Raw genomic sequence first — 115,343 nt, 5'->3', positions numbered from 1 at the left:
CTGGACTCGCCACTTGGGCGATGCCGATACACGCTGGCTGGCAATGAAGGGCGTTCATCCGGCCGATGAGCTGGTAGCATTGCCGGCAGATTTCAAACTCGATAGCGAACACGCCCTGGCCGTCCCCGGTTGCCAAGGCCAACGCCATCTGCTGATACTGCGCCGCACGGCATGATTGGGAACACAAGCAAGAATGGCTAAGGTATTCGCGATAGCGAACCAGAAGGGTGGTGTGGGCAAGACCACCACCTGCATCAACCTCGCAGCATCCCTGGTCGCGACCAAGCGCCGGGTGCTGTTGATCGATCTCGATCCACAGGGCAACGCCACCATGGGTAGCGGTGTGGATAAACATGGTCTGGAAAACTCGGTCTACGATCTGCTGATCGGTGAATGCGACCTCGGCCAGGCGATGCACTTCTCCGAGCACGGCGGTTATCAACTGCTGCCGGCCAACCGCGATCTGACCGCGGCCGAAGTGGTGCTGCTGGAAATGCAGATGAAGGAAAGCCGTCTGCGCAGTGCGCTGGCGCCGATCCGTGACAACTACGACTACATTCTGATCGACTGCCCACCGTCGCTGTCGATGCTCACGCTCAACGCACTGGTCGCCGCTGACGGGGTGATTATCCCCATGCAGTGCGAATACTTTGCGCTGGAAGGTTTGAGCGACCTTGTGGATAACATCAAGCGCATCGCTGAACTGCTCAATCCGAACCTGAAAGTCGAAGGCCTGCTGCGGACCATGTACGACCCGCGCCTGAGCCTGATGAACGATGTTTCGGCGCAGCTCAAGGAACACTTCGGCGATCAGCTGTACGACACGGTGATCCCGCGCAACATTCGCTTGGCCGAAGCACCGAGCTACGGCATGCCGGCGCTGGCTTACGACAAGCAATCGCGTGGCGCTCTGGCCTATCTGGCTCTGGCGGGCGAGATGGTTCGTCGTCAGCGCAAAAATTCACGCATTGCTGCTGCTCAGCCAACTTAAGGAATCCCCATGGCCGTCAAGAAACGAGGTCTCGGACGTGGACTGGATGCACTGCTGAGTGGTCCGACGGTCAGCGCGCTGGAAGAACAAGCCGCGCAGGCCGACACCCGCGAACTGCAACACCTGCCGCTGGACCTGCTGCAGCGCGGCAAATATCAGCCGCGCCGTGACATGGACCCGCAGGCCCTGGAAGAGCTGGCGCAGTCGATCAAGGCTCAGGGCGTGATGCAGCCGATCGTGGTACGCCCGATTGGCGGCGGTCGGTTTGAGATCATTGCCGGTGAACGCCGCTGGCGCGCCAGTCAGCAGGCCGGGCAGGAAACCATCCCGGCGATGGTTCGCGATGTGCCGGATGAAACCGCCATTGCGATTGCGCTGATCGAGAACATCCAGCGTGAAGACCTCAATCCGATCGAAGAAGCCGTCGCCTTGCAGCGCTTGCAGCAGGAATTCCAGCTGACTCAGCAGCAGGTCGCCGAGGCTGTGGGTAAGTCGCGGGTGACTGTGGCTAACCTGTTGCGACTTATTGCACTGCCTGAAGTGATCAAGACGATGCTGTCGCACGGTGACCTGGAAATGGGTCACGCGCGTGCCTTGCTCGGTCTGCCGGACAATCAGCAGGTCGAAGGGGCGCGACATGTTGTCGCACGAGGGCTGACTGTGCGCCAAACCGAGGCACTGGTTCGCCAGTGGTTGAGTGGCAAACCGGAGCCTGTGGAAGCTGCCAAACCCGACCCGGACATCGCTCGCCTCGAGCAGCGTTTGGCCGAGCGCCTAGGCTCTGCGGTGCAGATTCGCCATGGCAAGAAGGGCAAAGGCCAATTGGTGATTGGTTATAACTCGCTCGACGAGCTTCAAGGTGTGCTCGCACACATCCGCTGAAACATTTCCTCATGTAGCGCGCAGTCGGAAATCACTACCTGACAGTTGAATAGGGGCAGAACCGCCCCTATACTCTGCGCGCATTTTGTCGGCACAAATTATGCCAAGTTATTGAATTTCGGCAGCCGACCATTGGAGAGCAACTGTGATGGAAACCCGCACGCCAAACCGCTTGCCTTTCCATCGCCTGGCGGTTTTTCCGGTGTTGATGGCTCAATTTGTCATTCTGCTCATTGCCGCTTTGGCGCTCTGGCAATGGCATGGAGTCGTTGCCGGATACTCGGGACTTTGCGGAGGCCTGATAGCCTTGCTGCCCAATGTTTATTTCGCTCACAAGGCATTTCGGTTTTCCGGCGCCCGAGCAGCCCAGTCCATCGTCCGGTCTTTTTATGCCGGCGAGGCAGGCAAACTTATTTTGACGGCAGTGCTGTTTGCACTGGTGTTCGCAGGTGTGAAGCCACTGGCGCCGATCGCAGTATTCGGCGTGTTCGTGCTGACGCAGTCGGTCAGCTGGTTCGCTCCCCTGCTGATGAGAACAAGACTTTCGAGACCTTAGGGCGTTTGAGGCAACCATGGCAGAGACAACCGCTTCGGGCTATATCCAGCACCACTTGCAGAACCTGACTTTCGGTCAGCTACCCAACGGCGGCTGGGGCTTTGCCCACACCGCAGCAGAGGCCAAGGAAATGGGCTTCTGGGCTTTCCACGTCGATACCCTCGGCTGGTCGGTCGCGCTGGGTCTGATCTTCGTTCTTCTTTTCCGCATGGCGGCGAAGAAAGCGACGTCGGGTCAGCCGGGTGCCTTGCAGAACTTCGTTGAAGTATTGGTCGAATTCGTCGATGGCAGCGTGAAAGACAGCTTCCATGGCCGTAGCCCGGTGATTGCACCGCTGGCGCTGACCATCTTCGTCTGGGTGTTCCTGATGAACGCCGTCGACCTGGTACCGGTCGACTGGATTCCTCAGCTGGCCATCCTGATCTCCGGCGATGCCCACATCCCGTTCCGCGCCGTGTCGACTACCGACCCGAACGCGACTCTGGGCATGGCGTTCTCGGTGTTCGCACTGATCATTTTCTACAGCATCAAGGTCAAGGGCATCGGCGGCTTCATCGGCGAACTGACCCTGCACCCGTTCGGCAGCAAGAACATCTTCGTTCAGGCCCTGCTGATCCCGGTGAACTTCCTGCTGGAATTCGTCACCCTGATCGCCAAGCCGATCTCTCTGGCTCTGCGTCTGTTCGGCAACATGTATGCCGGCGAGCTGGTGTTCATTCTGATCGCTGTGATGTTCGGCAGCGGCCTGCTCTGGCTCAGCGGCCTGGGCGTTGTTCTGCAGTGGGCGTGGGCTGTATTCCACATCCTGATCATCACCCTGCAGGCGTTCATCTTCATGATGCTGACCATCGTCTACCTGTCGATGGCGCACGAAGAAAACCATTAAGACCAGTCTCGACTAGTCTGATGTTCCTCCCGGTCAAACGGGAGGGAGCTCCTTGCGGGGCAGCTGAAACGATTTGTTTTACCGCTTTAATCTAAAAAACCTAAACCATACGACGTAAAAGTCGGGAGGAAAGATGGAAACTGTAGTTGGTCTAACCGCTATCGCTGTTGCACTGTTGATCGGCCTGGGCGCACTGGGTACCGCAATTGGTTTCGGCCTGCTGGGCGGCAAGTTCCTGGAAGGCGCAGCGCGTCAGCCAGAAATGGTTCCAATGCTGCAAGTGAAAATGTTCATCGTTGCCGGTCTGCTCGACGCCGTAACCATGATCGGTGTTGGTATCGCTCTGTTCTTCACCTTTGCGAACCCGTTCGTTGGTCAGATCGCTGGCTGATTACTCGGATCTTCCGGGTAATTTGGTGTGATGGACAACGTAACTGCGAGGTGTTGGCGTGAACATTAATGCGACCCTGATTGGCCAGTCCGTTGCGTTCCTGATTTTTGTACTGTTCTGCATGAAGTATGTATGGCCTCCGGTCATCGCTGCTCTGCACGAACGTCAAAAGAAGATCGCTGATGGTCTGGACGCTGCCAGCCGTGCAGCTCGCGACCTGGAGTTGGCCCAAGAGAAAGCGGGTCAGCAACTGCGCGAAGCGAAAGCTCAGGCAGCTGAAATCATCGAGCAAGCCAAGAAACGCGGTAACCAGATCGTCGAAGAGGCTGTTGAAAAAGCCCGTATCGACGCTGACCGTGTGAAGGTTCAGGCTCAAGCCGAGATCGAACAGGAACTGAACAGCGTCAAAGACAAGCTGCGTGCCCAAGTGGGCTTGCTGGCTGTCGGCGGCGCCGAGAAGATCCTGGGTGCCACAATCGATCAAAACGCGCACGCAGAGCTGGTTAACCAACTGGCTGCTGAAATCTAAGCGAGGGCGATCATGGCAGAACTGACCACGTTGGCCCGACCTTACGCTAAGGCGGCCTTCGAGCACGCTCAGGCCCACCAGCAACTGGCCAATTGGTCAGCCATGCTCGGCCTGGCAGCAGCGGTGTCGCAAGACGACACCCTGCAGCGCGTGCTCAAGGCCCCGCGACTGACGAGCGCAGAAAAGGCCGCCACGTTCATTGACGTGTGCGGCGACAAGTTTGATGAAAAGGCACGCAATTTCATCAACGTCGTTGCCGAAAACGACCGTCTCCTGCTTCTGCCGGAGATCGCCGCTCTGTTCGACCTGTACAAGGCCGAACAAGAGAAATCGGTAGACGTTGAAGTAACCAGTGCATTTGCATTGAACCAAGAACAGCAAGACAAACTCGCCAAGGTTCTCAGTGCACGACTCAACCGGGAAGTGCGCCTGCAAGTTGCGGAGGACGCTGCCTTGATTGGTGGTGTCGTGATCCGCGCCGGCGACCTGGTTATCGATGGCTCGATTCGCGGCAAAATCGCGAAACTTGCCGAAGCATTGAAATCTTGAGTTTGAAGGGGCAGCAGAGCAATGCAGCAACTCAATCCTTCCGAAATAAGTGAAATTATCAAGGGCCGCATCGACAAGCTCGATGTGACCTCCCAAGCCCGTAACGAAGGCACTGTCGTCAGCGTATCTGACGGCATCGTGCGGATTCACGGTCTGGCCGACGTCATGTACGGCGAGATGATCGAGTTTCCGGGCGGCGTCTACGGTATGGCCCTCAACCTGGAGCAGGACTCCGTAGGTGCCGTGGTATTGGGCTCCTACCAGTCGCTGGCTGAAGGCATGAGCGCCAAGTGCACCGGCCGCATCCTCGAAGTTCCTGTTGGTAAGGAATTGCTGGGCCGCGTAGTCGATGCTCTGGGTAACCCTGTTGACGGCAAAGGTCCACTGGGCAACACCGAGACCGACGCGGTCGAGAAAGTTGCTCCAGGCGTGATCTGGCGTAAGTCGGTAGACCAGCCTGTACAGACTGGCTACAAGGCTGTCGATGCCATGATCCCTGTCGGCCGTGGCCAGCGTGAGCTGATCATCGGTGACCGTCAGATCGGTAAAACCGCTCTGGCGATCGACGCGATCATCAACCAGAAAGACAGCGGCATTTTCTGCGTCTACGTAGCCATCGGTCAGAAGCAATCGACCATCGCCAACGTGGTTCGCAAGCTGGAAGAAAACGGCGCCCTGGCCAACACGATCATCGTGGCTGCCAGTGCTTCGGAATCTCCTGCGCTGCAATTCCTGGCACCGTACTCCGGTTGCACCATGGGTGAATTCTTCCGCGACCGCGGTGAAGACGCGCTGATCGTTTATGACGATCTGTCCAAGCAGGCAGTGGCTTACCGCCAGATTTCCCTGCTGCTGCGCCGTCCACCAGGCCGTGAAGCTTACCCAGGCGACGTGTTCTATCTCCACTCCCGTCTGCTGGAGCGCGCATCCCGCGTTTCGGAAGAATACGTAGAGAAGTTCACCAACGGCGCAGTGACCGGCAAAACCGGTTCCCTGACTGCACTGCCGATCATCGAAACCCAGGCTGGCGACGTTTCCGCGTTCGTTCCGACCAACGTGATTTCCATCACCGACGGTCAGATCTTCCTGGAATCGGCCATGTTCAACTCGGGCATCCGCCCTGCAGTGAACGCCGGTGTTTCGGTATCCCGTGTGGGTGGTGCCGCTCAGACCAAGATCATCAAGAAGCTCTCCGGTGGTATCCGTACCGCTCTGGCTCAGTACCGTGAACTGGCGGCATTCGCCCAGTTCGCTTCTGACCTGGACGAAGCGACCCGCAAGCAACTTGAGCATGGTCAGCGCGTTACCGAGCTGATGAAGCAGAAGCAATACGCACCAATGTCGATCGCTGACATGGCGCTGTCGCTGTATGCCGCTGAGCGTGGGTTCCTGACTGACATTGAAATCGCCAAGGTCGGCAGCTTCGAACAAGCGCTGATCGCTTTCTTCAACCGCGATCACGCCGATTTGATGGCCAAGATCAACGTTAAAGGTGACTTCAATGACGAAATCGACGCTGGCATGAAAGCCGGTATCGAGAAGTTCAAGGCCACCCAAACCTGGTAAGCCGCAGCGGGAGCCGCGAGGCTCCCGCTTGCTAACCTGATAGGTGTTACATGGCAGGCGCAAAAGAGATTCGCAGTAAGATTGCGAGCATCAAAAGCACGCAAAAGATTACCAGCGCCATGGAAAAAGTGGCGGTCAGCAAAATGCGCAAGGCACAAATGCGCATGGCTGCTAGCCGTCCTTATGCGGAGCGTATCCGCCAGGTAATTGGGCATCTGGCCAACGCCAACCCGGAATACCGCCACCCGTTCATGATCGACCGCGAAATCAAGCGCGTCGGTTATGTCGTCGTGAGCAGTGACCGTGGTCTGTGCGGCGGCTTGAACACCAACCTGTTCAAGGCCCTGGTCAAGGACATGGCGGTAAACCGCGAAAACGGCGTCGAGATTGATCTGTGTGTAGTCGGTAGCAAGGGTGCGGCCTTTTTCCGCAACTTCGGCGGTAACGTCGTTGCAGCTATCAGCCACCTGGGTGAAGAGCCGTCGATCAATGATCTGATCGGCAGCGTCAAGGTGATGCTGGATGCCTACCTGGACGGCCGTATCGACCGCCTGTCCGTGGTGTCCAACAAGTTCATCAACACCATGACGCAACAGCCTACCGTGGAGCAGTTGATTCCACTGGTGGCAACCCCGGATCAGGATCTCAAGCACCACTGGGACTATCTCTACGAACCGGACGCCAAAGAGCTGCTTGACGGCTTGATGGTCCGTTACGTCGAGTCGCAGGTCTACCAGGCGGTGGTCGAGAACAACGCGGCTGAACAGGCTGCGCGGATGATCGCGATGAAGAACGCTACCGACAACGCCGGTGATTTGATCAGCGATTTGCAGCTGATCTACAACAAGGCGCGTCAGGCTGCGATCACCCAAGAGATCTCGGAAATCGTCGGCGGCGCTGCCGCGGTTTAACGGTTCAAATATTCAGAGGATCCAGCTATGAGTAGCGGACGTATCGTTCAAATCATCGGCGCCGTTATCGACGTGGAATTTCCACGCGACAGCGTACCGAGCATCTACAACGCGCTGACTGTACAAAGCGCGGCCGCAACCACCCTGGAAGTTCAGCAGCAGCTGGGCGACGGCGTGGTGCGTACCATTGCGATGGGTTCCACCGAGGGCTTGAAGCGCGGTCTGGAAGTCACCGACTCTGGCGCAGCCATCTCCGTACCGGTCGGTAAAGCGACCCTGGGCCGGATCATGGACGTCCTCGGTAACCCGATCGACGAAGCTGGCCCGATCGACACCGAAGAGCGCTGGGGCATTCACCGCGCAGCACCTTCGTTCGCCGAGCAAGCAGGCGGCAACGACCTGCTGGAAACCGGCATCAAGGTTATCGACCTGGTCTGCCCGTTCGCCAAGGGCGGTAAAGTCGGTCTGTTCGGTGGTGCCGGTGTAGGCAAAACCGTAAACATGATGGAACTGATCCGTAACATCGCCATCGAGCACAGCGGTTATTCCGTGTTCGCCGGTGTGGGTGAGCGTACTCGTGAGGGTAACGACTTCTACCACGAGATGAAGGACTCCAACGTTCTGGACAAAGTGGCACTGGTTTACGGTCAGATGAACGAGCCGCCGGGAAACCGTCTGCGCGTAGCACTGACTGGCCTGACCATGGCCGAGAAGTTCCGTGACGAAGGTAACGACGTTCTGCTGTTCGTCGACAACATCTATCGTTACACCCTGGCCGGTACTGAAGTATCCGCACTGCTGGGCCGTATGCCTTCGGCAGTAGGTTACCAGCCGACCCTGGCTGAAGAGATGGGCGTTCTGCAGGAACGTATCACTTCGACCAAGGAAGGTTCGATCACCTCGATCCAAGCGGTATACGTACCTGCGGACGACTTGACCGACCCGTCGCCAGCGACCACCTTCGCCCACTTGGATGCCACCGTCGTTCTGTCCCGTGACATCGCTTCCCTGGGTATCTACCCGGCGGTAGATCCACTGGATTCGACTTCGCGCCAGCTGGACCCGAACGTGATCGGCCAGGACCACTACGACACCGCTCGCGGCGTTCAGTACGTTCTGCAGCGTTACAAAGAGCTGAAAGACATCATCGCGATCCTGGGTATGGACGAGCTGTCGGAAGCCGACAAACAGTTGGTTAACCGTGCTCGTAAGATCCAGCGCTTCTTGTCGCAGCCGTTCTTCGTGGCTGAAGTCTTCACCGGTGCTTCGGGTAAATACGTTTCCCTGAAAGACACCATTGCTGGCTTCAAAGGCATCCTCAACGGTGACTACGACCACCTGCCAGAACAAGCGTTCTACATGGTTGGCGGCATCGAAGAAGCGATCGAGAAAGCCAAGAAACTGTAATCCCGGCGCCCGGCAACGGGCGCTAATTTAGGTTGAGGCAATCAGATGGCTATGACAGTCCATTGCGATATCGTCAGCGCGGAAGGGGAAATCTTTTCCGGCCTGGTCGAGATGGTGATTGCGCACGGTGCACTGGGTGATCTTGGTATCGCTCTGGGTCACGCGCCGCTGATCACTAATCTCAAGCCGGGTCCGATCCGCCTGATCAAGCAAGGCGGGGAAGCCGAGGTGTTCTACATCTCCGGTGGTTTCCTCGAGGTTCAGCCGAACATGGTCAAGGTACTTGCCGATACCGTGCAACGTGCCGCCGACCTGGATGAAGCTCAGGCTCAGGCAGCTCTCAAGGCTGCCGAGAATGCCCTGAACGAAAAAGGCGCGGACTTCGATTACGGCGCCGCTGCCACACGTCTGGCCGAGGCTGCAGCCCAGCTGCGCACCGTCCAGCAGATCCGCAAGAAGTTTGGCGGTTAATCCGTCAGACGCTTATTGTGCGATTGATAAAAAAGGGTAGCCTCGGCTACCCTTTTTTCTTTTCCGAATTCCCACAAACCGGTCGCAGTTGCTGACCACCCAGGATTGGTAGCCAGTCATGTCTCTCGAAATCGTTATCCTCGCGGCCGGTCAAGGCACTCGCATGCGCTCGGCGCTGCCCAAAGTGCTGCACCCGATTGCCGGCAACTCCATGCTCGGCCATGTTATCCACAGCGCTCGGCAACTTGATCCACAGCGCATTCACGTGGTAATCGGTCACGGTGCCGATGTGGTGCGTGAGCGTCTGGCAGCTGATGACCTGAATTTCGTGTTGCAGGACAAGCAACTGGGCACTGGCCATGCCACCGCCCAGGCGGTGCCGTTCATTGATGCCGACACTGTGCTGATTCTTTACGGCGATGTGCCTCTGATTGAAGTGGAAACCCTGCAACGTCTGCTCAAGCATGTCGTGCCGGGCCAGATGGGTTTGCTCACTGTCGAGCTGGATGACCCGACCGGTTACGGCCGCATCGTGCGTGATGCTGACGGCAAGGTCGCGGCAATCGTCGAGCACAAAGACGCCAGCGAAGCGCAACGTGCGATCACCGAAGGCAACACCGGCATCCTCGCTGTGCCGGCCGATCGTCTGGCGGACTGGATGAGCCGCCTGTCGAACAACAATGCGCAGGGCGAGTACTACCTCACCGACGTGATCGAAATGGCGGTCAGCGATGGTCTGGTGGTTGCCACCGAACAACCGCACGACCCGATGGAAGTGCAGGGCGCCAATGATCGCAAGCAGCTCTCTGAACTGGAGCGTCATTACCAGTTGCGCGCCGGCCGTCGCCTGATGGCTCAGGGCGTGACCCTGCGTGACCCGGCGCGTTTCGATGTGCGTGGCGAAGTCAGCGTAGGCCGCGATGTGCTGATCGACATCAACGTGATCCTGGAAGGCAAGGTGATCATTGAAGACGACGTACAGATCGGCCCGAACTGCGTGATCAAGGACAGTACCCTGCGCAAAGGCGTGGTAATCAAGGCCAACAGTCATATCGAAGGTGCCATTCTCGGTGAAGGCAGCGACGCCGGTCCCTTCGCGCGTTTGCGCCCGGGCACTGTGCTTGAAGCGCGCGCCCATGTGGGTAACTTCGTTGAGCTGAAAAATGCACACATGGGCGAAGGTGCCAAGGCTGGCCATCTGACCTATCTGGGCGATGCCGAAATCGGCGCACGTACCAATATCGGTGCCGGCACCATCACCTGCAACTACGATGGCGCCAACAAGTGGAAAACCGTGTTGGGCGCTGATGTGTTCATCGGTTCCAACAACTCGCTGGTTGCCCCTGTGGATATCTCCAACGGTGCAACTACTGCTGCCGGCTCGACCATCACGCAAAATGTGGATGACGCTCAGTTGGCGGTTGGCCGAGCCCGTCAGAAGAACATTGACGGCTGGAAGCGCCCGGAAAAAATCAAGAAATCCTGATTTATCCACAACCTCCTGTGGGAGCGAGCCTGCTCGCGAATGCGGTCTGTCAGTCACGTCTTCAGTGGCTGAGACTCCCTTTCGCGAGCGGGCTCGCTCCCACAGTCATTTCAAACTTTCTGAATTTTTCTCTTCGTGTCTTGACGGCAACCTTTCGATAGAGTTTCATTGCTTGCGTTATCTTTCGAATCGAAACTTAAGCCATCATGTCCAAACGCAATACTCCTCAGCGTCGTCATAACATCCTCGCCTTGCTCAATGAGCAGGGCGAAGTCAGTGTGGATGAGCTGGCCAAGCGTTTCGAAACTTCGGAAGTTACGATTCGCAAGGATCTCGCGGCGCTGGAAACCCATGGTCTGTTGCTGCGTCGTTACGGCGGTGCGATCACCATGCCGCAAGAGCTGGTCGCAGAAACGGCGCAGAGTATTTCCAAGTACAAGCAGGCAATCGCCCGCGCGGCGGTCAAACGCATCCGCGAGCACGCGCGCATCATCATCGACAGCGGCAGCACCACCGCCGCGATGATTCCCGAACTGGGCCAGCAACCGGGTCTGGTGGTGATGACCAACTCGCTGCATGTCGCCAATGCCTTGAGCGAACTGGAACACGAGCCGGTGCTGCTGATGACCGGCGGCACTTGGGATCCGCACTCGGAATCCTTTCAGGGCCAGGTCGCCGAGCAAGTACTACGCTCCTACGACTTCGATCAACTATTTATCGGCGCCGACGGCATCGATCTGGTGCGCGGCACCACCACCTTCAATGAACTGCTCGGCCTCAGCCGGGTGATGGCTGACGTTGCGCGAGAAGTGATCGTCATGGTCGAGGCCGACAAGATCGGTCGCAAGATTCCCAACCTGGAGCTGCCCTGGAGCAGCATCCATACCCTCATTACCGATGATCGCCTGTCTGTCGAGGCACGCGATCAGCTTCAGGCCCGCGGGATCACTTTGATCTGTGCGGCTGTCAGTCAGGAGAAATAACCATGTGTGGCATTGTCGGCGCTGTAGCTGAACGTAATATCACCGCCATCCTTCTCGAAGGCCTGAAGCGCCTCGAATACCGCGGCTATGACAGCGCCGGTGTGGCGGTTTATACCAATGACCAGACCCTGGAACGCATGCGCCGTCCGGGCAAGGTCAGTGAGCTGGAAACCGCCCTGACCGAACAGCCGCTGGCCGGTCGTCTCGGTATCGCCCACACCCGTTGGGCGACCCATGGCGCGCCGTGCAAGCGCAATGCCCACCCGCATTTTTCCGGTGACATTGCGGTGGTGCACAACGGCATCATCGAGAACCACGAAGCTCTGCGCGAACAACTGAAAACACTGGGTTATGCGTTCAGCTCGGACACCGACACCGAAGTCATCGCGCACCTGCTGACCCACAAGCTCAAGGAACAACCGGACCTGACTGCCGCGCTCAAAGCGACCGTCAAGGAACTGCATGGCGCCTACGGTCTGGCAGTGATCAACGCACAGCAACCGGATCGTCTGGTTGCCGCGCGCAGTGGCAGTCCATTGGTGATCGGCTTGGGCCTGGGCGAGAATTTCCTCGCTTCCGACCAGTTGGCTCTGCGTCAGGTCACTGACCGCTTCATGTATTTGGAAGAAGGCGATATCGCTGAAATCCGTCGCGACAGCGTGCAGATCTGGGACGTAAACGGCAACGCTGTCGAGCGCCAGACCGTGCAGTACACCGACGGTGCCGAAGCCGCCGACAAGGGCGAGTTCCGCCACTACATGCTCAAGGAAATCCACGAGCAACCGACCGTGGTTCAGCGCACTCTCGAAGGTCGTCTGGGCAACAATCAGGTGCTGGTTGAGGCCTTCGGTCCGCAAGCCGCCGAGCTGTTCGCCAAAGTGCGCAATGTGCAGATCGTCGCCTGCGGCACCAGTTATCACGCCGGCATGGTCGCGCGCTACTGGCTCGAAGAGCTGGCCGGTATTCCGTGCCAGGTCGAAGTCGCCAGCGAATTCCGTTATCGCAAAGTGGTGGTGCAGCCAGACACGCTGTTCGTGACCATCTCACAGTCCGGTGAAACCGCTGACACCCTCGCGGCCCTGCGCAATGCCAAGGAGCTGGGCTTCCTCGCCAGCCTGGCCATCTGCAACGTCGGCATCAGCTCGCTGGTGCGTGAATCCGACCTGACCCTGTTGACCCAGGCCGGCCGCGAAATCGGTGTGGCCTCGACCAAAGCCTTCACCACGCAACTGGTTGGCCTGTTGCTGCTGACTCTATCGCTGGGTCAGGTGCGCGGCACTCTGGCTAACGGCGTCGAAGCCACACTCGTCGAAGAACTGCGTCGCCTGCCGACCTGTCTCGGCGAAGCGCTGGCGATGGACAGCACCGTGGAAAAAATCGCCGAGCTGTTCGCCGAGAAAAACCACACCCTGTTCCTCGGCCGTGGTGCGCAATTCCCGGTCGCGATGGAAGGTGCCTTGAAACTCAAGGAAATCTCCTACATCCACGCCGAGGCCTACCCGGCCGGCGAGCTCAAGCACGGCCCGCTGGCACTTGTGGATAACGACATGCCGGTGGTCACTGTCGCGCCGAACAACGAACTGCTGGAAAAGCTCAAATCCAACCTGCAGGAAGTCCGCGCTCGCGGCGGAGAGTTGATCGTGTTCGCGGATGAGAAGGCTGCGATGACCAACGGCGAAGGTACCCACGTGGTGCAAATGCCGCACATCCACGACATTCTCTCGCCGATCCTTTATACGATCCCGTTGCAACTGTTGTCGTACTACGTCGCCGTGCTCAAGGGCACCGACGTCGATCAACCGCGCAACCTGGCGAAATCGGTGACCGTGGAATAAGTTATCCACCGTTGATCTAAGCTCTGGATTTAGAGAATTAAAACTGTCGCAAGAGCCGGTCTGATCTGTTCTACCGTCTCTTGCGATGCTTCCCGCCTCCGTATCCTCACATCCTGTTCACCACACAGGACTGCTCAGTGCTGTTGGCAATGCTGATCTCCTTGAACGCTTCAGTCGCTTACGGAGCGACAATCTCCTCATTTGTCAGTGAGGTGCTGTCATACCAAGTGGTTGTGTCAGTCAAAAGATTGCTTGTCGCGCAATCTTGGGAAAAACTACTTCGTAATTTCGGTGAGAAGTTTTCTCGTCTTAGGATAACGTGATCTTTTCTCCAGCGAAGAGAATAGATTAGGTACCAGTTGGTAGAGGTCGCACTTACGGAATTTCTTCAAGTCTGAAGACGCTGTTGTCAATAACTGATTAATCAGTGAACAAAAATTCTCATCGCGTGCATCCCAGTCAATGGTCACATGGTTTCCGCATCTACCACTTGGTAGTGCAGCTGTCTGTGAAAATAACCAAGATCGGTCATTTCTATAGAGCCAAGCGTAAATGTCTGGAGCTAAGTTTTTAATAGTCTTCGCGCTGGCACCGGGATAATTACGAACTTTTCCACTCCAGATGGTTCTCTTTTCGTCAAGTTTGTTTAGGTAAGATTTATTGATAAACTTTTTCTTGATGTCTGGGTTTAAACGCAGAAGCCGATTAACTGTACATGTAGATATATTAAAACTTGAACATATCTCTTTTTTTGTGGAGCCATTCAAAAGCGCGTTAAGAATTTCTATCTTCAGATCATTAAATATTTTTTTTGGTCTTGGAGCGCCCATTTTTCTTTCGGCTTTTGGAAGTCGCTCATCGATAGTTTGAGAAAGTCTCAGTGACTTTAGATTTCGAACTTTTGGGGTTTCCTGTCGCTTTATTAACTGTTTATAAGCGTCTAGGAATAACTCTAAGCATCCAAACAGCCACGAAATCAGAACCAGATGCTTTAGTGGGTGGCAGTAACCACGGGGCTTTCGTGTCATTTGGGAAATGAACCCTATCGCATGCTGCCGATCGCAAGGCAATGCGGAGAAAGGTGGAAAGGGTTCCAGCATTGAACAGTACTCAGCAAAGCGGTCGCCAGCAGCCACGCACGCCTTCTTGGAGGTGCCTAGATTGCTGAAAGCCTCCTTGTAGACTTGGACAACTTTACTGAGATCAAACTGGCTGTTGATGCCCAATCTGTACAGTGCCACCGAAGAGTTAGAGATGGTCTGGAGTGTGGTAAGCGTTGAATGGTCAGTGGTCGCTTTGCCCATTTCCGCAAGAACGGGTTCATCCGGGAGAATCCACCGAAAGCTCCTGGACCACTGCCTGTTCTCTGTAGATTCCATCAATAATAATCCATGAATTGGACATGTGATTACACCCGGAAGCTGATGGGATAGATGCCAGTACGTGGTCCCATGGACTGATCGATCAGCAGTCATACATTTAGCGCAGGCCTTTAGCGGGTGTGCTCCACCGAACCGGCCAGTCACAAGTCCAAGTTTATATTTGCAAGAGCCTATTCTGGGGCCAAGCAACGCGTCCTTCAGTGCCTGTACATGTTCAGATGACTGGAATGGAAAGAATATAGGTGAGATTGTATGTTCACAGATTATTTTCTCCGGGCTGCCCCAAGCAAGCATTGCATCCTTATTCAACAGGTTGAGGTTGTGGGGGAAATCGTGTGCGAACGATTTCGCGAGATCTCCTAACAGCAGTCTCAGCGTATCGTCGGTCGACTGGTCGCCCAAAAAACAATGCTGCCGGCTACAGAGGCTGTAAAAGCATTCATCTGGTAACCAATTTAGGAAAGGAGTTTTCTTGCCGGTGAGGTTCATCTACGTGACCCCAAATAAGACAAAATAGTCCTTCGGGCCGTGAGTGCAAAGGTCTAAAAGTTATTAGGAAAAGGATTAATAGGAGTTCCTGTTAATAACCATGAAAAGATGCCTTTTGTGCCACTCAAAACGCCCACAATTTTCGTAGGGGACCGGAATCTTGTGTACGCTCCGCGTAGGTAGAGATTTATTTGGGTGGGGGCATGACGAGTTTGCAATGGTTGATGCGCAAAGTTGTTGTCAGCCAGGAATTCCCGGCGTTAACATATTCTTTTTTATCAAACTGGTAGCGAATAACGCAATGCGCTCTCGATGACCTAATCAGGCCTCGACGGTGGGCGGATTCTCAATCGGCGACGCTTAAGGTAGGCATATCGAAAGAATTTCATACGACAGCTATCAAAAACGAGAGAGCTGAAAGTCAGTAGACAAGGGCCCAAGTAACGAGCTTGGGCCCCTGTGGATAAGTCAGATAAGCACCCTGACTCTTCCATTGTCTATTCCTTGCATGCGAGACGTCAAGCCTCGCACGGCATCACTCATCCACAAGAAACTGCGCGTTATCCACAGTCAGACGCGTGGTTACCTCCCGCATGATAAGGGTTTCGCTGATGCGCCTGTTGTTATCCCCAACAAGCGCGACACTGAAATCCCAGATGAAATTGGAATGCTTGGATGAAACCGCAGGATAGATTCGCCCTCATCATGGACCGGCAGAGTGGGTTCGAATGGGGTGGGGAATACCTACCATCGACATTGGCGGTTCCCCGCGAGGCGCCGAAGGGGTCTCGAATCAGCAGGCTGCACAGCCGAAAGCTGAGACGCACGATTCACCTCCTTTCGCGGCCGGAGAAGATATTTACGCAACTGGCCCTCTACCACCCTGACTTGTTTGAGTTGCATGAGCAGAAAATGCTCTGGCCTGTTAATGCAGGTCATCCATTACGAGGACACCCTTTAACGAAGGGGACCTTCCTGCCCCCTCTGCGCGGCACTGTCGATATCGCGATGGACATCGGGTTTAAGCATCATGCAATCGTAGTAGAAGATGCTTGTGGCGACAGGCGCAAAATCCCGTATCCCTATCAGGGCGATCTTCTGCTGTACCTCCGCAACAGTCGAGGGGAGCCTTTCGCCGTCAACTGGACTGTCAAGGACCAGGTCGCGGCGTTTCGTGAGCGCCGCAGTACATCCCCGAAGACTCCTGTACAACAGCGGAGAGATCGCGAGTACGCCGAGCTCAGGGGGGAGCTAGAGCGGCGATATTACGCAAGCGCTGGCATCCGAACGGTTGAGGTTTCCTGCGACCTGGTACCGCCCACGATCCAAGCGAACCTAAATCTTCTATTCGGAATGCACGATCTTGATTTTTCGCTTGAGGCCGCTCTGTTGGAGGATTTCAGCGGCGCTGTGACTGATGCTGTCCATGCAGGAAAACCTGTTGCTTATGTGGTGTTTGAGCACAGCGCACGTTGGGGATACCGAGATCAATTCTTCGCGAAGATTTACCAAGATATTTGGGATCGAAAGCTCCTCGTCGATTTCAACGAGCCTATTCACGTTGATCAACCGTTCGTTACCGGAGGCTGCGATCTGCTTCGTGAGTTCAGCGCTTTTTTCGAAGACGCGGCACCATCATGAGGACGGGGTCGAGAATTGTCGCCCCAGAGGGGTTTCTCAACCTCGCACAAGGCACTGTTTACCACTTCTTGGTCAGCGACGGCAGACGAAACCGTGTTCGGTTGGTCGAATTCAAGGACAACGGAAAAAGTATCAGTACTCACCTGGTTCAGCTTAGTCGGATCTACTTTGAGGAAGCTGTCGAGAATGGATGGCTGTTGGAGGATGGCGAGGCCGATTCGACTCCTCCTTGGCTGATACCGATTGAAGGTGTAGCCATCGACTGTCTGGAAGACCGTCGGGTCTCTACGAAGGAAAGTTATGAGCAGAAGGTGAACAAGCGCTTTGCTGCAATCTCAAGCCTGATCGCTCGCCGGGACGAGATATTGGGGAGCGATGATCCTGACGGGCTCATAAACGCCCACGCCAAATCTCAGCGACCCCATCAGAACGCAGCCAGAATAAGGCTCTGGTTCTATTCCTATGTAGTTTTCGGCCAGACCAAATGGTCCTTGATGCCATCTCTTCACCGGATTGGGGCGTGGAATCGAGAGGGGCCTAGCCTAACAAAGAAGCTCGGCCGGCCCTCGCGTAAGGGGAAACGGCATGGTTATCGTTGCGATGTAGTCATGCAGCAACAGATTTTAAAAGGCTTTCTGAATTATAAATCTCCTCACAAAACTCAGAACAAAATTTACAGTGAAATTCTCACGAAGGAGTTTGGTTGTGTCTCTATCAAACAGCACGATGCTGCAGTGGAATACAAGCACCCTAAGGGAAAACCTTTTCCTTCCTTTCCACAGTTTAGGTATTGGATTTCCAAACTGATTAGTGCGAAAGATCTTCGTATCGCATTAAAAGGAAAGCATCGCGCGCGCGCACAATCAGGTTCTGAAGGAAGTTTTGCTGACAATCTTATTAATGTGAATCAGCGCATAGAATTTGACGGTTACAATATTACCGAAAAGCTTTCTGGTTTGACTGAAGGTAGTGCGGTAGACGGCTTCTGCGTCGTACGAGCTTTGTGTGCGCTATCTGGGATGGTACTGGGGATTGGTTTTTCAGAAGGCAAGGAAAATATGGCCGCTTATCGCATGGCGATCTACTCCATGGCCTGCAACAAGGTCAAATTGTGCGAGCAGTATGGAGTAGAGATCAGCGCGGAAGAATGGCCAAGTGCCGGCTTGTCAGGCGACATGGTGCTGGATAGAGGTCCTGCTGCACACTACGAAGTTGAACCAGAGATTCACTGGTTAAAGTCGGTAGAGCTAACACCTGTCTATTCAGGACAATCCAAAGCCTCCATTGAATCCTCACACCCGAGAAACAGGAAAACGCTTGAACAGCCTACCTATGTGCACAGCAAGCTTGATTTCGTGCAGATGGCCAAGCGTGAGATCGTTCGGGTGCTGAAGGATAACCACACCTCCGACGCTCAGCTACGCATGGACGAGGAGATGATTCTAGCTGGAGTTAAGCCGACGCCACATGACATCTACAGTTATTGGAGCATGCGTGGTCGAGACTCCTCAATCGGCGTTCCTTTCGATGTGGCGGTAAGGGAGTTTCTCGACGAGCGACCCGCTGCAATAAGAAAAGATGGCGTTTATTTTTACGGGCGGAAATATAGATCCCATGCATTGGTAGAAACTGGAGTATTTGATCTAGTAGCTCAGAAAGGCGTCATTAAAACTTCAGTTTATGTTTTGGTCATGTGCGTTCGTCACATATGGATCGAAGTTAAAGGGATATTGTATGAGTTAGATTATGTGAGAACAGCGCGTACCTTGCAGGGCACGATCGATATCTCGCTACGCGATCTGCAGGATATCGACAAAATGCGGAGAGAATCTGCCGCTGATCTTCGAGACGAGCGGCCTGCCCACGAGCAACTTTTCGAGGACCGATTCAAACTGAACACAGGCGAGGATTGGGACGCTGGTGAGCGGATACTAGGACGGCCATCGAAAGGCGGTGCTGCCCTTCGCGACACCGCCGATTACAATCGCTTCAGAGGGGTTACGAAATGAACAGAACCATCGAAACTCGTTTCGACGGTTATATGGACATTGAAAACATCCGTAAACGAGTTCTCATTCGTCCGGAGCCTGTAGCGAATTTGGAGGCGCTTCCCCCCTCGCTCGCCGCTGATCATCTCGCCGAGAGGCTAAAGGAGATTTACCTCCCTAACGCATTCTCTCTCAATTTTATTCATGAAATGGCCGGCCTGGCGTATCTGCACAACCTTAGAGTGTTCAGCAGTGAGGTTGAGTACGCCGCAAGAATCTTCAAGCCTCCTGAGGTGGAGGTTTTACCGATCTGCCTTACCGGCTTGGCGGGCGTTGGTAAGAGCCAGACAATTGCTGCTCTGCGTAGGGCTCTGCCTCCACCGATAGAGATGGCTTGCGATCTATATCAAGGCATCGTTGAGCTGACTTCTCTTTGGTATGCGAGTGCCCGCGGCAAAGCGAGTGGCAAGCAGCTTCTCCTAGATTTCGTGCACGGTAGCGGCCATGACGGGCGCGGTGGCAACCTGGCTAAGCTGCTGGTTGAGTGCCGTCGGCGCGCCAACCGGGACGGTGTTTCAATGGTTGTCCTAGAGGAAACTCAGCACATCAATACCGGTATGGGCGCTTCCAAGGTGACCGACATCTTGCTGACGATGGCAGCCATTGGACCGCCGATGATCTTTGTGTCCAATTACAGTCTCGTGCACAAGCTGCTTCGTCGTAACAGCGAGGATAAGCAAAGGTTGCTTTCCGAACCACGGATCATGCTGCCCGAAGATCCGAAGAGCCAAGATTGGTCTGACTATGTGCGCGAGTGCGTGAGGGTTAGCGGCGGCCGTGTCAAAGCAAGCAATGAGAAGTTTGCGGCTGAGCTTTACCGCTCCACCTTCGGCATCAAGCGACTCGCTGTGCAGCTCATAAAGCTCGCTTACATCGAATGCCGTTCTGCCGAAAGGAATCGGATTGAGGTCGAAGACCTGCACAAGGCATACAGGTCCAGCGCATACACGAGCAACGCCAGGGATGTTGAAGATCTGCAACTGCAAGTCATCAACAACGGAACCAGCCGAACAAATCGCGACCTGCACTGCCCATTTGAGTTGCCAGTTGAGTTTAAGTCGAACGTGGTGAGCTTCGCTCGGGCAGATCGCGACCAGCGTGTACAGGCGAGGGTTTTTGATTCGTCGATTACCGAGACGGAGCGCTCAGTGCTGGAGCGTATGGCCTTGCCCGAAGAGAAAACTCTAGCCAAACCTACCCGACGAGCACCTATACCTATGGCGACAGACGAGGATCTCAAAAAATCGTTTCGTCACTACATGAAGTCGCATTCGCCGCCATCAGGTCCTGGGAAACCGAAGTAAATAGTCCGATTGAGGACTCCCAGTAAGATTGAAACGAGCGCAGCAGGAGAGGACCTTGTCCAGTGGAAATGCAACGAGCTGTAGACGCGATTCTTTCGGCCAAAAAGATAGCTTTCTTCACTGGCGCGGGTATCTCCGAAAAAAGCGGAATCCCCACCTTCCGCGACAAGCTGACCGGATTATGGGAAAAGCATGATCCACAACGTCTGGAGACTGCGAGCGCTTTCCGCGAAAACCCGGCTCTTGTATGGGGCTGGTACCTCTGGCGACGCCGGCAGGTCAGCTTAGCTGTGCCCAACTCAGCGCACCTCTCCATTCTTCGGTTCGCTAGCGCCGGTTGGGAAGTCTCTGTCATCACTCAGAATATTGACGACTTGCACGAGCGAGCTGGCTCAAAGAACGTGGTCCACCTTCATGGCAGTTTAATGAACGTGAAATGCTTTGGCTGTCACCGCCCATTTGAGTTGGCGCCTGAGCAGCTTCAAATTGCTGAAGAAGGACAACTGATTGAGCCTCCCCGATGTGCTCGCTGCAACGGCAGGCTTCGACCGGGAATTGTCTGGTTCAAGGAGAATTTGCCCGAGGTTGCTTGGCGATCAGCTGTTCGACTTGTGAGGGAATGCGATTTACTGATTTCTGTTGGCACTTCCGGTGTTGTCATGCCGGCAGCGAGCATTCCAGAGAGAGCTTTGGCTGCAGGGGCGGCAGTGATCCATGTAAATTTGGAAGACGTGGGATTAGAGGGAGCGAATGAGATTATGTTGATAGGTGATGCCGGGGAAGTATTACTAACGCTGCTTAAAATGATAGGGGTCGACTGAGTCTTTCAAGCGATATCGCCACGCAAAGGTACATAGCGAAAACAGAAGAATAGCTTGGCACTAGGCGGACGCCAAACGGGATTATCACCCGTGCCTATTACTTAAAGAATTTCTCCCCTGAATTCAACGCCATCTGAACATTAAAAACAGTCACCATTTGAAGGGACCTATCCTTTACCTTCGAAATGCTGGCCCTCTCCTTTAGACTATTTGGCCTATCGACATTGCAACTATCTTCTACGATGCTTCCTCAGATACAGACCGATGAATCGCTTACCTCCTATGTGAGACGTAGTCTCTTTCTAAACCAGCTCGGAGCGGGTATGGAGGCCTTTAAGCAATTAACAACATTTCCAGACCTCCGCAATACTGAGGTTAAAATAATCGCTTCTGCTTTGGGGTGGCCAGGTTGTTACGGGTTTAATCGACTGATTCATAATCATACGCTGAATGCTGTCGATTACATATTCAAGAGCAACCAAGACTTTTCATACTCACAAAAGCAGTACATTCGAGACGATGTAAGATTCTGTGAATGGAAGGCTTCGTTCTGTCCTGACTGTGTGAGAGATGACCTCAAAAAATTGGGATACTCATATTGGAGACGTTTCAGCACTCCTTTCATCACTGTATGCTACAAGCACAACACGGTGCTAATGGAGCGTTGTCCATTCTGTAATAAAGTCTTTTCGCAAACCGCGCACCCATTAGATGTAATGTGGCAGGGTTGCAGAGGGAATTATCTCAATGAAGCTATTTCATTACCTAACGATGATCCGTTAGCGTTACGACACGCAGTGATGGTTCATGAGATTTGCTCCTCGCCTTATTACCTGTCCTATGAGGGAATGATTCATTCTCTGCGTGATAAGGCTGCATCTGTGATTCAAAATCTTTCAGGGGAGTCAGCTCGACAAATGAATTTTTTGCATTACCAAATGGATGCTTTGCAAGATTCTCTGAATATTTTTTGTCAAGATTAACAATGCGAGCAGGCACGATGAATCAAAGCTAGGATTAACTAAAATCATCGCGAAAATCTATGGGGGATTTAGTGATGTATTAGGAGATTTGAGAGCGCATGAGTTTGAATTCAGATCTATTGACTCACTGTGGAGTACTTACCAGTCGGGAGGAATAGAAACTGCTAATTTTGTGGAAGAGGATTATATAAATGGTCTAGGATACTGGTCTTGCCCAAATCCTTGCCAATGGTCGAAATCGGATCACAGCACTGATCACCATGAAACAAAGATATCTAGACGATATAAGTGTTGCAACTTGATAGCCTCGTAGGCAGCGCCTTGGAAACTCCATATACAATATACAACTGAGTCCTCCCTTAATAATTAGTTAGTGGACATCTCTTTCAGCGAATTAATCAGTGCCTGCAGTGTGTGCGTGTCGCTTAAACCTAGCCTCGGATCACATGCCACCAAGCGGTAGCGGGCGGTAGAGGCCCATCCTGCTGGGTCATCATCCAACGAAACCCAGTTGGCAAGCTGAGCTCTGGCAGCATAGCGGCTGATTTGATCGTATCGTGTGCGTCCATCCCATTTGTTATCACCTAACCAGTCTTTAGCCATCGAGCTGTGCCACGTCGCGCCTGCCACTCGCACCGCTAGTTCTGGGGGTAAGAAGCTCACGGCTCGTTTGAAACCTAAGTGACGGACCCAGCTTGTGCTCAAGACAAGGGAAACCATGGGAAATTCGTTCAGGATTTCGATGAGCGCAGGGGCCCACATAAAAAGCTCGCCTTCCGCACGTAAGGTCGGGCCATTGCGAGTTAGGTATACCGCGTCCGGGTGAAGTACTCCGTCAAAGTCCAGAAAGAGCACCTGATCCTTTATGGCTGGCATGCAGGCCTCCTCGGTTTGGCAGTGTCTAGAGAAAACGAGCGGAAGCACTGGATGATAGATCGTACTGATCTCACCTCCAAATTTTCGCTTGTTGTCCCATGGAAACGGCGCAGGATTTGGGCTAGCTCTTTCTGTCAGTAAAGCCTGTTACGTGCTCGATGCAGACCTCTGGTTGAGCAGCGCCGCCGCCAACTGGCGACGGCAACAAGATCCTATACACGGATAGGTACTCGCACAGGAAGCGGGGTGTGGACCCAGTTACATTGGCTCAAAGCCCGTAGCCCTGCAGTCCGAACCATTGGATCTCCATCAAGCGATCGCAATGTCACAATGATATTAACCGGCAAGGCTTCTGTTAGCTCTGGTTCGTATGCGCGCAGGCGAGCTTTAGCCTGTAGACCCCATTGTTGGACGGCCGCGCCATTGGGGAATTTCGTACGATGAACTTTCACTGGTGACCACTTGCTACCAGAGGATATCTGGGCGATTTCGTATCCGCTTTGACCCTCTTCACTTTCCATCGGAACCATGCCTTTGATGGTGTCCCCACTAACTGCTCCGAAGCTCAACTCAACGTTGGCGCGGACGTATTCACTGCCGGCGTTAGGATCGAGCGGCGGGGCATAGCCCACTGTTATGATGACCTCCCCACGGAACTTGCCATCCTGGATCAATACGTCCGGAATTGGGTAAGGGGTTTTTCGCCACCGCATGTTTCCCGGCACAAGGTTGGCTTGGAAGACCAATGTGAAACTGTCATCGGAATCGTAAAGCGCTTTCAGGACATCACCAGGTCGTCCGGCACCCAAATAGCGCCGATGGTAGGAGTCATAGTCAGGTGAGGAAAGTTGTGCCGCGTGAATCATTAATGCCTTGACCAGTTCAGGCGAAGGGTTGAGCGTCGGACGGCCCATCAATGCCTGCCAAGCATGAGCGGCCATGCATGATGCGAGCGGTGCTGCGTAACTGGTGCCAAACCCATAGCGCAGCATATTGTCAGGACCCAGGATTTTGAGGCTGGCCAAGCCTGCGTCCCAAGGTGCATGGACACCTCCGCCTACATGGCTGATGTCAGGCTTGGGAGTGAAAACTGGTCCTGGGCCACACCGCGAATATGGCGCGGGATGGCCGGCGGCACTGAGAGCGTCAGCTGCGTCGATGTGGGACACAGATCCAACAGTCAAAGCTCGAACTGACTCCCCTGGGCAGCTCACTCTGTCCGCGAGGGTGGACGGAGTTTTCCACTGGCGACGTGGAAGGTCGTTGTAATTGCCCGCCGCCACGACGAAAAGAACTTGGTATTTGTCGCTCAATTGGTCCAGCGTCATTGCGAAATCGCTGAAAAGGCTGTCGTCGCAGGGCTCACCGCCAATCGAGATATTCCAAATCTTCACGTCGGGTCGGCGTTGCACGGCAGATTGGAGGCGCAGCTCCAGATCACACATGTTTGAGCCAGATACTTCCAATGCGCAGACGTCATGGACCAATGCTGGCGTTGTCGGAAGCCAGGCATGTTTATCGTTGAAGTGAGCGCCGCCGGCGACAAGCGAGGCTACAGCTGTCCCGTGCTCATAGTTGGTGTCGGGGGGCAGGACATAGATGTCCCGAGATTGGACGTAGTGCTCGATGTGCTTTGCGCCTTTGCTCACACCCGTATCGAAAACAGCTACGGTGGGAAGGCTTATGGGCTGCTCGGTGGGTTGGGTCTGGCTAACGGACGCTACGCTTTGGGGCGACAGCACTGTGGTCCGTGGGTGGAACAACTTTTCTGCGTAAATTGACCGGATGCCAGGAAAATCCAAGATCAGTTCCAGCGCATCGCCTTGAATCTTGTCGAGATCCTGAATTCCAATTATAGGCAGACCACGCCCTTGCTCGATCTCGATAAATGGCAGCGCTAGAGACTTCAGAATGCTCACCACCGTCTCGTAGTTGAAAGCGTTGAAGCTGGCATGCTGGTACTGGAACAGTCTAAGTACCGCACGCCCATTCTCCAGAAGTCGTGTGCTGCCCTCAGGGTTTCTTCGATGGCGATCCCAAGGCTGAATAGCTTCGATCGCACTCAAATTGCTGCGAATTTTCTTCGTGTTGCGTTGGAGGATTACCCGGTTCAACGCGTTCAGACTGTGTAGGGAAGCGCCGACCAGCATTTCATCAATTTGCGCGTGGCCAGCTGGCTGCAGGCTTGCCTCCTCGGCAAGTACGATGGGCCGGTGGGTTTTCGCGATCCCTTTTTCCCGCAGTTTAAGAACGAGGTGCGTCAACGCCTGAGGGTGAAGCACCTGCTCACGAGATAGCACTGAGCTGGCGTCCGACAGTGACTTCGAAAGCGCATGGCGGTAAGCAGCATCGACTACGACGAGTTCTTTGCCGCCCCCGCCACCATTGCTTTCAATGGACGAAAGGTCTTTGGGTTGAAATGGGACATGTAGAAAGGGATTTTCAACCCTCGCATTCAGCTGTTGTTGCGTGGGTATGTTCTTGCGGGCCACTGCCGATCTCCTCCTTGAGGATCTTCGTAATTTGCCTAGTCGACAGGTCGTACAGCCTCCCCAATGTTCTTAGGGAGAAGTACTTTGGTGCCCATCCATTAAGCCACCGAATTTCTGACTCGATAGTAGATAGCACTCGGCCACCGGTGAGCGCAAGATTTAAACCAAGACGGCGGAATAGTTGATTCTCGTCAACCCCGAGCGCATTCGATAAAACAGCTGCTCGCTTTGTATCGAGGCATACCTGCTCTATGTTTGCGCCCGTAATTCCATCCGACAGTTGAGCGAGAATATCTAGATCCAAAGTCTCTGAGCTGAATGGCTCTAGGTATTGTTTCCAGAGCAACTTTCGCAGTCCCAAGTCTGGCTCTGCCATGGGGATACGAAAGCTGAAGCGGCGCCATATGGCCGGGTCCAACAACTGATCGTGGTTGGTAGCAGCCACTAGGATGGTGCTTTCTGGAATCGCATCGATGTTCTGCAACAGGGCAATAACCACTCGCTGCAGCTCACCGACATCCCGCTCATTGCCTCGAGCACCTGCTAGCGCATCGAACTCGTCCAAAAACAGTACACAGGGTCGCTGTTGAGAGAATTCGAACACGCGCCTTAGGTTGCGGCTGGTCTGCCCCAACAGACTACTCACCAGGGTGTCACAGCGGACGGTCAGCAAAGGGAGTTCGAGGCGGCCGGCGATGTAGCGGGCGAGCCTGGTTTTTCCGGTACCGGGTGGGCCGTAGGTCAGCAAGCGGCTAGGCATGGCTGCACCTACCCGAGCGAGGTCATCGTATCGATGGATGTTCAATAAAAATTCTTGGACTCGGCTCTCCACCGCACTGGGTAGCAGTAGTGATTCCTTATCGAGTGCGGGATTGCTCACGTCCACCGTATGCAGGTGACTTTCGCCGTCTGTCGGCAGGTTTGAGAAGCTGAAACCCTGTGCAGCATCTTGGGCGCTGGCGAGCGCTGTGGGGGCCCTAGCCAGTCGCTCCCTGATCATACGGGCCTGTTTTTTGTCGCCGTCGCTCTCCAGTTTGTCTGCCAGTAGGCCGGCATAATTCGAGGCCATGCTGGCATTCGCCTTGAGAGCTCCGTCCAGGATCTTCAAGATTTCTGAGAGGTATTCCACGGAATGATTCGCTCAAAGGGTTATCTGTTTCGGATTTTGGCGAGAGTGTAGCGTATCTGTACAGAATCGTTTCGCTTTCCTTAGGTTCTGATTCACTAATGCGACTAACTGACTCAGAGACCTTCACGACGAGCACTCGCATTCTTTGTGAACTGGTGAAGATGTCTAATAACTGACTACGATGATTAGTGGAACCGGCGTTTTTTGAGGGGCGTATGGAGCGAAACGAGCAAATCGAGCCTCTTTTGGCGACTGTGCATACGCTTCTGCGAGCGGAGGGAGCGGATGATGCGGCTGATGTCGTGCGGGGTTATCCAGTCAAGGTGGAGCAGTCGGGATTCGATAACTGGAATGGCGGTACCAACTATTGGGTCATCCAGTTCAGCATGCCTGCGTCGGATTACGCCCGTCTCGGTGCAAGAAAAAGTCAGGTTGAGGAGCAAATCACCGACAGGCTCCGGGCCGTTTCGCAGTTTGAGGAGAACGATTGCTATACCGCTGTGATTATCCCTGACAGGGAGTTTCGGTCTGACTGGCGATCTGGTCAGTCCAGTCTTCCGAAAAAGGTGCGTCAGAACATCCTGGACGGCCTCCAGCTTGACGACGTGCAGTGGTACGGACGGATGAATGACGTTGAGTTCTTGAGCCGGCTTTATGAGCTTGAAAAATTACCTTCCACTGATGGTCGCTACAAAGATGCAGCAGGCGACATCTGGCAGCATCGATGCAACAACGAGGACTGGGAGAGCGGTTGGATTTACAACGACAGCCGTTTTCAACTTGTCGATGGCGGCGCAGAGGTTTTCTTGCGATTCCTGTGTGAAATGGTTCATCCCTTGGTGCGTCCTGACCGAGAGGAGGCACTCAAGCTCGTTAATCAATTCAACGATCAGCTCAAGGGGGCAGGGTGGGAGCTGTTCCAAGAGGAATTGATTGCAGGACGTCCCCGCTTTGCTTTCCGGTCTGTGGAGAACAACGCTTCCAGGTCAGTACTGCGCGCCAAGGCCGTAGCGGACGCGTTGAACGCAGGATGGATGGCCAAACAGATCGAACGGGTAGAACAGGCAGTAGATAGTGATCCAGAGTTGGCGATTGGGACGGCCAAGGAGCTGGTGGAGACCTGCTGCAAATCCATTCTCACCAAGCGCGGCATTGCTTTCACCAAGTCAGAAGACTTAGGCGATTTGACAAAGAAGCTCACGAAAGCTCTGCAACTTGTACCCGAAGGCGTTAGCGAAGCCGCCAAGGGCGCGGAGAACATCCGGTTGATCCTACGTAATTTGACTCAAATTACGAGCAATCTGGCGCAATTGAGAGGCTTGTACGGCACTGGACATGGCAAGGAGGGGCAATATCGCGGCCTTCAGTCGAGACATGCTCGTCTAGCCGTCGCCTCTGCAGTGGCCTTTATCGATTTTGTATCCGAGACCCATCAATACCGGGAACATTCGGAAGGCGACAAGAAGGCTTGAGGATCTCCTCAGCGCATTTTCAGCACGCGGAGAAGCGTCTAGGAAACCGGGCTTATCGGACCCAGAATCTCTGGCTGCTTTGTCAACGTTGCACCAGATCACCCGAGAAGTCGGGCGCTTTTTAGAGAAAAACGACGTTCTGATCACAGCGATGCTGACGCGCTTGACCGCGCCCATCGGCGAGTCCGCAATGAGGGTTCGGGACGTAGTTGAGTTGTGCTTGGGCTAAAAGAGAGTGGCTGTTTGACCTGACCAGTTGCCTTGTATTGGACTGATGATCACAAAGGTTGGAGGATAAAATGACGATGCCATTTGAACGGACCAGATCAGTCGCACAAACTCACGCTTTCCTGACGGAGCTTGCGTGTGATACGGAAGTGCCCGAGCGCATTAGACAAAATGCTCGATTCCTTTTACGTCACTTTCCCACTAAGAACGAGGTTCTGCTGGCTGGCCGAATTGAAGAGGAAGCAAAAAAACTAGGCTTAGGCGCATCTAGTACAGTGTTTAGCTCCTCAACTGAGGACTGGTAGAGTTAGCACCCACAGTGTGCCGAGATCCCACTGATCTCTCAGGGAGTACAGATAGGAGAATTTAATTCTTGGTACTGGAATTGGCAGCCTACCAGCCTTCTCCTTGTTGGCGCCGACCGCCGAATGAATGGGAGCGCGCTCCGTCGTTGCTTGAGTACTTGGCACACTCCGGGACGTGACATTTACACCTGATCAGAGGGCGCCTTGGTCAGTTGCTTGATAGTTTCAAAAACTTGCTCAAGCAGCTGGTCGGGGGCCAACAGGCGATCCATGTTGCGGCCTACGTTTTCCTCGTAGACGCTCGACAGCCATTTAAAGGCCCTCCACTCCCGATAGATCAGGTGCCTAGGAATTGGATGGGCAAACTCCCTCAGTTGCTCAATGCACCCTAGCTTGCCGCTGCTGACAGGAACCAGTCCGTAGTGAAGAGCATCCGTTGCGACCTCGATCCTCAGCAATGCGCCTTCGACACCGATGTCATGGAACATTCCAACGTTCTTTGGCCTCAGGCCCTTTACCCGGAACCAAGCGCAGCAGATCTCCTCATTGAATTCCAAGCCTGGGAAACCGGCCGGCGGCTGTACACGCGTGTAGGTCTGCGACAATGATTGGTCTACGGAGTCAAAGAAACGCTGCAGCGCGGCACCCTTTGCAAATGGGATCGCCTCAGCAATAGCGTCTGCGGATTCGAAGTCGTTGCCGGCGGAAATCAACTGGATCAGCGCGCGCTTGGTGTTCTGGGTCATGGACGTTCCAGTGATTTTACGGACGATGTTCGAGTATTGAATCAACGCGTGCTGAAGCGCGGATGTATCGGCTGCTGCAGCGACACATTTCTCAAGCCAGTCCAGGATGTGCTCCCGGTACGACACACGTCGATAGGCAACTCCTCGACAACTACTCTCATCGGCGTCGGTGCCCAGCAGGGTGAGGTACAGCAGATCCCACTGCTTGCCTGACGCCTGGCCGACATAAGCGTATCTCTTGAGTTGTTCATCCCCATCCTCGGCATCGACCTTGTTCTCGATGAGGATTATTCGGTTCGTCAAATGAATAACGATGTCGACGCGCCCCTGCACTGCAGCGAATGTCTCCTCCTTGCGCACGCGAGCCTCCGTCAGGCGAGGCTCGTGTTCAATCCCCATGTGGGACAGGAATAGCCCAAGGAAGAGCGGTCCCTTTCCATGCCGCCCTCGGGGATTCAATATCTCCGCAAGCATCGCTGAGTGGGTGTTGACCTCAACTCGCTCGATTTTCGTGATAGTGAATAGGTTGAAGGCTTCTCCAGATGCTGCCTGCTTTGCCTGGGACTCCTGCACCAACACTCCTGCCTTGCTCAATAGCAACTGTGTCTTTTCCATGAACGGCCACACTCTGAAAGTCGCCGCATTCTACGGTGACTTTGCCGATACCCAAATGGCGCAGGTGCATACGCAAAAATCTGGTCAGGGCTATGTGTGATAGTTGAAAATGACAAACTCAGCTTAAGGCGGCGATTGCTAGGAAGAGGGAAGAAGATCCTTTTTGACCGCATTGCCCCGATCCAATTAGCAAGGAAAGCGACTCGATATGAACCGGACTGTCAAACGCAGCGCTATCCCTGCTAGTGGTTATGTCTATCAGACTCTGGTGGGCATAAAGACTCTTTGCGATTGGCTGGACAACCCCTCTATCTATGAGTGGATAAAGTTCGAGGCTGACGACGAGCAGGATGCTAGCGGGCTTGATGATATTGTCATTCAGCGGACGGACGGTCAGATGGAGCTGATCCAAGTCAAGTTCACAGTCAGTGAGTTCGAGCCGGACTATGCCTTGTCATGGGAATGGCTGACGGCTCGGAAGGGGAAGCGTGGTACATCCCTTCTCGAAAAGTGGACGGGTGCCTTCTTCCGGGTAGGCCCGGGCCGCCTTGCCCGGGCTCAGTTGATCACGAACCGGAGGCCCGACGCTGAGTTCGTTGCTCAGCTTTCAGCTGGAAAGGTGAGGTGGGATCAAATTGACGCCTCTCTACGTCAGCAGCTGGCACTGCATGCTGGTGGGGCGGCAAAGGCACAGGAGTTTTTCGAGAGGTTCGAATTCACTCATAGCTATGTAGGCTATGGATCTCTATCCATGGAGCTTTCAACACTACTCGAAGCGAAGCACACCAATCATGAAGGGTGGTTGACCCTTTACCGTCGTGCAATTGAGTGGAGTATCTATAAGAACGCCCCCCCGCCTGACGGTCGAATTACGCTGGATGTCTTACGGAGCACGATATCTGAAAGGCAACCTCGTCCCCTAGACCAAGAGTTTCGCGTTCCAGAAGGCTACTGTCCGCCTGATCCCGACTTTGCATCGAGATTCATTGAGCAAGCCTTGAATCGCGACTGGGGCACACGGGTATTGTGGGGGTCACCTGGCCAAGGGAAAAGCACCTTTCTTAGCTATGTCTGCGAGCAATTGCGATCCCAAGGTGTAGCTACCATCCGGCACCACTATTTTCTCGATCTACAGGACACTTCGGATCGATTCAGTTTCAAAAGCGTTGCTCGATCGCTCATGGCTCAAATGGAGTCAGAATTCACTGAGTTGGTCGCCCCCCTTCAAAATCACCCTGAGGACATAAGAAATTGGCTCAATAAGTGTGGAGCGGCATGTGTCGGTCAAGGGAAGCGCTTGGTACTGATTGTCGACGGGCTAGACCATGTTTGGCGAGAGAATGACGAGCGAATTTCACCTCTGAATGAGTTTTTTACCCAGCTTTTTCCTGCTCCTTGTGGGGTCACGATAGTACTGGGCACGCAGCGAGTGGGCGAAGAGCAATTACCACTAAAAATGCATCAGTTCGTTGAGCCTGAGCAGTGGGTGGAACTGCCAAGAATGCAATTGCCCTCTGTCACTGCGTGGCTGCAAGCACATTACAGCGCTGATGCATTTCAACTGCCCGGAGCGGAATCTTCATCTGAAAAAACACTGGGCTCATTAGCCGAAGCATTCCAGTCTCTGAGCGAAGGTCACCCATTGGTGCTTACGTATACGTTCATGAAGCTGATTCGCGATCATCGAGTGCTCTCTGCGACGTTGGTGCGTCAGAATGATCCTGCCCCATATGGAGATGTACGTGCTTATTACAAGTCGCTTTGGCAGCGACTCTCTTGGGATGCAAAGGACGCGCTGCATCTCATAGCGGAGGACAATTTTATCTGGCCTTCTGGAGCGCTCGAGCGATGTCTCCGTCTTGATAACGTCAATTTGGAAGCCGAAGTTGGTTACCTGCTGGCAACTGTGGATGCAGGGATCAGAGCATTTCACGGGAGCCTCTATGTGTTCATTTCTCAACAACCCGATCACCAAAATCGACTGGAGTCTTTGCTGCCGAAAGTGGAAGTCTGGCTAGACAACCAGGCTCCGCCATATTTGCGCTGGGGATGGCTATGGTTGTACGAGTCGAGGCGGGGGGAGCAGACGGGCCTGTTAACCGGTACGACCAAGGCGTGGATGCTAGATGCACTTGTTCAAGCCTTCGATATCAATCAGGTCATTCGGATCCTTGAAGCTGCCGAGGAAGTTGCTTTTGAGTTTGGTGACTACGAACTCGCGATTCGTAAGCGAGCTCTCAAGCACCGCCTCAGTAATGGTCTCGAATTTCAGATGGACGATGCGAGTCTGTTGTACAAGTCGGCATTACAGCTGACATCCGATCCCTACCCAGCTCTGCTTTTAGCCTCACGTGCTAACCAATCCAGCCTGCAATCGTTAGAACAATTGGCTCAGCTTTATCTATCGCTTGGACAAGTCGAGCGCGCGTGTGAAGTGCAGGAACGCATGCGGCACAAAATCAATGATCGGTTGCACGCTCGGACCATAAAACACCAAGAGTACGAGCGCGCTATTGAGTATTACCTGGAGGTCGTTGGTGGGACCGGTCGATACGATCCCGGTAAAGTTTTGAAGCTTTTCCTGACGCATCGAAATGGAGAAGAGCTTTTTGCTGCATTTCTGGAGAGCGCTAGCGGCTACGCTGACTTAGGCCCGATCATGGCGTTTGCGTCTCTTCCTATGCCTGCAAGACTTCGACGAGTGTTGGAAACTCAAGCGGTCCGAGTGGCTGGTTGGACGCAGGCGAGCCTTCACTCTTGGAACGGGTTTGAAAGGTTCACCAAACACCCTTTGTCTGTTTGTTGGGCTCTTCTATACGACGGATCTGCGAATAAACCCTCTTCACGGTACGTCCCATTGCATGCCCTAGCTGTCAGCGAGGCTGGAGATGAGACAGGTCTCGCAAGCCATCTACATTCGGTTTTTTTTGCAGTCGTCGCCGATAGCCTCCAATTACAAGGGGCGCCTATCCACGAAGCGGTGACTCTTAGCAAGAGTTCTGAGTGGCTTTCGCCTTTGTTCCTAAGGCTTGTCGCGGCCGCTAACGCCTCAGCAAAAATTCTGGCAAGAGGAGATACACCACCAGTTCCGATTGCTTACCGGTTCGTTGCGGGGGATCGGCCGGCCAATCACGATCATGAGAGCTGGGCAGATTTTCGAGCATTTCGAAAAGCCTTGGCCTTGATTACAGCTGACCTATTTCTGCTTTGTAGGCTTCGAAGCGGTATGAAGTACATCTCCACAGCAGAATGGACTGAGTGTCAGAAATCGAAAATGTTCGCACTCGAGCATATTCGCGAAGCTTACTTGATGCGTCAGTGCCACCTGCTGAGCGAGGAAACGGCGGCATTGCAGATCCAGAGCCATGCACAGAAGATTAGAAGCACAGTCGGCCCCTTCAACGAAAAAGCTAACGAGCTCGCCGACCTTTGCAGTTGGGCCACAGCTTATGGTCTCCCTGATCTAGCGCGCGAACTGCTTGAGTGCAGCTATCAATACGTGACAGGCTTTGGGTGGCGTAAGGACCCTAGCCTATGTCAGTTATTGGACGTTATCGAAGCTGTTTCCTCTATTGAGCCTGTATTTGCAAGTCATGCGATAGAAAGGCTTGCTCCCATTTACAACCAGATCGATGCGATGACGGAAGACTCCGCAGCTAGCCCGTTTGACTTGGCGGGTCTGCTGTTGCAACTTCAACCATCCATCTATGTGCATTACTACCAGCATTGGGTATCGCGCGGAGAGTGGTACTACGCCGATCAGACGTTCGCAGCGTTCGCTAAAAGTGCTGATGTAAATGCGCCGGGAGTGTCTGCCGCATTGGCATATGCCTCGGGCGAAAAAACAGTGACTGCTCTCCGAAACCGCACCCACCGCGAGAGCAACAATGATGTCTCTGCATTGGTGCGCTTGTGGGATATTCCAGAGCGTTCCGAGCGCGGTGACCCTATAAGGGCCAGCCACAAGGATGACGCTGTTGACAATTCCGTTCGCGAGCGACCCTCAATGCCTGTGCCAGAGGATTTCCCTCCCTCAAAAATACTCGACTACATCAAGGCACTGGAATCCACGCGCGATTTCACAGCAACCTCCAAATTGATCATCGAATGGTTCTCGCACTGGGAAAGCAAAGGGAAAGGGGCAGAGCTCCTTAACGCACTCGAGAGCATGTTAGAAAGCTCTACCACGCTTTTTCGCGGGACCGAACTACTTGACCCAGCGTTCAACCTGTCTCGCAAGCTGTATGGTCCCAAAAAAGCATTCGTCTGGTTAGCACGCGCTCATCAGTATCGATATGGATGGAGCGAGTACTACTATGGGCACGAGGACTCGCAGCAACGCTTGGGTCTGGTCGGTTCGCTATATCCAGAACGATGGGAAGAATTTCTGAAGCTTTCGACATTGCCGATACCGCACTACACCGAAAAAAAACGGACGATTCCTGATGCTGGGTTGGTGCGCCTGTTGCTGGCGGTAGCGCAGCCCGCACGCGCCCTATCAGTCTTGAACGCCATGATCGATTCTACCGTTGCCGAATTCGCCTGCCAGCCACTGCTACGGCCGACTTGGTGGCAAGAGGGTGAAAATTGACTCCACGGCAGGTTGCCGACATCAGCGTGGCACGTTTGGCTCTTCCAGTCCCCGCGGGGAAATTAGTCGTAATGCATGCCCTAGCAGACGCGCTGACTGCTCCTAAAACAGCTGGCGTGTTCGAAGATGCCTTGGTGGATTGGATCAGCACTAGGCAACTGGAGTCAGAGTGCTTGGAAGCATTGTCGGTTTTCTTGATCGTGCAAGCGCGAGCAGAGTTGTTAAACCGCGTCCGTGGGGCTATAGGCCGTCCTTCGATTGCATCGGACTTCCTCCTATCGCTAGCATCTGGAGTTCCGCCAATCATTTCCGCTTGGACAGGATGTCATTCGGGGAAAGCGCCACATCACGTGAATGTACGCAGTTCTGAAGAGTTGTTAGCCGGTGGGACCTTTATACCACCCGTTTTTCAGCATGCGTTGGAACATCTGGAAGATATGTCCGGGATTCCCCTGAGTCGGCAATGGGCATTCGAGTTCGATGTTCTAGGTGGCCGTGTGAAGAATCTCGCTGATGGTCATCTGAGTTATTTTCTCGGGAAAGAACGTAGCAATGGAGGGCAATTCGTCGCCACCCAGGGGCACCTGGCGAGATCAGCATATTTACGAACGCTGGTCTGTGCCGTTGAGCAATGGGGAATGCCACAACCGCTCGCTGTCGAATATGCGTGTAAAGCCCTACCAGCGGATCCTCTTTTCTTGAAACTGTTGCCCGGTCGGGCACCACGATGGGCGCAAGATCTCCACCAGAGCTTTGATGACGACTCAAAGCTGCCAGAGTTAGTTGTACGGGATTGCCTACGATTGATAGAGGCCGAGGGTCAGCAAAGAGTTTTGCATCTCTCTGCGGCAGTTTCTGATATGGCACATCGTCACGTTGAGCTCACAGTGTTTGGAATTACCAGCTCGGCGGACATCACGGACACAAAGCTTGGGTTGGGCGTGCACAGATGGATGCCCGGGAGAGTTTCCCCTTTGCGGGACGGGCTTCGTGCTTTTATCTGTCCATCCTGGCAGGCGAAGGATGATCTCGATTTCACGCCTACGGTTCTGCCGCTTGTTGGCTCAAATGTGGGTTATTTACAGAGTGATTATATCGGTTGCCTACCGTACATCCCGTTTTCAACACCATCAATGCCCCAAATAGAGCTAGTACCCGCAGCGGGCCGAATTCCTCTGATGTCCCAAGATGTACAGGTGGGTGAATTCAACTCTTGGTATTGGAATTGGCAGCCAAGCCATCCCAATGGTTGGGCCAGTCCCATCGCCTGTTGTTCTATGCTCACCGCCGAGGCTGCAAAGGCACTGGAGTCTGATCTGGATGCAAGCATTCACTATGTATGGGAGATAGTTACGTGGACGCGAGAAACAGATTACGGTGAATGGTCCCGCAGTAAGCAATCCGGGGGCTTTACCAAAGAATAGGACAGACAAGCTCGAAACAATCCGTTGCAAGATGCGATTAAGGCACGATGTCGTCAGTGAAAATTGGCGACTGATCGCCAATCTCAGGGGCCAGCATCCTCGCCCAGAACAATGCGTATCCTTCTATTCATGGGCATGCTGCTCTGCTACTGCTCAGATTTCACAAGCTGGGATCCTGAGCGCGCTACACGAGCTTATAGCTGTGAAAAGGTGGAAGCTCGACCTCAGCCCCTGATTGTGGGTCAACCCAAACTGGCTCCATGAATCCAGCAAATCCCTGAAAGCGAAGTACGATGATGCGCCCATCCGGTAGCGTGAACTGATACTCGTGACCTTCTGTAAAGCTCGCCATTGTGACTCCTCAGGTTTAAAGGCAGGGACGTCGCGCCATTTTTTAGCATCGATCCAAAGATGTGTGCCAACGCGTTTTGGGTAGATCCTCCATTGTTGTGAATCTAGGTTATGGAGGATCTGAAACCTATATCGGCCGCAACTAATTTTTTTAGTTTTTTTGGTGCATTTCCCGAGCACGACGAACGACTTTTGCTGGCCTCACCATCGTCTTTCAACAGATGCGACCGGTAGCTGGATAAGGTGCTCGAACCGGTGAATTTGATGATTTGGTTGTGAGTGCCCCAAGGCTTGCTTTACACCCTAGCAACACCACAAGCTTCATGGTCTCCCAGCAAACCGACCGGCTCGCTATCCTTGGCTATGCAATGGCGAATAAAGCTCATCTGAGTTCAAACAAGGCATCTTTAGTTTGGGCTTTAAGCGGCCACTACTGTCGAATTCGACCTCGGGATGGTCGCTTTAGCCGGGCGTGGAGCGCATGAAGGGTCGGAGGAAGCTAGGCGCATCAATGACACTCTTAGCTGCTACACATCGAGTTGTTGTTGTGGGGGCAGGCAGGTGACGCGGGCCTTTCCATTAGATTTCAGCATGCGTATTGCGCTAGCGCTGTTTCGAGTTGCTCGCGGACATGACAGCGAAGGTGCAGGGGCGACACGACTTCGACGTCTGCGGCATTGCTCATCAGGAATAATCTGAGACCCTGAGTGTCGAGCAATTCACACCGCAGCAACCAGCTATCGCCATCTCTTTCGACCTGTTGATTCGCCGCAAGCGCGTTTTCCGTGAGGCGATTGTGAAGGTTCTCCTTCAACCGCAACACCAACTCTATCGTCTCGTTCGCGTGGGCAGAAATTAGGTCTCGCTGAACCTCGATGGAGCGAACGTCATAGCCTTCAGGTTCTTGGATAGCATCCCTCGCCACCCGCACGTCCACCATCCGATGCAACATCAGTGCACAGGTTTTACCAATCCCGTTGCTGCTGTACTTTCCTCTTGGCAAGCCAAGATCAGGCGCGTCTCCATGCCACGTCTCCTTTGCTACAAATGCTGACAGGTAGATGTTGCTGTCCTGATACGCGAGAGCGAGCGGTTTCAGAAGGTAGGAGCACTCCACGCCGTTGGCATCTCGAGGTCTATAACGCACGGTCAGACTATGATCGTCGATCATTGCACCTTGTATGAGCTTGAGGTGCTCATGGTCATGTTGCCCATGCTGCAGCACAGTGAACCGCGTGCCAGTGATGATGCGACCCTCGGCGACCAAATGCCGGGCTGATCGAGACTTCAGCTCCCAGGCCGCGTACTCGCGCAGCTTTGTAAGCTCTTTCGTGTCCATCCAGAAACCGAAGCGTTCAGCATGTTGGAAAATAGCGCTAAGAGTCATCGATTCTTGCGGCGAAAGCGCCAAGTCAAAACTGCCCTTGCCCAATTTCCAGCGATGCGCTCTGCGTCGCTGTCCTGATTCTTCGGGTACTTTTTCTACAAACCCTTCCGCCTTCAACTCAAACAGGTCACGCCGAGTTGTCCTCGGATTGGCGGTACCGTCCGCCCATTCGAGCATCTCTTGATGCAACTCCTCGGTCGACAAAGCGCGGCCTGCGCGTTGGAGAATCTTTCGCAAATATTTGCGCCGCTTTTCCCGGTGTTCAGTTTCATCTGATGTAATTCGCATAATTTTCGTACTCGGACAAATTAGTGTCTAGTAGTGCTGCATCATAGCCCCGCTGGCACGCAATTGGGCGTTGAATCTGCCAGCCCACAGGAGCATTCATGAACACTAAACACCCCTACGCTAAGCTTGATCACGTCTCCGAATTCATCGACTGGTTGGCGGGTCATCTTGATTCGGACACGCTCATCACGCATGAGTACGTTGATCGTCGCTCGGGAGTACGGTGGTGGTGTAACAGCCTGTACGGCGCGTTTACCTCGTATAGCTGGAATCACCCGGGTAATACCCGCCTCGCGTTCAACCCAGGGGTTAGCGCTGCCAGCAACGAAATTGCGCTGTCCGCACTGCGCGAAGACTTGATCGCTGCTGGCAGCAGCGATGCGTTGATCCTCCAGGCGTCCCTCGACGTCATGGCCTGGGGAGGTGTCACCTCCCGCAACAACGAATGGTTGAAAGCCAACAAGACTGGCCTTGCAAAGATGATTTCGGATGTCGCTACAGCATTGGTAGACAATGATCCCGACGCCCCTATTCTTCGTAATCAATCGCTGCGCTTCAATTCGGGAATGACCAAAATCTATTCGTTGCTTTGCCCTGATTTCATCATCTACGACAGCCGGGTAGCCGCTGCATTGGGATTGCTGGTGGTCAAATACTGCAATGTCAAATGCCTGACGAAAGTTCCGCCGGCGCTTAATTTCCCTTGGGCCGGGGCGAAAGGGTCGACCACTGCTCTCGCACCTAAACGCCGTAACCCAAGTATCGGAAGTCTACAGTTCAAACGCCTGCGCTCAGGGTCGCATCACGCACGTTGGAACATGCACGCCAGCTACGTGCTCAGCCAAGTGGCAAAACATCCTCTCTGTTCTGAGAGTCCTTTCCGGGTCGGTAAAACAACCCAACAAACACTTCGCAGCATCGAACAGGCGCTGTTCAGTATTGGGTATGACTTGCCGGTGAACGACTGACCACCATTGCTTGGTGAAACGATCTCACAAGTCACCCTGCTGGAGGAGGCGAGGGGGCGTCCTGCGCCCTTGCGCCCCCACTAAATTAAATCGGAGGCCCCAATGGCCGAGATGACCTCGCTGCAACTCATGATTGTCGAGTTGGCGAAAAGCGGTATTAGTTCGTCGTCGCTCAAATCTGCTGTCCTTAGCGTTCACCCACACCTGAACGATGGTGCTTACTTGGGGGAATTGGCCACCTTGCAAGTCGAAGGCCGGCTTGTTGGTGAAGAGACGGAGGGCGCTTGGTTTTTCACGTCTTTCATCGACGACGTGGTTGCTGACCGGGTACCTGAGTACAGCCCGGAGTTCGCCGAAATGATTGTGGCCGCGGATTGTGGCAACTGGACCGAATTGGACCCGGATGAACTCATAGCGCAATTGGATGAAATGCTCAGAAAGGCAAACGCCCGGCATTCGGGAAAAGCGTAGCGTTGGATTTACAGAGCTCCGTTGTTGTCCTCACCCTGATAACGCACAGAAAAATGGAGTGATAACGCTCCATTCATCATCGGGAGACCCTAAAAATGGAGTGACAGTGCTCCAGTTAAGCCTTTCGATACGCTAAAAATTTTACTAAAGTGCCACCATCTAATAGCGAGATGATGGCAATGAATATCCTCACGCCTCAACCCATTCAGGTTTCGCTCGGCCAATGGTTTAGCCGCAACCTATCCTCCGTTCTCGCTGTCGCAGGTGCGCTGCGGGAAACGCAACACGATGCCGACGGCCCCGGGCCTTTGTCCGCGGTGCAGATCCAGCAGCAAACCGGCATCGCTCGTAGCACGCTGCGGGCCCTGAAATCACCAGCGCAAGGTAGCGATGCCAACCCGGACCTGAGCACTATCGAGCGTCTTGCCCAGGCTCTGGGGGTACCACCTGCTTTCCTGTTGATGCGCCCCCAGGACTGGGCACTGCTGGCCAGCGCGATCGGCAACAGTGGCGATTACTTGGCTGCAGCTCACAAGTTGGAGGCCGAAGAGCGGCTTCAAGAGGTTAATCCGGTGGAAAAGGTCCTGCGCGAATGCAAGGTCCATCCGGATCAGCGCCCCAGTATTGTGGGTGCCTCGCCGGAAGTTGTCCGGGCCAATGCCCGCGATGAGTGGCGTAGACGCGCCTGTCTCAAGCTCGATGCGCTGATGCTGCGCGAGATTTCAAAATCCGGCCCACGCAAGTGGTTGGCCGCGATAGCGGGCGCCTGGGTCAGCCAGACCACGCCACACGATCCTTCTTCTAGCGAACAATAAGGAGTGCCGGGATGCCGATCATTCACGACCCCGATCTTGCCGATGTATTGATGAGTGCCAGCGCCGACGACGTGGGCCTGTTGATAGATGTGATCACCGACAACGGCAAGGGCCGCATCTCCCTGTCATCTTCAGTCTGTCGTCAGTTGATGGCCGACAAGGACAAGGGTGTCGGCGAGTCGACCCGGGCTATTTTCGCCGAGGAGCTGACTCGCTTTGGCGGCAACTCACTGGTCAATTTGTTCCGCGGCGGCAGTGGTGTGCCGTACCGCGAGCTGTTGGCGGATGTGGCCGGGCACGTCGGCGCGAAGAACAAGGCGAGCGCCAGCTGCGCCGAGATGGAAATGGCGATCATCACCAAGGTATTCGCCCAGTCCCTGGCGCGGATGAGCGAGGAAGACCGCAAAACACTGTTCGAATCCCTGGGCGGACTGGCGTACCGACCCGGCATGGGGCCGGGGGCATTGGCGGCCTTGCTGGCTTCACTCGGTAGTTCCGGGTTGGCTTCCTACAACGTGGCAGCGGTGGTCGCCAGCGCGACCATGAGCAGCCTGGTAGGGCGTGGCGTGGTGCTGGCGGGTTCGAGCACCCTGGGTCGTGGTCTAGCAGTGCTGGCTGGCCCGGTGGGCTGGGCCATCACCGGGATCTGGACGGCATTCGACCTAGCAAGCCCGGCGTACCGGGTCACCGTGCCCTGCGTCATCCAGATCGGCCATATGCGCCAGAAGATGTTGCTCAAACCCACCTGTCCCGGTTGCCACGCGATAGTCGCGGCCGGCGCCAACTTCTGTGGCAAATGCGGGATACGCCTGGGCGCCTGATGCCCTCTTTAGACGACCAAGGAGTGAGTCCATGAACCCTGTGATTTCCCCTCTCGAATTTCTCCTGACCAACGTCATCTGCTTCGCTGCCGGCGCGGCCACGGTGGTCGCGCTGAACCTTGCGGCGAAAGCCGTGCATGCCTCCGGCAAACGCGCCGCGCAGAGCGCCACCTGAACCAACGGATTGAGTAGGAGCGAGAACCGTGTACAGCAACCATCACGCCAAGCGACTGGTATCCCTCAAGGGGGAAATCATAAAGATCAATGCAGACATCCAGAATCTGCGTGCCGACCTCGAATGGTTCGAGCGATTCGACCAAGAGAGCAACCATAGCAGGCTCGCTCAGGTGCAACGTGAAACTCTCGCCGCGCGGGAGCAGCTTGCCAGGGTCGAACAGAGCATCAAGGCCAGCCGCGCTGAGCTGAACAGCGCCAAGGGCGTTGCCGAGGCGGGCTGGTCGCCGTTGCACTGGTTTTCCAGTGAACGGTGCGTGGCTGAGCGCCAGGTCAGCACCCTGCAGGAGCGGCTGGCGCAGTTCAAGAGCCGGCAAGAGGGCTTGGTATCCGGGCTCGGCGAAAGCGAACGGGAGCAGCTGCGCCTGAGCGCCAATTCGCGGCGATACCAGGGCTTCGATTCATTGCAGGCCAAGGCCACCATCACGCAACTGGACAATGACGTGCAACGCCTGCAGGGCGTCGCCGACGAAGTCAGAAAGGACAGCGCCCACTGGGAGGCTGTGGCCGGAGAGGTGTATCGCAATTGGAAAACTACTCATGACCAGTTGCGGGCGACGGAGCGGGACCTCATCGATGCCGAATGCTTCATCAACCAGTTGGACAATGCGCAAAGCTCATTCGATAAAAGGATGGCCCATGACGAATGTGAAAACCGCTTTGGTGTCGGGCAACGCAGTCCGGATAGGGTGTTGAAGGATCGGCAATTCCACCAGCGCAAACTGGAACGGGAAGAGGAAAAACGCAAGCGGCGCCTGCGCGACACCATTCGCCTGCTGGAAAACGAAATCCGCAACTTGGTGGTAGATGGCAATAATCTTTGCTACCTGAACGAAGCGGGCGGAAAACGGCGCTTCATCGGTCTGGAGGTGCTCAAGACACTTGTGCCTCACCTGGCCGCGACTTATGGCGTGACCTTGGTCTTCGATCCGGGCATCCGCCGCCAGCTCGATATGAGCGACAACGCACTCCAAGCGATGTTTCCGCAGGCCCGGGTACTGGTTATGCCGCCCAGCCTCACCGCCGACCATCCGGTGCTGGCCGCCGCGGAGTTCGATGTCGAGACCTATGTGATCAGCAACGACCACTACAGCGATTACCCGGACATGGCTGCGGTCCGAGAGGATCGGGTACTGCATACAGTGGTCCATCGCGACTCTGTGCAGATCCCGCAACTGCAGGTATTGCAGCCTTACTGATGCCCCACGCGTCCGGTGCCTACCGGTCATGTACAACCCACGCCTGTGCGCTCGTACAGGCTAGCAACGAGTCAAGAAAGATGGATCTGAAAGGCCACCTGCTGTACATCGATATCACCCAAATCTGCGGCATCGGTTGCGCGCTCTGCATGTACGCCGACAAGCACAAGACGGGGATGAGCATGGAGTTATCGAGCCTCGCCCGGGAGAACCTGGCGGCGCTGATCAACGCCCCCGACGTCAAGCGCATCTCCATCAGCGGAGAGGGCGAACCCCTCAACAACGCCAGAGTCTTCCACGAGATTCTTGAGCTTTCCCAGGGCGGCAAGCGTTTCGAGTTCATCACAAGCGGCTTCTTTCCCCACGAGAAGATGGCGGAGTTCTATGACGCCACCAATCGCATCGTGGTCAGCCGGGGCGACACCTGCAATATCAGACTGAGCTCGGACAGCCACCATATCGAAAAGGTGAAATGGCGGGCTCATGGCTTCAGCCTGGATTACCTGCGACGAAACAAACCGGCCGGGCTGAGCTTTTCGTTTCGCTCGATCGACACTGATCGGGAGTTCACCCGCGACTACCTCCGGGAGGAACTGGCGCGCTGGGGCCTCGACGCCGGGATCGTCGCGGGCAATGCCCTGGAAGATACGCTGGTGGTCGGCGAGGAACGGTTCGGTATCGACTACAAGAACCTCGTCCACCCGGCGGCCGACACGCCACCGGGTTACCTGGATCTGCATGGCTACATCGACGCGATCGAAGCCCGGGTCAACAAGCGCTTCACCCTCGGCAGCCTCAACCCGCCTCCCCACGCCAACGGCATGGACCTGACGGTGAAACCTAATGGTGACGTCTACCTGTACGGCATCGAGCACCAGCGCTTGGGCAATATCCACTTTGACCGGATTGGCTGGGAGCGACTGGCCAGCCATGTACGCGACACGCCCCTGGTCCGCGCCCTTTACAGCCAACCGCTGAGGGATCTGCTGGCGCGTCTCGACGACCTCGAACTGGTGCACAAGATCCTGCGCAAGGCGAATAACCCCTACTGGCTGGTCAAGGAACTAGCTAATCACGATGGTCTGTTGGAACGAATGGTGCCGGCATGATCGACTCCCACAGCCATACCTTTTATTCCAAGCATGCCGTCGGTACGGTGGATGAGTTGGTGCGGGCGTCAATCGCCGCCGGAGTGAAGATCCTCACCATCACCGATCACGCGCCGTTCCCGGTGGACAGCGACAATCGCCTGTTGGAGGCGGAACTGGACCGCTATTTCGCCGATATTGAGCGGGCACGACAGGAGCACCAGGGGAAGATCAAGATCCTGCGCGGACTGGAGTTCGACTACATGCCGGGTGCGGATGCCTACAACCGCGAGATACTGGCCCGGTACGAGCTGGATTTCGCCATCGGCTCGATCCACTACGTCGAGTTGCCGGGCGAGCCCATGGCCAAGGTCTGGGAGTTGCCCCGGCTGTCCGCGCCGGCCTTTCTCGACCGTTATTTCGCCCAACTGCACGCCTTACTGGAGTGCGGGTTGTTCGACGCAGTTGGGCATGCCGACACGCTGCTGCGCGGCGTGGCGGAAGACGTAGTGCTGCGCCGGATGGAACCGCTGCTGCCGCTGTTCGCCCGCAATGGTGTAGCCTACGAACTGAATGCCTCGGGTATTCGCAAGTCGAGCCTGTTGCCCGGTTCGACTCGTGAGGTTCAGGGCGTCTGGAGCTATCCATCACGCACCCTGCTGCCCCAATTGATCGCCCACGGCGCGGCCTTCACCATAGGTTCCGACGCCCACGATCCGCTGGACGCGGGGGCCGGCATCCGCACCCTGGTCGATGAACTGCAACCGCTGGGCCTGGACCGGATCAGCTACTTCGAAGGGCGTAGGCGCATCGACATGCCCCTGGATTTCTTCAGCCTGTCGTCTGGCACCGATACAAGGACTGTCCCGTGAACGCCCGATCGAATGACTGGAAACTACTCGCCAAGGCTCCTGTCAACGAACAGCTGGCGCGCTTTCGAGAGGCCGTGGCCCGGCCGCAGGCGGAGGACGTGAATGGAGGTCTGCGCGCGTTCGCTGGCGGCTTGCTTGCGCAAGACCTGATCGATATGGACAGCTATGTCGCGGTGCTCGGTGGTCATGCACTGAACTGTCTTACGCCCGACGGCACCAACGGATTCCGCGACATGAGCAGTGGCGCAAGCGCCTCCGAGCTTACGGCCATCTATAGCCGTGCCAAGTACGGCAGCCAGAAGGACATCCGTTTTCTCGCCGGCCTGGTGATCAACTATCTGGAGCGGCAGCTGGATGACCCGGAGTCACACTGGGCACGGCTGTTCACCAGCGCGCGGGAGCACGACGACAATGTGGTGCTGATGACCACTGGCTGGCGCAACGTGCCTTCGACGGCCAACGTGCTCTACGACATCGTGGTGGAGGAGATCAACGTCAAGCTCGCCCATATGGGCCTGCCCACCCTGATCAACGTCAAGCTGCCGCGCATCGCCCCTCCCTGCGAGAACTACGCAAGCCTGAGTACTGAAGAGCGTGAGCGGGTCAATCTTGTCCAGGACCATGTGATTCCCTCGGAGAACTTTTATCGATGGAGCGGCGTGCACGTCATCTTCGGTGACGATGTGCTGGTGACGGGATCAACCGCCGACAAGGTGTTGCGTGAGTCGCTGCTAGCCGGTGCCCGCTCGTTCCAGGCGATCTACCCGGTTGCCATCGATCCGCGGGTCGCCCTGACGGATGCCACCGTCGAGGAGCGCCTGAACATGGTGGAAATCAGCCACCAGCTGGACGACACATTGGCCAAACTGCTTGGGGCCGAGGATTACCAACCGATCCTGCGCACGTTGCGTCTACTGTTTTCGACGGAAAATTACCAAGCCTTGCCGGCATTTCTGGCGCGGGTGCCGGCGGCCAATTGGTTGCGGCTGTACAAGGCGGCTCTGGGGAACGAGTTCCTGCGCCAGGTCGAATGCATACCCTCGCTGACGCTGCTGCGGCACTACCTGGAGGACCTCGGGCTGCTGGGCAGTAGCGGCGTGACGGCAGAGAGGACCCCGTTGTGCGTGTGAACTACGTGAGCTACTGGGAAACGGCGGCGGGGCAAAGCATGCCGCCGTGGATCGCCTTGGCCCTGGTCTCCATGCAACGGGCGCTGGGGGACAATTTCACCCTGCTAACCCCGGGCAGCCTGGAGCATTGCATAGATGCTTCTATCCTCGGCAAGGATTGGCGCTTCGAGCCGCTTACCTTCAGCATGGACAAGGGGATCGAGGCGATAGTCGCCAGGAGCGACTTCATCCGCATGGCCTACGTTCATCGCCATGGCGGGGCCTGGATCGACGCGGACAGCATCCTGCTGCGCGACCCGACCTCCCTGTTGTTCCCGACGGGACTCGACGAGCGACTGCACTGGCACAGCGAATGCCTGTTCGCCTCACTGCCGGGAAACGCCGATCTCGCTGAGGCACTGGCAACCGGGCTCGCGGTCGAGACACATGCCTGGGGCAACCCGGGAGGGATCAAGGAGCTTGTCGCCAGGTCGCCGCATCAGCTGGTGCCAATTTCGCCCTCGGTATGCGACCCGGGTTATCGACCGGTTTACAACTTCGACAGTTGCGCGGTGATGAGGCGCACGGACATGGCAGTGAGCGATTTCCTGCTCCACGACGTAAGCCTGCTGAAGCTGTACAACACCTGGTTCAAGCGGACAGTGACACGCGACGAAACGGTGGCGGAATTCCTTGACGAGGGTACCCTGCTGTCACGCATCTTCCTGCATATCCAACCCGATCGTGGCTATTGGCTGGGGGAGAGTGAGCGCTTGATCGAACGCTGCGGCTGAGGGTGTTCAGGCCAGTTCCACCGCATGCGCCGGCAGGTGCACGCGGCAACGTTGGGCCCCGTTTAGCTCCAGGCGAGTCGCGATCACCTCGTGCACCGTCGGGGTCTGCCGGTGTGGCGAGCCGTGGGCGACGTACAGCCAGGCCGGCACGCGGTGGGCAAGGTGGTCGAATTCCAGCTCGATGCGCAGCAAGTCGAACACCTCACTGGTACGTCCGCTCGGTGTCCAAGCCAGCGGAGCGCTGCGGTGATGAGGATGGATCAAACGCAGCGGTCGTGACAGTTGCAAGTTCAGCGTGCCCGGATGGCAATCGGCGACTTCAGGAAAAGACTGGCTGATCAAGGGCAGCTGGCGGGCCAGCGTGCCAGTGGCCACGCCCAGACCTGAAACGATATGCGCATCCACTGCGAGGGCCGCATCGATCGACTCTTGGAGCAGTTCGGCGACGGGTTGAATCACGTCGACATCAGAGAATTCATTCATGTTTTTCCTGCCGGTGTGCGGGTATTGACGAGGTTTCTGGCGGCTGAAGACAACACGGGTATGGGGGGAAAGCGGCGGCAGCCAGGGATTGGAAGAGTTACTGGCCGGATAGATCGCGACCAATGCAGCCTTCAGTCCGACGGCCATGTGCACGATGGCAGTATCGACACTGACAACCACTCTGGCCCGTTGGATGGCACCGGCGACCGCGCGGGGCGTATCCAGTTCGACCAGTGTTCGGACGTTGCTGCGGGCGATGGCGTGCTCGAGCTGCAGTGCCTCGACACTGCTGGCCGGACTGCACAGAATGCCAACATGGTGCTGCGGCCAGGCATCCGCCAGGGCACGTACCAGCGAGAGCGCTCTGGCGAACCCAAGGCTTTTATCAGGTCTGCTGGCATAGGGGTTGACCAGGATGTGCGCGACGGTGTCGCAGTCCTGCCGTTCGGGGAGCGGGACGATATAATCGCGGTTGATCCGGGTCGCACCGAGGTCGAGCAGGACCCGGGTGTAGCGCTCGACCACGTTGAGCTTCGCGGTGGCTTCACCCAGCTTGCCGCTGACGCAGTGCAAGGCATCATCCAACGAGTAGACCCGGGCGGGCTTAAGCATGCGGATGAACAGCATCTCGATGGGTTGGATACGGCCAACTAGGTGGACAAATACATCGACCGAACCCAATTCCCGTACGAGTGGGCCCAGCCCGGTCAGCGTGGGTGCGCAAGCGACAGGGATGACCCGGTCGACGCCGAAATCGAGCCGATGCAGGTCAACCAGCTCCGGTACGGTGAGTACAGTGACCCGGGCACCGAGCTTGTGCGCTTCGCGAAAGAAGAATGAAGAAACGATCGCGTCGCCCAGTTTGGCGTCCCAGCGGGGAAGCACGATATGCAGGGGTTGGGCAAGGTCGCGAGGTGCCAGCTGGCGGTCCACCAGGCAGCGCATCAACAGGCGCGCCATAACCTTCCGATGGTTCTGAAAAATCGGCATCAGCTCGCACTTTCGGGAATAGCTGACGATGATATCTATGGCACGGGGCCGTTACCAGTACTGGCCCTAAGGGGGGTAGTCAGTACAAGCTTGGAGAGTGTCTACAAAACCAGGGACGATTCATTCAGACTTTTGGGTCACCTCTAAAAAGCTGCTTGCAAACTGCTGTTCTGAGAGGCATTTTGCCAGCAGTGGATGTGCGCCTTAAGTGGCCAAGGATGAATAGGATGCCGTTGACACTTACACCGGTGGTCCATGACAAGTTGTGCCATGGTTCCCGTTGGGTAATCGATGATGAGGATGATCTTGCTCGTAAGGTTGCATACCTAGCTCTCGGCCAATCGAGGCATGTCGCCGCAATACTTGCATGCATCGACAAAAAAGCTCCCAGCACCCGTGCTGATGCAGCCGAGGGCGCAATCAAACTCCTCACGGTGCCCAAAGGCCTTGCTGCTTATCACCGCGATGGGTGGATTTTTCAGTCAATATCTTGGATTGCTGCACATCGATATGAGGCTGGAGCCGTTGTGCGTGCACCGCATAGCATCGCAGCTCACAAGGGATTCGATGGTATGCAACTTCGAATTGATGGCAAAAGGCAGATTTCTGCCGTCGTGATCTTTGAGGACAAAGCTACAGCCAACCCTCGGTCGAAAATTACGGGGGATGTGTGGGCTGGAATCAAGGCGCTGGAGCGAGGTGAAAGAATGCCAGAGCTCATCCAAGAAACCGGCGCGCTTTTGGAGGCTAATCAGCAGCGCTTCCCGGAGCTAGACATCGATGCGGCAATAGAGGCTACGATTTGGGAGGAGGTTCGGCACTACCGTGTGGCTGTAACCGCCAGAGATATCCACGCAAGTGATGTCTCGCGGCAGGCGCTTTTCAAAGGTTTCGACAAAGTCGCTCCAGGTAAACGCGAGCGGCGGCAGGCGGAAACCTTGTTCATCCCAGATCTTCGGAAATGGATGAGTCAATTCGCGAAGAAAACGATTAGGCAAATCGAAGCATGGAGAGACAATGTTTGATCCGGTTACGATCGATCTGATTAATGCAGCCCCCCCCCTACGTTCGCTGGATTTGGAAGAACTCCCACGCCGCTTCACCAATGCGTTTGCGGAGATTGTCGCCGCACGTGTTCGATTACGTGGTGCAGTCAATGCAGAGGGGCAAAGCGAGACTTTGGCTGAGCTTCTTGAACAGATGCGGCGACTGGCGGCAGCCCAGGAACTGTTGGTTGCCACTGCGCCTGAGCGCACCGACCGCGTAGCGGCGGCGTTTGTAGCGGGGACTGCGCATCAGCTTTGCTTAATCGCCGAGGTTGTATCCGAAGAGCGTGCGTCATATATCGACGCCATCTGCGCGGCGCCTGAGATTTGCAGCACCTTACTTTTTTTAATCGCAGATTCTCAAAGCGATGCTGCCGAGATGTCGAAGCGCTTAGTCTCTAAGGCTGATGACATGTCCGCCGAATCGCAGTTGATCAAGGCAATTGGCGATCTTGCTGCTGGGCGACTCGAAAGAATAGTTGAGCAGACAGATGATCCAAAATATGCTCGCCCAGCTGATCGGAGCGGCACGGGCTTAGCTGTGGATGCTTTGCTGAGGCGATTGCATATGGGCGTGATTCAGCTAGCGCGTGAAGTCCTCAGCCGGCCGGTATTCGATCAAAAAATGGGTGAGCATTCCCAAGCTCAAGATATTTTTTCCGAAGTGGTGGGACTATGCATTGCGCCGATCGACAGTGTTTTTGGTAATGATGGGCCAAGTGCCGTAAATATTTTTCCTGGCCCCCTCCATGTCGGAAAACTTTTGCTCGCCGCTTCAGGAAATCTAGCTGCTGCTGGACTGTGCCGGGTTCTTGCGCCTTCAGGGATTGATGAGAACCAATGGTGGCACGTTATTCGTCGAGCTGCTGGGAAGCGTCCTTATCTCTGGCGTAATCATCGCGAAGCACTCGATAGAGGCTTTCTCTCTAGGGGACTCTCCGCTGCTGTCAGCTTTCCTACCGGGGGCGGTAAATCCACACTCGCCGAGCTAAAAATCGCGGCTGCTCTTCTACGTGGTGGTAAGGCTGTAGTGCTTGCGCCGACTTTGGCACTTGTCGATCAAACTGCATTTTCCCTCCAGAATGCGTTCCGCGACTTTAGTGTGGTAGGTGATCTAGATGAGGAGATCACTTTCTCTGATTTTCTCGAACTGCCTGAGATCATAGTCACCACACCTGAGCGATGTCTTATGCTGCAATCTTTGCAGCCGGAAGCGTTTGAGGATGTCGGTTTGGTGATGTTCGACGAATGTCACCTTTTACATCCGAGGGAGGCTGACCGGAGCCGTCGCAGTATTGATTCGATGCTTTGCATTCTCAATCTAACCCGCTCGGCACCGCACGCTGATTTACTGCTGATCTCGGCGATGATGCAGAATGCGGAAGAGATTGCGGGCTGGGTTGCCGAGCTGACGGGCCGCCCATGCATACCACTCGACTTGGCCTGGAAACCCACCCGTCAAGCGCGTGGGTGCGTCGCGTACAACGCTGATCGAATCGCGGAGTTAGAGGACTTGCTTCGCAGCGAACGGGCAATCGCTACGACAGTAGGAGTCCCGGCACAGTTGAAGCCGAAGTTGAATGCGCATCCGCTTGCTTTCTTCTGTCTTCGGCAAACCTGGGCAACCCGCAATCGCAGCGACTACTCGCTGATGGCTCTGCTTGATGAGCCTGTGGAATTTGCGACCGGTACCAACAAGTGGACTAGGAATTGGTACCTTACGCCAAATGGCAATAAGGTAGCTGGTACAATCGCCGCAGCGGCCGCCGAGGACGGACTGAAGACACTTACGTTTGTACAGAGCACCGTTGCTGCTGAATCCACCGTACGGCACTTTCAATCACTGCTACCGGAGCGTCGAGTCTCACTTACTGAGGATGAGCGAAAATTGCGCACGCTCGTTGAGGAAGAGCTTGGCGGACCGCAGTATTGCTATCTAGAGCTTGACGCTAAAGGCCGGGTCAAAGGTGGCGCGGCAAGCCATCATGCTCAGCTCCTGAAGCATGAGCGCCTTCTGCATGAATCGCTGTTCAAGCGACGAGATGGTATTGATGCGCTTTTCGCCACTTCTACCCTTGCGCAGGGCATGAATCTTCCGAGTGATATTGTCTTAATCGCGGGCGACAGCCGATGGGATGTTGCCGGCGATAAGATGAAGCAACTCGATGCTCATGAGCTTTTAAACGCTGCTGGAAGGGCAGGCCGGGCAGGTGAGGGAGGCCAAGGATTCGTGCTAATCATCCCTAGCAAGATTATCAATATCAACGACGCGAAGAATAACATCGCTAGCCATTGGATGACCCTGCAGGGGATCTTTTCTCAATCGGACCAGTGCCTGAAAATCGATGATCCGCTGATGGGATTGCTCGACCGCATCCATTTAGGAGTGCTGGAGGGCAACGAGGAATACCTCCTCGCTCGGCTTCCCGTCGGCGATGAGGATGCCCCAGACGAACCGGCGAAAGCGATGATCCATAGGTCTTTCGCTGCGTACCGCAAGCGTCAAGCGAACGATGCAGAGTGGATTGAAAGTCGGGCTGCGTCTGCTATGCAGCGGCGTGCCGATCTTGCTCCAAAGCAAGAGCTCTCGTGGCTTGAGCGCGTTGCGGCCTCATCCGGACTTCGATACGAAATCGTGGCGAGCCTGAAAGAGCTCATGGAGACTGGCGCGTTTTCAGGAAAAACTACCGACTGCATTCAGGCGCTATTCAGCTGGATCGAAACACACCCAGAATGGTTGCTTCAGCTAATCAGGCCGAATGATATCGAGGGGCTTTTTGGCGGCCAGTATCGGGCTATACAGGACGACGGGGAGAAGGCGAGGATGGCACTTCCTGTTATCAGAACGCTACTGGACGAGTGGATGGCGGGCAAGCCACTCTGCGATCTTGAGCGCGCTATCGGAACTGCTGAGAGGCAAATCAAAACCTGTGAGACGGCGAGGCATTTTGCTGTGCGTTTGGCGGCTGATCTTGCTTTCGTGGCTGGCCTCCCTGCGCGGATCTTAGCGGCGGAGGCAATTTCGGCCGGCGAAGAGCCAGTCATCCCAACGACATTGCTCACTTTGAGTGGTGTTGTCCGGAGAGGATGCGCCAATCCTGAGCTGCTCGCGAACGCGGTTCATCTGAATGAGTCTTCGCGCCCAATGGCTCGTGCCGCCTTCCCGGAGATCGTGCCATACCTTCAGCCAGGGTCTGAATACGAAAGCTTCGAAGAGGTGCTCGCGCGAGTGCGTCAAGCATATGTCGTGGCGTTCCTTGACGACTTTTAGGGAATACTGAAGAAGCTCACAAATTCTTCGAGCCAAACTGTATGCTTTTCAGCTTTTTGATAATTCAGATGAGCTTACAAGTGAAACTCTACGAAAACGTGGTGATTGGAAACTTCCTTTATGGGCTTGGGTTCGCAGTTCGGTCATGTCTCGGTGACTCCCCCGGTATTCCAACTATGGTCAATTTGTTGCAGCAGTCTCCAGCGGACACATCGCTGGCCGACGTCCTGCTTACGTTCCCTGGAATCGTACGGTTAATCGAATTCAAAATGGAGAGTTCTAAGAAAGGTATAAAAAAAGAAGAAGAACGAGTCCAGAGGTTGTTTAAGGCCCTTGAAAATGAGGGGAACCCCTCGCTGATCGAAGTATCGAGAAAGGTTCATTGGTACGTTGAGGTGGGGATCGGAGCAGAGAAGGAGGTGGTGATATCACGTGTCGCGTCTTATCTTGATGCCTTTCTGGAGAATTCCGGCCTCGCCCCCAAAGCTCTCGAAGATTTAATAAAGTTAACTGCACAGGAAGCGGTTGAGGATACTTCCGATGAAAGAGACTGTGCTCGCGACTACCTACAATTCGTTCGAAAAGCGCTTAAAGGAAAAAATGTCATAGGTGGAGGTGGTCTCGTTCTGATCATGGATAATGATGGCGGTGTTAATTTCGTGCGCATACAGAGTTTGACCGACCTCAACCTGTCTCTATCCAGTTTCCAGCAGCGCGCACTCCAACGAGATCTAACGCCATCGTATGGGTTTTAGGAGCTAAGCAACAAAAACTGGCCTTAAAGAGGCTCGTGAGGAAGGGCCGTGGTTTCCTGCTGCGTGATCTGAATGTTGCCGAATTTCCTGACATTCCTGCCGCGCTGACTCGGCTCGTAGCAGGTTGATACTGGGGGTAATATCCGCTTGAAACCGGCAGGTTAGGTGCCCACGTTGAGTGAGCTATGCCAACGGTTACCCTTATTGGCAGTCTATGCGGGGCGCGGGATATCTGACCATCGAATTACCACCCGCATGAGTGGAGACAACTATCAGGCAACCATCTTCTACTCAGGTGTTAGCGGGCCAGTTTCCCAATATTGCTCGAACCATGGCCTGAGTATCTCCCGCGAATGAATCTGGCCTATGGCGGCCCTCCATGATGTAGTCGGGAATCGGCTTTGGCATCGGGACAGCCTCTTTCGGAAGCTGCTTTAGCATGTTCTCCGCCTTAGTTTTTAGTCTCTCATAGCCGACGTTGCCAGCGTAGTGGATCAGGTGGTGGAGCATGGCCTCGTGCAGCGTGAGGACAAACTGTCTCTTGTGCTTCTGGCGAATAAGATTAAAGAACTCCTCAGTACCAGCTTGCTTGAAGTCCGGGATAGCCTTGTACGCAGCGTAATCCTCCATAACAATGCGCTGCCGGTATATCACTAGCATTCGGCTATAGTCTCTCGCTATGGCGATCAGATCGTCCTCCGCTGGCGGAGACTTCGCTTCAAGCCACGCGGGCTCCAAACGTGACGGCATGAAGAACTGGAAGTCGATTCCGGAGAGGAATGACATAGCGTCTGCCACCATAGTTCGCTGCTCGGGAAGTGGAAAAAAACCTTGCGCGATGGCAAGCCGCTGTTCCCTGGAGCACACCATCATATAGTTCTCCCCGAGCTGTAAAGAGATGAACTCGTCGAGGTGCTCGGGCTTGAGTTCGATACAGACTTGAAGTGCTCCGAGTGTCCGCCAACCCGTCTCATCATTTTTCATCACGAACGGGTTGAGATTGAACTCCGTGTACAGTGCTGCACGGCATGGTGAAGATGCCAGCGCGGCGAAAAAGTCGCGAAGTGAGTCCTTGTCGTGATGGCCAAGTGCAGCTTCTACAAACTCACCGATAACTCGCTTAAACATCAACGAACAGAGTCCGCCAGTATGTACTATTGCCATACTGAGGAAGCGCAGCATCGCATCCATTGCCCGTCGCGTGCCGTGTTGTAAATCACTATGTGTCAGCACTTGGACGCACTCAGCCACGTTTTCGAGGACTTGTGCCGCGTTGAATACAAAATCGATATGCTTAATTTTTTCTGCGAATTGGATGTAAAGGTTTGCCTGCACACCGTACGGGTCCTTGCTGCATACGTAGTCGCACAAATAGGTCTCAATTTGCCGCAGATCTTCAGACGTCATCAAGGGGGCTAGCGCTATCAGTTCCTTTTCGCGGGTGTCACGCCAGATGTCTACGCCGATAGCAGCATCGCGCCGCGGTCTACTTAGGATAAAGGGTGGAGTGAGATTCAGCAGCTTCGACATAATAAAACGATTTGCCGAAAATACAGGTCCCCAAGGCTTGTTGTATCGTTCGTGATGGACGGTTGACACGGCAACGGCGAAATTGATTGAGTGTGAATGCGAATAAGGCTTACCGTTGTTTCCCGATGCAGGCTGTTCCCAGGCGGGGAAGGCCGATTGAATCTGATTACCCCGAACCTGAATGCGCAACTTCATGGCCTTGAGAGGGTCATCTAGTAATGCGTATCCATAGAGGACACCAGCCGGCCGTTCTGGTGTCGGATGTGTGGAGTCCTCGCGATCTAGGTTGCCGAATGCTTCAGTGAGGACATTGATGATGTCGTCTTCTGAGAATCCCACGGGATACAGCGTCTTCCAAAGGTAACCAGATTTGTAATGGACATCCGGTTTCATCGTAATGCTGGCAGCATCACCCGTGAACATCCTCCGCGGTATCTTTAGAGTAATAACTCCGTTTTGAAGCTCCCGCGCATAGAACCAATCGGCATGTCGGTCAATGTCGTAATCAAGTAAGTGCACCACGGCAGGGTGCTGTTTCAAGAGTTCTTCCCAGCCCGACCAAGTATGTAACCCACCAGACAGGACCACCTCCACGGCGCGCACTCCGAGCGCATTAACTGGTCGAACTGCTGTTTCTCCGGCCAAGATGTGCTTGAGGGCTAATTCGTTTAGCTCATACTCTCCTTGCTTTCCGAAACGGATGGGATATGTCCTGGTCATCGCGAGCCTTAGCCTTTAATTAGGGGCGTTGCATTTTCGTGCATCAGCGCGCTTTTTCAAGCGTGTTAGGTGCCGCTAACAGATGCCCGAGGGATTGGCGCTTACGGTTAAGCCAATCGGGTAGGTCCGGATTCGCTGATTGTTGGCTCCCGCTGCACTGGCTACAGCCTGTCGCAGTGCTGGTTGGTGTGTCGATAGGTGTCAAGCTTTGCAGGATGAGATAAAGGACCTTCGCCTAACGCTAGGCTTCGCCTCCGTTCAATGGCCCCCCCGTGTTCGAACGTCATCAGAGGCTGATGAAGACCCATTTTAGAGACGCTGCAGAGAATCCAGGCCGGCGAATCCCTACGATCGTATGTAAGCCGCGCTCTGCTCAAGTTTACCCAACACTGACCGCCATTGAATCTGTCTGGTCTATTGGTTGACATCTCCTGCCTAAGGCGGGTGCGATGCTGCTGAGCGAAAACTATTGCTCAGCTATAGGCTATTCACGCTTTCTTTTCAGCAGTTGCTGAAATTGCTCCTCAGTCAAAGGCTTCAGCTGGTAACCCCAGGCGGGTGCGCCCGCATACCCGTTATCATTGAGCAATGTTTGGATCTGGCCTGTGAACAGGTCATTGCTCCATGGGTGAGAGGCCGGTGTGGCTGAGACGCCGTCCGGGAACATGAAGGCCAAAAATGGGCGCTCGCCCACCTGCGTCACTTCCACACGGTAGCCCTCCTCGTAGTCCTCGGGGTAGTGGCCTTTAGTGTAGGAATCGATCTTTTCCTGAAGAGCTGAGCGGGCGCGGTATTCGGAGAATTCTTTGGTCACTGTGATACCGGCGAACACTACGACTGTTCCTATGGTGCAAATGGCTAACAGTGCACCGAACCCGATAGCGATTTTCTTCCACTTCAGCAGCGTCACTTTCGCGCCAATTGCGAGGATAAGAGCCGCAACGATCGAAGCAATTACGCTCAGAGAAAATTCGGAGAAGGTCATCTTTATCCTTAAAAATCAGTTATCTGAGCTGTAAGAGTATCGAGTGTGGATAGCCAGTGCCATCACTATGATTCCGGCCGTGGTCCTTCCATTTCTTTACAAATTGGTTGCAACGGTAGCAGTTACGTCATCTCCAATGAGTCGTGGAACAATCTGCAGCATAGTTCCAGCTGAAGTCTGCGCTGCTCTCACGAGTTCTTCAGCTGGGAGATCCGGTCGTCGAAGTTAAGATGGGCGGTTTGAGATCCTACGCAGGGTTTGTCAAGACTGATTAGGCTGTTACATCGATGTGATCAAGAGAACCGGAGCGCCAGGGGCGTAGAATACCCATCGAGGGAAGACCGCCCAACTGGGTAAGCGTCCGCCCAACCCCCGTTGCCTAATCGCGGACGTCTCGTTTGTGTTCCTGACGAGCTGTGCCTAGACAATCCGAGCTCTCAAGTGTAAATATCTGCTTAACGGGTAGTAAGGCTACTCACTTCCAGAGCTTATCCTTATTAGGGCTCAGATCACCATGGGAACGTCGGCAACCCACATGCACGACTTCGACCACAAGGTCTTCAGATACACCATTCAGTTCAGCCGCGATCTCACACCTGATGTGGACAGGGCTGCATTGCTGAGCGGTATTAAACGTCAGTTGGATGCGGCGCGACAGGTTGTGACTGAGGAGACGCTGGAGCGGATTGGCCATGCGCAACTCGCCGTGATGATCAATACGGCTTCTCGATTCAATCTGTCCCTTGACGATGTGATGATGGAGGCTTTTCACCGGGGAATGCATCCCATGCCACCCCTATGTACAGATGTGGCGGCAGCCAAATCTGGACGTAGCCCAGCATTGAAGCCACGGCTCCAGATCGTCAAATAATCTGCTCTCACCATAACGACTCCAGACTGAGCATACGCATCGTATAGATGCGCGCTGATGGCGTATCTGTTGTTCATTTTGGTCTTCACACAGGGTGATCGAAAATCGATTGCGTCCATCCGCACGCCGGCTTTTTACCGCTCACCGCTCCCGTAGAAAATCTCCTCAACAAATCATTGAAAACAAAGATTCTTTCGAAATATGATGGAGGTGTTGTAGTAAAAATCTACATAACACTTAGGTGATCTGAACCATGGACTGCCCCGAAGCCAACGAGTCAACCGAGGAGGTAGGCGAATCATTCGTCGACATGGTTGCGCGCGGCATTGAGGAGGCGAAACTGGTTTTTGCCAAGCAGGAGGAGATGTTAGCTAGGCAGATTGTGCTGCTTGAAGCCCACATGGCTCAAACGCGCATAAACCAGGCCAAACTGCTTATCTCAGCGTACGAGACTGCTGATGATCCAGCTTTGCTTGAGATAGCAGCAGAGCTAAGGGATAGCTATGCCGAGTACGCGGCTGAACTTATTCACAAAAAAGCGCTTTCTCCTCGCGAAACCATCCAAGTTTTCAAAAGATTACATGCTGCGTTGGAAGCAGCATTCGCAAACCTCAACTCCCTCATGGGTGGTTTTTGCCGCCTGACTGATCTTGCCATCTACATGGTCGGCCGCCGGATCCATGAAGTCCTGGCCGCTATCCTTACCAGCCTTCGCACAGCCTCAGATACCGCTTGGTTCCGTATGCCTCTCTCCGCCTACGGTCCAGAGCTTAGTGAGTATCGACACCGACTCCGGTAAGTCCCTTTCTCAGCTTTCGCTGTCGCTGCGTGAGCAGCAAAAAATTCCAATATTTTTTGAAAGGGAATCTCCCATGACAATCCATTTGATTGACCCCGAGCATGCCTCGGACACTGACATCCGCTGCGGCCACTGTTGGGACAACAAAGCGACCCTAATCGAACTTTCTGCGAACGGTGAGCATAACCCTGACGATCACCTAGTGCTCTGCTCCAACTGCGCTAAGCTCTCAGGCCTGAAGCCGTGTTGCGAGTGCGATAAAGGGCCTAAGGTTACCGTCCTTGCTGGGCATCTCGTTGAGAAACTCCGCGCTATTTATGCTCCGGACGGGCTGGATGGCGAAGGTCATTGCTCATGGCATATCGGCATGCCAGTGCAGCCTGAAAAGGTCAAGCCAGGGCTGAACATGCACGCCGGGTAACCAACACCTATGCGGGCCGGGTAGGACCGGCCCGACAGGGCTTGCTGGCTCAACGCAGACAATTGCGCGATGAGCCGTGATGATGGGGCATTTAGGTTCGGGGCGCTCGCAATCACCGCGCGAACCCTCGTCATTGCTTACTGCGACAGTTTTAATTCTCTAGCGCTTGGCGCGCAAGCTGCATTTCTGCACCTTGCGACAGTTTTGCATTTCCTCTCCAAAAAGCTGAAGGCCGCGGAAAATGGGACACTCCCGCGACAGTTTTAATTCTCTAAATCCAGCTCTCCCACAATCGCAGCCTCGGCTGCGATTGTCGTATCCGCCCGGAGGAATTCGATGGACCGCTTTCAGGAAATGCAGATCTTCGTTGTTGTCGCCCAGGAGCAAGGCTTTTCGGCGGCTTCGCGGCGTCTGGGTCTGTCGGCGGCGAGCGTCACCCGGGCGGTGGCGGCGCTGGAGCAGCATATCGGTACGCAGCTGCTGGTGCGTACCACGCGCACCGTGCATCTCACCGAAGCCGGGCAGCGTTACTGCGATGACTGCCGGCGGATTCTTGCCGAAGTGCAGGAGGCCGAGGATTCGGCGGCAGGCAGCCATGCCTTGCCGCGCGGGCAGTTGACGATTACTGCGCCGGTGCTGTTCGGCGATCTGTTCGTGACGCCAGTGATGGCCGATTACCTTTGTCGTTATCCGGATGTGTCGATCAACGCGCTGTTGCTGGACCGGGTCGTCAACATGGTCGAGGAGGGCATTGATGTCGCGGTGCGTATCGGTGAGCTGCCGGACAGCAATCAGCATGCGATTCGCGTCGGGGAAGTGCGGCGGGTGATCTGCGCTTCACCGGGGTTTCTGGCTGCGCACGGCCGCCCTGAGCACCCGCAGGCCCTGGCCGCGCTGCCGGTGGTGGCGACGTCGGCGATCGGTCAGCAACGCAACTGGCCGTTCCTCGACGGCGGTGAAGCACTCAGTGTGCGCACCGAACCGCGCCTGACCGTCACGGCCAATCAGTCGGCGATCACCGCTGCGCGCAAAGGCCTGGGCCTGACGCGAGTGCTGTCCTATCAAGTGGCGGACAAAGTCGCGGCGGGGGAGTTGGAAATCGTCCTCGCCGAGTTTGAACTGCCGCCGTTGCCGATTCATGTGGTGTATCAGGGCGGGCGCAAGGCACCGGCGCGGATCCGCAGTTTTGTCGACTTCGCCGTGAAGGCGCTGCGCGAGCATCCGGCCTTGAGCGCTGCGGCGTTATTGCACGAGATGAAATAATCGATTGCAGCGGCTGGTTATTCTGTTGTTCCGGCAACCCATAGATGATGACTCCATCGGCGCGCTCATCCCCGTAGCGACGTCACTTTCCAGCGGAGTCGACCATGCAAGCGATCAAACTCTACAACTTCCCCCGTTCCGGCCACGCCCACCGTGTCGAGTTGATGCTGTCGCTGCTGCAACTGCCGACCGAGCTGATCTTCGTCGATCTGGCCAAGGGTGAGCACAAGCAGCCGCAGTACCTGGCGATCAACAGCTTCGGCCAAGTGCCGGCGATTGATGACAATGGCGTGGTGTTAGCCGATTCCAATGCGATTCTGGTTTATCTGGCGCAGAAATATGGCAACGGACGCTGGCTACCGACCGATCCGGTGGGCGCAGCGCATGTGCAGCGCTGGTTGTCGGCAGCGGCGGGACCGATTGCCTTTGGCCCGGCGGCGGCACGCCTGATCACGGTGTTTGGTGCGCAACTGAATGCCGAGGAAGTCATTGGCCGTGCGCACAACCTGCTCAAGGTCATGGAACTGGAGTTGGGCAAAACGGCGTATCTGGCGGGCGAAGAGCCGACCATCGCTGACGTGTCTGCCTACAGCTACATCGCCCATGCGCCGGAGGGCAATGTCTCGCTGGACGACTACACCAACGTTCGCGCCTGGCTGACACGGATCGAAGCCTTGCCGGGTTTTGTCGCAATGCCGCGTACGGTGGCCGGGTTGCAAACCGCAGTCTGATTTACGCAGCCGCACTCTGGAGGCCGCGCCAGACAGGTTGTTCAGCAATGCTGAGCGGGCAAGCAAAATCTGCAGGAATGGGGTGAATGGCGCATCCCGGTGCGCAGTCGCTGTTGAACCGTTGCGTCAAGGGCAAGATGCGTACTGCATGGGAAGCGCCTCAGGCACTTCCAACAAATGGTGTACGCTGCGTTCGACTAGTTGCAGGCTGGCTTCACGCCAGCTAATCCATTGCCAATCGACAACGTCGCGGACAGCTGGAAATTGCCCGCTGCGCTGGAAGCAGCAAATCAGATTGGCGAGACTTTGCGGGTCCTGCAAGTCAAAGTACGCCATAAAATCTCCGCCGATTTCACGAAACACTGCTATATCGCTCCCCATTGCCGGCAAGCCTCGCTGCATGGCTTCCACCAATGGTAAACCGAAGCCTTCGACGAACGATGGAAAAACCAGTGCACTGGCATGAGCGTATGCATATTCAAGGCTAGTGTCGCTGAGGTCGTTGAACATGAACAGTCGTTGGTTCAGTTCTGAATGGTTGCTTACCCGGGTCAGCAATGCATCGCACTTCCAGCCGATCTTTCCTGCGATGCACAGATGCGCAGTGGAGCCTGCGGCCCAGGCGCGTTCGAAAGCGTCGAGCAGATACGCGTGATTTTTGCGCGGCTCAATGGTGCTGACCATCAGAAACACTGGATCGCTGGTCACGAATAGTTGCATCAGGTGCGGCTCGATTGTTCCTTCTGTGTCATGGAGATCTAGTTCTGAGCCAAGATGAAAGAAATCGAACCAGCATTTGGCGGTCTTTTCAGCGCCGATACGGAACTTCAACTCTTCACGCAACTGATCGCGCACTGTGGCGGAAATCGCCATGTAGCCATCGGCAGTGCGTGTGATCCACTCGAACCATTCGCCGAAAACCCCGACCAGACGGCTTTCGTAAAAATGCGGATGAGTCAGCGGGATAAGGTCGTAGATCACGGCAATTACGCCAACACCGTCGCTCTTGAACCTTTCTACTTGAGCGAAAAAGTCCGAGTGCCAGGAGGAGTCCAGCAACAACAATTGATCGCCCGGCTGGTGTTGCAGCGGTAAACAACGTTTGAGCAGTTGAGTGCGATTGACCCGTCGAATCAGTCGCAGCGATATTCCGAAGGCGCTAAAGGAGGTCAGTCGGTAGCCCACGTACAAAAGCCGTCGCGCCAGTTTCGAAGTGCATTTTGCGTCGCGTCGTTGATGCCATTGCCAAAAGCGATGAGCCAGGCGCTCCAACCGTTCACCAAAATTTTCAAGTTTGTTCAGGAAAGGTGAATTGAGCGGTGCGAGATGCAGCACGCGATACAGATAGCCATTGAGCACAACCACAGGTATGCATTCGACGCCTTTTGCGCTGGCGGGCAATTGTTTGATGACATTTCGCACCACACGCTGGATCCCCGAGTTCACCATCGGATGCTTAAACACGTGGGTGCATTCCACCAGTAAGCGAATCACGGCATACGCTCGAGCAAATCGGCTTCGACATAACGGCGCACCGTGGTCTTAGCGTTAAGCCATGAGCATCCGACAAAGTCTTCGTGGCGAATGTTGATGACATGAAACACCAAGCCCAAATCACGCCACTCGTAATTCTTGTCCAGATGCGAGTCCAGCCTCGACAGGCTGAGGGCGACGGAGTAATTGCCTTTGCCCAGACCCATTGCAAACGCGAAGCGGTAAATGACGCGCTCGCCGGCACGCAGATTTTCCAATGCCTGTTTCTGGCGGTGGGTATTGATACCGTACATGGGCTGACCGAGTCGATCCTTGATCATGAACCCAAGTACCAGCCTCTCGATGTCCTGACGGACTTCAACCTCTACTTCCAATACGACAGACTGGCCGACTTCAGCAACTTCGATACAACGTTCGGATTCGTCCAGCAAACGCACTCCAAGGATGCCGGCTTCACCTGTTCCCGATACGGTCTGAACCTGGCCGCCGTCGAGCACTTCCTGGCGTACGCTTTGGCCCTCCCGTTCGGCTAGCAAGGCGTTGTAGTAATCCATGACTGCTTCAGGTCTGTCGTGCATCGCCATATGGCCGCCATCGAGCAAAATTGCGGAATCGCAGATCGCTTGAATGGCAGAGCGGTCGTGAGAGACTATAAGCAGGGTAGTGCCGGCCTTGCGAAAACTGCGGATCCGCTCGAAGCTTTTGTGCTGAAAGTATGCATCACCCACCGAAAGAGCTTCATCGACGATAAGAATATCGGGGCGGCGTGCTGTGGCGACGCTGAAAGCCAGGCGCATCTGCATACCGCTTGAATACGTGCGTACCGGTTGATCAATGGCCTCGCCAATTTCTGCGAATATTTCGATCTCCGGCATCAATGCGTTGATTTCTTCGACCTGCAGACCGAGCAGTTGGCCAGCCATCACGGCGTTTTGCCGACCGGTGAAGTCCGGGTGGAATCCCATGCCCAGCTCCAGCAGCGCCGCCACTCGTCCCGAAAGCTCGATGGTGCCGCAAGTCTGTCGGTTGGTGCCCGTGATCATCTTGAGCAGCGTGCTCTTGCCCGCTCCGTTGACACCGACGATACCCACAGCTTGGCCCGCAGAGATTTCGAATGTGAGGTCTTTCAATACCCAGTGCTGGCGGTGGCGCAATGGTGAAAAAGGCGTCAGCCATTCGATCAGACGGCTCCAGCGACTGGGATATTGTCTATAGGCTTTGCCCAGCCGTGTAACACGAATATGTCCCATCAGAGCTCATCCTCCATTGCGCCGACCTGTTTGCGAAACAGGTACAGGCCCATTGTGCAAAACACTGCGCCAATCACGAATGTTGGCAGCAGCGAACTCCAGATCGGCCATTGGCCGTAAACGAACAGATTCTGGTAACTGCCTATCAGGTTGGTCAGAGGATTGAATCGGAGCAACTTCTGCAATGGCTCCGGCAATATGGTGATGGGATAAATTATGGGTGTCAGCCAGAACCAGAATTGCAGACAGATACCGAACAGCTGGCCGACATCCCGAAAAAAAACGTTCAGTATGCCCAGTACCATGCCAAGTCCGGCGCAGAGCATCATTTGCAGAGCAACCAGCGGCACTAGCGATAGCAATGCCACGCCCGGCCAGCGTCCGGTGATGAGTAGAAAGCCAAGAAACAACCCGATGATGATTGCGAAATTTATTCCCGCATTGATCAGTACGATCGTTGGCAGGCATATTTTTGGGAAGCTGACCTTCTTCAACAGGTTAGCGTTATCCAGAAACATGTTCTGGCTGCGCAGTGTGATTTCTGAAAAAAGCCCCCACGCCAGAAGTCCGGCGCACAGATAAATGCTGTAGGCCATGCCGTCATCCACGCCAGGCAAGCGAGCGTGCATGATGTGGGAGAAGACTACGGTGTAAATCACGATCATCGACAGAGGATTGAAGATCGGCCAGAGCGCGCCTAACAGGGAGTTGCGGTACCGCGCTTGAAACTCTCGTTGTACGCTGCCACTGATGAACCCTCGGTAGTCGTACAACGATCTGTACACTGAAAGCATTAAACTGTCCTCCAGTGTGAGTGATCGAAGCAGCTGACGCCGCACTGTGGCAAAAGCCGGCTGTGATGTATTTCTAACTGCGGCCAAAGATCGGTGGTGTCGTACCGCTCGGTGAGGTCGTTGGACAACGCCTCGGATTGCTGCTTCCACGAGGAGCCCGGAAATGTCGGACGCGACGAGACAGGGTGATCCACGAATCCATTGGAATCCGCGACGAATGGACGCTTTTTCAAAAATCGACCCCTTGGTTTTGACTAGCGCCGCTTTTCTACAGGCTTTGTAAAAAGGTCTGCCCGGCTGAAGAAACAGCTAGGTGACAGGCAGGCGAAGTCAGTTGTTGTAGTTGTTTGTCTACAATCTGTGCCAATTGCTCGGCAATTTCAACAGGGCAAACCGTGACTGGTCAGTTCTCATCAGCGTAGTCCGATTTATTCTCGCCGGGCGGTTTCCGGACTCGTGATGGATGTGTTTAGAATGGCCCTCATCACGCTTGCCAGGGATGTTCCGGCTCGTTGTGCGAAAAGGTGAGACCGACCACTAAAACAAGAACAAGACGAGACTTGAGACGAAGAACCGCGATCGATCAGGTTCTACGCTTGGCCGTCACTAGGGTGAAGCTGCCGGGAAGGCGGTTTCATTGTGGAATGCCATGAACTTCATTCTTTATTCGGACATCAACGAACACTCCATCAGGGAGAGTCTCGGCCATCCCGACGCGAGTTATTACTTCGTATTGAAGGCTTACCGTTCATTGCTCGAAACTGTCGGGCTAGTTCATGTGGTGAGTACTGTCGCAGAGGTTGACCCGCTTTTTCGGCAGTTACACGCCGCCGGCCAAGAGAGTGTTTTCCTCTCATTCACCCGACCACAAAAAACCGCGATTGACCTCCAGTGCCCGACCATTTGCGTCGTTACCTGGGAGTACGACTCGATTCCCGATGAACAATGGGGCGATGATCCTGGCCAGGACTGGACGCGCATGTTGGCAAGGCATGGCCGCGTGATCACACTGTCCAGCCATACCGCCCGAGCGATTCGTCGCTCGATGGGAGAGGATTTCCCTGTGCTGGTATTGCCCGCCCCACTCGGAGAGGAGCTTGCGTCCATCGGCAAGCAGCACCTCAGCACACCGGTCAACACAGGTACGACGTTGACGCTCAAAGGGTGCATTTTCGATTCCCGCCAGATGAACCTGCATCCGGATAATCTGCTGCCCAAGCCTCTCACCGCCGAAGAACTGGCGGAAATCGAAGCACAGTTGGAGGCTTCGCGACCACCACCGCTGACGTGGAAACGACGCTTGGTCATCGCAAAGCATTACCTGCGCCTTTGGCTGCTCAATGCCGGCCATGATCAGACGCCCGTGGTGCCACGGGTGAGGTTTTTGCAGAATTGGTACTGGGAGGGGATTCACGACTTGCTTGGGCATTCCTGGCATGAATGGCTCGCCAGACATTTGCCCGGTATCGCCGGCCCTCAACTTTTGCCGGTGCCAGTGCAACCGCCACCGCGAGATATGCCGGACACCTCATTGCAGGTTCAAGCCGAGGTTGACGGTGTGGTCTACGCGTCGGTGTTTCGCCCCGCGGACGGGCGCAAGAACTGGCTACAGATCCTCACCGCTTTCTGCGCGGCCTTTCGTGACACTCCCGACGCCACACTGGTGATGAAATTTACCCAGAGCGACCTGGCTGCCGTCTATGCACACTTGATGACGCCACTGGCGCAGCTGGCGCCTTTTTCCTGTCGGGTCGTGATGATTCACGGTTACATGGACGATGCGCAATACGCGCGGCTTTACCAGTCGGCGAATTTTTACGTCAACGCCTCGCATTGTGAGGGTCTGTGTCTGCCGCTGATGGAGTTCATGGCCTGCGGCAAACCGGTGATCGCCCCCGACCACACGGCGATGCAGGACTATATCGACGAGTCTGTGGCGTTCGTGGTCGACTCCAGCGTTGAGGCGTGCACGTGGCCCCATGACCCGCGCATGCTGTTTCGTGCGCATCGTCACCGGCCAGACTGGGGCTCCTTGAAACAAGCCTACGAAGACAGTTACCGGATGGCCACGACACAGCCTCAGGATTATCAGCGAATGTCGTTGGCTGCCGCGCAGCGCATGGAGCATTTCAGTGCGATCGCGGTTCTGCAAAAGCGCGTCGAGGATTTTTTCGGGCTCGAACCACAGCCCGGTCACGTTGCCCAGGTCAGGGATAGCGCCCCATGCTGATCATCATCCATTCGGAAACCAACCAGCACACCATCAGCCGCAACCTTGGGCGCTCGGAGTACAGCTATTACTTCGTGCTCAAGGAGTATCGGCCAGTGCTAGAACGTCTGGGTCGGGTGATCGAGGTCATGGACCCGAACAGCGAAGTCGATGCGTTGTATGCAGAGTGCCAGTCACGTGGCGAGGCTTGCGTATTTCTGTCGTTCTCGCCACCGCATCGCACCCCGGTGCATCTGGCGTGTCCGACCTTGCCGGTCTTTGCCTGGGAGTTCAGCACGATTCCCGATGAGCCATTCGCTGGCGATCCGCTGAACGACTGGCGCACAGTACTTGCCGCCTGCGGTGCTGCGATCACGCACTCCAGTTACACGGTCGATGCCGTGCGCAAAGCGATGTCTGTCGAGTACCCGATAGTCGCCGTCCCCGCGCCGGTCTGGGATCGGTTCGCAGCGCGCGGCGTTCAATTGCAGGGGCAGCCAGCCGTCGATTCAGTACGGCTGAAAATCAAAGGCCTGGTAGTCGACACTCGCGAGATCGCCTTGGATGCTTTCGCTCCTGTGCCGTTGCGCCGTGGGCGTGGAATCGATTTCCTCGCGCCGGTCACCGAGCAAGAGCTGGTGCTTGAAGGTGTGGTGTACACCTCGGTGTTCAACCCCCGGGACGGGCGCAAGAACTGGGAGGACATGATCAGTGCCTTCTGTGCCGCTATGCGGGAAAACGCTGATGCAACCCTGGTGCTGAAACTCACCCATCACGATGCTGAAGAAGCCCTCACCGACATCCTCCATCACCTTTACAAGAATCAGCCTTATCGCTGCCGCATCGTGCTTATCTACGGCTATCTGGCAGACGCGGATTACGAACGTCTGGTGCAGGCGACCCGTTACGTCGTCAACACTTCCTACGGCGAAGGCCAGTGCCTGCCGCTGATGGAATTCATGTCGTGCGGCAAGCCGGCGGTGGCACCGTGCACCACGGCAATGATCGACTATATGAATGCCGATAACGCTTTTCTGATCGAGGCAACCGAGCAATTCACGGCTTGGCCTCACGACCCGCGTTCGGCCTATCGAACCTTGCGCTACGCAACGAGCTGGGCTTCGATCTGTGCCGCTTACACTGCCAGTTACGACGTCGCGCAAAATGATCCCCAGCGTTACGCCACCATGTCGGCACAGGCTGTCGTGAGTCTCGAGGCGTTTTGCAGTCAAGCGGTGGCCGAGCAGCGATTACGGGCGTTTCTGGCGAGCCTGCTGCAAGCCCGCGCCGAAATGGCGAGGGAGGTTATCGGCGCATGATTCGCAGATTGCTTCATCGATTGTTTGCCCAAGCGCAATCTTCGCAACCGCCGCCAGCGGCTGAACCGATAGCGGAACCGGTGATTGAGCCGACGCCAGACGCTGAACCCGAGCCTTTATTTGTCTGGTCGCCCCGTGATGTCGGTTTGCGTGATGCCGTGCTGGACGGCTGGTTTCTCAATGACAGCGGCGAATTGCTCAAGGGCTTTGCCATTACGCCTGACGACACCTTGCTCGACGTCGGTTGCGGCGAGGGCGCCGCAACATTGTTTGCCGTACGCCAGGGCGCATCGGTGATTTTCACCGACAGTGAACACGACAAAGTGCGCGAGCTGGCACGGCAGGTCGAAGACCGCAGCACCCGGCCGAATCTGGGACTGGTCAGCAACACCTTGCCGTTACCGTTGGCCGACGGCTGCGCCAGCCGTGTCGTGTGCATGGAGGTGCTGGAGCACGTCGACGAACCCGAGGCGTTCATGGCCGAACTGGCGCGTATGGGGCGTCCCGGTGCGTTGTACCTGCTCAGTGTCCCCGCCCCGGTTGGCGAGCACTTGCAAAAAGGTATCGCTCCGCAGAGTTATTACCAGTCGCCCAACCACGTGCAGATCTTCACTCCAGAGCGCTTTGCCGCACTGGTCGAAGACGCCGGACTGATCATTGAGCATCGGCAGGCGACGGGGTTTTTCTGGGTGATGGGGATGATCTTTTTCTGGGCCAGCGAAAAAGCGGCCGGCAAGGATCCGGACGGTGCGGTGCGTGATCGGATCCACGCGCCTTTTCCTCATCTGATGGGTGGGTGGGCGAGAACCTGGGAAGAGATGCTCGACCGGCCCGACGGACTTGCGATCAAACAGGTGCTTGACCAGTTCATGCCCAAAAGTCAGGTGATCATTGCGCGTAAACCGCTGGATGCGGAGATGCCGGATGAGCAGTAAACGCATCATGGACATCGAAGTGCTGCGTGCCATTGCCGTGCTCGGAGTGCTGTTCCATCACCTTGCGGGCAATCTGTTCCGCGATCCGGTGCCATTGCTCGATGCCATTCATGCTTGGGCACAACCCTGGTGGGGCGTTGACCTGTTTTTCGCCATTTCCGGCTTCGTAATTGCCCGCAGCCTGATTCCTGCGCTGCGTAATTGCAGCAGCCGTCAGCAATACTGGGAACAAACGCGCAATTTCTGGCTACGCCGCGCTTTTCGCCTGCTGCCTTCGGCCTGGCTGTGGCTGGCCCTGGTGCTGCTGATGTGCATGTTTTTCAATCGCTCCGGGGCGTTCGGCACGCTGCAGGCCAATCTGCAGGCGACGCTCGCAGGAGTGTTGCAGTATGCCAATTTCCGCTTTGCCGATGCGTTCTTCCGCTACGAATATGGCAGCAGTTTCGTCTACTGGAGTCTGGCCCTGGAAGAACAGTTCTACCTGTTGTTTCCGTTGCTGATTCTGCTGTGCCGCAGACATTTGGTCTGGGTGCTGCTGGCGCTGGTCGCAGTGCAACTGCTGGCGGTGCGAACGCCGCTGCTGATGGTCGTTCGAACCGACGCGCTGGCCCTCGGCGTACTGTTGGCAATGTGGAGTGCTCAACCGAATTACCGGCGTTGGCAGCCGCTGTTTCTGAGTCGCAACGGGGCCGGAATCTCAGCGCTGATTGTCGTTGCAACGCTGATGAGTTACCTGGCCACCGATGGATTTTCCGCGACTCACTTTCGCGTTGGCGCCATCGCTTTATTGAGTGCCTTGCTGGTGTGGGTCGCCTCTTACAATCAGGATTACCTGTTATCGGCCGGGCGCTTGCAGCAATTGATGGGATGGGTGGGCAGTCGGTCGTACGGCATCTACCTGATTCATATTCCCGTGTATTTCATGGTACGTGAAGTTACTTTCCGTTTGCAGGAAGCGGGCCTGCCGAGTCCGGCCGGTCATCCAGTGTTCACCTTGCTCTGGGCGTTCGGTCTGATTGCCCTGCTCAGCGAATTGAATTACCGCTTCATCGAAATGCCTATGCGCAACCGCGGTGCCGCGCTGGTGCAACGTCTTGGTACGTCCAGCACACCAACTGCGTGTTCTGAAGCCGCAGTCTGATCGACTCGCTACGCCTTGTTTTGTGTAACCTTGCAGCCCTGTGGCTTCAGGGATTTTCAAGGTATGCGGTCTATTGCGGGTCTGATCTTTAGCGTCTTGCTGGCAGGTTGCGAGCAACACGTCGCGCCGGCCCTCGACCAGCAGCTCTACGTCTGGCAACGCCAATGGACACCTGCGCATGAGCCGGCATTGCGCGACAGTCGCCATGATTTCTCCACCCTGCGCGTGCTGGCGTTGCAGGCCTTTCCCGGCGAGCGGTGGAGCAGGGCGCGGGTTGATCCGGCGTTGTTGAAAGCTGATGGTCGCGCTCTGATCGCAGTGATTCGCCTCGATGGCCAGTTGCAGTCGCTGGACCAGCAGCAGGTCACCGAGCAGATTCTGCAGGTCATTGCCGATTGGCAAGCGCAAGGCCTCACGCTGAACGGTATCGAAATCGACCACGATGCCGGCAATGCACGGCTGCCCGTGTACGCTGAATTCCTCAAACACTTGCGTGCGGTCTTGCCGCCATCGTTGCCTTTGAGCATCACCGCGCTACCGGCCTGGCTCGATAGCGCGCAGTTGCCGGCGCTGTTGCGAAGCGTCGACAGCAGCGTGCTGCAAGTCCACGCCGTGAGCGATCCGCGACTGGGTCTTTTCGACGCCAGGCAGGCGTTGAAGTGGGCCAAGGCCTGGGCACATGTCAGCGACAAACCGTTCTATCTGGCGCTGCCGGCCTACGGCGTTGCGCTGTTGAGCGATGACGGTGGCGCGCCGGTAGTGGAAAGCGAAGTGCAACTGGAGCGCGGCGGGCAGCGCCGGGAGTTGCTCGCCGATCCGCAGCAACTCAGCCAATTGGCCAAGACTTTGCGCGAGGATCCGCCTGAGCATTTGACCGGTTTGATCTGGTTTCGCCTGCCGCTGGCCAACGATCGTCGCGCCTGGAGCCTGGCTACTTTACGCGCGGTGGCTCGCGGAGATGTGCTGAACAGTTAGTTGCGCCTGTCATTCAAAGAGCAGGGCGGTTTGTATGACATCCAGCTCGATAACCGCGGCAATCTCGACAGCCCGTGGCCCGCGCAAATCACCCTAAAGGCGCGGGATTGTGCAGGCGCCGATGCGCTCACCGGTTACTCGTTGCAACAAAGTGCCAATCTGCTTACCTTCACCCGCCTGCGTGACGGCCGCTTGCCGGCGGGCGGACAGCGCGCTGTCGGTTGGGCGCGTTGTGCACATATTGATCAAGGAGGTTCGCATGTTGACCCGTAACTGGCCCCGCCATCTGCTTTGCCTGAGCCTCAGCCTGCCGCTGGGGTCGGCGCTGGCCTGCGGCCCGGACTTCCCGATGCGCCTGCTCGACAACCGCGCGCAGACCCTCGCCGATCTGCCCGAAGGCAGTTTCAGCTTCGAAGTCAGTCGCCTCGGTAAAACCATTGCCGGGCTGAAAAATGTCACAGCGGCGACCCACAACCCCAACGATTATGCCGAAGACAACGCGTCAGAACTGGCGCGCGAACAGGCTGAGCAGGTGGGCCTGAGCGTCGAGCAATACGCTGTGGTCAAGCGCCTGCGCGGGCTCAGCGATGCACGTCAGGCCGAGGAACAGGGCGCCAGTCTGCCGGTGGAAATCCGCTTGTACGTCGCCGGCGCGGTGGCCTTTGCCACTGGCGACCATCAATTGGCCACGGAGTATTTCAACAAGGTGCTGGCGCTGCCGGCAGACCAGCGTCCGTTGCGCAGCACGTGGGCGGCGTATTCCCTCGGGCGCATCGCCTTTGCCATGAGCAACGCGGCACACGATCGCATCGAAGCGCTGGAACAGGCGCGCGATGCCTTTCGCCAGGCACGGCAACTGAGCATCGACGGCTTCAGCGATCCGCTGGAACTGGGCGTTGCCAGCCTTGGTGAAGAGGCGCGGGCGTTGCGCAGCGCGGGCGACTGGAGCGGCGCCATCGAACTGTACGAAGCACAGAACCTGCACGGTTCGTCCGTCGGTTACACCTCGCTCAAGCAACTGATGAACGAACTGGCCGAATTGCCGGAATCTCAACTGGCCAAACTGCTCCAGCAGCCAGCAGTGCAGCAACTGGTCACGGCGTCGCTGGTCAGCCGTCAGGGCTGGTCTTTCGGTGAGCAGCCGGCGAATGAAAAGAAACTCGTCACACTCCTGCAAAACAGCACCCGTGGCAGCCTCGACAATGCCGATCGACTGGCGGCGATGAGTTATCAACAGGGCGACTACGCGTCTGCCAAGGCCTTTCTGGTAAACGCCGAGGACGGCGGACTGGCCTGGTGGCTGCGGGCAAAACTGGCAGTGCGTGACGGCGACACGACTGCCGCTGCCGCCGCCTACGCCAAAGCCGCCCAGGCCTTTCCGCAGAATGAAGACTGGGGTTATCGCCGCACGCCGGACTGGGCGTTTGAAACGGTGCAGCCAAAATGCCGGGTCGAGGGCGAAAGCGCGATCCTGGCGCTGCAACGCGGCGAATACCTGCAAGCGTTCGTGCAGCTGTATCGCAGCAACAGCCTTTACTGGTTCGATGCCGCCACCGTTGCCGAGCGGGTGCTGACGGTCGATGAGCTCAAGCAGTACGTCGATGAGAATGTGCCGGCGCCGCCGCCATTGACGCAGCAGGAGCGCGACAACTATGTGCCGCTGTCGGTGGCCGCCAATCTGCGCAATCTGCTCGGTCGACGCTTGCTGCGTGAGGGGCGATACGAGGAAGCGGTCGGTTATTTCGCCAGTGACGATCTGCAGCACAAGGCCCGGCTCTATGGCGAGCAACGGCTCAAGGCCGAGTCGGCGTGGTGGCCGAGCAAACGCGCCAGTGCGTTGTACAACGCCGCATGGACGGCCCGGGAGTGGGGCATGGACATCCTCGGTTATGAGATGGCGCCTGATTACGCCACCTTCGGCGGCAATTACACGCTGGAGAGCACGAAGCTGGATGTCGGCCCGCTGATTTCAGCGGCGGAAGTGCAGCGCCAGCAGGCCAGCGCCGCGCAACCGGATCAGCGTTATCACTATCGTTTTGTCGCCACGGCACTGGCCAGTCGCGCCGCCGATAACCTGCCGCACACCAGTCAGGCGTTTGCTGCGGTGTTGTGCAATGCCGCCGGCTGGAACAGCAGCCTTGAAGACCAGAGTGCGCTGTATCAGCGCTACGTCAAGGAAGGCCCTTATGTGCCGTGGGCGCAAGACTTCGGCAATCAATGCCCCTACCCGGATTTTGAGAATGCCGACAAGCGCTACGTCACCCAGGTGACCGATGCCGTGCGTGAAACGCTGCGACCGTACAAGTGGCCGGTGCAGATCGGCGCGATCATCCTGGTCGCTGTTGCTGCGTTACTGCTTATCACCCGTCGTCAGCGCAAGGTGCGCAAAGGCTAGGCCTGTTGAATGAAGCTCAGGCGTACGGCGAAGCCAATCAACAGACTGCCGAACAGCCATTGCTGAGCGCGCTGGGCGGTTGGACTGTGTTGCAGCCAACGGCCCAGTGCCGCGCCGGTCATGGCGACAACACTGTCGAACAGCAGGCCGACGCTGACCAGCACCAGGCCGAGCACGGCGAACTGTGTCAGCACCGGCGCGCCGTCGCTGACGATAAACTGTGGCAACAGCACTGAGCAGAACAGCAGCGCCTTGGGATTAAGCAGGTTGGTCAGCAAACCGCGACGGATCGCACCGCGCCACTGGCCGTGGGCAGGTACCTGCTCTTGGGCTTGCAGGCTCGGCACCAGCGAGCTGCGAAAACACTGGATGCCGATCCACATCAGATAGGCCGCGCCGGCGATGCGCACCACGTCAAACGTCCACGGCGCCGTTTTGAACAGCGCCGCCAGCCCCAATGCCGCCAGTGCCACGTGGCAGCCGCGGGCGATGGCCAGGCCCAGCGCGGTGGCCAGCGCCGCACCTCGACCTTGCCGCGCACCGGTTTGCAACAGCAGGATCATGTCCGGTCCCGGCAGTAGCAGAACCACAGCCAGCGTCAAAATATACAGCCACAGACTTGCCACATCACACCCCCTTTCGTTGTTGATCTGCTCGCGCCAGTCTAGAGCGAGAGGGCAGGGCAGGTGCTTGCGTAGTCGGCTTCAATTGTTCGCAGCTTTGGCATAACCTGCTGGTTTTCAACCGTCAGACTATCGGGATCTGCCAAAGATGAAACTCGACGCCTATGACCGCAAGATTCTCGCCGCGCTGCAACGCAACGGGCGTTTGAGCAATGTCGAGCTGGCGGAAGAAATCGGCCTGTCGGCCTCACCGTGCCTGCGCCGGGTACGCATGCTGGAAGAGGCGGGGGTGATCCGAGGCTACCAGGCCAATCTGGATCGCGATGAAGTCGGGCTGGGGCTGACGGTGTTTGTCGGGGTCAAGGTCGAGCGGCACAACGAAGAACGCGCCGAGGCTTTTTATGCGGCCGTCACTGCGTTGCCTGAGGTGGTCTCAGCGTTTCTGGTGTCCGGCGAATCGGACTTTTTGTTGCAGGTAGTGGTGCCTGACTTGCGCGCTTATGACCGCTTTGTCAGCGCGCACCTGCTGAAACTGCCGGGGGTGAGCGATATTCGCAGCAACTTTGCCATTCACACGGTGAAAGCGCCGGGGGCGTTGCCGTTAGGCCATCTGCCGCTGTAGACCGGGTGGCGCCATTCGCGAGCAGGCTCGCTCCCACAGGGGGAACGCATTCCAAAGTGGGAGCGAGCCTGCTCGCGAAGACGGCGGCAAGGTTTGGAACCTACATCTGCGTCGCCATCCCCTCGACATTCATCGCTGCCTGACGCAACGCTTCCGAACGCGTCGGGTGCGGATGGCAGGTCAGGGCAATGTCCTCGGCCGAGGCGCTGAACTCCATCGCCACACAGAATTCGCCGATCATCTCGCTCACGCTCGGCCCGACCAGATGCACGCCAAGCACTTCGTCCGTGCGCTCGTCGGCGAGGACTTTGGCAAAGCCTTCTGTTTCGTGATTGATCTTCGCCCGGCTGTTGGCGGTGAAAGGAAACTTGCCGACCTTGTAGGCACGGCCCTCGGCCTTGAGCTGTTCTTCGGTCTGGCCGACGCTGGCCAGCTCCGGTTGGGTGTAGATGACGTTGGGGATCAGCGCGTAATTGACCTCGCCAGCCTTGCCGTGGATCTGCTCGACGCAGGCCATGGCTTCGTCTTCAGCCTTGTGCGCGAGCATCGGGCCGGACGTGACGTCGCCGATCACCCAGACCCCGGCGGCTTCGGTGCGATGTTGCTTGTTGGCGAGCATGCCGCGTTTGTCGGTACTCAGGCCGACGTTCTCCAGCCCCAAGCCTTGGGTGTACGGGCGGCGCCCGATGGCTACCAACACATAGTCGGCTTCGATCAGCTCAGCCGTGCCACCGGCGGCAGGCTCGACGCTAAGCTGCACGCCTGTGGCGGAGCTGGTGGCACTGGTGACCTTCGAGCTCAGTTTGAAGGCGATGCCTTGCTTGCTCAGCGCGCGCTGCAAGGTCTTGCCGGCCTCGCCATCGACGCCGGGGCAGATGCGATCAAGGTATTCGACCACGGTGACCTGCGCGCCGAGTCGGCGCCATACCGAACCCAGCTCCAGGCCGATCACCCCGGCACCAATCACTACCAGATGTTTGGGCACCTCACTCAACGACAGCGCGCCGGTGGAATCGAGGATGCGCTGGTTGTCGATCTCGACGCCAGGCAGGGGAGTGGGCTCAGAACCAGTGGCAATAATGATGTCCTTGGCGCTGAGTTCGCTCTTGTTGCCTTGGGTGTCGGTCACCGTCACTTTGCCCGGGCCGTCGATATGGCCCCAACCCTTGATCCAGTCGACCTTGTTCTTGCGAAACAGAAATTCGATGCCCTTGGTCAGGCCGGCGACGCTTTCGTCCTTCTGCTTCATCATCTGCGCAAGGTTCAGCTTCGGTTCGACCTCGATGCCGAGATTGGCGAACTCCGTGCCCACCGCAGCGGCGTACAGCTCCGACGCGTGCAGCAAGGCTTTGGACGGCATGCAACCGACGTTCAGACAGGTGCCGCCGAGGGTTGCACGTCCTTCGACGCAAGCGGCCTTGAGCCCGAGCTGGCCGGCGCGGATCGCTGCGTTATAACCGCCGGGGCCACCGCCCAGAATTACCACGTCATAGTTGCTCATGCGCTTGCTCCAGATTGCTCTATGGGGATAGCCAAGATTAGTCGCGATAAAAATTATGTACGTAATATGAGCTTTGCCGGACATTCCGGTCAAGGCTTCAGGCAAGCGACAGCTGCGGCATCCTTGAATAAGCATAATTGTGTACGAATATTTCACAGTTTGCGTTATATCGTAACGCTATGAACGCAGAGCCTATATTTTCGGGGTGTTATGCAAGTCGATCTTGAGTTGGACGCCACGCCAGTCACCGGGCTGCCGCGCTTTCAGCAGGCAGCCGTGCAGTCACGCAAATTGCGTCGGTTGGCGTATGGACTCGGCGCAGTGGCCGCGTCGGGCTGGGTGCTGGCTTTTTTCGTCGGCCTGTTTGCGCCGCAATCCCTGTGGTTGCCGTTGTTGGTCAATCAGGGCGCAGCGTTGCTGGCACTGGTCGCCGGCCTGCAATCGGCGTGGTGGGTGACGCGATGGCGCGCGCGGGTAATGCATCCGCCCGCTTCGCAATCGACCGTCGTGGAGGAGGGCGCCGCAGCCGAGGGCTGGTACGAAAGGCTGCTGGAGCGATTGAGTCAGCAGAGCCGCCATCTGCTTGGACATATCGGTGCGCCGACGTTGTGGCTCGGCGGCTGGGCGTTGCTGGTTCTGCTTGGTATTGAGCAGGTGTGGAATCTCACGCTGCCTGCGGCGGCCTTGGGGCTGTTGGCGAGCATCGGTGCGGCATTGGCGTTGTTGCTGGCGTTTGCCCTGCTGGTGCTGGAGCGGCACCTGGCGCAGGAACCGCCGGCGCAATGGCCGGAAGCGGCTGCGCTGGCGCAACTGACCCGGGTGGTGATCATCACCCTGTTGATCGGTGCGCTGTGTCTGTTGTTTGCCAGCGAAAGCGCAGTCTGGCCGGTACGCGTGGCGGTGCTCAGCGCAGTCCTGCCAATGTTGGTTGCCGGCGAACTGCTGTTGCGCGCGTTACTGTCTGTCTTCAGCCCGCGGCGTGAACAAATGGAACCGACCCTGCTCGCGCGCAGTTTTATCGCCGATATGCTGCGCTGGCCGCCGCAGCCGTTACTGGCGTTGCAGCATGAAATGCACAATCGGTTCGGCATCGATCTGCGCCATATCTGGGCCTTCAGTTACATGCGCCGGGCCTTGTTGCCGGTGTTGGCGGTGGTCGCCCTGAGCGGTTGGCTGCTGAGCGGCGTACATGAAATTCCCCTGCAAGGTCGCGGCATCTACCAGCGCTTCGGGAAACCGGAACAGGTTTTCGGCCCGGGTCTGCATAGCGGCTTGCCTTGGCCATTCGGGCGTGTGATTTCCGTTGAAAACGGTGTGGTTCATGAACTGGCAACCAGTGTCGGCGACAAGCCAATCGCCGTGCAGTCCGATTCCGCTGAAGGCCCGGCGCCGCTGACCGCCAACCGTTTGTGGGACGCCAGCCACGTCAACGACAAATCCCAGGTCATCGCCAGCAGCCGCGGCGCGCAACAGGGCCTGCAAATCGTCAACATGGACGTGCGCTTCGTTTATCGCATCGGTTTGAACGACGAGGCGGCACTCGCCGCGACTTATAACAGCGCCGATGTACCGACACTGATTCGCAGCACCGCCAGCCGCATCCTGGTTCACGATTTTGCCTCGCGCACCCTCGACGGTCTGCTCGGCGACGACAGGACAGGGCTGGCCGAGGAAATCGGTCGCGCAGTGCAAAGGGATCTGAACAGATTGAATAGTGGCGTGGAGATCCTTGCCACAGTCGTCGAAGCGATTCATCCACCGGCCGGCGCGGCGAATGCCTATCACAGTGTGCAAGCGGCGCAGATCGGCGCGCAGGCGTTGATCGCTCGCGAACGCGGGGCGGCTGCGCAGGCCACTAACGAGGCGCAGTTGCAGGCGAGTACGGCGCGGGATCAGGCAACGGCCAATGCGCGGGAGATCAATGCCGCTGCGCAAACCGCCGACCTGAAATTCAGCGCCGACCAGAAAGCCTTCGCCAGTGCTGGCCAGGCCTTCGTGCTGGAGCAATATCTCAGCCAGCTCAGTCAGGGCTTGAGTAAAGCCAGGTTGCTGATACTCGATCATCGACTTGGCGGGAGCGCAAATGCGCCAACCATCGATCTGCGTACTTTCACACTGCCGACTGATCCGTCGCCCGCCCGTACCACCGCTCAACCAGGAGCCACCCATTGAGCCAGTCGCCTGTTCATGACGTTCACGACCACAGCGGCCACGACCACGGCCACGGCGGGCATCACCATCATCATGGTCATCACCACCATCACGGCGAGGTGCCAGAAGTCGGACCATTTCCGTGGCGGCGTATGGGCTGGGCTGCGTTGCTGGTGGCGTTTGCCATTGCCGCCGCAAGTCTGGTGCAAGTGCGCTCCGGTGAAGCCACGGTCATCACCCGTTTCGGTAATCCTTCGCGGGTATTGCTTGATCCCGGTTTGAGCTGGCGCTGGCCGGCACCGTTCGAAGCGGCAATCCCGGTGGACTTGCGTCTACGTACCACCTCAAGTGGTTTGCAGGACGTCGGCACCAAGGACGGTTTGCGCATCATCATTCAGGCCTACGTGGCGTGGCAGGTGCAGGGTGATCCTGAACACGTGCAGCGTTTCATGCGTGCCGTGCAGAATCAGCCGGACGAAGCGGCGCGGCAGATTCGAACCTTTGTCGGCTCAGCGCTGGAGACCACGGCCAGCAGTTTCGATCTGGCGAATCTGGTCAACACTGATGCCAAACAAGTGCGCATCGGCGATTTTGAAACGCAGTTGCGTCAGCAGATCGATCAACAGTTGCTTGCTACATATGGCGTGCGCGTTGTGCAGGTGGGTATCGAGCGTTTGACTTTGCCATCGGTCACGCTCAGCGCCACGGTCGACCGCATGCGTGCCGAGCGTGAAACCATTGCTACGGAACGTACAGCGATCGGCAAACGCGAAGCGGCGCAAATTCGCTCCGCCGCCGAGCGCGATGCGCGGATCGTCCAGGCCGATGCGACGGTGAAAGCCGCCGATATCGAAGCGCAATCCCGGGTCGAGGCTGCGCAGATTTATGGGCGCGCTTACGCCAGTTCGCCGCAGCTTTACAACTTGCTGCGCTCCCTCGATACCCTCGGCACCATCGTCACGCCGGACACCAAATTGATTCTGCGCACCGATGCCGCACCTTTCCGCGTATTGGTCGACGGCCCACCGACGCTCGACAACAAAGCTGGATCGCAGCCATGAGCGAAGAAGTTCCACGTGGAACACATGCGTTGAACAGTCCGTGGATTCAGGCCGGTCGTCTGACCTTCATCGCCCTGTATGCGATCACTGTTTTGGCCGCACTGGCATGGGTGTTCTCGAATGTCCGGCAGATTGATCCGCAGAACCGCGCCGTGGTGCTGCACTTCGGCGCGCTGGATCGCGTTCAGAATGCCGGGCTGTTATGGGCGTGGCCGCAACCCTTTGAACAGGTGGTTCTGTTGCCGGCGGCGGATCGGATGATCGAGCGCCGAGTGGAAAATCTGTTGCGCAGTGACGAGGCGTTGACGGCTGACCGGGTGGCGTCCTTCGCCACGCCATTGAGTGATGCACTCGCCGGGTCTGGTTATTTATTGACCGGCGATGCCGGCGTAGTGCAACTGGACGTGCGAGTGTTTTACCAAGTCTCCGATCCCTATGCGTTCGTGTTGCAGGGCGAACATGTGCTGCCAGCACTCGATCGGTTGGTGACGCGCAGCGCCGTGGCCCTGACCGCCGCGCGAGATCTCGACACCATTCTGGTCGCTCGCCCGGAACTGATCGGCGCCGACAATCAGGCGGCCGAGCGTCGTGAGCGATTGCGCGGTGATCTGGTGCAAGGCATCAACGCGCGACTCGCTGAACTGAAGGCGAGCGGCCAGGGTATTGGCATTGAGGTGTCGCGGGTGGATGTGCAATCAAGTCTGCCGGAGCCAGCGGTCAGTGCCTTCAATGCGGTTCTGACGGCCAGTCAGCAGGCTGACAAAGCAGTGGCTAACGCGCGCACCGATGCCGAGAAACTTGCCCAGTCCGCCAACGAACAGGCAGACCGCACGCTCCAGGTGGCTCACGCGCAGGCAGGCGAGCGTCTTGCAAAAGCCTCGACCGATACCGCAACCGTCTCGAGTCTGGCCACGTCTACCGACCCGCAAATGCTCCTGCGTCTGTATCGCGAGCGCATACCGAAGATCTTGGATCAGGCCGGGTCGGTCACCACCGTCAATCCGAAAGACGATTCCCGGTTGATCATTCAAGGAGCCAGTCAATGACGGCGACCACCGCTGCCCCAGGCCTGTTGTCCTCGGCCGAACAACGTCGCGCCGCGCGCCAATTGACCCTGGCGATGCTTGCGCTCGGATTGCTGGGTCTGGGGTTGCTCTGGCGCTGGATGCTCCCGGAGCAAATCGGTGTCAGCCAGTTGCTGCTCGGTTTCGCCTCGTTGCTGGTAGCGGTTCCGGTGATGCGGTCGGCTTGGTACAGCCTGCGTTACCCAAGCCTGCACGGCATCACCGATCAGTTGATCGCGCTGGCCATGCTCGGTGCCTGGGCGACCGGTGATCTGCTCACTGCGGCGTTGTTGCCGATCATCATGATCTTCGGCCATGTGCTTGAGGAGCGCAGCGTGATCGGCTCCCAGGAAGCGATCAATGCGCTTGGCCAGTTGACCCGCAGCCATGCGCGCAAGCTGCAAGCAGATGGTTCGATCATCGAAGTGGACAACGGCACGCTCAGCGCTGGCGATGTTGTCGAGGTGCGGGCCGGTGATCGGGTGCCGGCGGACGGTCGGATCTTATCGGGGCAGGCGAGCCTTGATACCGCGTCGATTACCGGTGAGTCGGTTCCGGTGGAAGCCGGCGTCGGCATGCTGGTGTTCGGCGGCGCGATCAACCTCGATGGATTGCTGCGCGTCGAAGTCACTCGCACCGGCGACGAATCCACTTTGGGCAAAGTCATCGCCCTGATGCAAAACGCCGAGCGCTCGAAACCGCCGATCACGCGATTGCTCGAACGCTATGCCGGCAGCTACATGGTGCTGGTCTTGTTGCTGGCGGCGGTAACCTGGTTCGTCACTCATGATGCGCAATCAATGCTCGCGGTATTGGTGGCGGCGTGTCCGTGTGCGTTGGTGCTTTCGGCGCCGGCCACGGCGATTGCCGGTGTCGCCGTCGCCGCGCGTCACGGGATTCTGATTCGCAGCTCGGCGTTCCTCGAAGAACTCGCCGATCTGACCTCGCTGGTGGTCGACAAGACCGGCACGCTGACTTACGGCACCTTGCGTTTGCAGTCGATCGACAGCCTGAATGCGGACACGGCCGAAGTGCAGACACTGGCCGCCAGTCTTGGCGCGGCGAGCAGTCATCCGGTGAGCCGGGCACTCGCCGGGATGGCCGATCAGGAAGCCTATTGGCCTCTGACCAACATCCATGAGCGCCAAGGCCTGGGCGTAGTTGCGATGACAGGGAAGGGCGAAGCTGCGCTTGGTCGTCCAGAGTTGTTCGCGCAACTGGGCATCACAACGACCCTCGTTCCTGACCACGATGGCCCGATTGCCGGCCTGGCTTTGAACGGTGAATTCCTCGCCTGGCTGCTGCTAGCAGACAGCATCAAACCCGAAGCGCGCTTCGCCTTGAACGAGTTACGCGAACTGGGGCTGGGACGCCAACTCCTGTTGACCGGTGATCGTCAGAGCGTTGCACTGACCCTGGCGCAGGAAGTCGGGCTGAACGAAGTCCAGGCGCAAGCGCTTCCGGAGGACAAACTCAATCGCGTGCTCAAGGAAATCGATCACGGCTTTCGTCCGATGGTGGTAGGCGACGGCATCAACGATTCGCTCGCGCTCAAGGCCGGCGTGGTCGGCGTGGCGATGGGCGCTGGCGGGGCCGACATTGCCTTGGCGTCGGCGGACATCGTTTTGATCGGCAGCGACTTGCGTCGCCTCGGTACTTGCGTGCGCTTGAGTCGTCAGTGCCGGCGTACTTTGCAGGTCAACGTGATTATCGGCCTCGGCTGGACGCTGGCTATCGTGGTCTTCGCGGCGTTCGGTTGGCTTGGCGCGGCCGGGGCAATGATCGCGGCGCTGCTGCATAACCTGAGCACCCTGTTGGTGTTGGGCAACGCCGGACGTTTGCTGCGCTTTCAGGAGCCATTGCTCAGGCTCGACGCTTAGGCTAAATGAAAGAAAATTCATCGAACCGCCGAGTGCGCAGGCAGTCATCTATCGTAAGGCGCGTCGCCCGTGGCGTTCAGCCGATGTGCCGATCACGATAGACAAGGCCGATCGAATCGATAGCCTGCTATTTTTCCAGGTTGGTCTACCCTCAGATCAGACGTCTGAAACAAGGGGGGATTTTCCATGCTCGCGCAACTTCCACCGGCCTTACAGAATCTGCAGTTACCGCTTCGCCTGCGACTCTGGGACGGCCACGAGTTCAATCTGGGCCCGACGCCCAGCGTAACCATCGTCGTCAAGGACCCGCAGATGGTTACTCAATTCACCCACCCAAGCCTGGATGCGCTGGGTGCGGCGTTCGTCGAAGGCAAGCTGGAACTGGAGGGCTCGATCAGCGAGGTCATCCGGGTTTGCGATGAATTGAGCCATGCGCTGCTCGACGAAGACGAAGAGAGTCAGCCGGTGCGTGCGCATCACGACAAAGACACCGACGCCAAAGCCATTTCCTATCACTACGACCTGTCGAATGCGTTCTACCAGCTCTGGCTGGATAGCGACATGGCGTATTCCTGTGCCTATTTCGAAACCGGTAGCGAAACCCTCGAACAGGCGCAGCAAGCCAAATTCCGCCATCTGTGCCGCAAGCTGCGCTTGCAGCCGGGCGAATATTTGCTGGATGTTGGCTGCGGTTGGGGCGGTCTGGCACGGTATGCGGCGCGAGAGTTCGGCGTAAAGGTGTTCGGTATTACTTTGAGCAAGGAGCAGTTGGCGCTGGCGCAGGAGCGGGTCAAGGCCGAGGGTCTGGAAGATCAGGTCGAACTGCAATTGCTCGACTATCGCGATCTGCCGCAGGACGGCCGCTTCGACAAGGTTGTCAGCGTCGGCATGTTCGAACACGTTGGCCATGCCAATCTCGCCGAGTATTGCGCAACGCTGTTTGGCGCGGTGAAGGAGGGCGGCCTGGTGATGAACCACGGCATCACCGCCAAACACACCGATGGCCGCCCGGTTGGACGCGGCGCAGGCGACTTTATCGAAAAGTACGTGTTCCCCAACGGCGAGCTGCCGCATCTGGCGATGATCTCAGCCGAGATCAGTGAAGCCGGGCTGGAAATCGTCGATGTCGAAAGCTTGCGCTTGCACTACGCGCGCACGCTCGATCACTGGAGTGAGCGACTGGAGGATAACCTCGAAGCTGCGGCGAAACTGGTGCCTGAGCAAGCACTGCGTATCTGGCGTCTGTATCTGGCCGGTTGCGCGTATGCCTTTGCCCGGGGCTGGATCAATCTGCATCAGATCCTCGCCGTGAAAGCGCATCCGGATGGCAGCCACGAACTGCCCTGGACCCGCGACGACATCTACCACCCCTGAAACGGGGCGCTCAGAGTATCGGCGAAATCAGCCGGGCGATCCGCATGCCGACCTGTTGCAGGCGGTGGATCTCCCGGCTTTCTTCTTTGGCCACCTCATCGGCTTGGGCGAAATCGTCATTGAGCATGTGTTCCACGGCGGCGGCGAACTCACTGTCGACGGTCAGCAACATCACTTCGAAATTCAGGCGGAACGAGCGATTATCCAGGTTGGCGCTGCCGATGGCGCTGATTTCGCTGTCGATCAGCACGACTTTCTGATGCAGAAAACCCGGTCGATAGCGGAACACCCGCACGCCGGCACGCACCGCTTCAAAGGCATACAGGCTTGAGGCGGCATAGACGATGCGATGATCAGGCCGCGACGGCAACAACAGGCGCACATCGACGCCACGCAACACCGCCAGCCTCAATGCCGCGAACACCGCTTCGTCCGGGACGAAGTAAGGGCTGGTGATCCATACGCGTTGTGTTGCTGCGTGAATGGCTTCGACGAAAAACAGCGAGCAGGTTTCGTAGGCATCCGCCGGGCCGCTGGCGAGCAATTGGCAAAGCACGCCGTCCTCCGGATACGCATCCGGAAGGATCAACGGCGGCAGAGTACGAGCAGCCCAGAACCAATCTTCGGCGAACGATTCCTGCATGCAGGCCACCACCGGCCCGCGGACTTTGACGTGGGTGTCACGCCACGGCGCCAATGGTGGCTTCTCACCCATGTATTCATCGCCGACGTTATGCCCGCCGACAAAGCCGACTACGCCATCAACCACAACGATTTTGCGGTGGTTGCGGAAGTTGACCTGAAAGCGGTTGAGCCAGCCGCTGCGCGTGGCAAAGGCTTTGACCTCGACGCCGGCATCACGTAGCGCCTGCACGTAATGATGGGGCAGGGCATGGCTGCCGATGCGGTCGTAGAGCAAATGAATTGATACGCCTTCGGCGGCTTTCTTCAACAGCAAATCACGCAAGCGCTGGCCGAGCCGATCGTCGTGAATGATGAAGAACTGGATCAGCACGGCTTCCTTCGCTTGTGCGATCGCCTGAAAAATCGCATCGAAGGTCGCGGTGCCGTTCACCAGCAGTTGCACCTCGTTGTTCGCCAGGCACGGCATGCGCCCCAGTTTCGGCATTGCGCGCAGTGAGGCGTAGGCACTCGACGCGCGAGCGGCCAAGGCTTCTTCCACCCACGGGCGCCAGTTCAATTCGGAAATGGCCAGACGCATCTGCTCGTTGGCCTGGCGCCGCGCCTTGATGTAGCCATCGAAGGTGCTGCGACCAAATACCAGATATGGAATAAGCGTGAGGTAGGGAATGAAGATCAGCGACAATGCCCAGGCGATCGAGCCTTGCGCAGTGCGCACGGTGAGCACCGCATGGATCGCAGCGATCGAACCGAGTGTGTGCAACAGGGCGATCAGGTAACCGAAAATGTGCGGTCCGAAAAAATCCATGGGGCAGCCTTGCTCCGCGAGATGCAATGCTTAACAGACCATGTTCTGCGGCGAATGTCTCTATTTAATCGGTGCATGAACCGACGCAACCGGCCGGCGTCTAACGGCCACAACTGATCAGGAGTTACTCGATGAACGTTCGTCTGCTGGGTTTGGCGCTGGGCCTGGGTTTGGCATTGCCGGTGGTTGCGCAGGCGCAAATGCTGCAGCCGGGGTTGTGGGAAATGTCTTCGAGCAATCTGAAGGTCGATGATCAGGCCATGGATGTGCAATCGATTCTTGGCCAGATTCAAGGCCAGATCACCCCGCAGCAGCGCGCGGCGCTGGAGAAAAACGGCATCAACATCGGCGGCAAAGGCATCCGCGCTTGCCTGACGCCGCAGCAGGTGGCGACTAACGACATCCCGTTGGCCGACCCGCAATCGGGCTGCAAGCAGCAGATCACCGAGCGCACCGGCAACCAGTGGAAATTCCGCTTCAGCTGCCCGAAAGCCCAGGGCACAGGCGTGGCGACGTTCCTCAGTGACCGCGAGTTCACCACCGTTGCCAATGGCACCTTCAACGCTATCGGCATCAACCAGAAGGGCAGCCTGGAAACCCGTGCGGTGTGGCTGGGTCAGGATTGCGGCACGGTAAAACCCCGCGCTTGAAACCTCTGCGACGCCCACAGTTGGAACCCATTCCAACTGTGGGCGAGCCTGCTCGCGAATAGATCGGAAGTGCACCTCAGGTCATGGCTGACTCAACGCCTTGTACAGCGTATTGAGGTTGTATTCGAACAGCCCGGTAAATGTGCTCGCAGGCCCGGTGGAAGCCAGTGCATCCGAGTACAGCGTGCCACCGATGTGTGCGCCGCTTTCATCCGCGATCTGCTTGAGCAGACGCGCGTCCTTGATGTTTTCCATGAACACCGCTTTGACCTTGGCCTGGCGAATCTGCCTGATCAGCGCAGCCACTTCGGCGGCGGACGGCTCGCGCTCGGTGGACAAACCCTGTGGCGCGATAAAGTCGATGCCATAGGCCTGACCTAAATAGCCGAAGGCATCATGGCTGGTAACAATCTTGCGATTGCCCGGCGGCAGCGCGCCGAGTTTGTTTTTGGCTTCGGCGAGCAGGGCATAGATCTGCTTGAGGTAGGTCTGGCTGTTGCGCTCGTAGTCAGCCTTGTTGGCCGGGTCGGCGGCGATCAGCGCCTTGGTGATGTTGGCGACGTACAACTCAGCGTTCGCCAGATTGTGCCAGGCGTGTGGATCCGGAACGGTTTCGCCATCTTCATCGAGCGAACGTGGAATCACCCCGCGACTGGCACTGATCACCGTTGCCTTGCTGTCGGTGCTGGTCACCAGGCGATCCAGCCAAGGTTCGAAACCGAGGCCGTTCTTGATGATCACTTTGGCTTTGAGCAACGCCTTGGCATCGTCCGGTGTCGGCTCGTAGGTGTGCGCATCGGCGTCCGCGCCGACCATGTTGGTGATCTCAACGTGCTCGCCGCCGACCTGATGAACCATGTCGGCAAGGATGCTGAAGCTGGTGACCACCGGCAGTTTTTCGGCGGCTGACAAGGACATCGACAGCATCAGGCTGAACAGCACGAGTAGAGCGCGCATCGGGAAACACCTCATTGGGATGTGAGCAAAGGCGGGCGGCGCAGCAAACCGTGAACCGGTCCGAACACCACCGACAGCAGATAGCCGACCCCCGCGACCAGCACGATGGCCGGGCCGCTGGGCAGCGAGTAGTAGAACGACAGCAGCAAGCCGAGCCACACAGACACGCAGCCCATGACCGCGGCGATGGCGATCAGTAGCGGTAGGCGGCGACTCCAAAATTTCGACGCAGCAGCCGGAAGCATCATCAGGCCGACAACCATCAGTGCGCCGATGGCCTGAAAGCCGATCACCAGATTCAGCACGACCAGAGTCAGGAACACGCCATGAGCCAGTGGTCCGAGACGACTGACCGTGCGCAAGAACAATGGGTCCAGTGTGTCCAGCAGCAGAGGTTTGTAGATCGCCGCCATCGCCATGAGGCTGACCGCCGAGACCCACAGCATGCCGGTCAGTGTCGGCCCGTCTACGGCCAACGCTGAGCCGAACAGCAAGTGCAGAAGGTCGAGGCGCTTGCCGGCGATGCCAAGGATCAAAACGCCGCTGGCCAGTGAGATCGGATAGATCGCGGCGAGGCTGGCATCTTCTCGCAACCCCGTTCGCCGGGTGATCCAAGCCGCGAGTCCGGCCATGCTCAGACCGGCTCCCAAGCCACCGAGGGTGAGTGCGGGAAGACTCAAACCGGCAAACCAGAATCCCAGCGCTGCACCAGGGAGAATACCGTGCGCGACGGCGTCACCGATCAAGCTCATACGTCTAAGAATCAAAAAAACACCCAAGGGCGCCGTGCTGCACGCCAGCACCAGACCACCGAGCAGGGCGCGGCGCATGAACACGAATTCGCTGAACGGCTGCCAGAAATGGCTGACGGTGGCGAGCATCAGGCGACCTGCATGTGCGGTGTTGGCTGGATCAGTTCTCTGCTGGTTCCGTACACGCAGTGGCCGTTTTTGATCAGCAGGGTATGCGGAATTTGTTGGCGGACAGCCGCCAGGTCATGGCAGACCACAAGCAGTGTCCGGCCCTCGGCGTGCCAGTGGTGAATGTGTTGCCAGAGCAATTGCTGGCCGAGTTCGTCGAGTGCGGCGTGCGGTTCGTCCAGCAACAGCACCGGGGCGTCAGCAAGGCTCAGTCGCGCGAGCAGGGCACGTTGTAGCTCACCGCCGGACAGGGCCATCAACGGACGCTGTTCGAGCCCACTCAAATGCCAGTCTTCCAATGCGTTTTTCAGTCGCTGCGTGCGCAGCTGTGTCGAGAGCCGACGGCCCCAGAAACCTGCGGCGATGAGCTCTTCGAGGCTGATTGGAAACTGCCGATCCAAATGTTGCTGTTGCGGCAGAAAGGAAATGCCGCTTTGGCGTGGAACAGCCATTTCCACCTTGCCGGCCAAGGGCTTCTGCAAACCGGCGATGACTTTCAGCAGACTGCTTTTGCCGCAGCCGTTGGCGCCGATGATTGCGGTCAGGCTGGCGCTTTCGAACTCAAGACTCAAAGGCGTCGTCAGCGGTTGGCCGGGTGCGCCCCAGACCAAGGATTGGCAGCGGATCATTTTTGCTCCCGTCGCCAGCTGCTTTCGACGACGGCGTCATGGGCATGCAGGCTTTCGGCGTGGATCACGCGGATGTGGAATTGGTTGATGCCGGGCGTGCGCTGCAGTGCCAGATTGAGGCGGCGCGCGGCGTCTTCGCAGAACATCAGGTTTTGCCCATTGGCGAGTGCGAAGGCTTGCTCGTCGGGGCGCTTTACTGCGGTCTGTACGGCGGTGCCGAGGGCCGCTTCAGCGTCATTGATAATCGCGGTCAGCGGTAGCTCGTCGATGAAACTGTCGAGATGCAGGTGCAGTTGCGCATAGCTGCGTTGGCTGTGCGGCGTCGCTACGATCCCTTTGGTTGAGCCAAGCCATGCCAAAACATCTGCGTGTTGCAGAGCCTTGTTGGCGAAATCGTCGACGAATTGCTGCTGGATCAATTGCCTTGCCAAGGCTGCGGAGCATGGGCACGTCGAGGAATAGGGCAGTTCAATTTTTAGTTCCACGTGGAACATTTGCTGTTTCAGGCTCGCTGAAATGGACGCTGGATAGGATTTCCACCCGGCCAAGGGGCTGACTAACGCTGGCCGTTTCAGCAACAATTCGGTGTGAATATTCAGATACGCGCAGGCGGATAGACCTTGATGGCTTGTCAGAAAACACTTGAGTACCTCATGTAGCAAAGCGGGAGAAAGGCTTCGCTGTTCGAGGGTTTCGAGTGCCAGATACAAGCGCGACATGTGAATACCACGCGCTTCACCATCGTCGAGACTCACGCCAGCGTCGACTCTGGCGCTGAGGCATTGGCCTTCAAGCACAACGGGTAGAGCAATCCCACGCATGCCTACCCAGTCGAGGGGCAGTGCCAAGCGTGCAGATTGGGCGGCGATATCCGGGAGAATAAGAGCATTCATGGTTGAGACCGTCGTATTGATCTCTATTTACGTTACATTATAACAATACATTCAGCGATGCTTTTTTCATGAAAAGGATTTCACTAGCAGCCCGTCATCCGGCTGCAAGTGAACCTTGCGCTGCTCCCTCCCGAGCTGGAGAAGCGGTTGATGGTTGTCCAGCCGACACGGCGGGTATAGCCAACCCAAGCCTCGCCATCGGAGGCAATACCGGTAAAAAAGGTCAATTGGCCGAAGCGGCTGTTGGTCTGCGCCCAATAGCGATGGCCGTCCTTCTCGAATCCGCGCAGGTAAAGCGTGGTGCCTACCGTATTGACGCTATAGGCATTGCCGTCGACGTCTACACACGCCAGCAGATTAGCGCTGCGTGTGCAGTGCGCCGGCCCCGGCATGTGCGCCTGTGCTTGGCTGGCCAGCGACATGGCAAAGCTCAAAAGCAGGCATTTCAACCCCTTGTTCATTGCGAGTTTCCACGATCGGTGGTGCAGCAATTTGCGAAATCTCCTCTGCCGGACTGGCAAAATCAAGGTGTTATACTATAACATAAATCGCAACTAGCCTGAGCTGCCGATCACAATCGTATGCCTTCTTTGACCCGGTTAAATGAAGCGCAACACGCCAAGCGCACACCTAAAAGCGCAAATCGGCTGCCATTTATGAGGATTATCCAATGTCAGCCAAATTGCCCGTCACCGTACTTTCAGGATTTCTCGGTGCCGGAAAAAGTACACTTTTGAATTACGTACTACGTAACCGAGACGGCTTGCGCGTTGCGGTGATCGTCAACGATATGAGCGAGATCAACATCGATGGCAGTGAAGTCCAGCGCGATGTCAGCCTGAACCGCGCTGAGGAAAAACTCATCGAAATGAGCAATGGCTGTATCTGCTGTACGTTACGTGAAGATTTACTGGAAGAAGTCAGCAAACTCGCCCGCGAGGATCGTTTTGATTACCTGCTGATCGAATCCACCGGCATTTCCGAACCGCTTCCGGTCGCTGAAACCTTCACCTTCCGCGATGAACAGGGACAAAGCCTCGCCGACATTGCTCGCCTGGATACCATGGTCACCGTGGTCGACGGTGTGAATTTCCTGCTCGATTACCAGGCGGCCGAAAGTCTTGCCTCTCGCGGCGAGATTCTCGGTGAAGAAGACGAGCGCTCCATCACCGATCTGTTGATCGAGCAGATCGAGTTCGCCGACGTCCTGCTGATCAGCAAAATCGACCTGATCAGCCAGCACGAGCGTGAAGAACTCACCGCCATCCTCAAGCGCCTCAATGCCCAGGCTGAAATCATTCCAATGGTGATGGGCGAAATCCCCCTGGAGAAAATCCTCAACACCGGTCGTTTCGATTTCGATCAGGCCGCACAAGCGCCCGGATGGCTACAGGAATTGCGCGGTGAGCACGTCCCGGAAACACAGGAATACGGCATCGCCTCGACGGCCTACCGCGCGCGCCGGCCATTTCACCCGCAACGCTTCTTCAGCTTCATCGATCGGCCTTGGCTGAACGGCAAGCTGCTGCGCTCCAAAGGCTTCTTCTGGCTCGCCAGCAAACCCACCGATGCCGGTAGCTGGTCCCAGGCCGGTGGCTTGATGCGTCATGGATTCGCCGGTCGCTGGTGGCGTTTCGTGCCAAAGAATCAATGGCCCGAAGATCAGGAAAGCGCCCAGGCGATCATGGGAAACTGGATTCCAAGCGTAGGAGATTGCCGCCAGGAGCTGGTTTTCATCGGTCAGAACATAGATTTCCTACAGCTCTCCGCCGAACTCGATGCCTGTCTGCTGACCGACGAAGAAATGGCCATGGGTGTAGAAGGCTGGCGTTCGCTGCCTGATCCATTCGGCCCTTGGCACGAAGAGGCCGCCTGATGCTCGCACTCCAAGATCAGTCGCTTCTTACCCGTCAGCAGTACCAGGGTGTGACACCGCAAACGTTGACGCGAATCCTGGAAGACCAGACCAATCTCGCCGTCTGGCAGCGCCAGCTACCCGTGCACATTGCCGATTTTGCGCAATTGGTGCTGTCACTCAACGAGCCCTTGGCCGAGTCGCTGTGTCTGGAATTGCCCGACGAAGATGCCGAACCGGATCTCGCCGGTCTGGCTGCAGGGCTGCGTGATCTGCAAGGTTTCGAAGGTTTCGTGAGCGATCTTAAATGGCTGATCAGTGCCTTCGCCTGCCTGCTCGGTGCGCGGCGTATCGGCGTGCGTTTGCGTGTGCTGGACAAGGCCATGTGTCCGCGCTTCCACGTCGATCACGTGCCGGTGCGCTTGATCACTACTTACGCTGGCATCGGCAGCCAATGGCTTGAGGAGGGCGTGATGGATCGTCTGCAACTTGGCCAGGCCGATGCCGAACCGCAAGATCCAGCGTCGATTCGCCAGCTCAACAGCGGCGACGTCGCGTTGCTCAAAGGCGAAAAGTGGCACGGCAATGAAGGCTTTGGCCTGATCCATCGTTCGCCGCAACCGGCGCCCGGTGAGCGCCGTCTGCTACTGACCCTCGACTGGCTCGGCTGAAACTCAGGGCTTGCGCCAGGCGCCCTGGCTCTGGCCTTCGCAATACGGCTTGAGATACGCCGCATCAGTGGCCACGCCGTAATAGTGGATATCCTGGCGATAGGGCATATTGGCGACTTGCGCGTTGCTGCACACGCCGAAAGCGCCGCTGGGGCACTGGTCGACGTATTGCACCTCGACCTTCTGCCCGGCCAGCGTTGGTTGGCAGAAGCCATCATTGAACAATTTCTGCGGAATCGTCCGGTTCTGCTGACAGACTTTGACGTCGAGCCGTTCGCCCTGTGTGTGCACCACGCAGGCCTGAGCCCACGCTTCACTCGACAGCAGCGCCAACAGCAACGACCATCCCGACCAGCGCATCTTCGATCTCCTCAATAACTGTCCGCAGAAAGTACCCGCCATGTTGCAGAACATTCCGACCCACGTCATCGCCGGCCCGTTGGGCGCCGGCAAGACCAGCCTGATTCGTCAGTTGCTGGCGCAACGGCCTGCGGACGAGCGCTGGGCGGTGCTGATCAACGAGTTCGGCCAGATCGGTCTGGATGCTGCATTGCTGACGAATGACGCCGATGGTATCGCACTGGGTGAGGTGGCCGGGGGCTGCCTGTGTTGCGTCAATGGCGCGCCATTCCAGATCGGCCTCGGCCGCCTGCTGCGCAAGGCCAGGCCGGATCGACTGTTTATCGAGCCATCCGGGCTGGGCCATCCGGCGCAGTTGCTCAAGCAATTGAACGAGGCGCCGTGGCTGGGCGTGCTGGCGGTTCAGCCCTGTGTGCTGGTTCTGGACGCTCAGGCACTGCACGCGGGTAGAACCCTGCCGGACGCCCAGCAGCAAGCGTTGGCCAGCGCGGGTTTGCTGTTGTTGAACAAGGCCGAAGATCTCGATGAAGCGGTTCGAGAGAAAATCGCCAGCCAGTTGCCGCCCGTCAGGCTGATCTGGACGCAGCAAGCGCAACTGCCTCTGAGCGAGCTGCCGGGTCTGAAAGCAAAAGCAAACGAAGGCGCAGGGCATCTGCCGCTGCCCACTGGATTGGCACAGCTGCCAGCGGTCTGGAGCGATCCGGCCGAACCGATTTGCCTGAGTCAGGCGCAGGAGGGTGGGTGGAGCATCGGTTGGCGCTGGCATCCGCGGCAGGTATTTGATCAAGTACGCATCGCCTATTGGCTGAGCGCGCTTGACTGGAAGCGGGCGAAACTCGTTATCCACAGCACGGATGGCTGGGTTGCGGGCAATGCGCTGGAGCATGCCGAGCTGAGTTGGCAAGCCAGCGAATGGCGAAAAGACTCAAGAATCGAGCTGATCTTCGCTGAACCGCAGAACATCGAACAGCTGCAAGCCGGTTTGGCTGAATGCCGGATTCAGTGAGTCAGCTCAAGGCTTCCACTTGGTATGTTCCTGGCGCCACTGGCTCAGCTCGATGACTTCGGCGCGAGGCTTGTGCACTTCGACCACCGGCGGCGTGTCGTCGAACGGCGCCGGGTAGGGCGCCAGTTCAATCTGCGCACTGTGCGCGCCGAACTGGGTGACGGTGCCGTTGTGGCGGCTTTCGCCGGTCACGGTGAACTCGAAGTTGTAGACCCGCGCCAGCCGCCGGCGACCGTTGGCATCCCTGATCAGCCCGATCTTTTTTAGCGCGACGTTACCGTCCAGCAGTTCAACGCCAACATTGGTGCAATGCTGTTTGACCCGCTCCAGCGCGCGCTCGCGCAAGCCGTGGTTGTGCCATAGCCAGGCACCAGCGGCGGCGAACAGCATCAGCACGAAGATGTTTTCCAGGGTCAGCATCGACATCGAACTCCAAAAGATGGCGTCAGCTTAACTGTCTCGCCGGTCTGTCGTACAGGCTGTGTTTCGTCGCATACTGCGCGGCTTGAATTTCAATCGTTTTACGGAATGACCCGAATGAAACGTACGCCTCATCTGCTCGCCATCCAGTCCCACGTGGTGTTTGGCCACGCCGGCAACAGCGCTGCGGTTTTTCCGATGCAGCGGGTCGGGGTCAACGTCTGGCCGCTCAACACCGTGCAGTTTTCCAACCACACCCAGTATGGTCAGTGGGCCGGGGAAGTGCTGGCGCCGCAGCAGATTCCCGAGCTGATCGAAGGCATCGCCGCAATTGGCGAGTTGGGCAATTGCGACGCGGTGCTGTCCGGCTACCTCGGCAGCGCCGCGCAGGGACGGGCGATTCTCAGCGGTGTGGCGCGGATCAAAGCGGTCAATCCGAAGATGCTGTACCTGTGTGATCCGGTCATGGGTCATCCGGAAAAGGGTTGCAGCGTGCCCACCGAGGTCAGCGATTTCCTCCTCGATGAAGCTGCGGCCGTGGCGGACATCATGTGCCCGAACCAATTGGAGCTGGACAGTTTTTCCGGGCGCAAGCCGCAGTCGTTGTTCGATTGCCTGGCGATGGCACGAGCGCTGCTGGCGCGCGGACCGAAAGCGGTACTGGTCAAGCACCTGGATTACCCGGGCAAACCGGCGGATGGGTTTGAAATGCTGTTGGTGACCGCCGAGGGCAGCTGGCATCTGCGCCGTCCGTTGCTGGCGTTTCCGCGTCAGCCGGTGGGCGTCGGCGATCTGACCTCTGGTCTGTTCCTGGCGCGGGTACTGCTGGGCGACAGCCTGCTGGCGGCATTCGAATTCACCGCAGCAGTGGTGCATGAGGTGTTGCTGGAAACCCAGGCGTGCGCCAGTTATGAGCTGCAACTGGTGCGGGCGCAGGATCGCATTGCGCATCCGCGGGTGAAGTTCGAGGCTACCGCGATCAGTCTGTAAGACCGGGTCGTCTTTATTCGCGAGCAGGCTCGCTCCCACAGGAAGAATGCATTCCAAATGTGGGAGCGAGCCTGCTCGCGAAAGCCATTTGTCAGGCAACATCAATCAAGGCTGATCAGGCGTCGCCCTTGATCTCCTGATAACGCTTCTCCAGTTCCTGACGAATCTGTCGGCGCTGCTGCGCTTGCATGAAGCGGCGTTTGTCTTCGCTGTTCTGCGGTTGCAGCGGTGGCACGGCGGCCGGTTTGCGCTGATCATCCACCGCGACCATGGTGAAGAAGCAGCTGTTGGTGTGGCGCACCGAGCGTTCGCGGATGTTTTCGGTGACCACTTTGATGCCAACTTCCATCGACGTGTTGCCGGTGTAGTTGACCGAGGCGAGGAACGTCACCAGTTCGCCGACATGAATCGGCTCGCGGAAAATCACCTGATCCACCGACAGGGTCACCACGTAGCGCCCGGCATAACGGCTGGCGCAGGCGTAGGCCACTTCGTCGAGGTATTTGAGCAGGGTGCCGCCGTGGACATTGCCAGAGAAGTTGGCCATGTCGGGGGTCATCAGTACCGTCATCGACAGCTGGGCGTTTCCGGGTTCCATAACGTTCTCACGGATCAAGGCTGATTGCAGGAAGCGCCTCTGCGGGCACCTGGTGGCTTTTCAAAAAGCACCGTTATCGGGACGCCGCGCGGCGGGCCGCCGTCACGCCGGTAGCGATCTGTTTCCATATATTGCACCGGCTTCCAGAGCGAAGTCGCGGTGTTAACCTGCAAAAGCCCTGCCCAAGGGCAATTCCTACATTAAAAGCGGATTTTTACCCTGCTCGCGCAGAACGTCTGACGTCTGTCCGCGCGCCTCGTCATCAAGGAGCCCACGCCATGCATGCCATCAGTTTCATTCAGGATCTGGCAGTGATCATGCTGGTCGCGGGCGTGGTAACCGTGCTGTTTCATCGTTTCAAGCAACCGGTGGTGCTCGGCTACATCGTCGCCGGCTTCATCATCGGCCCGCATACGCCACCGTTCGGCCTGATTCACGACGAAGAAACCATCAAGACCCTGGCCGAACTCGGGGTGATCTTCCTGATGTTCTGCCTTGGCCTGGAGTTCAGCCTGCGCAAGTTGTTCAAGGTTGGGGCAACGGCGTTCATTGCCGCGTTTCTCGAAATCATCCTGATGATCTGGATCGGTTACGAAATCGGTCGCTGGTTCGACTGGAACACCATGGATTCGTTGTTTCTCGGCGCGATTCTGGCGATCTCCTCAACCACCATCATCGTCAAAGCGCTGAACGATCTGAAGATGAAGAACGAGCGCTTTGCGCAGTTGATCTTCGGTGTGCTGATTGTCGAGGACATCCTTGGCATCGGCATCATCGCGCTGCTGTCGAGCATCGCCGTCAGCGGCACGGTGAGTTCGGGTGAAGTGTTTTCCACGGTCGGCAAGCTGTCGCTGTTCATGATCGTCGCGCTGGTCATCGGCATTCTGTTGGTGCCGCGTCTGCTGGCTTATGTGGCGAAATTCGAAAGCAACGAGATGCTGCTGATCACCGTGCTCGGCCTGTGTTTCGGCTTCTGCCTGCTGGTGGTCAAGCTTGAATACAGCATGGTGCTCGGCGCTTTCCTGATCGGCGCGATCATGGCCGAGTCGCGGCAATTGCTGAAAATCGAACGGCTGGTCGAGCCGGTTCGCGACCTGTTCAGCGCAATCTTTTTCGTCGCCATCGGGCTGATGCTCGATCCGCTGATTCTCATCGAATACGCCTGGCCGATTGCGGTAATCACCGTGGCCGTGGTGCTGGGCAAGATGTTGTCCTGCGGCCTCGGTGCGTTTATCGCTGGCAACGACGGACGGACCTCACTGCGGGTAGGCATGGGTCTGTCACAGATTGGCGAATTTTCCTTCATCATCGCCGCGCTGGGCATGACCTTGCAGGTCACCAGCAACTTCCTCTATCCGGTCGCTGTGGCCGTGTCGGTGATCACCACGCTGCTGACGCCGTATCTGATCCGTGCGGCGGACCCGCTGTCGATCAAGCTCTCGGCCGCTGTGCCCAAGCGGCTCGGGCGGGTGCTCGGCATGTATGGCGAATGGTTGCGCAGTATTCAACCGCAGGGCGAGGGTGCGCTGCTGGCGTCGATGATCCGGCGGATCCTGTTGCAGGTCGGGGTCAATCTGGCGCTGGTGATTGCGATCTTCTTTGCCGGCGCATACTTCGCCGAGCGCATGTCGTTGTGGCTGCAGGACTGGATTAGCGATCCGAGCTGGCAGAAGGCTCTCATTTGGGGCGGTGCGTTGCTGGTCTCGCTACCGTTCCTGATTGCCGCTTACCGCAAGCTCAAGGCGCTGTCGATGCTGCTGGCGGAGATGGGCGTCAAGCCGGAGATGGCCGGGCGTCACACGCAGCGAGTGCGTCGGGTGATCGCCGAAGTGATCCCGATTCTCTCGCTGCTGGTGATTTTCCTGCTGTTGGCAGCCTTGTCGGCCAGTATCCTGCCGACCAACAAGCTGCTGGTGCTGATCGCCGTCGTGGCGGCCGCCGTAGCGGCGCTGCTGTGGCGCTGGTTCATCCGCGTGCATACGCGCATGCAGGTGGCCTTGCTGGAAACCCTCGACAACCACAAGGAGTCGTCGGGGCATTGACCCTCAGGGGCGTGTGGCGGATCAGCTTTCCAGCCAGACGTCCCGCGCCCAGTGCCACACCGATTCCCATGATTCTTCGGTGATCAGCTCTTCTTCGCCGGACCACAGCACCACGGTGCCGTCTTCTTCAACGCAGTAGTAGTCGTCGCCGTCCTGGCAGATCGGGATCAGGTCGCGCGGCACGCCGGCGTCCCAGGCATTGGCGGCAACGTCCGGCAGATAGGTGTGCGATTGCGGGTCGGTGACGGTCACCGGCTCGAGGCTGCCATAGACCACGTCGCTGACGGTCAGCAAAAACTCTTTGAAGACGAACGGAATGTTGATGAAGAGTTCTTCTTCGATCTCCACCAATTGGTCTTCGTCTGGCAATTCCAATGGAACCGGCACGGGTTCGTTGGCTTCGCGCAGTTGTTCGATGATTTCTTCCACGTCCGGGATCCTCTTGCTGAATGGCGCGGTTTATATGGGCCGGTTTATACAGTAGCTCGCTATAGATGCAACCGTGAAATGAAAAACCCCGGCCGAGGCCGGGGTTCTGTTACCGCAAGTGAAGCGCAGCAGGGATCAGCCGTTCTGGCGGATACCGGCGACCAGCCAAGGCTGGTTGTCGCCCTGCGGACGTTCCATGTTCCAGCTTTCGCTGAACACTTCGCCCTGGTCGAAACGCGAGGTTTTCGACACGCCGGTGAAGGTCAGTGTGGCGATGGTCTTGTCGGCACGATCGTCGACGCCGTCCAGTTGTACCTGCAAGTTGTCGATGTAGGTCGACTGGAAGCCGTCGCCCAGATCCGCACGCTCACGCTTGAGGAACTCAAGCATTTGCGGGGTCACGAACTCGGCGATCTTGTCCATTTCGTTGGCGTCCCAGTGCTGCTGCAGCGACTGGAAGTGGCTGCGCGCAGCTTCAAGGAAGCGCTGTTCGTTGAACCAGGCCGGTGCGTTGATCACTGGACGGGCGGCAGCCGGAGCAGCCGAACCACCGAAGATCGAACCCATGGCGGCAGGCTTCTGTTCGAACACTTCACGCTGCATCGGCGCGCCGGCCGGAGCGAATTGCTCCTGCTGCTTGCGACGACGGGCGGCGATGAAGCGGAAGATCACGAACGCGATCAGGGCCATGATCAGGATGTCGAAGATCTGCATGCCCTGGAAGCCGTCGCCCATGAACATCGACGCGAGCAGGCCACCGGCGGCGATGCCCGCCAGCGGGCCGAGCCAGCGCGACGCACCGCCGGCCTTGGCTGCGGCGCCAGCAGCACCGGCAGCGCCAGCGGTCGCTGCTGCGCCGCCCACGCCTGGAGAAGAAGGAGCCATCTGGCTGGTCTGGTGCGTCGGCGCAGCGCCGGCGCTTTTGCCACCACCAAAGCGCTTGGCGTTGGCGTCGAGGCTCATCGTCAGGCCGATGCACAACGCCATGGCGATGCTAAGAAAACGTTTCATAAAGGGTATTCCCGTTTTGTGGAGACACGCGCGCCATGTTGCACAGCTGAAGTGTTACTGGCTAGCGAGAGAGTGTTTCGGGCTTTTGCCTGACAGGTCGCGTTCAGCTTGGCGAGGCAATCAGCCGATGTACTTTTGTCTGTAGGAAAAGGCGATAGGTTCAGAGGGATTGATGTACTTGCGTCGCATAACCTGCGGGAGCGAGCAGGCTCGCTCCCACATGGGTTCAGTGCCGGTGGTTAGATCGCTTCCAGCTTGGCATAGCCGAGCATCAGCCACTTGCTGCCTTCGCTGAAGTTCACCTGCACCCGGGCCTGGGCGCCGGAGCCTTCGAAGTTGAGGATCACGCCCTCGCCGAAGATCGAGTGACGTACGGCCTGACCGAGCACAAAACCGGTTTCCGGAATCTCGCTGCCGCTGAACAGGCTGCTGCCGCTCATCGACTGGTTGCCGCCGAACGGTCGGCTGACGCTATTGGACAGGCGCACTTCCTGAATCAGGCCTTTCGGCACTTCGCGGACGAAACGCGACACCTTGTTGTAGGTTTCGCTGCCGTACAGGCGCCGGGTTTCCGCGTAGGTCATGACCAGATTCTGCATCGCCCGGGTGATACCGACGTAAGCCAGACGCCGTTCCTCTTCAAGACGCCCCGGTTCTTCCAGGCTCATTTTGTGCGGGAACAGGCCTTCTTCCATGCCCACGAGGAACACGTAAGGGAATTCCAGGCCTTTGGCGCTGTGCAGGGTCATCAGCTGAACGCTGTCTTCGTGCTCGTCGGCCTGAGTGTCGCCGGCCTCCAGCGAAGCGTGGCCGAGGAAGGCCGCCAGTGGCGTCAGTTCTTCGTCCTCTTCGGTGTTCTCGAAGTTGCGTGCGGCGCTGACCAGTTCCTCAAGGTTTTCCACCCGGGCCTGGCCTTTCTCACCTTTTTCCGCTTCGTGATAAGCGATCAGACCGGACTGCTCGATGACGGTTTGCGTCATCAGGTGCAGCGGCATCTCGGCGCACTTGGCAGCGAGGTTCTCGATCAGTTCGATGAACGCACCGAGCGCACTCGCGGCGCGACCGGTCAGGCCTTTGTTGGCCACCAGTAGGCGCATCGCTTCCCACATCGATACGTCGCTGTGTCGCGCATGCTCGCGAATCGCTTCGACGGTTTTCTCGCCGATGCCCCGCGCCGGTACGTTGATCACTCGCTCCAGCGCCGCGTCGTTGCCGCGACCCTCAAGCAAACGCAGGTACGCCATGGCGTTCTTGATTTCCGCGCGTTCGAAGAAGCGCTGTCCGCCATAGATGCGGTACGGGATCCGCTCGCGCAGCAGGGCTTCTTCAAGCACCCGCGACTGGGCGTTGGAACGGTACAGAATGGCGATATCGCTACGGGCCAGACCGGTTTTCAGCGCGCTTTCGATGGTTTCTACCACGTAGCGCGCTTCGTCATGCTCGTTGAACGCGGCGTACAGGTTGATCGCTTCGCCGTCGCCGCCGTCGGTCCACAGCTCTTTGCCGAGACGCCCGGTGTTGTTGGCGATCAGCGCGTTGGCGGCTTTGAGGATCCCGGCGGTGGAGCGGTAGTTCTGCTCCAGACGAATCGTCTCGGAGTCCGGGAAGTCGGAAGAGTACTGATGGATGTTCTCGATCTTCGCCCCGCGCCAGCCGTAAATCGACTGGTCGTCGTCGCCGACCACCATCAGGCTGTCGCCGCCCTTGCCGAGCAGGCGCAACCAGGCGTACTGCACGGCGTTGGTGTCCTGGAACTCGTCGACCAGAATGTGCCGGAAGCGCTTTTGGTAGTGCGCCAGCAGGCCGGGGTGATCGCGCCACAGATCGAGCGCGCGCAGCAGCAGTTCGGAGAAATCGATCACGCCAGCCCGCAGGCACGCCGACTCGTAGGCTTCGTAGATGCCGCGCATGGTGGCCAGGAACAGGTCGCCGCTGGCCTGAATGTGTTGCGGCCGCAGACCTTCGTCTTTCTGGCCGTTGATGAACCACTGCGCCTGACGCGCCGGCCAGCGTTGCTCGTCCAGACCGAGCTCGCGGATCACCCGCTTGACCAGACGCTGCTGGTCATCGCTGTCGAGAATCTGGAAGGTCTGGCTCAGGCCCGCTTCCTGCCAGTGCGCCCGCAGCAAGCGGTGCGCGAGGCCGTGGAAGGTGCCGACCCACATGCCGGCCGGGTTGATGCCCAGCAACTGCTCGATGCGATGGCGCATCTCGGCAGCGGCCTTGTTGGTGAAGGTCACCGACAGGATGGAGTGAGGCGAGGCGTTTTCGACCTGGATCAACCAGGCGATACGGTGCACCAGCACTCGGGTTTTACCGGAACCGGCGCCGGCCAGGACCAACTGACGGCCAACGGGGGCTGCTACGGCCTGGCGTTGGGCATCGTTGAGGGAGTTCAGCAGAAGGGAGAGATCATCGCGCATCGGGGCATTCTAGGGTGCGCCGCAGGCCCGGGCAAACCGTGCGTTGCATTAGCCGATGAAAGTGCTGCCGATGACGACCGGTCGGTCACTGGCTGCAGGCTTCGGCCCGTCTCGCCTGAGGGGTTGCAGCGGTGCGCAAGCGGCGGAAAATTTCCCCGCAATTGTGATCGGCAGCAGTTTGGCATCGGGATCGGCTTGTGTATGCTCCGTCCACGTTTCGGGCGCACGCCCTCCTATAAGAACAAGAACGTTGCCCATGATCCTCAGCGCCGAACTGTCGGGGCCCTCCGTGGACCCCCGGGTGATCCGCAAGCACTATGCCGTCGAAATGGCGGTGGAGCGCACGCGTCTGCTGTATCAGGGCTCGTTGTTGCCCACGCTGTTCATGTTGATCAATGGTCTGGTCTGCGCCGCTTTGCTCTGGAGCCCGCAGCGCTACTTCGTGGTCAGCGTCTGGCTGGTGTGGCTGCTGTCGCTGGTCGCGCTGCGGGTGATTCAGGTAGCCGCGTTCGATTCGGCGATTCCTGATCGTCAGGCCCAGCCGATCTGGTTCCGCATGTTCCTGCTCGGTTCGACCATGACCGGCCTGACGCTGGCCGGAGCCGGCATCGCTCTGGTACCCGCTGACAACTTCATGCAGCAAGCCTGGGTGTTTGGCCTGATCGGCGCGGCAACGCTGTCCGCCAGTGTCGCCTACGCGGTGAGCCTGCCGGCGTTCCTCTCGTTTACCTTGCCGTGCCTGCTGCCAGCGATCGGCTACCTGTTCTGGGGCGGCGACGATCAGGCCCGGGGCTGGGGCTGGCTGGGTCTGATCCTGCTCGGTTCGTTGAGCGTGGTGGCGTGGCAGGTCAATCGGCTGATCGACCGTGGATTGCTTCGGCGTTTCCAGAATCAGCACCTGATCGAGCATTTGCAGCAAGCGCAGACGCGCAGCGAACAACTCAATCAGGAGCTGGGCAAAGAGATCGAACAGCGCCGCTGTGCCGAGGCGCAGTTGCGTGAAGCGCAGGTCGATCTCGAAGATCGCGTGGCCCAGCGCAGCCGCGAACTGGATGCCGCCAATCAGGCCCTGAGCAAAAGCGAAGCGCGCCTGGCGCTGGCGCTCAAGGCCAGTGAGCTCGGATTGTGGGACTGGAACCTGCAGACCGACGAGGTCCATCACACGCAGATTCAGGAACTGTTCGGCCTCGCCCCGGAATACGTCACCGCGCTGCTGCGCGACCTCAAGCCACGACTGCATCCTGAAGATGTGCCGTCACTCAAGTTCGCCCTGGTCGAGCATCTGAAGGGGCGCACCGAGGATTATCAGGTCGAATATCGCCTGCGCCACGGCGACGGCCATTGGGTATGGATCGAGGACCGTGGCCGCGCCGTAGAACGCAGCGCCAACGGCCGGGTGATTCGCATGGTCGGCACTCGCCGCGATATCAGCGCCAGCAAAAGCCTCGAAGAGCAGCAGCGGCTGGCGGCGACGGTGTTCGAAGCGGCCAGCGAAGGCATCGTGATTCTTGACCCGGAATACGCGCTGATCGCGATCAACCAGGCTTTCAGCCGGGTTACCGGTTACGAGATAGACGACATGCTCGGGCGCAACGTCGTCGAGTTGCCGTGCAGCCGCGATGCCCGTCGTCACTACGTGGCGATCCGTCATGCGCTGGAGCAGTACGGCAGTTGGCAGGGCGAACTCGTGGAAACCCGCAAGAACGGCGAGCTGTATCCGCAGTGGCTGCAACTCAATGCCGTGCGTGATAGCCGTGGCAATGTCAGCCACATCGTCGGCTTCTTCGCCGATCTCTCGGCGCGGCGGGCCTCGGAAGAACGCCTGCGCTATCTGACCCATTACGACGAGCTCACCGGCCTGGCCAACCGGTCACTGTTCCGCGAGCGTCTGCACGAAGCCCATCAGCGGGTGCGCCAGGGCGGGCGCCGCAGTCTGGCGCTGCTGCACATCAATCTCGATCGCTTCAAATTGCTCAATGACAGTCTCGGCCATGAAGTCGCCGATCAGCTCCTGCAGAAGATGGCCCGGCGGCTGGTCAATGCCTTGCCGGAAGCCGACACCATTGCGCGCCTGTCCGGTGACGAATTTGCCGTGCTGTTCGATGCCTACGGCAATCTGTCGAGCCTCGCACGGGTCGCGACGCGGTTGTCGGCCAAGCTGCGTTTGCCGCTGAGCGTTGACGGGCATGAACTGGTGGTCAGCGCTTCGATGGGCATCAGCCTGTTGCCGGACAACGCGCGTGAGATCTCGGCGCTGGTCAGCCAGTCGAACATGGCCATGCAGCATGCCAAACATCTGGGCGGCAACAATTTCCAGTTCTTCACCGACAGTCTGCAAGCCAGCACACTCGAACGTTTGCAGCTGGAAAACCACCTGCGCAGAGCCATTGAAGAACAGCAACTGACGGTGTTCTACCAACCCAAACTGTGCCTGCAAACCGGCCGCATGAATGCCGCTGAAGCGCTGGTGCGCTGGGATCATCCGAGCATGGGCCAAGTGCCGCCGGCGGACTTCATTGGCCTGGCCGAAGAGACTGGTCTGATCGGGCCGATCGGCGAATTCGTTTTGCGTCAGGCGTGCTGGCAAGCGTGCGAATGGCAGCGCCAGGGCCTGGCGCCGATCCGCGTGTCGGTGAACCTGTCGGTGCATCAGTTGCGCCAGGGCAAACTGGTCAGTCTGGTCCGGCAGGTGCTGGAAGAAACCGGGCTGGCGCCGCACTACCTCGAGCTGGAGCTGACCGAAAGTCATTTGCTCGACAGCGTCGAACACATCATTGCGACGTTCCAGCAACTGCGCGATCTGGGAGTGAAACTGGCGATCGATGATTTCGGTACCGGGTATTCGTCGTTGAGTTACCTCAAGCGCATTCCGGTGGATTACGTGAAGATCGATCAGGCGTTCGTTCGCGGCTTGAGCGAGGGCAGTGCGGACGCAGCGATCACTCGCGCGATCATCACCATGGCCCACGGGCTGGCCCTGAAAGTCGTGGCCGAGGGCGTCGAGCGTGAGGATCAGCTGGCATTTCTGCGCGCCGAACACTGCGACGAGGTGCAGGGTTATCTGATCAGCCGGCCGGTAGACGCTGCTTGTCTGGCCGGGCTTTTGCGTGATCAGAAAAACCCGCAGTAAGGGCTACATGCTCCTCAGCGTGCCTGATGCCGGGACATTGAGTTACGCATTGAGCAGGCAAAATGCCCATTCATGTAGTATAACTACAAGCTTGCTACATCCTTGCCCACAAGAAGAGTCCAGCCCCTTGAATCTGCTGCAACACATCGCCCAGTCACGTCACCTGTTACGCAAGTCGGAGCTCAAGGTCGCCGACCACGTGCTGCTTGACCCTGCGGCAGTGATGCACAGTTCCATGGCCGACCTGGCTCACAGCGTCGGCATCAGCGAGCCGACCATCGTGCGTTTCTGCCGCGCGATCGGTTGTTCCGGCTTTCAGGATCTCAAACTGAAACTGGCGCAAAGCCTGGCCGCCGGCGCCAGCTTCGGCCAGTTCGCGATCCACGAAGACGACTCCGTCGCCGACTACAGCCTGAAGATTTTTGACACCACGCTGCACACCTTGATGGAAGTGCGCGAGAAGCTCGATCCGGTGGAGTTGCAGCGTGCGGTGACGTTGATGTCCCAGGCGCAACGTGTCGAGTTCTACGGCTTCGGTGCCTCGGGCGCGGTGGCGGCGGATGCGCAGCACAAGTTCTTCCGGTTGCTGCTGACCGCGGCGGCGTACTCCGACCCGCACATGCAGGCGATGTCGGCTGTGACGCTGAAGCCTACCGATGTGGCGATCTGTATTTCCCAGTCGGGGCGCTCCAAGGATTTGCTGATCACCGCTAACCTCGTTCGCGAGAGCGGGGCGTCGTTGATCACCCTGTGTCCGAGCCAGACGCCGTTGGCCGAACTGTCGACCGTCAATCTGGCGATCGATGTGCACGAAGACACCGAGATCTACACGCCGCTGACCTCGCGAATCGCCCACCTGGTGGTGATCGACGTGCTGGCAATGGGCGTGGCCATGGCGCGCGGGCCGAGCCTGGTCAATCACCTCAAAAGCGTGAAGCGCAGTCTGCGCAGTTTGCGTTTGTCTCCAAAAGCCGTGAAAGCCCTGGATGATTGAGCAAGGTCGTTCCGACCTTGTTCGCGAGCAGGCTCGCTCCCACAGGAGATCTCCTGAGAACATAAATTCTGGGTCATAACGGAATCAAATGTGGGAGCGAGCCTGCTCGCGAAAGCGTCTTCAACAACAGCACATCCCTGCGCACATTTCATCACATTGTCATCCCCGCGCAGCCAAATCGTCATCCCCCACGCCTATCGTGAAACTCCCGTACTCGCCCTGGGAGACTCGAAATGGCTCAGCCCTACGAAGAACGCAACAGCGCCGCGAAAACCCGTCGTCAGCAGGAAGACCAGCGCCGCATGGAGTTTCGCCGCGCCATCGAGGATCGCTTCGAACTTCGCCAGCTTCAGGCTGAGATCGGCGATTTTCCCGAGATCACGCACTGGCAGGCGACGCCCGCAGCTTCCCGTCGAAACGCTCAACCATCGCAATAATCTGCGCCCGCTCGCTGCGGATAAACGCCAGGAAGGCGTGCGCCACCGGTGACAGCCGCTTGGCTTTGGCCTGCACCAGACACCAGCTGCGCAGCAGCGGCAACTCTTCGACCGGCAGCTCGACCAGGCCGCCGGTCGCCAGCTCCAGGTTCAGGGCGTGGCGCGTCAACAGCGCCAGGCCCAGACCCGCCACCACGCATTCGCGCTGGGCTTCGGCGGACGCTACTTCCTGGGTCTGGGTGAAATGCACGCGCTTTTCCTTGAAGTATTCCTCGCAGGCCAGACGCGTGCCAGAACCCGGCTCGCGGACCAGCAGCGTATACGGCTCCAGATCCTGCAAGCGCAACGGGCCCATGTGCGCCAGCGGATGATCCGGGCGCGCCACGGCGACAATCGGATTGTTGAGAAACGGCAGAAATTCCAGGCCCATGTCCTGCGGCACCATCGACATGATCACCAGATCATCGCGGTTGTCCGAGAGGCGGCGGATGACCTGGCCACGGTTGACCACAGTCAGCTGCAAATTGACTTCCGGATGCTGGCGCTTGAACGCAGCAAACAGATGCGGCACGAAATATTTCGCGCTCGATTCCACTGCCAGTTTCAGCTGACCCTGCAGCGAACCCTGCATGTCCGACAGTTGCATATCGAGGTTTTCCAGTCGTCCGAAAATGTCGCGGCTGGCGCGTTGAAGGGCTTCGGCCGCCTCGGTCATGTAGAGTTTTTTGCCGACATAGTCGAACAGCGGCTGGCCAATCAGCTCTTCCAGCTGACGAATCTGTAGGCTCACGGCTGGTTGTGTGAGGGACATTTCCTCGGCGGCGCGGCTGTAGGAGCGTAAATCACACACCTCATTGAAGATCTGCAACTGACGCAATGTCATACGCATCAATGACTTACGCATTTTATTCAGGCTCTCACGGAACACGGATACTTTGACTATAAGTGTTTACTTATGCCTGACCCAATTTTTATTCATTTTTGTTAATCCCTCAGCAGCGCTAGTGTGGACCTGCGACTGAATTGAAACATTTGGTCACGCGTCGACCTAGCTCCAGCAGGTCGTGGTGCCACCGGCTCAAGGGAACCTCCAAGTGATAAAAAAGATCCTGATCGCCAACCGTGGTGAGATCGCCGTACGCATCGTACGAGCCTGCGCCGAAATGGGCATTCGCTCGGTTGCGATTTTCTCCGATGCCGATCGCCATGCCTTGCATGTAAAGCGTGCGGACGAGGCCCACAGCGTCGGTGCCGAGCCACTAGCCGGTTACCTGAACCCGCGCAAGCTGGTGAACCTCGCCGTGGAAACCGGCTGCGATGCGCTGCACCCCGGCTACGGTTTCCTGTCGGAAAACGCCGAGCTGGCGGAAATCTGCGCTGAGCGCGGCATCAAATTCATCGGCCCGTCGGCGGAAGTCATCCGGCGCATGGGCGACAAGACCGAAGCGCGGCGCAGCATGATCAAGGCCGGCGTACCGGTGACGCCCGGTACCGAGGGCAACGTCTCCGGCATCGAAGAAGCCTTGGTTGAGGGCGACCGCATCGGTTACCCGGTAATGCTCAAGGCCACCTCCGGTGGTGGCGGTCGCGGTATCCGTCGCTGCAACAGCCGCGAAGAACTCGAACAGAACTTCCCCCGGGTCATCTCCGAAGCCACCAAGGCGTTCGGTTCGGCGGAAGTGTTCCTGGAAAAATGCATCGTCAATCCCAAGCACATCGAAGCGCAGATCCTTGGCGACAGCTTCGGCAACGTCGTGCATCTGTTCGAGCGTGACTGCTCGATCCAGCGCCGCAATCAGAAGCTGATCGAGATCGCGCCGAGCCCGCAGCTGACCCCGGAACAGCGCGCCTACATCGGCGACCTGTCGGTCCGTGCGGCCAAGGCAGTGGGTTACGAGAATGCCGGCACCGTGGAGTTCCTGCTCGCCGAGGGCGAGGTGTACTTCATGGAGATGAACACGCGGGTTCAGGTGGAACACACCATCACCGAAGAAATCACCGGCATCGACATCGTCCGCGAACAGATTCGCATCGCTTCCGGCCTGCCACTTTCGGTAAAGCAGGAAGACATTCAGCACCGTGGCTTTGCGTTGCAGTTCCGTATCAACGCCGAAGACCCGAAGAACAACTTCCTGCCGAGCTTCGGCAAAATTACCCGTTACTACGCCCCCGGCGGCCCGGGCGTGCGCACCGACACGGCAATCTACACCGGCTACACCATTCCGCCGTTCTACGACTCGATGTGCCTGAAACTGGTGGTCTGGGCGCTGACTTGGGAAGAGGCGATGGACCGTGGTCTGCGGGCGCTGGACGACATGCGTCTGCAGGGCGTGAAGACCACCGCCGCCTACTACCAGGAAATCCTGCGCAACCCGGAATTCCGTAGCGGCCAGTTCAACACCAGCTTCGTTGAAAGCCACCCGGAACTGACCAACTACTCGATCAAGCGCAAACCCGAAGAGCTGGCCCTGGCCATCGCCGCCGCCATCGCCGCCCACGCAGGCCTGTGAGGAATACAAGAATGAGCAAGAAAATCTTCGTAACAGACACCATCCTGCGCGACGCTCACCAATCGCTGCTCGCCACCCGCATGCGCACCGAAGACATGCTGCCGATCTGCGACAAGCTCGACAAGGTCGGCTACTGGTCGCTGGAATGCTGGGGCGGCGCGACGTTCGACGCCTGTGTGCGCTTTCTCAAGGAAGACCCGTGGGAGCGCCTGCGCCAACTGCGTGCGGCGCTGCCCAATACCCGCCTGCAAATGCTCCTGCGCGGGCAGAATCTGCTCGGCTATCGCCATTACAGCGACGACGTGGTCAAAGCCTTCGTCGCCAAAGCAGCGGTGAACGGCATCGACGTGTTCCGCATTTTCGATGCGATGAACGATGTGCGTAACCTGCGTGTTGCCATTGAAGCAGTGAAGGCTGCCGGCAAACATGCGCAAGGCACCATCGCCTACACCACCAGCCCGGTGCACACCATCGAGGCTTTCGTCACCCAGGCCAAGCAAATGGAATCCATGGGCTGCGACTCGGTGGCGATCAAGGACATGGCCGGTCTGCTGACTCCATACGCCACCGGTGAACTGGTGCGCGCGTTGAAAACCGAGCAGTCGCTGCCGGTGTTCATCCACTCCCACGACACCGCTGGCCTGGCCGCCATGTGCCAGCTCAAGGCGATCGAAAACGGTGCCGACCACATCGACACCGCGATCTCCAGCTTCGCCTCGGGCACCAGCCACCCGGGCACCGAATCAATGGTCGCTGCGCTCAAGGGCACCGAGTACGACACCGGCCTGAATCTGGAGCTGCTCCAGGAAATCGGCCTGTACTTCTATGCCGTGCGCAAGAAGTACCACCAGTTCGAAAGCGAATTCACCGCCGTCGACACCCGTGTGCAGGTCAACCAGGTGCCGGGCGGGATGATTTCCAACCTCGCCAACCAGTTGAAAGAGCAGGGCGCTCTGAACCGCATGAGCGAAGTGCTCGCAGAAATCCCGCGCGTGCGTGAAGACCTTGGCTTCCCGCCGCTGGTGACCCCAACCTCGCAGATCGTCGGCACCCAGGCATTTTTCAACGTACTGGCCGGCGAGCGCTACAAGACCATCACCAACGAAGTGAAGCTGTATCTGCAGGGCGGCTACGGCAAGGCACCGGGCGTGGTCAATGAAAAACTGCGCCGTCAGGCGATCGGCAGCGAAGACGTCATCGACGTGCGCCCGGCCGATCTGCTCAAGCCGGAAATGACCAAGCTGCGTGCCGATATCGGTGCACTGGCCAAGTCCGAAGAAGACGTACTGACCTTCGCCATGTTCCCGGACATCGGCCGCAAGTTCCTCGAAGAGCGTGCCGCCGGCACCCTCACGCCGGAAGTGCTGTTGCCAATCCCGGAAGCGGGCGCCGTTGCTTCGGCGGGCGGCGAAGGCGTGCCGACCGAGTTCGTCATCGACGTCCACGGCGAAACCTATCGCGTCGACATCACCGGTGTCGGCGTCAAGGCTGAAGGCAAGCGCCACTTCTATCTGTCCATCGACGGCATGCCGGAAGAAGTGGTGTTCGAGCCGCTCAACGAATTCGTTGGCGGCGGCAGCAGCAAACGCAAACAGGCCTCGGCACCAGGCCATGTCAGCACCACCATGCCGGGCAACATCGTCGATGTGCTGGTCAAGGAGGGCGACAGCGTCAAGGCTGGCCAGGCGGTACTGATCACCGAAGCGATGAAGATGGAAACCGAAGTCCAGGCCGCCATTGCCGGCAAGGTCACCGCGATTCATGTGGCCAAGGGCGACCGGGTCAACCCGGGCGAAATCCTCATCGAGATCGAAGGCTGAGATAACAGTCGCGATCCAACGCTTTAAACCTCGGGGGAGCATGTGCTCCCCTTTTTTTTGCCTGTGATTTTCCGACCTTGTCAGGTCATTGCCAGGGATCACATATGGGAGCGAGCCTGCTCGCGAATGCGCCAGGTCAGCCAATAGCATCTTTGCATGATCCACAGCTTTCGCGAGCAGGCTCGCTCCCACAGGAGGCGTGCTTGATCCGTCAGAACGCCATGCGCCATTGACCCGCTACGCCATACGTTCGGCTGTCATTACCTAGCTCACCCGTTAAGCCCACGCCCAGTGTGTGCGCCGCCGAAAGATCAAGGTCGAGCCCCGCATCCACCGCGAGGCTGTTCCGATCCAGTGCCGCCCCGGTCACTTCAAAGCGCTTGCCGCCCTTGCGCAGTTGCTGGCGGGTGCCACTGTCGATGTCACCGTAGGTATGTTTCCAGCCTGCGCTCAATCGCGGGGTCAAATGCATGCCGTTATCCAGCGTATTGACCTGCGCAACACGCAGACCGAAGGTGCTGCTGAAGTTGTCGCGGGTCTGGCCGTAGATTTTCAGTGCCGCGTCGCCGCCCTTTTCGTTGTAGCTGTCGCCCTGATAACGCTGATAGCCGAGGCTGGCGTAGGGCTCGAGGGTGACGCTATCCCGGCCCAGATTGAACCCGACTTCGGCGAATGCCTGTTGAGTATGGGCGTCGTAGTTGCCCTTGAGACGATCGCTGAAACCCTTGAACGCGACCCGCCGTGTGCTGCTGCCGTCATGGCTGGCGAAGGTCGCGCCGAGGCGCAGTGACAGCGGGCCATCCTGACGCATGGCGTAGGCGCCCAAGTGCCAGTTGTCGAGGTCGCCGTCGTACTGTCGGGCATCGAATTTCGTCTGCGATTTGCCGGCAATCAGGCCGACATGCCAGTGCTCGTCGAGTCGCCAGTCAGCGCCCACGACCAGCCCTTGCGTGGCATGTTGGAGGATGCCGTCAGCGTCGCGATCAACCTTGCCGCCGTGGCCCAGCGCCTGAATCCACACCCGCCCGGAGTCTTCGCTGCCTGCGGCCTGACGCGGTGAACTGCGCGAGCCGTCAGTAGAGCCGGAACGGTTGTCCAGTTGGCGCATCGCCGAGAGCATGCTCGTACTGACCGGCGTGATACTGCTCAGCGTGGCTTTGGCGAGGTTGGCATTGCTGCCTGCGGCAAGTTGATCGAGGGCGATGGGCGCGGTGGTTTTATCGCTGGTCAGCAGTGCGGCGACGGCCCTGTTGGTGCCGATATCGAAAGCTTGAGTGGAAGCCCCTCGATTATCCAAGCTCTGCGCAATCGAACGAGCACTGCGTGTTCGGGCCAGTTGTTCGAACCCTACATCGTTGCGCACGTAGTGCAGGTTCACCGCGCTTGGCTCATAGGAGAGCGTTGGTGTCATGTAGGCCAGATTGGTGGTGACCTCACCGAACTCGCCATCAATGACGTTTGCAGACAACAGCCGATACTCATTGGTACGAGCGTAGTCGCCCGGTACGCCATAAATCTCGACACGCGCACCTCCCAGGCTCGCGGTGCCCTGAACATGCACGGGATCTGAGCCGCGGTCGGCAGATACGGCGTAAGAAAACACAGCGTCCTCATGGAGCGTCAGATTGCCTTTGATATTGGGAGAGCCGTGTTGCTGGCTGGCAAGCAGGGTTCCTGCGACATATAGCCCCGTCACGTGTCCATAACCGCCAAAAACCGCTCCCGGGTCGACATCGACACCATTGATCGATGCGTAGTTGAGCAGCACGGCGTCGGCTTTGACGTCAGCATCACCCTCGAAAGCGTGACGCAGGGTCCACTGTCCACGTGCGATACGCATGGCTGAGAAATTGCGCGTCTCACCGATCTCGCCGCCTTCTACGGCATTGAACAGCAACCCGTTCGCACCTTTGCCACCGTCCAGGCGACCGTCCCAACGGGCGCCCTTATTGATCACCAGCAGGTCATCTCCATCGCCCAGTTGCAGGGATACGCCGTCGATATTCTCGAGCGGGCTCGAGACAAAAGAGCGCTGCGTCGTGATCGCCAACATGTCGCGTTCAAACGGGTCGACAAGATCGAATTCCTCATCGCCGGTTTCCACCACTACGAACTCTGGAAACTCCAGCCCTTCATAAAAGGCCGGACTGAAATCCTCGATCGCAACCGTCGCGCGTACGGCATCGACCGAAGGCGCGTCAGAGGCCTGCGTGGGCGACGGAGAAGTGTGCTCCAGCGGGCCGATGAATTCCTTGATCGCAAACAAGTCATCAGGATCCACTTTCGGTGTGGGTGTTTTCTTCTTTCGAGGCTTGGCGGTTTTGTCTTCGCTGATCTGCGCAGAAACCTGGACGTCGGGCAGCTGTTCGATGGACGCCTCGGCAGATCCGATCGTCAGCGCGATCGCCAAAGCGAGGTGATGGGGACGGTATTTGTGTAGGGCAGGCATCGAGTTCAACCTCCTTGTATGAAAGGCTCAACTCTATTGCTGCCTTGAAAAAAACGATGTCGGTCGGTTCCTGATGCTGTGCAGGCTACATCGGATCGTTCTGTCGAAAATCCTCGCGGGATTTCGCAAACAGAGCTTTTACGCAGCATCGCCGGTTCTTTTTCCTACGGCTTGGTACTGTTGGCGCATTCTTATCGGAGTGAGGTCAGGCGCTTACCTGCATTATTTTGCATGCACCCTGCCAATGGCTAAGATAGAACTGCATTTTGTTGCAGATATCCTGCAACTGAAACTCCGCGAATGCACTATATTGCATTTATAGACAGTTTTCTGTCCTCCAGCTGCATTTAAATGCATACGGAATCAACATGTACAACCTGACACTCCAGATCTTCACCGCCGGGCAATGGCACGACGCGATGATTCTTGACTTCGATGATCCGGAAAAAGGCTTCGAAAGCCGCTGCAGTTTTGGCTATGAAGCGGACTATCTGGTGGAAAACATCGAGTTGATCGGGTCGCCTTTTTCCCAAGCCGTGAGTGCCCTGTATCCGCTGGATTGGGAAGGTCGGCGCGCGAAGACACCAGCCTTTGTCCACGACATCGCACCGGCGGGCGCAGCCAAGCGGTTTCTGCTCGCCCGCCTGGGTCAGGAAAGACCCGCCGAGATCAGCGCCGATCTGTTTCTGCTGGGTCGCAGTACACCGGCTCCCATTGGCAACATGCGAATAAAGGAATCGGCGGAAGCAGTCGATGAGAGGAAGCCGATCGGATTCAAGCGCGAGGAGGTCATTAGCCGCGACAACCGCTTTCTTGAATATGCCTACGAGCTGGGCGCGGCCATCGGTGGCGCGACGGGGGCAGGTGGGGAAGCTCCGAAGCTATTACTGGCAGAGAACAGCGCCGGGCTTCTGTATCCCGATGCGGTACTGGACGATGAAGAAGTGCGACAGCACTGGTTTGTGAAATTCGCCAGAAACAGGGGCGGGCAGACCGACCAGGACATCCTGCGCAGCGAATTCCATTACTACAAAGCGCTGCAAACATTGGGCATCGAAACGGTCGCGGCAGAAGGCCTGGCCTTGGAAGAGGCGAACAAACCGAGTTTGTGGATGCGGCGTTTTGATCGACAAGTGAAAGATGGGGCGGTGTCGCGCTTTGCCGTCGAATCGATTTATTCGCTGGCAGAAGTGACGACGCCAGGCAGCGCCATGAATCATCTGGAAGTGATCCGCATGCTCGCCGGGCTCTGGCGCAAAGCGGGTCAGGCCAGCCAGATTGCCGGCCTCGTCGCCGATTATCTGCGTCGCGACCTGATCAATAAAATCCTCGGAAACTCAGATAACCACGGTCGTAACACGGCGATCATCCGGCAAGAGAACGCTTTCCAGCTCGCGCCGATTTATGACCTCGCCCCGATGGTCATGGATGACGAAGGCGTGACTCGTACGACCAAATGGCCAAGAGAATTGGAGCGGGCGGGCGATGTCGATTGGCGAGGTGTCTGCCGCGTATTGGCCGATAGCGCAGATCCGCACGATTCGTTGGCGGGGCTGGATGCCTCGGCGCTGTTCGAAGGCCTGCGCGCGGATGCCCGCCGTCTGGCCGCACTGCCGGATATTCTTACGGCCAGCGGTTTGCCCGCCAGAACCATGAATCACCCAAGCGTTCATCTGAAAAATCTCGAGCAACGTTTGAAAGAGTGGGACCTGCAATGAGTCTGACCGTCCTCGAGCGCACGGCGCTCATCGAAAGCATTCAGCAATCACTGGCCGAAGGCACTCTGGAAATCGGTGACGCCGTGCGCCGTTTACGGGTCGAAGTCACCGGTCTGCATCAGTCCCAGTTCGCGAAGATGTGCAAGATTTCAGTGCGCACGCTGGTGCATATCGAACATGGCGAAGGCAATCAGACCCTGAAGTCGCTGAACGCGGTGTTCCGCCCGTTCGGCATGAAAATGGGCGTAGTGCGGATTCGCCGGGACACCATTTGAATGCACCTCAACTACGGCGCACATACGCCTTGCCGTAATGCCGCTCCATCCGTGCCTGAATCAGCTCCAGCCCGATCGACATCAGCCAGTAGATGATCGCCGCCGTGGTGAGCATTTCGATGTAGCGATAGCTCGAGCGCCCGTAGGACTGGGCGAGAAACATCACTTCCCAGACGCCCATTACCGAGATCAGCGACGAGTCCTTGAGCATCGAGATGAACTGGTTGGTGGTCGGCGGGATAATCGTGCGCATGGCCTGGGGCAGGGTGATGCGCCAGAAGATCACGCTTTCGCGCAGGCCCAGCGCCAGGGATGCTTCGCGTTGGCCGTGATCGACGCCGAGGATCCCGGCGCGGAAGATTTCGCTCAGGTAGGCGCCATAGTTCAGCGACAGGGCAATGATCCCGGCGACGATGGCGCCGGGGACGATGCCCAGTTGCGGCAGGCCGAGGTAGATCAGCAGGATCTGGATCAGCAATGGCGTGCCGCGAAAGAACGAGGTGTAGAAACTGGCGATGCCAAATGCCACGGCGCTGTTCGACAGGCGCGCCAGCGCGGTGATGAAACCGAGCAGCGACGAGGCGATGATCGAGCATGCGCAGAGAAACAGCGTCAGCGCTGCGCCTTGCAGGAAGCCGTTCGGCGCCAGCTTCAGGCCAACGAGGTTGGGCAGCTTGTCGAGGATGATCGCGAACTTCAGGTCGAAGCTGAGGAAGAATCCGGCAAACAGGCAGAACAGCGCCGCCCACGTCAGGTACAGGCGCGTACGGAAACCAAAGAGCTTTTGCAGGCGTGTTTCAGCCACCGGTTGCGGTGGCTGTGGCGGGGTCGGAAAGGAAGTCATTGGCTGATATCGGCGCCGATCCATTTCTGCGACAGCTTGCTCAGAGTGCCGTCCTGTTTCAGTTGGGCAAACACCTCGCGCACCTTGGCGTCCCACTGCGGATCACCCTTTTCGATGGCCACCGAGTTCGGTTCCGAGTAGAGCGGTTCGCCGGCCAGTTTGAAACGCTGGTCCTGGTTCAGGCGCGGCTGCGCGGTGACCAGATTGGTGAGGATCGCATCCAGGCGCACGCCGGCGCCCAGGCCCAGATCCTGGAAGGCGACGTTGTCGGTGTCGTACGGAGCGATCTGCACATCCTCGAACGGATACTGCAACTGCGTATCCTCGGCGCCTTCGATGACCAGGTTCTTGTTCAGATAACTTTCGTAGCTGGAGGCGCTGGTCAGGCCGACCTTTTTGCCGCTCAGATCCTTGGCGCTGTGGATGCGATCGTCCTTGGCGTTGACCACAATCACCGCTGGCGAGGCGTAGTACTCGACCGGGAAGTCGAACACCTCGGCGCGGGCCTTGCTCGGGGTCATCGAGCAGATGCAGATGTCGTAGCGCCCGCTCCAGCGGCCGGCGGCGATCACGTCCCACGACGGCGTTTCCAGACGCAGTTTGACGCCAAGCTTGTCCGCCACCGCTTTGGCAACGTCGACATCGAAACCGTCGAGTTGATTCTGCTCATTGAGAAACGAGAAGGGCGGATAGCTTTCCATGAGCACGCCGACCAGCTCTTTTTTCTGTTCGACACGGTCCAGCGTCGCGCCGCCGAAGGCTTGGGTGGAGGCCAGAATGGTCAGGCCCAGGGCCAATAGCGGTTGGAATTTCACAGTCGCTT

At 57.4% G+C, this 115,343-nt stretch carries 96 protein-coding genes and 2 pseudogenes (1 of these 98 running past the window's edge); 67 read left to right on the top strand and 31 right to left on the bottom strand.

The window, feature by feature from the left end; all coding sequences use genetic code 11:
• The 15 genes from rsmG to glmS all read left to right on the top strand — a co-directional run.
• On the top strand, positions 1–175 hold the final stretch of the coding sequence (gene rsmG / locus V8J63_RS02525) for a 16S rRNA (guanine(527)-N(7))-methyltransferase RsmG (RefSeq protein WP_123441912.1). The gene continues 470 nt to the left of window position 1, outside the view; 175 of the gene's 645 nt are visible here — the last part of the coding sequence; its start codon lies off the left edge, out of view; the stop codon is at positions 173–175.
• 18 nt (positions 176–193) lie between these two features.
• Positions 194–991 (top strand): ParA family protein, encoded by a 798-nt coding sequence (locus V8J63_RS02520; protein WP_016772400.1) that lies wholly within the window; start codon positions 194–196, stop codon positions 989–991.
• Between the two features lie 9 nt (positions 992–1,000).
• Positions 1,001–1,873 carry a ParB/RepB/Spo0J family partition protein gene (locus tag V8J63_RS02515; protein ID WP_007960777.1) on the top strand — a complete coding sequence of 291 codons (873 nt, stop codon included), beginning with the start codon at positions 1,001–1,003 and terminating at the stop codon, positions 1,871–1,873.
• A 148-nt stretch (positions 1,874–2,021) separates the two neighbouring features.
• On the top strand, positions 2,022–2,429 hold the full coding sequence (locus tag V8J63_RS02510) for a F0F1 ATP synthase subunit I (protein WP_042607990.1): 408 nt from the start codon (positions 2,022–2,024) through the stop codon (positions 2,427–2,429).
• A gap of 16 nt (positions 2,430–2,445) precedes the next feature.
• The gene (gene atpB, locus V8J63_RS02505; protein ID WP_016772402.1) at positions 2,446–3,315 is read left to right on the top strand and encodes a F0F1 ATP synthase subunit A; all 870 of its coding nucleotides are present in this window, start codon (positions 2,446–2,448) and stop codon (positions 3,313–3,315) included.
• 133 nt (positions 3,316–3,448) lie between these two features.
• The gene (atpE, locus tag V8J63_RS02500; protein ID WP_003097235.1) at positions 3,449–3,706 is read left to right on the top strand and encodes a F0F1 ATP synthase subunit C; all 258 of its coding nucleotides are present in this window, start codon (positions 3,449–3,451) and stop codon (positions 3,704–3,706) included.
• Positions 3,707–3,764: 58 nt separating this feature from the next.
• The gene (locus V8J63_RS02495) at positions 3,765–4,235 is read left to right on the top strand and encodes a F0F1 ATP synthase subunit B (protein WP_016772403.1); all 471 of its coding nucleotides are present in this window, start codon (positions 3,765–3,767) and stop codon (positions 4,233–4,235) included.
• Between the two features lie 12 nt (positions 4,236–4,247).
• Positions 4,248–4,784, top strand: a complete 537-nt coding sequence (locus V8J63_RS02490; protein WP_016772404.1) for a F0F1 ATP synthase subunit delta — start codon at positions 4,248–4,250, stop codon at positions 4,782–4,784.
• Between the two features lie 21 nt (positions 4,785–4,805).
• Positions 4,806–6,350 (top strand): F0F1 ATP synthase subunit alpha, encoded by a 1,545-nt coding sequence (atpA, locus tag V8J63_RS02485; protein WP_016772405.1) that lies wholly within the window; start codon positions 4,806–4,808, stop codon positions 6,348–6,350.
• A 50-nt stretch (positions 6,351–6,400) separates the two neighbouring features.
• Positions 6,401–7,261 carry a F0F1 ATP synthase subunit gamma gene (gene atpG, locus V8J63_RS02480; protein ID WP_007911960.1) on the top strand — a complete coding sequence of 287 codons (861 nt, stop codon included), beginning with the start codon at positions 6,401–6,403 and terminating at the stop codon, positions 7,259–7,261.
• 27 nt (positions 7,262–7,288) lie between these two features.
• On the top strand, positions 7,289–8,668 hold the full coding sequence (gene atpD / locus V8J63_RS02475) for a F0F1 ATP synthase subunit beta (RefSeq protein ID WP_016772406.1): 1,380 nt from the start codon (positions 7,289–7,291) through the stop codon (positions 8,666–8,668).
• Positions 8,669–8,713: 45 nt separating this feature from the next.
• Entirely contained in the window at positions 8,714–9,139 is a 426-nt protein-coding gene (locus V8J63_RS02470; RefSeq protein WP_016772407.1) for a F0F1 ATP synthase subunit epsilon, read from the top strand.
• A 118-nt stretch (positions 9,140–9,257) separates the two neighbouring features.
• Positions 9,258–10,625 (top strand): bifunctional UDP-N-acetylglucosamine diphosphorylase/glucosamine-1-phosphate N-acetyltransferase GlmU, encoded by a 1,368-nt coding sequence (gene glmU, locus V8J63_RS02465; RefSeq protein ID WP_336463530.1) that lies wholly within the window; start codon positions 9,258–9,260, stop codon positions 10,623–10,625.
• Positions 10,626–10,828: 203 nt separating this feature from the next.
• On the top strand, positions 10,829–11,608 hold the full coding sequence (locus V8J63_RS02460) for a DeoR/GlpR family DNA-binding transcription regulator (protein WP_336463545.1): 780 nt from the start codon (positions 10,829–10,831) through the stop codon (positions 11,606–11,608).
• 2 nt (positions 11,609–11,610) lie between these two features.
• Positions 11,611–13,443 carry a glutamine--fructose-6-phosphate transaminase (isomerizing) gene (glmS, locus tag V8J63_RS02455; protein WP_336463529.1) on the top strand — a complete coding sequence of 611 codons (1,833 nt, stop codon included), beginning with the start codon at positions 11,611–11,613 and terminating at the stop codon, positions 13,441–13,443.
• A 275-nt stretch (positions 13,444–13,718) separates the two neighbouring features.
• Here glmS and V8J63_RS02450 read toward each other — a convergent pair whose 3' ends face one another.
• Together V8J63_RS02450 and V8J63_RS27700 are read right to left on the bottom strand one after the other, a co-directional pair.
• On the bottom strand, positions 13,719–14,822 hold the full coding sequence (locus V8J63_RS02450; protein WP_336463528.1) for a TnsD family Tn7-like transposition protein: 1,104 nt from the start codon (positions 14,820–14,822) through the stop codon (positions 13,719–13,721).
• A 12-nt stretch (positions 14,823–14,834) separates the two neighbouring features.
• Positions 14,835–15,314: pseudogene (locus V8J63_RS27700) on the bottom strand (TniQ family protein); the annotation flags it as partial.
• Positions 15,315–15,989: 675 nt separating this feature from the next.
• On the opposite strand from V8J63_RS27700, the gene V8J63_RS02445 reads away from it, so the two are divergent.
• The 5 genes from V8J63_RS02445 (at position 15,990) to V8J63_RS02425 (ending at position 22,111) form a co-directional block, all read left to right on the top strand.
• On the top strand, positions 15,990–16,955 hold the full coding sequence (locus V8J63_RS02445; protein WP_336463527.1) for a hypothetical protein: 966 nt from the start codon (positions 15,990–15,992) through the stop codon (positions 16,953–16,955).
• 101 nt (positions 16,956–17,056) lie between these two features.
• Complete coding sequence (locus V8J63_RS02440; protein ID WP_336463526.1) at positions 17,057–18,964, top strand: transposase; 1,908 nt, start codon at positions 17,057–17,059, stop codon at positions 18,962–18,964.
• On the top strand, positions 18,961–20,307 hold the full coding sequence (locus tag V8J63_RS02435) for an AAA family ATPase (RefSeq protein ID WP_336463525.1): 1,347 nt from the start codon (positions 18,961–18,963) through the stop codon (positions 20,305–20,307). Before V8J63_RS02440 ends, V8J63_RS02435 begins: the two co-directional genes overlap by 4 nt.
• A gap of 68 nt (positions 20,308–20,375) precedes the next feature.
• A complete protein-coding gene (locus V8J63_RS02430) occupies positions 20,376–21,128 on the top strand; it encodes an SIR2 family NAD-dependent protein deacylase (RefSeq protein ID WP_336463544.1) in 753 nt (250 codons plus the stop codon).
• A gap of 185 nt (positions 21,129–21,313) precedes the next feature.
• The gene (locus tag V8J63_RS02425; RefSeq protein ID WP_336463524.1) at positions 21,314–22,111 is read left to right on the top strand and encodes a TniQ family protein; all 798 of its coding nucleotides are present in this window, start codon (positions 21,314–21,316) and stop codon (positions 22,109–22,111) included.
• Positions 22,112–22,477: 366 nt separating this feature from the next.
• Here the strand turns inward: V8J63_RS02425 and V8J63_RS02420 are convergent, their stop codons facing one another.
• The 3 genes from V8J63_RS02420 to iteA all read right to left on the bottom strand — a co-directional run bounded on the left by V8J63_RS02420 (position 22,478) and on the right by iteA (position 26,608).
• On the bottom strand, positions 22,478–22,987 hold the full coding sequence (locus V8J63_RS02420) for an HAD domain-containing protein (RefSeq protein ID WP_336463523.1): 510 nt from the start codon (positions 22,985–22,987) through the stop codon (positions 22,478–22,480).
• A 212-nt stretch (positions 22,988–23,199) separates the two neighbouring features.
• Complete coding sequence (gene iteS, locus V8J63_RS02415) at positions 23,200–25,479, bottom strand: S8 family anti-phage peptidase IteS (protein ID WP_336463522.1); 2,280 nt, start codon at positions 25,477–25,479, stop codon at positions 23,200–23,202.
• Positions 25,430–26,608, bottom strand: coding sequence for an anti-phage ATPase IteA (iteA, locus tag V8J63_RS02410; protein ID WP_336463521.1), 1,179 nt, complete (start codon positions 26,606–26,608; stop codon positions 25,430–25,432). Before iteA ends, iteS begins: the two co-directional genes overlap by 50 nt.
• Positions 26,609–26,796: 188 nt before the next feature.
• Between iteA and V8J63_RS02405 the strand changes: the two genes are divergently transcribed.
• Both V8J63_RS02405 and V8J63_RS02400 read left to right on the top strand, forming a co-directional pair.
• Positions 26,797–28,080: an abortive infection family protein gene (locus tag V8J63_RS02405; protein WP_336463520.1), complete on the top strand. Its 1,284-nt coding sequence runs from the start codon at positions 26,797–26,799 to the stop codon at positions 28,078–28,080.
• 299 nt (positions 28,081–28,379) lie between these two features.
• Positions 28,380–28,613 carry a BPSL0761 family protein gene (locus tag V8J63_RS02400; RefSeq protein ID WP_336463519.1) on the top strand — a complete coding sequence of 78 codons (234 nt, stop codon included), beginning with the start codon at positions 28,380–28,382 and terminating at the stop codon, positions 28,611–28,613.
• Positions 28,614–28,795: 182 nt separating this feature from the next.
• On the opposite strand, the gene V8J63_RS02395 is transcribed toward V8J63_RS02400, so the two are convergent.
• Positions 28,796–29,974 carry a PDDEXK-like family protein gene (locus tag V8J63_RS02395; protein WP_336463518.1) on the bottom strand — a complete coding sequence of 393 codons (1,179 nt, stop codon included), beginning with the start codon at positions 29,972–29,974 and terminating at the stop codon, positions 28,796–28,798.
• Positions 29,975–30,182: 208 nt separating this feature from the next.
• Here V8J63_RS02395 and V8J63_RS02390 point away from each other — a divergent pair, with 208 nt between their 5' ends.
• Both V8J63_RS02390 and V8J63_RS02385 read left to right on the top strand, forming a co-directional pair.
• Positions 30,183–34,565: an NACHT domain-containing protein gene (locus V8J63_RS02390; RefSeq protein WP_336463517.1), complete on the top strand. Its 4,383-nt coding sequence runs from the start codon at positions 30,183–30,185 to the stop codon at positions 34,563–34,565.
• Between the two features lie 350 nt (positions 34,566–34,915).
• On the top strand, positions 34,916–35,989 hold the full coding sequence (locus tag V8J63_RS02385) for a hypothetical protein (RefSeq protein ID WP_336463516.1): 1,074 nt from the start codon (positions 34,916–34,918) through the stop codon (positions 35,987–35,989).
• A 937-nt stretch (positions 35,990–36,926) separates the two neighbouring features.
• Here V8J63_RS02385 and V8J63_RS02380 read toward each other — a convergent pair.
• Positions 36,927–38,015: a helix-turn-helix transcriptional regulator gene (locus V8J63_RS02380; protein ID WP_336463515.1), complete on the bottom strand. Its 1,089-nt coding sequence runs from the start codon at positions 38,013–38,015 to the stop codon at positions 36,927–36,929.
• A 98-nt stretch (positions 38,016–38,113) separates the two neighbouring features.
• Between V8J63_RS02380 and V8J63_RS02375 the strand changes: the two genes are divergently transcribed.
• From V8J63_RS02375 to V8J63_RS02330, 10 genes are all read left to right on the top strand, one after another.
• Positions 38,114–38,983, top strand: a complete 870-nt coding sequence (locus V8J63_RS02375; protein ID WP_336463514.1) for a hypothetical protein — start codon at positions 38,114–38,116, stop codon at positions 38,981–38,983.
• A 102-nt stretch (positions 38,984–39,085) separates the two neighbouring features.
• Positions 39,086–39,454 (top strand): hypothetical protein, encoded by a 369-nt coding sequence (locus V8J63_RS02370; RefSeq protein ID WP_336463513.1) that lies wholly within the window; start codon positions 39,086–39,088, stop codon positions 39,452–39,454.
• 179 nt (positions 39,455–39,633) lie between these two features.
• Positions 39,634–40,269 (top strand): helix-turn-helix domain-containing protein, encoded by a 636-nt coding sequence (locus tag V8J63_RS02365; protein WP_336463512.1) that lies wholly within the window; start codon positions 39,634–39,636, stop codon positions 40,267–40,269.
• Between the two features lie 11 nt (positions 40,270–40,280).
• On the top strand, positions 40,281–41,090 hold the full coding sequence (locus V8J63_RS02360) for a ubiquinol-cytochrome C chaperone family protein (protein WP_336463511.1): 810 nt from the start codon (positions 40,281–40,283) through the stop codon (positions 41,088–41,090).
• 31 nt (positions 41,091–41,121) lie between these two features.
• Positions 41,122–41,265: a hypothetical protein gene (locus V8J63_RS02355; protein ID WP_164488184.1), complete on the top strand. Its 144-nt coding sequence runs from the start codon at positions 41,122–41,124 to the stop codon at positions 41,263–41,265.
• A 28-nt stretch (positions 41,266–41,293) separates the two neighbouring features.
• Positions 41,294–42,523, top strand: a complete 1,230-nt coding sequence (locus tag V8J63_RS02350) for a hypothetical protein (RefSeq protein ID WP_336463510.1) — start codon at positions 41,294–41,296, stop codon at positions 42,521–42,523.
• Positions 42,524–42,603: 80 nt separating this feature from the next.
• Positions 42,604–43,632: a radical SAM protein gene (locus V8J63_RS02345; protein ID WP_336463509.1), complete on the top strand. Its 1,029-nt coding sequence runs from the start codon at positions 42,604–42,606 to the stop codon at positions 43,630–43,632.
• A complete protein-coding gene (locus V8J63_RS02340; protein WP_336463508.1) occupies positions 43,629–44,483 on the top strand; it encodes a histidinol-phosphatase in 855 nt (284 codons plus the stop codon). The genes V8J63_RS02345 and V8J63_RS02340 overlap by 4 nt, the downstream gene beginning before the upstream one ends.
• The gene (locus V8J63_RS02335) at positions 44,480–45,613 is read left to right on the top strand and encodes a hypothetical protein (RefSeq protein ID WP_336463507.1); all 1,134 of its coding nucleotides are present in this window, start codon (positions 44,480–44,482) and stop codon (positions 45,611–45,613) included. Before V8J63_RS02340 ends, V8J63_RS02335 begins: the two co-directional genes overlap by 4 nt.
• Positions 45,604–46,386 (top strand): glycosyltransferase, encoded by a 783-nt coding sequence (locus V8J63_RS02330; RefSeq protein WP_336463506.1) that lies wholly within the window; start codon positions 45,604–45,606, stop codon positions 46,384–46,386. Before V8J63_RS02335 ends, V8J63_RS02330 begins: the two co-directional genes overlap by 10 nt.
• Before the next feature lie 6 nt (positions 46,387–46,392).
• Here V8J63_RS02330 and V8J63_RS02325 read toward each other — a convergent pair whose 3' ends face one another.
• Positions 46,393–47,859, bottom strand: coding sequence for a glycosyltransferase family 9 protein (locus V8J63_RS02325; protein WP_336463505.1), 1,467 nt, complete (start codon positions 47,857–47,859; stop codon positions 46,393–46,395).
• Between the two features lie 227 nt (positions 47,860–48,086).
• Here V8J63_RS02325 and V8J63_RS02320 point away from each other — a divergent pair, with 227 nt between their 5' ends.
• The 3 genes from V8J63_RS02320 (at position 48,087) to V8J63_RS02310 (ending at position 52,931) form a co-directional block, all read left to right on the top strand.
• Entirely contained in the window at positions 48,087–48,884 is a 798-nt protein-coding gene (locus V8J63_RS02320) for a hypothetical protein (RefSeq protein ID WP_336463504.1), read from the top strand.
• Positions 48,877–52,176, top strand: coding sequence for a DEAD/DEAH box helicase (locus tag V8J63_RS02315; RefSeq protein WP_336463503.1), 3,300 nt, complete (start codon positions 48,877–48,879; stop codon positions 52,174–52,176). Before V8J63_RS02320 ends, V8J63_RS02315 begins: the two co-directional genes overlap by 8 nt.
• Before the next feature lie 80 nt (positions 52,177–52,256).
• Positions 52,257–52,931 (top strand): hypothetical protein, encoded by a 675-nt coding sequence (locus V8J63_RS02310; RefSeq protein ID WP_336463502.1) that lies wholly within the window; start codon positions 52,257–52,259, stop codon positions 52,929–52,931.
• Between the two features lie 291 nt (positions 52,932–53,222).
• On the opposite strand, the gene V8J63_RS02305 is transcribed toward V8J63_RS02310, so the two are convergent.
• Together V8J63_RS02305 and V8J63_RS02300 are read right to left on the bottom strand one after the other, a co-directional pair.
• Complete coding sequence (locus V8J63_RS02305) at positions 53,223–55,181, bottom strand: hypothetical protein (protein WP_336463501.1); 1,959 nt, start codon at positions 55,179–55,181, stop codon at positions 53,223–53,225.
• A gap of 484 nt (positions 55,182–55,665) precedes the next feature.
• The gene (locus V8J63_RS02300; protein ID WP_336463500.1) at positions 55,666–56,166 is read right to left on the bottom strand and encodes a hypothetical protein; all 501 of its coding nucleotides are present in this window, start codon (positions 56,164–56,166) and stop codon (positions 55,666–55,668) included.
• Between the two features lie 535 nt (positions 56,167–56,701).
• Here V8J63_RS02300 and V8J63_RS02295 point away from each other — a divergent pair.
• The 5 genes from V8J63_RS02295 (at position 56,702) to V8J63_RS02275 (ending at position 60,251) form a co-directional block, all read left to right on the top strand.
• On the top strand, positions 56,702–57,037 hold the full coding sequence (locus V8J63_RS02295; protein ID WP_336463499.1) for a hypothetical protein: 336 nt from the start codon (positions 56,702–56,704) through the stop codon (positions 57,035–57,037).
• A gap of 253 nt (positions 57,038–57,290) precedes the next feature.
• Positions 57,291–57,836 (top strand): hypothetical protein, encoded by a 546-nt coding sequence (locus tag V8J63_RS02290; protein ID WP_336463498.1) that lies wholly within the window; start codon positions 57,291–57,293, stop codon positions 57,834–57,836.
• Positions 57,811–58,257, top strand: coding sequence for a hypothetical protein (locus V8J63_RS02285; RefSeq protein WP_336463497.1), 447 nt, complete (start codon positions 57,811–57,813; stop codon positions 58,255–58,257). Before V8J63_RS02290 ends, V8J63_RS02285 begins: the two co-directional genes overlap by 26 nt.
• 336 nt (positions 58,258–58,593) lie before the next feature.
• Positions 58,594–59,520 carry a LysR family transcriptional regulator gene (locus V8J63_RS02280; RefSeq protein WP_130888855.1) on the top strand — a complete coding sequence of 309 codons (927 nt, stop codon included), beginning with the start codon at positions 58,594–58,596 and terminating at the stop codon, positions 59,518–59,520.
• 104 nt (positions 59,521–59,624) lie between these two features.
• A complete protein-coding gene (locus V8J63_RS02275; protein ID WP_130888854.1) occupies positions 59,625–60,251 on the top strand; it encodes a glutathione S-transferase family protein in 627 nt (208 codons plus the stop codon).
• Positions 60,252–60,377: 126 nt separating this feature from the next.
• Here V8J63_RS02275 and V8J63_RS02270 read toward each other — a convergent pair whose 3' ends face one another.
• The 3 genes from V8J63_RS02270 to V8J63_RS02260 are packed head-to-tail and all read right to left on the bottom strand — an operon-like array spanning position 60,378 to position 63,789.
• On the bottom strand, positions 60,378–61,745 hold the full coding sequence (locus V8J63_RS02270; protein ID WP_122705445.1) for a glycosyltransferase family 4 protein: 1,368 nt from the start codon (positions 61,743–61,745) through the stop codon (positions 60,378–60,380).
• The gene (locus V8J63_RS02265) at positions 61,742–62,995 is read right to left on the bottom strand and encodes an ABC transporter ATP-binding protein (RefSeq protein ID WP_122705446.1); all 1,254 of its coding nucleotides are present in this window, start codon (positions 62,993–62,995) and stop codon (positions 61,742–61,744) included. Before V8J63_RS02265 ends, V8J63_RS02270 begins: the two co-directional genes overlap by 4 nt.
• Positions 62,995–63,789 carry an ABC transporter permease gene (locus V8J63_RS02260; RefSeq protein WP_130888853.1) on the bottom strand — a complete coding sequence of 265 codons (795 nt, stop codon included), beginning with the start codon at positions 63,787–63,789 and terminating at the stop codon, positions 62,995–62,997. The genes V8J63_RS02265 and V8J63_RS02260 overlap by 1 nt, the downstream gene beginning before the upstream one ends.
• A gap of 649 nt (positions 63,790–64,438) precedes the next feature.
• Here V8J63_RS02260 and V8J63_RS02255 point away from each other — a divergent pair.
• The 6 genes and pseudogenes from V8J63_RS02255 (at position 64,439) to V8J63_RS02230 (ending at position 72,763) form a co-directional block, all read left to right on the top strand.
• Positions 64,439–66,019, top strand: a complete 1,581-nt coding sequence (locus tag V8J63_RS02255) for a glycosyltransferase (protein WP_130888852.1) — start codon at positions 64,439–64,441, stop codon at positions 66,017–66,019.
• Positions 66,013–67,317 (top strand): glycosyltransferase, encoded by a 1,305-nt coding sequence (locus V8J63_RS02250; protein WP_130888851.1) that lies wholly within the window; start codon positions 66,013–66,015, stop codon positions 67,315–67,317. The genes V8J63_RS02255 and V8J63_RS02250 overlap by 7 nt, the downstream gene beginning before the upstream one ends.
• Entirely contained in the window at positions 67,314–68,252 is a 939-nt protein-coding gene (locus V8J63_RS02245; RefSeq protein ID WP_130888850.1) for a class I SAM-dependent methyltransferase, read from the top strand. The genes V8J63_RS02250 and V8J63_RS02245 overlap by 4 nt, the downstream gene beginning before the upstream one ends.
• Positions 68,242–69,393, top strand: a complete 1,152-nt coding sequence (locus V8J63_RS02240; protein ID WP_130888849.1) for an acyltransferase family protein — start codon at positions 68,242–68,244, stop codon at positions 69,391–69,393. The genes V8J63_RS02245 and V8J63_RS02240 overlap by 11 nt, the downstream gene beginning before the upstream one ends.
• Positions 69,394–69,456: 63 nt before the next feature.
• Positions 69,457–70,641, top strand: a pseudogene (locus V8J63_RS02235) (DUF3142 domain-containing protein).
• Complete coding sequence (locus V8J63_RS02230) at positions 70,628–72,763, top strand: hypothetical protein (protein WP_130888847.1); 2,136 nt, start codon at positions 70,628–70,630, stop codon at positions 72,761–72,763. The pseudogene V8J63_RS02235 and the gene V8J63_RS02230 overlap by 14 nt, the downstream one beginning before the upstream one ends.
• On the opposite strand, the gene V8J63_RS02225 is transcribed toward V8J63_RS02230, so the two are convergent.
• Positions 72,760–73,389 (bottom strand): LysE family translocator, encoded by a 630-nt coding sequence (locus tag V8J63_RS02225; protein ID WP_130888846.1) that lies wholly within the window; start codon positions 73,387–73,389, stop codon positions 72,760–72,762. The two genes, V8J63_RS02230 and V8J63_RS02225, sit on opposite strands and share 4 nt — an antisense overlap.
• Before the next feature lie 145 nt (positions 73,390–73,534).
• On the opposite strand from V8J63_RS02225, the gene V8J63_RS02220 reads away from it, so the two are divergent.
• Positions 73,535–74,008 (top strand): Lrp/AsnC family transcriptional regulator, encoded by a 474-nt coding sequence (locus tag V8J63_RS02220; protein ID WP_024014870.1) that lies wholly within the window; start codon positions 73,535–73,537, stop codon positions 74,006–74,008.
• 100 nt (positions 74,009–74,108) lie between these two features.
• Here the strand turns inward: V8J63_RS02220 and lpdA are convergent, their stop codons facing one another.
• Entirely contained in the window at positions 74,109–75,509 is a 1,401-nt protein-coding gene (gene lpdA, locus V8J63_RS02215) for a dihydrolipoyl dehydrogenase (RefSeq protein WP_336463496.1), read from the bottom strand.
• A 210-nt stretch (positions 75,510–75,719) separates the two neighbouring features.
• Here lpdA and hflK (V8J63_RS02210) point away from each other — a divergent pair, with 210 nt between their 5' ends.
• The 5 genes from hflK (V8J63_RS02210) to cfaB all read left to right on the top strand — a co-directional run bounded on the left by hflK (V8J63_RS02210) (position 75,720) and on the right by cfaB (position 83,039).
• Positions 75,720–77,681 carry a protease modulator HflK gene (gene hflK, locus V8J63_RS02210; RefSeq protein WP_336463495.1) on the top strand — a complete coding sequence of 654 codons (1,962 nt, stop codon included), beginning with the start codon at positions 75,720–75,722 and terminating at the stop codon, positions 77,679–77,681.
• The gene (hflC, locus tag V8J63_RS02205) at positions 77,678–78,721 is read left to right on the top strand and encodes a protease modulator HflC (RefSeq protein ID WP_130888843.1); all 1,044 of its coding nucleotides are present in this window, start codon (positions 77,678–77,680) and stop codon (positions 78,719–78,721) included. The genes hflK (V8J63_RS02210) and hflC overlap by 4 nt, the downstream gene beginning before the upstream one ends.
• Positions 78,718–79,767, top strand: coding sequence for a protease modulator HflK (hflK, locus tag V8J63_RS02200; RefSeq protein WP_130888842.1), 1,050 nt, complete (start codon positions 78,718–78,720; stop codon positions 79,765–79,767). The genes hflC and hflK (V8J63_RS02200) overlap by 4 nt, the downstream gene beginning before the upstream one ends.
• Positions 79,764–81,665 carry a cation-translocating P-type ATPase gene (locus V8J63_RS02195; protein WP_130888841.1) on the top strand — a complete coding sequence of 634 codons (1,902 nt, stop codon included), beginning with the start codon at positions 79,764–79,766 and terminating at the stop codon, positions 81,663–81,665. Before hflK (V8J63_RS02200) ends, V8J63_RS02195 begins: the two co-directional genes overlap by 4 nt.
• A 186-nt stretch (positions 81,666–81,851) precedes the next feature.
• A complete protein-coding gene (cfaB, locus tag V8J63_RS02190) occupies positions 81,852–83,039 on the top strand; it encodes a C17 cyclopropane fatty acid synthase CfaB (RefSeq protein WP_125927529.1) in 1,188 nt (395 codons plus the stop codon).
• Between the two features lie 10 nt (positions 83,040–83,049).
• Here cfaB and cls read toward each other — a convergent pair whose 3' ends face one another.
• Positions 83,050–84,489, bottom strand: a complete 1,440-nt coding sequence (gene cls / locus V8J63_RS02185; RefSeq protein ID WP_016772435.1) for a cardiolipin synthase — start codon at positions 84,487–84,489, stop codon at positions 83,050–83,052.
• A 131-nt stretch (positions 84,490–84,620) separates the two neighbouring features.
• On the opposite strand from cls, the gene V8J63_RS02180 reads away from it, so the two are divergent.
• Entirely contained in the window at positions 84,621–85,139 is a 519-nt protein-coding gene (locus tag V8J63_RS02180) for a DUF3617 domain-containing protein (RefSeq protein ID WP_016772436.1), read from the top strand.
• 81 nt (positions 85,140–85,220) lie between these two features.
• On the opposite strand, the gene V8J63_RS02175 is transcribed toward V8J63_RS02180, so the two are convergent.
• The 5 genes from V8J63_RS02175 to V8J63_RS02155 all read right to left on the bottom strand — a co-directional run bounded on the left by V8J63_RS02175 (position 85,221) and on the right by V8J63_RS02155 (position 88,999).
• Positions 85,221–86,096, bottom strand: a complete 876-nt coding sequence (locus V8J63_RS02175; RefSeq protein ID WP_016772437.1) for a metal ABC transporter substrate-binding protein — start codon at positions 86,094–86,096, stop codon at positions 85,221–85,223.
• 11 nt (positions 86,097–86,107) lie between these two features.
• Entirely contained in the window at positions 86,108–86,977 is an 870-nt protein-coding gene (locus V8J63_RS02170; RefSeq protein ID WP_130888840.1) for a metal ABC transporter permease, read from the bottom strand.
• Positions 86,977–87,645: a metal ABC transporter ATP-binding protein gene (locus V8J63_RS02165; protein ID WP_130902816.1), complete on the bottom strand. Its 669-nt coding sequence runs from the start codon at positions 87,643–87,645 to the stop codon at positions 86,977–86,979. Before V8J63_RS02165 ends, V8J63_RS02170 begins: the two co-directional genes overlap by 1 nt.
• A complete protein-coding gene (gene folE2 / locus V8J63_RS02160; protein ID WP_336463494.1) occupies positions 87,642–88,538 on the bottom strand; it encodes a GTP cyclohydrolase FolE2 in 897 nt (298 codons plus the stop codon). Before folE2 ends, V8J63_RS02165 begins: the two co-directional genes overlap by 4 nt.
• 83 nt (positions 88,539–88,621) lie before the next feature.
• Positions 88,622–88,999 carry a glutamine synthetase gene (locus tag V8J63_RS02155; protein WP_073470857.1) on the bottom strand — a complete coding sequence of 126 codons (378 nt, stop codon included), beginning with the start codon at positions 88,997–88,999 and terminating at the stop codon, positions 88,622–88,624.
• 209 nt (positions 89,000–89,208) lie between these two features.
• Here V8J63_RS02155 and zigA point away from each other — a divergent pair, with 209 nt between their 5' ends.
• Complete coding sequence (gene zigA / locus V8J63_RS02150; RefSeq protein WP_123441886.1) at positions 89,209–90,414, top strand: zinc metallochaperone GTPase ZigA; 1,206 nt, start codon at positions 89,209–89,211, stop codon at positions 90,412–90,414.
• Positions 90,414–91,064, top strand: a complete 651-nt coding sequence (locus tag V8J63_RS02145) for a DUF1826 domain-containing protein (RefSeq protein ID WP_336463493.1) — start codon at positions 90,414–90,416, stop codon at positions 91,062–91,064. The genes zigA and V8J63_RS02145 overlap by 1 nt, the downstream gene beginning before the upstream one ends.
• A gap of 3 nt (positions 91,065–91,067) precedes the next feature.
• Here the strand turns inward: V8J63_RS02145 and V8J63_RS02140 are convergent, their stop codons facing one another.
• Positions 91,068–91,424 carry a hypothetical protein gene (locus V8J63_RS02140; protein ID WP_016772443.1) on the bottom strand — a complete coding sequence of 119 codons (357 nt, stop codon included), beginning with the start codon at positions 91,422–91,424 and terminating at the stop codon, positions 91,068–91,070.
• 40 nt (positions 91,425–91,464) lie between these two features.
• Here V8J63_RS02140 and V8J63_RS02135 point away from each other — a divergent pair, with 40 nt between their 5' ends.
• On the top strand, positions 91,465–92,430 hold the full coding sequence (locus V8J63_RS02135) for a CobW family GTP-binding protein (protein WP_130928007.1): 966 nt from the start codon (positions 91,465–91,467) through the stop codon (positions 92,428–92,430).
• Positions 92,431–92,436: 6 nt separating this feature from the next.
• On the opposite strand, the gene V8J63_RS02130 is transcribed toward V8J63_RS02135, so the two are convergent.
• Positions 92,437–92,850, bottom strand: a complete 414-nt coding sequence (locus tag V8J63_RS02130; protein WP_038861179.1) for a DUF3301 domain-containing protein — start codon at positions 92,848–92,850, stop codon at positions 92,437–92,439.
• Positions 92,851–92,967: 117 nt separating this feature from the next.
• Between V8J63_RS02130 and pdxY the strand changes: the two genes are divergently transcribed.
• Positions 92,968–93,840, top strand: a complete 873-nt coding sequence (gene pdxY / locus V8J63_RS02125; RefSeq protein WP_336463492.1) for a pyridoxal kinase PdxY — start codon at positions 92,968–92,970, stop codon at positions 93,838–93,840.
• A gap of 115 nt (positions 93,841–93,955) precedes the next feature.
• On the opposite strand, the gene V8J63_RS02120 is transcribed toward pdxY, so the two are convergent.
• Positions 93,956–94,438, bottom strand: a complete 483-nt coding sequence (locus tag V8J63_RS02120; protein WP_016772447.1) for an acyl-CoA thioesterase — start codon at positions 94,436–94,438, stop codon at positions 93,956–93,958.
• Positions 94,439–94,716: 278 nt separating this feature from the next.
• Here V8J63_RS02120 and V8J63_RS02115 point away from each other — a divergent pair, with 278 nt between their 5' ends.
• The gene (locus V8J63_RS02115) at positions 94,717–96,480 is read left to right on the top strand and encodes a cation:proton antiporter (protein ID WP_110599748.1); all 1,764 of its coding nucleotides are present in this window, start codon (positions 94,717–94,719) and stop codon (positions 96,478–96,480) included.
• Positions 96,481–96,501: 21 nt separating this feature from the next.
• Here the strand turns inward: V8J63_RS02115 and V8J63_RS02110 are convergent, their stop codons facing one another.
• From V8J63_RS02110 to uvrD, 3 genes are all read right to left on the bottom strand, one after another.
• A complete protein-coding gene (locus tag V8J63_RS02110) occupies positions 96,502–96,909 on the bottom strand; it encodes an SMI1/KNR4 family protein (protein ID WP_007954245.1) in 408 nt (135 codons plus the stop codon).
• Positions 96,910–97,044: 135 nt separating this feature from the next.
• On the bottom strand, positions 97,045–97,920 hold the full coding sequence (locus tag V8J63_RS02105; RefSeq protein ID WP_122506273.1) for a Tim44 domain-containing protein: 876 nt from the start codon (positions 97,918–97,920) through the stop codon (positions 97,045–97,047).
• 239 nt (positions 97,921–98,159) lie between these two features.
• Positions 98,160–100,343 carry a DNA helicase II gene (uvrD, locus tag V8J63_RS02100; RefSeq protein ID WP_110644548.1) on the bottom strand — a complete coding sequence of 728 codons (2,184 nt, stop codon included), beginning with the start codon at positions 100,341–100,343 and terminating at the stop codon, positions 98,160–98,162.
• Positions 100,344–100,599: 256 nt separating this feature from the next.
• On the opposite strand from uvrD, the gene V8J63_RS02095 reads away from it, so the two are divergent.
• The 3 genes from V8J63_RS02095 to V8J63_RS02085 all read left to right on the top strand — a co-directional run bounded on the left by V8J63_RS02095 (position 100,600) and on the right by V8J63_RS02085 (position 104,904).
• Complete coding sequence (locus V8J63_RS02095; protein WP_336463491.1) at positions 100,600–103,473, top strand: EAL domain-containing protein; 2,874 nt, start codon at positions 100,600–100,602, stop codon at positions 103,471–103,473.
• Between the two features lie 127 nt (positions 103,474–103,600).
• Positions 103,601–104,467 (top strand): transcriptional regulator HexR, encoded by an 867-nt coding sequence (gene hexR, locus V8J63_RS02090; RefSeq protein ID WP_007962240.1) that lies wholly within the window; start codon positions 103,601–103,603, stop codon positions 104,465–104,467.
• Between the two features lie 233 nt (positions 104,468–104,700).
• Positions 104,701–104,904 carry a PA3496 family putative envelope integrity protein gene (locus V8J63_RS02085; protein ID WP_125916905.1) on the top strand — a complete coding sequence of 68 codons (204 nt, stop codon included), beginning with the start codon at positions 104,701–104,703 and terminating at the stop codon, positions 104,902–104,904.
• Here the strand turns inward: V8J63_RS02085 and V8J63_RS02080 are convergent.
• Positions 104,846–105,808 (bottom strand): LysR family transcriptional regulator, encoded by a 963-nt coding sequence (locus V8J63_RS02080; protein ID WP_130900260.1) that lies wholly within the window; start codon positions 105,806–105,808, stop codon positions 104,846–104,848. The genes V8J63_RS02085 and V8J63_RS02080 overlap by 59 nt on opposite strands.
• A 190-nt stretch (positions 105,809–105,998) precedes the next feature.
• Between V8J63_RS02080 and V8J63_RS02075 the strand changes: the two genes are divergently transcribed.
• Positions 105,999–107,414 carry an acetyl-CoA carboxylase biotin carboxylase subunit gene (locus tag V8J63_RS02075; protein WP_024014853.1) on the top strand — a complete coding sequence of 472 codons (1,416 nt, stop codon included), beginning with the start codon at positions 105,999–106,001 and terminating at the stop codon, positions 107,412–107,414.
• Positions 107,415–107,425: 11 nt separating this feature from the next.
• Positions 107,426–109,234, top strand: a complete 1,809-nt coding sequence (gene oadA, locus V8J63_RS02070) for a sodium-extruding oxaloacetate decarboxylase subunit alpha (RefSeq protein ID WP_336463490.1) — start codon at positions 107,426–107,428, stop codon at positions 109,232–109,234.
• A 211-nt stretch (positions 109,235–109,445) separates the two neighbouring features.
• Here the strand turns inward: oadA and V8J63_RS02065 are convergent, their stop codons facing one another.
• Positions 109,446–111,683 carry an autotransporter outer membrane beta-barrel domain-containing protein gene (locus V8J63_RS02065; protein ID WP_336463489.1) on the bottom strand — a complete coding sequence of 746 codons (2,238 nt, stop codon included), beginning with the start codon at positions 111,681–111,683 and terminating at the stop codon, positions 109,446–109,448.
• Positions 111,684–112,051: 368 nt separating this feature from the next.
• On the opposite strand from V8J63_RS02065, the gene V8J63_RS02060 reads away from it, so the two are divergent.
• Both V8J63_RS02060 and V8J63_RS02055 read left to right on the top strand, forming a co-directional pair.
• The gene (locus V8J63_RS02060) at positions 112,052–113,401 is read left to right on the top strand and encodes a HipA domain-containing protein (RefSeq protein WP_125927733.1); all 1,350 of its coding nucleotides are present in this window, start codon (positions 112,052–112,054) and stop codon (positions 113,399–113,401) included.
• Positions 113,398–113,676, top strand: a complete 279-nt coding sequence (locus V8J63_RS02055; RefSeq protein WP_071171374.1) for a helix-turn-helix domain-containing protein — start codon at positions 113,398–113,400, stop codon at positions 113,674–113,676. The genes V8J63_RS02060 and V8J63_RS02055 overlap by 4 nt, the downstream gene beginning before the upstream one ends.
• Positions 113,677–113,683: 7 nt before the next feature.
• Here V8J63_RS02055 and V8J63_RS02050 read toward each other — a convergent pair whose 3' ends face one another.
• Both V8J63_RS02050 and V8J63_RS02045 read right to left on the bottom strand, forming a co-directional pair.
• A complete protein-coding gene (locus V8J63_RS02050) occupies positions 113,684–114,520 on the bottom strand; it encodes an amino acid ABC transporter permease (protein ID WP_041476583.1) in 837 nt (278 codons plus the stop codon).
• On the bottom strand, positions 114,517–115,335 hold the full coding sequence (locus tag V8J63_RS02045; protein ID WP_095181205.1) for an ABC transporter substrate-binding protein: 819 nt from the start codon (positions 115,333–115,335) through the stop codon (positions 114,517–114,519). The genes V8J63_RS02050 and V8J63_RS02045 overlap by 4 nt, the downstream gene beginning before the upstream one ends.
• Positions 115,336–115,343: the final 8 nt, after the last annotated feature.

Source organism: Pseudomonas sp. CCNWLW23, assembly GCF_037095675.1.
GTDB lineage: Bacteria > Pseudomonadota > Gammaproteobacteria > Pseudomonadales > Pseudomonadaceae > Aquipseudomonas > Aquipseudomonas atacamensis.
Note: the sequence above shows the minus strand (reverse complement) of the source record. Positions and strands in the feature narration are given on the sequence as shown.

Coding starts and splice junctions, on each gene's coding strand:
- V8J63_RS02520 (WP_016772400.1), top strand. CDS start 194: ATGGCTAAGGTATTCGCGATAGCGAACCAGAAGGGTGGTGTGGGCAAG.
- V8J63_RS02515 (WP_007960777.1), top strand. CDS start 1,001: ATGGCCGTCAAGAAACGAGGTCTCGGACGTGGACTGGATGCACTGCTG.
- V8J63_RS02510 (WP_042607990.1), top strand. CDS start 2,022: ATGGAAACCCGCACGCCAAACCGCTTGCCTTTCCATCGCCTGGCGGTT.
- atpB (WP_016772402.1), top strand. CDS start 2,446: ATGGCAGAGACAACCGCTTCGGGCTATATCCAGCACCACTTGCAGAAC.
- atpE (WP_003097235.1), top strand. CDS start 3,449: ATGGAAACTGTAGTTGGTCTAACCGCTATCGCTGTTGCACTGTTGATC.
- V8J63_RS02490 (WP_016772404.1), top strand. CDS start 4,248: ATGGCAGAACTGACCACGTTGGCCCGACCTTACGCTAAGGCGGCCTTC.
- atpA (WP_016772405.1), top strand. CDS start 4,806: ATGCAGCAACTCAATCCTTCCGAAATAAGTGAAATTATCAAGGGCCGC.
- atpG (WP_007911960.1), top strand. CDS start 6,401: ATGGCAGGCGCAAAAGAGATTCGCAGTAAGATTGCGAGCATCAAAAGC.
- atpD (WP_016772406.1), top strand. CDS start 7,289: ATGAGTAGCGGACGTATCGTTCAAATCATCGGCGCCGTTATCGACGTG.
- V8J63_RS02470 (WP_016772407.1), top strand. CDS start 8,714: ATGGCTATGACAGTCCATTGCGATATCGTCAGCGCGGAAGGGGAAATC.
- glmU (WP_336463530.1), top strand. CDS start 9,258: ATGTCTCTCGAAATCGTTATCCTCGCGGCCGGTCAAGGCACTCGCATG.
- glmS (WP_336463529.1), top strand. CDS start 11,611: ATGTGTGGCATTGTCGGCGCTGTAGCTGAACGTAATATCACCGCCATC.
- V8J63_RS02450 (WP_336463528.1), bottom strand. CDS start 14,822: ATGGAATCTACAGAGAACAGGCAGTGGTCCAGGAGCTTTCGGTGGATT.
- V8J63_RS02445 (WP_336463527.1), top strand. CDS start 15,990: ATGAAACCGCAGGATAGATTCGCCCTCATCATGGACCGGCAGAGTGGG.
- V8J63_RS02435 (WP_336463525.1), top strand. CDS start 18,961: ATGAACAGAACCATCGAAACTCGTTTCGACGGTTATATGGACATTGAA.
- V8J63_RS02430 (WP_336463544.1), top strand. CDS start 20,376: ATGCAACGAGCTGTAGACGCGATTCTTTCGGCCAAAAAGATAGCTTTC.
- V8J63_RS02425 (WP_336463524.1), top strand. CDS start 21,314: ATGCTGGCCCTCTCCTTTAGACTATTTGGCCTATCGACATTGCAACTA.
- V8J63_RS02420 (WP_336463523.1), bottom strand. CDS start 22,987: ATGCCAGCCATAAAGGATCAGGTGCTCTTTCTGGACTTTGACGGAGTA.
- V8J63_RS02400 (WP_336463519.1), top strand. CDS start 28,380: ATGACGATGCCATTTGAACGGACCAGATCAGTCGCACAAACTCACGCT.
- V8J63_RS02395 (WP_336463518.1), bottom strand. CDS start 29,974: ATGGAAAAGACACAGTTGCTATTGAGCAAGGCAGGAGTGTTGGTGCAG.
- V8J63_RS02390 (WP_336463517.1), top strand. CDS start 30,183: ATGAACCGGACTGTCAAACGCAGCGCTATCCCTGCTAGTGGTTATGTC.
- V8J63_RS02380 (WP_336463515.1), bottom strand. CDS start 38,015: ATGCGAATTACATCAGATGAAACTGAACACCGGGAAAAGCGGCGCAAA.
- V8J63_RS02375 (WP_336463514.1), top strand. CDS start 38,114: ATGAACACTAAACACCCCTACGCTAAGCTTGATCACGTCTCCGAATTC.
- V8J63_RS02370 (WP_336463513.1), top strand. CDS start 39,086: ATGGCCGAGATGACCTCGCTGCAACTCATGATTGTCGAGTTGGCGAAA.
- V8J63_RS02365 (WP_336463512.1), top strand. CDS start 39,634: ATGAATATCCTCACGCCTCAACCCATTCAGGTTTCGCTCGGCCAATGG.
- V8J63_RS02360 (WP_336463511.1), top strand. CDS start 40,281: ATGCCGATCATTCACGACCCCGATCTTGCCGATGTATTGATGAGTGCC.
- V8J63_RS02355 (WP_164488184.1), top strand. CDS start 41,122: ATGAACCCTGTGATTTCCCCTCTCGAATTTCTCCTGACCAACGTCATC.
- V8J63_RS02345 (WP_336463509.1), top strand. CDS start 42,604: ATGGATCTGAAAGGCCACCTGCTGTACATCGATATCACCCAAATCTGC.
- V8J63_RS02340 (WP_336463508.1), top strand. CDS start 43,629: ATGATCGACTCCCACAGCCATACCTTTTATTCCAAGCATGCCGTCGGT.
- V8J63_RS02325 (WP_336463505.1), bottom strand. CDS start 47,859: ATGCCGATTTTTCAGAACCATCGGAAGGTTATGGCGCGCCTGTTGATG.
- V8J63_RS02320 (WP_336463504.1), top strand. CDS start 48,087: ATGCCGTTGACACTTACACCGGTGGTCCATGACAAGTTGTGCCATGGT.
- V8J63_RS02315 (WP_336463503.1), top strand. CDS start 48,877: ATGTTTGATCCGGTTACGATCGATCTGATTAATGCAGCCCCCCCCCTA.
- V8J63_RS02305 (WP_336463501.1), bottom strand. CDS start 55,181: ATGACCAGGACATATCCCATCCGTTTCGGAAAGCAAGGAGAGTATGAG.
- V8J63_RS02300 (WP_336463500.1), bottom strand. CDS start 56,166: ATGACCTTCTCCGAATTTTCTCTGAGCGTAATTGCTTCGATCGTTGCG.
- V8J63_RS02295 (WP_336463499.1), top strand. CDS start 56,702: ATGCACGACTTCGACCACAAGGTCTTCAGATACACCATTCAGTTCAGC.
- V8J63_RS02290 (WP_336463498.1), top strand. CDS start 57,291: ATGGACTGCCCCGAAGCCAACGAGTCAACCGAGGAGGTAGGCGAATCA.
- V8J63_RS02280 (WP_130888855.1), top strand. CDS start 58,594: ATGGACCGCTTTCAGGAAATGCAGATCTTCGTTGTTGTCGCCCAGGAG.
- V8J63_RS02275 (WP_130888854.1), top strand. CDS start 59,625: ATGCAAGCGATCAAACTCTACAACTTCCCCCGTTCCGGCCACGCCCAC.
- V8J63_RS02265 (WP_122705446.1), bottom strand. CDS start 62,995: ATGGGACATATTCGTGTTACACGGCTGGGCAAAGCCTATAGACAATAT.
- V8J63_RS02260 (WP_130888853.1), bottom strand. CDS start 63,789: ATGCTTTCAGTGTACAGATCGTTGTACGACTACCGAGGGTTCATCAGT.
- V8J63_RS02255 (WP_130888852.1), top strand. CDS start 64,439: ATGAACTTCATTCTTTATTCGGACATCAACGAACACTCCATCAGGGAG.
- V8J63_RS02250 (WP_130888851.1), top strand. CDS start 66,013: ATGCTGATCATCATCCATTCGGAAACCAACCAGCACACCATCAGCCGC.
- V8J63_RS02245 (WP_130888850.1), top strand. CDS start 67,314: ATGATTCGCAGATTGCTTCATCGATTGTTTGCCCAAGCGCAATCTTCG.
- V8J63_RS02240 (WP_130888849.1), top strand. CDS start 68,242: ATGAGCAGTAAACGCATCATGGACATCGAAGTGCTGCGTGCCATTGCC.
- V8J63_RS02230 (WP_130888847.1), top strand. CDS start 70,628: ATGTTGACCCGTAACTGGCCCCGCCATCTGCTTTGCCTGAGCCTCAGC.
- V8J63_RS02220 (WP_024014870.1), top strand. CDS start 73,535: ATGAAACTCGACGCCTATGACCGCAAGATTCTCGCCGCGCTGCAACGC.
- lpdA (WP_336463496.1), bottom strand. CDS start 75,509: ATGAGCAACTATGACGTGGTAATTCTGGGCGGTGGCCCCGGCGGTTAT.
- hflK (WP_336463495.1), top strand. CDS start 75,720: ATGCAAGTCGATCTTGAGTTGGACGCCACGCCAGTCACCGGGCTGCCG.
- hflK (WP_130888842.1), top strand. CDS start 78,718: ATGAGCGAAGAAGTTCCACGTGGAACACATGCGTTGAACAGTCCGTGG.
- V8J63_RS02195 (WP_130888841.1), top strand. CDS start 79,764: ATGACGGCGACCACCGCTGCCCCAGGCCTGTTGTCCTCGGCCGAACAA.
- cfaB (WP_125927529.1), top strand. CDS start 81,852: ATGCTCGCGCAACTTCCACCGGCCTTACAGAATCTGCAGTTACCGCTT.
- cls (WP_016772435.1), bottom strand. CDS start 84,489: ATGGATTTTTTCGGACCGCACATTTTCGGTTACCTGATCGCCCTGTTG.
- V8J63_RS02180 (WP_016772436.1), top strand. CDS start 84,621: ATGAACGTTCGTCTGCTGGGTTTGGCGCTGGGCCTGGGTTTGGCATTG.
- V8J63_RS02175 (WP_016772437.1), bottom strand. CDS start 86,096: ATGCGCGCTCTACTCGTGCTGTTCAGCCTGATGCTGTCGATGTCCTTG.
- V8J63_RS02170 (WP_130888840.1), bottom strand. CDS start 86,977: ATGCTCGCCACCGTCAGCCATTTCTGGCAGCCGTTCAGCGAATTCGTG.
- V8J63_RS02165 (WP_130902816.1), bottom strand. CDS start 87,645: ATGATCCGCTGCCAATCCTTGGTCTGGGGCGCACCCGGCCAACCGCTG.
- folE2 (WP_336463494.1), bottom strand. CDS start 88,538: ATGAATGCTCTTATTCTCCCGGATATCGCCGCCCAATCTGCACGCTTG.
- V8J63_RS02155 (WP_073470857.1), bottom strand. CDS start 88,999: ATGAACAAGGGGTTGAAATGCCTGCTTTTGAGCTTTGCCATGTCGCTG.
- zigA (WP_123441886.1), top strand. CDS start 89,209: ATGTCAGCCAAATTGCCCGTCACCGTACTTTCAGGATTTCTCGGTGCC.
- V8J63_RS02145 (WP_336463493.1), top strand. CDS start 90,414: ATGCTCGCACTCCAAGATCAGTCGCTTCTTACCCGTCAGCAGTACCAG.
- V8J63_RS02140 (WP_016772443.1), bottom strand. CDS start 91,424: ATGCGCTGGTCGGGATGGTCGTTGCTGTTGGCGCTGCTGTCGAGTGAA.
- V8J63_RS02135 (WP_130928007.1), top strand. CDS start 91,465: ATGTTGCAGAACATTCCGACCCACGTCATCGCCGGCCCGTTGGGCGCC.
- V8J63_RS02130 (WP_038861179.1), bottom strand. CDS start 92,850: ATGCTGACCCTGGAAAACATCTTCGTGCTGATGCTGTTCGCCGCCGCT.
- pdxY (WP_336463492.1), top strand. CDS start 92,968: ATGAAACGTACGCCTCATCTGCTCGCCATCCAGTCCCACGTGGTGTTT.
- V8J63_RS02120 (WP_016772447.1), bottom strand. CDS start 94,438: ATGGAACCCGGAAACGCCCAGCTGTCGATGACGGTACTGATGACCCCC.
- V8J63_RS02115 (WP_110599748.1), top strand. CDS start 94,717: ATGCATGCCATCAGTTTCATTCAGGATCTGGCAGTGATCATGCTGGTC.
- V8J63_RS02105 (WP_122506273.1), bottom strand. CDS start 97,920: ATGAAACGTTTTCTTAGCATCGCCATGGCGTTGTGCATCGGCCTGACG.
- uvrD (WP_110644548.1), bottom strand. CDS start 100,343: ATGCGCGATGATCTCTCCCTTCTGCTGAACTCCCTCAACGATGCCCAA.
- V8J63_RS02095 (WP_336463491.1), top strand. CDS start 100,600: ATGATCCTCAGCGCCGAACTGTCGGGGCCCTCCGTGGACCCCCGGGTG.
- V8J63_RS02085 (WP_125916905.1), top strand. CDS start 104,701: ATGGCTCAGCCCTACGAAGAACGCAACAGCGCCGCGAAAACCCGTCGT.
- V8J63_RS02080 (WP_130900260.1), bottom strand. CDS start 105,808: ATGCGTAAGTCATTGATGCGTATGACATTGCGTCAGTTGCAGATCTTC.
- oadA (WP_336463490.1), top strand. CDS start 107,426: ATGAGCAAGAAAATCTTCGTAACAGACACCATCCTGCGCGACGCTCAC.
- V8J63_RS02065 (WP_336463489.1), bottom strand. CDS start 111,683: ATGCCTGCCCTACACAAATACCGTCCCCATCACCTCGCTTTGGCGATC.
- V8J63_RS02060 (WP_125927733.1), top strand. CDS start 112,052: ATGTACAACCTGACACTCCAGATCTTCACCGCCGGGCAATGGCACGAC.
- V8J63_RS02055 (WP_071171374.1), top strand. CDS start 113,398: ATGAGTCTGACCGTCCTCGAGCGCACGGCGCTCATCGAAAGCATTCAG.
- V8J63_RS02050 (WP_041476583.1), bottom strand. CDS start 114,520: ATGACTTCCTTTCCGACCCCGCCACAGCCACCGCAACCGGTGGCTGAA.